A 114,346-nucleotide genomic window follows, 5' to 3' on the forward strand; every position below is an offset into this window, starting at 1 on the left:
CGTAGTCGGAAACCATTTCATCGACGGTGAAGGCTCCCGTGATCGATGCATCGATCACCTTTGACGGATCCCCCGTCGCACCCGCGATGGCGAGGTCGAGGTCGGCAGGCTGGCCGTGGAACGAGGTTTTCAGGTTGCTGGCAGTGAAGCCTTTCGCGTCGAAGCTCATCGGCCCGGTGATCTTGTCCAGGCGCAGCTTCCATTCATTGGCGACGAGGTCAGCATCTTTCAGCGTGGCCTTGCCATCGAGCGTCACGTCGCGCGCATTAGCCAGCGGCATGAGCAGGTTGAAACCGAACTCGCCCGTGCCACCCAGCTTCAGCTTGTCGATCGACTCGCGGCTGTTGCTGGCAATGGGGCTGTTCTTGATGAAGTCGAGGAAGCTGTTGCCGGTTCCCGCGCCACTGATCTTGAGGTCGAGGATGCCCTCGGCGAAATCGGGAATCGCAGCGGTCGCGGAACTGACGGCGTTGCCGAGCGAGTGGCCCTCGGTGGCTTCGATGTACATGCCGTTGTCGATGAAACTGGCGACCGCCGAGAGCCCTTCGGCGCGTGGCCAGCCCGTGCCGTACTCCAGCACGGTGTCATCGATGACCGCGCGACCCTCGAAGCGTCCTTCCTGGTTACGGAACGGCCAGTCGCGAAGATTGCCGCGCACCACGGCAGAACCGCTTTCGATGTGGCCGGAAACCAATCCGCGGTTGAGCCAGTTCTGCGACCCCTCGGACATCGAGTGCGGCCAGAACAGCTTCGCCGCGGGTACGTCGCCGGGTCCGAGAGCGACATACATATCCATGAAGGGGCCGGTGTCCGCGCCGGGCAAGACGAATTCGCCGCGCGCCTGCCCACCGAAGCCCTCACCCTGAAAATCCACCGGGTCGGCACCGATGTGCCAGTCGTCGCCGTCCTTGTAGACGGCAATATCGCCGCCCAGCATGGACATCACCAAAGGCTTTCGGAACACACCTGTGAAGTCCAGCGTCGTGGCCTGTCTCGGCAGGCTGAGCGCGAGTGCCTGCTCGTCGCCGAAGACTTCGCCGTCGAGCTTCGACACGCCCGGGAGCTTGCCGATCGCGTTGATGCCCAGGCCAGCGAATGTGGCGTGCACGTAGCGGAGGCCGTCCGTGGAATCCCAGTCGGCACGCACGTCGTTGAGTCGCCCGCGTGGCTGGCCATCCGCGAGCCATTGCGCCAGCCCGGGAGACACCTGCGGCGCGAGCCCGGCCCAGGGCAAGAGCGGCCCGAGATTGATCCGGCGCGCGACGACCGTGCCGTTGCTGCGATCGCCTTGCACATGGTTGACGAAGGCGACGTCGCCGCCATCCGCGTCCGCCCAGTCGATGCGCTGGCCATCCGCGGTGCGATGCATGTCGACGATGCCGTGCAAGCCTGGCGTACGCACCGTGCGCGCCGGGCCACGCACCGCGAGCTCGTCGAAGTCCAGACGCGTTGTCGTGCGCACGACCTGTCCGTCCCGCCAGTCAAGCCACGATTCAAACCCGCCCTTGCCGCCGGCCAGGACATAGCCACCGGCGTTGAAGTCAGCGCTGAGAGCGGCCAGGTCGAGGTTGCTTCCCTTGACGTAGACGCGGCCATTCGAGCCGTCGGCGGCAAACCGCCCCGCGGCCGTAAGCAGGCCGCCGACGTTTTCGCGACGCAAGGTGCCGCCCACACGCACCGCCTGCCCTTGCAGGCTGATACGCAGCTGGTCGGCAATGAGCCCGTAGCTGCGATGCGTGGTGTCGTCGGCGATATCCAGGTGAAGATTGCTCAGCCAGAGGTCGGCGGAGAGATTGCCGAACGAGACCTTCTGCGTGCCGCCTCCGGCACCGAAGCCGTCAATGCTCCATCGGCCGTCGGCCGCGCGATGCAAACCCATGCGCAGGTCACGCAGGCGCAGGTTGAGCAGGTGGCGCGACGGCAGCACGAAGGCGCCGAAGTCCAGCTTCACGGCGGCCTGGGGCAGGCGCAATGCGTCTCCGCCTTCGGTCGGCGCGATGGTCATGTCACGCATCACGAACAGCGGGCCCGACGGACGCCAGAAACCTTCGAGCGAACCAAAATGCACCGGCTTGCCGAGTTTCTTGCTCAGCAAGGCGGCAACACGATCGGGATAGTGGGCGGCCAGCGGCAACAACAGCTGACCGACCGCCATGACCAGGGCGAGCGCCACCAGCACGCTCGCGACCAGACCCAGAAGGAAGAACCGCAGGCGTCGTGCGCGATGGCGCCAGCCGGGACTCACCGGCTCACGTTCCGGCAGATGCCGGCGTCAGAGAAGCACGACATCAAACTGTTCCTGCGAGTAGTGCTCTTCCGCCTGGAAACGGATGCTCTTGGCGATGAATTCTTCCAGCTCGGCCACGGCAGCGGATTCCTCCTCGAGAATGCGGCCGACGACCTTGGGGCTGGCCATGACCAGCAGCTTCTGCGCATTGAACTGGCGGACGGCGCGGGTGATCTCGCGGAAGATTTCGTAGATCACCGTTTCCGCGGTCTTGAGCGCGCCACGGCCGCTGCACGCGGGGCACGGTTCGCAAAGCTGGCGCTCGAGGCTTTCGGTCGTGCGCTTGCGGGTCATCTCGACCAGACCCAGCGCCGACATCGGGTAGACCGTCGTCTTGGCGTGGTCTTTCTGCAGGCCCTTCTCGAGCATGCGCAGCACCTGGCGCTTGTGCTCGTCATCCACCATGTCGATGAAGTCGATGATGATGATGCCGCCCAGGTTACGCAGCCGCAATTGGCGCGCCGCGGCCTGCGCCGCCTCCAGGTTGGTGCGGTACACGGTTTCTTCGAGGTTGCGGCTGCCGAGGTAGCCACCCGTGTTCACATCGACGGTCGTCATTGCTTCGGTCTGGTCAACGATAAGGTAGCCGCCGGACTTCAGCGGAACTTCCTTGCGCAGGGCGCGCTGGATTTCGTCCTCCACGCCGTAGAGATCGAAGATCGGTCGCTCGCCTGCATAGTGTTCGATGCGGTCGGACAGCACCGGCATGAACTTCTGCACGAATTTGACGGTTTTCTCGTAGGTTTCGCGTGAATCGACGCGCACTTTTTCGATGCCGTCGTTCAACGAATCGCGCAGCGAGCGCAGCGGCAACGAGAGCTCCTCGTACACGCGTTCGCCCATCTTCGCTTTCTGGATGTTTTCCTGGACCACGCGCCAGACCTTGCTCAGGTAGGTCACGTCGAAAGCGAGCGACTCCTCGGACTGCCCTTCCGCGTTGGTGCGAACGATATAGCCCAGTGGGTTCTCACCGATCAGCGGTGTGATGATGTCCTTCAACCGTTGCCGCTCGGATTCTTCCTCAATGCGCACGGAAACGCCCAGCGTCCGTGAGTGCGGCAGCAGGACGAGGTAGCGCGACGGAATCGAAAGATGCGTGGAAAGGCGGGCGCCCTTGCTGCCGATGGGGTCCTTGACCACCTGGACCACGATTTCCTGGCCTTCGTGGACGAGTTCACTGATCGGCGGCACGGGACCGTGGCCATTCGACTTGCCTTCGGCGGGCGCGTCAGTGGGTGGAAGCGGCGCGCGAACGATATCGGAGGCGTGCAGGAACGCGGCGCGATCGAGACCGATCTCGACGAACACGGCCTGCATGCCGGGCATGACGCGCTGCACGCGGCCCTTGTACACGTTGCCGACGTAGCCGCGCTTCGATGCGCGCTCGACGTGGACCTCCTGCAGCATGCCATTTTCGACAACGGCCACCCGCGTCTCACGCGGCGTGACATTGATCAGGATTTCCTCGCTCACACCAGCCCCTATCCTTAAGTCATCGCGCTTTATAGCCCGCGCGAAGACAACATGTCACTGACTCCTGAGGAGTCGGGAAGTTTCGTGGAGCGGCAGGCCCATGACGCCTGAATAGCTGCCGGAAAGGTGTTCGATGAAAGCCGCAGCGCGACCCTGGATGGCGTAGGCCCCGGCTTTGCCGAAGCATTCGCCGCTGGCTACATAGTCGTCTATCTGGGCCGTGTCGAGTGAGGCAAATCGCACGATGGACACCGAAAGCGCCTGTCGCTCGCCTTTTCCATCGATAAGCCAGATCGCCGAGACGACACGGTGCTCGCGGCCCGACAGACGGGCGAGCATCGCGGTGGCGTCGGCAGCGTCCCGTGGCTTGCCGAATACCTCGTCGCCGAGCACGACTTCGGTATCCGCGCCGATCACACGGGCACCGTGCTCGCTTGCGACCATGGCGTAGCCCGCCCGGGCCTTGTCCAGGGCCACCCGCAACACGTAGGCATCGGGCGCCTCGCCCGGCGTCCGGATCTCTTCCACGTCGACGTCGAGCACACGCGGGACCTCGCCGATCTGGCCAAGGAGTTCCCGCCGGCGCGGCGATTGCGAAGCCAGGTAGAGCACGGCGTGTCCTTCAGGCGCGATGATAGGGATGGCCGGCCACCAGCGTGGTAGCGCGATAGAGCTGTTCGGCGAGTACGAGGCGCACCAGCATGTGCGGCAGCGTCAGCGGACCCAGCGACCAGCGCTGGTCGGCGCGCGCGAGCACGTCCGGCGCATGGCCGTCGGGGCCGCCGATGAGGAAGGCGATATCGCGACCGCCCATCCGCCATTGCTCGAGCTGCTGGGCAAGTTCCTCGCTGGACCACGTCTTGCCGCGCCCGTCGAGGGCGACCACGTGTATGTCCCGGGGAAGCGATGCGAGGATGGCTGCGCCTTCGTCGAGCGTGGCGCGCACATCATCACGCCCCTTGCCGCGGACGCCAGGCTTGATCTCGATGAGTTCGAGCGGGAGTTCGTGCGAAAGGCGCTTGCGGTACTCGGCAAAGCCTTCCGCCACCCAGGCCGGCATGCGTTCGCCGACGGCAATGAGTCGAGCCCGCACAGCGGGCTCAGTCGTTGGCGGCTTCGAAGCCGTCGTCGCCCACGGTCCACAGGCGTTCGAGGCCGTAGAACTCGCGGATGCGGGGCATCATCACGTGGACGATGATGTCGCCGAGGTCGACCAGAACCCACTCGGCTTCGGTCTGCCCTTCGACGCCGAGCGGCATCACGCCCGCCTGCTTGGCGAACTTGATGACTTCGTCGGCGATCGACTTGACGTGACGGGCTGAGGTGCCCGACGCGATGAAAAGGATGTCGGCGATGGAGGTCTTGCCACGAACGTCGATTTCGCGGACGTCCTTGGCCTTGAGGTCTTCGAGCGCGGCGACGACGCGCTGGCGCAGGAGCTCGTTGCTGACGGCGGACTTGCCCTTGGCCTTGCGGGATGCGGTCGAACTCAAGATGCGAAAACCTCATGCGGCGGAATGCCGGCTTCGAGGGCAGTATAACCCCCGGCAAGCCGGGGCGCGTCAAATGCCTGGGCAGGTATTGGGGCCAGGGGGGGATGGTAGGCAGAGCATCGCCGCTGAAGCGGCTCCCACAAGGAGCAGCCCCGGTCCTGTGGGAGCCGCGTCAGCGGCGATGTGGGAGCCGCTTCAGCGGCGATGTGGGGGCCGCTTCAGCGGCGATCGGCCCCAAGCGCCCGATACGGCGCCAGCAGCGCCTCATCCTCAAAACAGGCCGACGGCAGCAGGAACCGCGGCTCGTGCCCCGCCGCGAACGCCTCGCGGATCGCCGTAGCGGCGATATCCAGCGGCGTGATGGCGATGTCCACCACCGACCCGGCCGCCCCGCGAACCCGCTCGGCACGTCGCCCGGCGATGAAAGCCGCCAGCTCGCCGGACGGCGCGTGGCTCACGCCGGGACGAGTCAGCACCCCCACGTGGGCGAAGTCGAACAGTTCGCGCCAACGATGCCAGGACGCCAACCCGGCGAAGGCATCCGCCCCCACCAGGAGCACCAGCGGGCGATGGGGCCCCATGTCCGCCCGCAACGAAGCGACGGTATCCACCGTATAGGACGGCCCATCGCGGTCCAGCTCGCGGGTATCGATGGACAACCGGTCCTGGCCCGCCAGCGCCGCCCGCAGCAGGGCTACACGGCCCGCCGCATCCGCGACCGGCGGCGGCCGGTGTGGTGGCGTTCGTGCAGGGACCATGCGGACCTCGGCATCGAGCGCCTCCGCGGCTTCCCACGCGGCGCGCAGGTGGCCGTGATGAATCGGGTCGAAGGTACCGCCGAGGATGGCGAGCGGACGCGCCTCGCTCATCCGAAGGCCGCCGCGGCACGCGGCTCGGCAATGGCGGCGATCAGCCGCTCGGCCTCGAGCCAGGGATTGCCCTGCTCACGACCCTTGGCCATGCGATCGATCCGTGCCGCACGGGCCAGGCAGGCCAGCCAGTGTTCGCGCGGCGCGCGGCGCAGTGCCTTGCGAAAAAGCTGCTCGCGGGCCGGCCACAGCCGCTCCACCTTGGCCTGCGCGGCGAAATCGCGCGCATTGGCTAGGCGCAGCGCCAATTGCAGTTGGTTGACCAGCCAGCCCATCAGGGCGATCAGCTCATCGCCCTCGGAGCGCAGGCCGGCAAGGATACGCAGGGCACGCCCGCCCTCCCCGGCAAACGCGGCGTCGGTGAGTTTGAAGGCATCGAAGCGTGCGCTGTCGGCCACCAGGCCTTCCAGCATCGACGCGTCGAGCCGCTGGTCGCCAGCGAGGACGACCAGCTTGTCGATTTCCTGGGCAGCGGCGAGCAGGTTGCCTTCGACCCTCTCGGCCAGCATGGCCACGGCGTCCGGACTGGCCTTGACGCCGCGCGAGGTAAGCCGTGCGCCGACCCACTGTGTCCATTCGTTCGGCCGCGGCGCGTTGAACACCACCTGGATGCCGCCGGCGTCGACGTTCTTCGTCCACACCGCCTCGTGCTTGGTGCTCCACTCGGTGGCGGTGATCAGCAGAGTGGTATCGGGCGGCGGATTGCCCACGAATTCGCTGATCGCCGCACTGCCATCCTTGCCCGCGCGACCGCCCGCGAGGCGCAGGTCGAGCAGGCGCTGGGTCGCAAACAGCGAGAGGCCGGCGGACGAACGGGCGAGATCGTCCCAGTCGAAACGGCTATCCGCTTCGAGGACTTCGCGCTCGCTGTAGCCCAGGCGGCGCGCCATGGCGCGCACGGCGTCCGCTGCCTCGAGCACCAGCAGTTCCTCACCGGCAAGCAGGTACACCGGCGCCATGCGGTCGCCAGCAAGGTGCTTCTGCCACTGGCCGGGACTCATCGGCACCGTCGGGCTTCCTCAGGTACCGCTGGTTGGCGTGGGCGCAGCTGCGGGATGCGCGCCAGCCGCCTGCAGGCGGAACAGGATCGACTGGACCATGTCGCCGATCAGGCTGCGCTGCAGCTCCTCGGTCTGGCTGGCGGTGCCGATGGTGTTCGTCGCGTCGTAGCTGAACTCGCGGGACATATCGACCGACTGCGGCGGGATGATGATCGTGCCGTCGCCCGCCTTCGCATAGAAGTCGACGTGGTAGCGCACCGCGTATTCGGTCACGCGTGCCGTGCCGCTCACGGTGAGCGAGTCGGTACGGAAGGTGTTCGAGCTGATGACCAGGTCGGCGGCATCGACCGCGGCGTGGTCGACGATCTCGACGTCCGAGTTCGCCAGCGCGCGGGTGAGCTGGCGCTCGAGGCCGCCACCGGACGCCACCGTGAGGTGGATCTTCTTCATGCCCGGCGGTAGTGCCGCCGTCTGCCGCAGATGGAAACCGCAGGCGCTGACCAGCGCGACGGCAACGAGGACCAGGGCGGTACGCAGCGAACGGGAGAGGTTCGGGCTCATGGTTATCCTGCGACGATGTTGACGATCTTGCCGGGCACGACGATCACCTTGCGCACGGTCTGGCCTTCGAGGATACGTGCCACGGCAGGCTCGGCGCGCGCCATGGCTTCCGCGTCGTCCTTCGAGGCCGACGCCGGCACCTCGATGGTAGCGCGAAGTTTGCCGTTGACCTGCACCGCATAGGTGAGCGAGTCGCGAACCAGGGCGGCTGGATCAACGACCGGCCAGCCGGCGTCCTCCAGCAGCGTCTCGCCATGGCCAAGTACCTGCCACAGGGTATGCGCGATATGCGGCGTAAACGGATTGATCAGCTGGACCACCGCGGTGAACGCTTCCTGGCGCAGGGCGGCACCCTGGGCGCTGGCATCGTCGAACTTCGCCAGCGCGTTGAGCAGTTCCATCAGCGCGGCGATGGCCGTGTTGAAGGACTGGCGGCGACCGATATCGTCGGTGACCTTCTGGATGGTTTCGTGGAGCTGACGGCGCAGCGCCTTCCGCGCGCCTTCAGCGGACGGGTTCTCGCCCGTCGCGGAAGCGACAGCCTCGGCGTGCGCCGACACGTCGCGCCACAGGCGACGCAGGAAGCGCGCCATGCCTTCGACGCCGGCTTCGTTCCATTCCAGCGACTGGTCCGGCGGCGCGGCGAACATCGAGAACAGGCGCACGGTATCGGCGCCGTATTTGTCGACCATGGACTGCGGGTCGACACCGTTGTTCTTGGACTTGGCCATCTTCTCGATGCCGCCAATCTCCACTGGCTTACCATCGCTGCGCAGCACCGCACCGACGATGCGCGCGCGCTCGTCGCGCTGCACGTCCACGTCGGCCGGGTTGAACCAGGTGAGCGACCCGTTGGCTTCCTTACGGAAGTACGTCTCGGCAATCACCATGCCCTGGCAGAGCAGGTTGGTCGCCGGCTCGTCGCTGTTCACCAGCCCTTCGTCACGCATGAGCTTGTGATAGAAGCGGAAATAAAGCAGGTGAAGGATGGCGTGCTCGATGCCACCGATATACTGGTCGACCGGCGTCCAGTAGTTCGCGCGCTCATCCACCTGCGCGTTCGCACCGGGGCTGGTGTAACGGGCGTAGTACCAGCTCGACTCCATGAAGGTGTCGAAGGTGTCGGTCTCACGCTCAGCGGGGCCACCACACGACGGACACGTGGTCTTGCGCCACTCGGGGTCGGCCTTGATCGGCGACTGCACGCCGGAGAACGCGACGTCCTCGGGCAACACGACCGGCAACTGGTCTTCCGGGACCGGCACGGCTTCGCACTTGGGGCAGTAGATGACGGGGATCGGGCAACCCCAATAACGCTGACGGCTCACGCCCCAGTCGCGGATACGCCAGTTGACCCGGCGCTCGCCACGTCCCGCCGCGATCAGCGCGAGCGAAATCGCGTCGAAGGCCGCCTTGAATTCCAGGCCATCGAACTGCCCCGAATTGATCAGGGTGCCGTACTCGGTGTAGGCGCCGGCGTTCTGGATATCGGACTCGAAGGTCTTGATCGTCTCGACAGCGGATGACGACTGGTAAGCGTCGGACGAACCGCCCTCCAGCGCGTTCTGCACCGCGTCGCCACCGTCGGTCGCGAGGTCGCGACGGAGCTCCGCGACGGCGTCGACGACACCGCGATCGACCACGACCATCTTGATCGGCAGCGAATACTTCTGGGCGAACTCCCAGTCGCGCTGGTCGTGGCCCGGCACCGCCATGACGGCGCCCGTGCCGTAGCCCATCAGCACGAAGTTGGCGACCCAGACGGGCACCTTTTCACCGGTGAGCGGATGCGTGGCATCGACACCCGTGTAGTACCCGCGCTTTTCCTGGGTTTCCAGCTCGGCTTCGGAGACGCCGCCGGTCTTGCAGCTCTCGATGAAGTCGGTAAGACCCGGGTTGCCTGCTGCTGCCCGCGTCGCGATGGGATGCTCGGCGGCCACCGCCACGTACGACACGCCCATGAGGGTGTCCGGGCGCGTGGTGAACACGGTCAGCGGCTCGGCTTCGCCATCCACATCGAAGTGGATTTCCAGGCCTTCGGAGCGTCCCAGCCAGTTGCGCTGCATGGTCTTGACCGCATCGGGCCAGCCCGGCAGCGTATCCAGGCCGTCGAGGAGTTCCTGTGCGTAGGCGGTGATCTTGAGGAACCACTGCGGGATCTCGCGTTTTTCAACGACCGCACCCGAGCGCCAGCCCTTGCCGTCGATGACCTGCTCGTTGGCCAGCACGGTCTGGTCGACCGGGTCCCAGTTGACGACGCTGTTCTTGCGGTACACCAGGCCTTTCTTCATCAGCCGGGTGAACATCTGCTGTTCCCACTGGTAGTACTCGGGACGGCAGGTGGTGACCTCGCGGGTCCAGTCGTAGGCGAACCCCATGCGCTTGAGCTGCTCGCGCATGTGCTCGATGTTCTTGTAGGTCCACTTCGCCGGCGCGGTGTTGTTCTTGATCGCCGCGTTTTCGGCAGGCAGGCCGAAAGCGTCCCAGCCCATGGGCTGCAACACGTTCTTGCCCTGCTGGCGCTGGAAACGGCTGATCACGTCGCCGATGGTGTAGTTACGGACATGACCCATGTGCAGGGCGCCCGAGGGGTACGGCAGCATCGAGAGGCAGTAGAACTTCGGCTTGGTCGCGTCCTCGGTCACCTCGAACGCGCGGGTGGCGTTCCAGAAGTGCTGCGCGGCGGTCTCGACGGCGTCAGGGGCGTAACCGCCCTGTTCGCGCGTGCCCTGGTCTTGGGTGTCCTGCATGGTGTTGGGTACCGGTGGGGTGCTCACAATCGCGGGAGACTATCCCACGACAGGGGGTTAGGCAAAGCAAGGTGCCGTGTCGGGGATGGCCCCCACAGGATTTCTATTGGCAGGTGGACTGGCCGGCGGCTACCGCCCGGACGGCCGCAGCCACCTGGTCGGCGACCTGACCGATGGCCCGCTGATGGGCTTCGACAAGGCTGTCGTAGGACGAGCCAGCCGGCTCGCTGGCCCGCGAGGCGCAGGCGGCGCCAGCCGTTTCGCCGGAACGGACCGACCAGCTGGCCTCCAGGGTGGCGTTGCCGCCCACCTCGGAGTCGAAACGGCGTACGTCCAGCTGCACGCGGACGACCTTGTCGCTCTTGGCGTGCGGCAGGCCGTGCACGTCGTGCGTGCCCAGGCGAGTGGACAGGTCAGCTACCAGGGCGCCGCGAATTTCGTCGCCGAGCGGCGAGGCCCAGCGCTCGCCGTCCAGAACGGAGACCCCGGTAGCGCCGTGACGCAGGACCAGTGACGGCTGGTCCACCTGCGCCGGCACGCCGACGGCCTGCACGTCGATTACGAAGGGCGCCGCGACCGACCCCATCGGGGCCGATGATGGCACCAGGGTGTGAAAGTGTGTCGGCGACGAGGAGCAGGCGGCGAGCGCGGCGAGCAGGCTGGCGGCGCCGACAAGGCGGAGTGTCTGGATCATGGCTGTACGTCCTTGCCCTGCTTCGGGGTCGCCGGCGTCGAAACCGGCGGCGCGGCGTCGGCACCACGGCCGCGCAGCAGCGCCTCGGGATGACGACCGAGGTAGTCGGTGAATGCGCGAACCGAGCGCACGGTGCGCTGCAGCTCCTCGAGGGTATTGCCGATGTTCTGCTGGAGCGGGGAATCCTCCGACAGGGCATCGTTGGCCGTGCCGACCGTCTTGTTCACGCCTTGCAGCGTGCGCTTGGCTTCCGGCAACAGCTCGGTGTTGACCTGCTTCAGCGTGCCATTGAGTTCATGCAGGCTGCCATCGAGGTTCTTGCCGATCGAGTCGAACGGAATCTTCTCGATCTTGTCGACGATGCTGGCGATCTGTTCCTGCAGGTGATCGAAGTCACCCGGCGTGGTCGGGATCTCGAACGGGCGGGCATTCTCGTTGAACGCCACCTTCTTCGCCTTCGGATCGAAGTCGAGTGCGATGTAGAGCTGGCCGGTGAGCAGGTTGCCATTGCGGGCCTGTGCACGCAGACCGTGGGCAACGAGGCCGCTCATGATCTTCGGCATCTCGGAGTCGTCGGTGCCGCCGGAGAGTTTTGCCAGCTTGTCGTGGGCCTGGCCCAGACGGTCCGGATACACCACCGCACCGACGATGACCGGGAAGGTCTGCGTCTTTGCGTCGTAGTCCAGGTTGACCGACACCACGCGACCGAATTTCACGCCAAGGAACTCGACCGGGGCGTCCACGGCGAGGCCACGCAACGAGTGCTCGAAGCGCATGCGGATATAGCGCGGCTTGCCGTCGGGTGGCGAGATGGCCGTGGCCTGGTCGTTGAACAGGCTGAACTCTTTCATTTCCGGCGCAGGGGTTTCGTCGTGCGGACCCGGCGCGTCCTGGAAGGCCACGCCGCCGGCGATCACCGTGGCGAGCGACTGCGTATTGAGCTTGAGACCGTCGGCTCCCAGCGATACGTCCACGCCACTGGCATTCCAGAAGCGCGCATCCTGATGAACGAAGCGATCGTTCGGGCCGTCGACGAACAGCTGCAGCGACACGCCCTTGCCGTCCTTGTCCAGCTCATAGGAAACGATGCGACCGACCTGGATGCGCCGGTAATAGACAGGCGACCCGATATCGAGCGAACCCAGATCGCTGGCGTGCAGCACGAAGCGGCGACCGGGCGCACCATGCGTCACCGCGGGCGGCGTTTCAAGGCCGGTGAAGTCGTTCTGCTCTTCGTCGGAATCGCCGGCGTCCGCACCGATGAAGGCGCCGGACAACAGGGTATCGATACCCGATACACCGCTCGCACCGATGCGCGGGCGAACCACCCAGTAGCGCGTGTTCTTGGTCGCGAACGCCGCAGCGTCCTTTTCCAGGTCGATCACCACGGAGATGTGCGTGCGGTCTTTCGACAGGCGCATGGTGGTGACCTTGCCGATCACCACGTTCTTGTACTTGACCTGGGTCTTGTTGGCTTCGATGCCTTCGGCCGTGAGGAAGGTCACCGTGATCTTCGGGCCGGCCGAGGTGAAGTGCGTCACCAGCAGCGAGATACCCACCAGTGCGGCGATGATCGGCACCAGCCAGATGAGCGAGAAGCCGAGCTTCGACTTGCGCACCTCCGGTTGTGGCAGGTCGTCGTCCTGCGGCGGCGTGTTTCCTTGGTTGGTGTCGCTCATTGCGATTTCCTGTTGTCCCAGATCAGACGGGGATCGAAGCTCATGGCCGAAAGCATCGTCAGTACGACGACTACGCCGAAATAGACCACGCCGGGCAAGGGCTCGACGCGGCTGAGAATCTGGAAGTGGACGAGGGCGGAGAGGATCGCCACCACGAACACGTCGAGCATGGACCAGTAGCCGATCAGCTCGACGAAGCGGTAGAGCCGCGCACGCTGCTTCGAAACCAACCCGCTCGACCGCTGCACGGATACCAGCAGCACGGTCATGATGATGAACTTCAGCATGGGTACCACGATACTCGCCGTGAAGACGATCGCCGCCAGGCCCGGGGAACCGGCGCGCCAGAGCTCGAAGATGCCGCTGAGGATGGTGTTGTCATCCTTCGAGGAAAGGCTCTGCGTGCGCATGATCGGAAACACGTTGGCCGGTATGTAGAACATCGCCGCGGCCAGCAGCAGCGCCCACGAGCGCGCGATGCTGCCCTGCTTGCGCGCATGCAGCGCGCTATGGCAGCGCGGGCAATGCGCGTGGGGATCGTCGCTATAGGCCGTGACCAGGCGGCACACATGGCAGGACATCATGCCCAGTTCCCGGGCGCGCGGCGGCGTGCTCATGCTTTCGCATCCCGGGTGACATCCCACAAATGACGTGCGTCGTGACTGGAGAACACGGTGATCAGGACGGTCAGGAAGCCGTAGGCCCAGATGCCCGCCCCGGGCACCACGTCGAAATACGTGTGCGCCTTGACCACGGCCACCAGTGTCCCGAGCATGAAGACCTCGATCATGCTCCAGGGCTTGACCCGCACCAGAGCCGTCATGGCCTGGGCGAAACCGGGGGCGCGGCGAGCATCGCGGGCATACCAGAGCACCCAGCAGAAAATGACCAGCTGGCTAAGCGGGAAGACGAACAAGGTCAGTGCCGTGAGTGCTGCCACGAGCTGCGCACCGTCATTCCACATGGCGATGACCGCTCCCCAAAGCGTGGTGTCCTCCGCCATGCCCGAGAGCTTCAGGGTGACGATGGGAGAGACATTGGCAATGACGAACACGATCAGGGCGGCGACGATCAGCGCGAACTGTCCGTCCACACCGATCCACTGGTGGCGCTCCAGCACGGCGCCGCATACGGTGCAGTCCGCCACCTGCCCACGCGACAGCTTCCGCTTCTGGTAGACGGAGTCGCAATGCTCGCAGATGATCAGGTTGTGGGCGTGGTGCATGCCGTCCCGGCGGTTCAGGGCCAAGGTGGCCTACCCGCCTATGATCGCAAATCCGCGTAAACGGCGCATGACGGGCCGCGTAGGATCCGTCCTAAATTGGCGTCAGGGCTTGATATGCTCCGCCTCTTCCCCGATTTACGGGGCATTGAATCCGTGTCCCAGGAGCCCCCCGTGAGCAGCGCCCAGACCACCAGCGAACACATCTTCGACGCGACCACGGCCGCTTTCGAGGACGAGGTCATCAAGGCCTCGCTCGAAACCCCGGTCCTGGTCGACCTGTGGGCCGAGTGGTGCGGCCCGTGCAAGTCGCTCGGTCCCATCCTCGAAAAACTCGCCGTGGAGTTCAATGGCGGCTTCCGCCTGGCAAAGATCGACGTGGATGCCGAGCAACAGCTCGCCGCCATGTTTGGCGTGCGCAGCATCCCGACGGTCATCCTGATCAGCGGTGGACAGGTCGTGGACGGCTTCGCCGGTGCGCTGCCCGAGGGACAGATCCGCGAATTCCTGACCAAGCACGGCGTCCAGCCAGCCGAAGCTGCCAATGACGACGACGCCGATGTCGCCATCCCGGAAACGGCCGAAGAAGCCATCAACCGGCTGCAGCAGGCGATCGCCGCCGAGCCGGAGCGCCCGGAACTCAAGCTCGACCTCGCCCTGGCCCTGATGCGCGCCGGCAACGTCGCCTCGGCCCAGTCCGAGCTGGACGCCCTGCCCGCCAATCTGGCCACGGATGCGCGCGCTGTTCGCCTGCGCAGCCAGCTGGAGCTTTCCCGCGCCCTCGCCGGTGCGCCGTCGCTTCCTGAACTGCAGGCCCGCGTGCAGGCGGACGAAAGCGACTGGGAAGCCCGCGACCTCCTCGGCGTGCGCCTGCTGATCGAAGGCGAGGCTGCGGCCGGTCTTGACCAGTTCCTGGATATCCTCAAGCGTCAGCGCGACTGGAACGAAGGCCAGGCGAAGAAGCGGCTGCTCGCGGCATTTACCACGCTCGATGACGCGGCGCTGGTCAGCCAGTACCGGCGGAAGATGGCTTCGCTGGTCTTTTAGGGAATCGCCGCTGAAGCGGCTCCCACAAGAGCCTCGCCGCTGAAGCGGCTCCTACAGGAGCATCGCCGCTGAAGCGGCTCCTACAGGAGCATCGCCGCTGAAGCGGCTCCCACATACAGCTGCGCTGTAGGGCGGGTGCCTTGTGTGGGAGCCGCTTCAGCGGCGATGCTCCTGGCCCGCTCCCCTCACCGCCCCTTCTTGCGCCTCACATAAAGCTGCTTCCGCACCGAAGCCACCAGTTCGCCGGATGCCGTGCGCACATCCGTATCGAACCAGCGCAGGCACTTCTCACCGTTCGCTGTCGCCGCGCGCAGCTCGTCGAGGACACCGTCCTCGATCCGGAACTCCGCGAACACATCCTCCCGACCTGGCGCAACGAAGCGAATCTCGCCTGCCTGGTCCCAGACGATGTAATCGTCGCCCAGGCTCTTCAGGGTCATGATCATCCAGAAGGGATCGGTCATCGAGAACAGGCTGCCGCCGAAATGCGTCCGCACGTAATTGCGGTTGTACCAGGCCAGCTTGAGTTTCACCCTTGCATGGCGGTAGTCGTCGTCGATCCGTAGCACGCGTACGCCAGCGAACAGGAACGGTGGCCACCAGTTGAGGACGCGCCGCAGGGTACTTGCTTTCATGGACGGGGATGCCTGGATCGGGGCCGATCATCGTAGTCGCGCAGGTTCGGCGAACGTAGTACCCCGTTTTAAACGAGGGGTGACCAATGGCAGGGGGCCACCCGCGGCCACGCGCCTACCATCGATCGCTACTACCCGCCGCCGGAATCCGAGCCATGCGCCTTACGCTCCGCCGTGCCACCCTGCCCGCCGCCCTCGCCCTGGCGATGGCCTTTTCAGGCTCCTCCGCCCTCGCCCAGGATCTGCCCGCTCCGGTCGACCAGCCCTACCAGGGCACCCTCGGCCTGACCGTAGACCTCACCGATGCGCCGAAGAACATCTACCACGTGCGCGAAACCATTCCGGTCGCTTCCGGTCCGCTCACACTCTTCTATCCGAAATGGATTCCCGGCGAGCACTCGCCCTCGGGCCCGATCCAGAACGTGGCCGGTGTGCAGATCAGCGCGAACGGCAAGCCACTGGCCTGGCGTCGCGACCTCAAGGAAATGTACGCGCTGCACCTGGATGTTCCGGCCGGGGTCGACAAGCTCGACATCGCGTTCGAGTTTCTTGCACCGCGCGAATCGGGCGGCTTTTCTTCCAGCCCTTCGTCCACGCCTAACTTCGTTGCGCTCGAGTTCAACCAGGTCGCGTTCTATCCGGCGGGCTACTACACCAGCCGCATCATGATCCAGCCGACCGTGAAGCTACCGGCGGGATGGAAATTTGCCAGCTCGCTGGAAACGGATACGCCCGACAGCGCATCGCCGAGCTTCAAGGCCGTCAGCTTCGAAAACCTCGTCGATTCCCCGCTGATCGCTGGCCGTCACTTCAACCGCGTCGATCTCGCGCCGGGTGACAAGACGGTCGTCCATCTGAACATCGTGGGTGACAGCGCGGCGAGCGTCAAAGCCACCGATAAGCAGATCGCTGGCCAGCGCGCCCTGATCGTGCAGGCCAACAAGCTCTTCGGCGCGCACCACTACAGCCATTACGACTTCCTGCTGATCAACTCCGACCACACGCAGCACTTCGGCCTGGAGCATCATCAGTCGAGCGACGATCGCCTGTTCGCCAACTTCCTCACCGACAACGACGTCAACCTCGCCGCAGGCACGTTGCTGCCGCACGAGTACGTGCACTCGTGGAATGGCAAGTTCCGCCGCCCCGCCGACCTGTGGACACCGACGTTTACCGAAACCATGCAGGACGACCTGCTGTGGGTGTACGAAGGCCTCACCGACTACTGGTGTGGCGTGCTCGCCGCACGCTCCGGCATCTGGACCACCGACCAGTGGCGCGATTCGCTGGCGAGCATCTCGGCGGGTATGTCCAATCGCACCGGTCGCTCATGGCGCTCGCTGCAGGATACGGCCGATGCCGCGCCGCTCACCTATGCCGGTGGTGGTGGCTGGTCCAACTACCGTCGCGGTACGGACTTCTATCCGGAAGGCCAACTACTCTGGCTCGACGTCGACACGAAGATCCGCGACCTCTCGGGCGGCAAGCACTCCCTCGACGACTTCGCGCGTGCGTTCTACGGCATGGACAACGGCGAGTACGGCACGAAGACCTATACCTTCGAAGATGTCGTCGGCACGCTCAACAGCGTGCAGCCCTTCGACTGGGCGAGCTTCCTGCGCCAGCGGCTCGACGCCACCGGCAATACGCTGCCCGAGCACGGCATCGAGAACGGTGGCTGGAAGGTCGTCTACGACGACAAGCCGAGCGGGTTCGACAAGACGGCCGAGACGATCCGCAAGTCGACCAACCTGGCCTATTCGCTTGGCGTGCAGGTGAACGAGAAGGGCGTGATCCAGGACGTGCAGTGGGATGGCACCGCAGCGAAGGCCGGACTCGTGCCGGGCCTGACTATCGTTGCCGTCAACGGCAAGGACTTCTCCGGCCAGGTGCTGAAGGATGCCGTGACCGATGCGAAGTCGACCACGACGCCGATCGAATTCCTGGTCAAGAACATCGACGAATACACCACCGTGAAAGTCGACTATCACGGTGGGCTGAAGTACCCGCACCTGGTGCGCGGCGATGGCAAGGACCTTATCGGGGTGATTGCCACGCCGCGGAAGTAAATCGCTGTGAAACGAAGGGGCGCGGCCAGCTGGTCGCGCCCCTTTTTTATGGTTCTTCGCGGAATTTCGGGGCGCTGCAGGCCAGACGTCGCGGCGCAGAGCCTTCGGTGCTTGGAGGTCACGGCGCAGAGCCTTCGGTGCCTGGCTAGCGAGGCGCAGAGCCTTCGGTGCCCACCCTCGCTGCTCAGACACCCCTTCGCGTTTCGTACCGGAAAGGCCGCTACCGCGGCCCATGTTCTTATTTGGCCTACGGCCGCTCCACTTGTCGGGAACTCGCCTCGAGGGTGGGCACCAAGGTCTCCTCGCGAGACGCCCAAGTGTGCGGCCGACGGGCCATCGCCGCTGAAGCGGCTCCCACATGGTCGAAGGCGGGCCATGTGCGAGGTGCGAAAGAATGGCCGGGGCTGACGGCCGAGCGCCAAGCCCCGGTAATCTGCGACGAACCCTTTTTATCAGGGGTTCTCGCGATTGGTCTCGAAGAGGAACCACACGCGGCGTTCGCTCTGGTCGATCCAGTTCTCGATGAGGCTTGCGGTGGCGACGTCGGAGTACTCGTCGCACAGCGAGTGGGTTTCACGCAGGAAGCCCACCAGGCGCTGGTTGTCCTCGCGTAGTTCGGCCAGCATGTCCTGCGGGGTGACGAAATCGGCGTCGTTGTCGGAGAGGCGCTGCAGGCGCGCGATGTGCCCGATCGAACGCAGCGTGGTGCCACCGATCTTGCGCACGCGCTCGGCGAGATCGTCGGTCATGCTGAAGATCTGCTCGCCCTGCTCATCGAGCAGCAGGTGCAGGTCGCGGAAACGCGGACCCGACATATGCCAGTGGAAATTCTTCGTTTTCAGGTAAAGCGCGAACGTGTCCGCAAGCAGGGCGTTGAGTTCGGCGGAGATGTCACGGGTCGCATCGGCACCAAGTCCGGTCGGGGTGTGCAGATCGGCTTTGCGCTTGGCCTTGGTCGCTTCGGGGTTCTTCATTGCGGCACTCCACGGAGGGGCCCCTGAGTATGCGCCGCCGTTTGTTACCGGGATTGGAAATTCCGCGCGCCTGTCCCACTGAGAGCATTGCCGATGAATCGGCTCCTACAGGGGCAGGGTTACGATGACTCGTAAGCCCGGCCCCGATTCTGCATCCAGCAGGTCGATCGTGGCGCCATGGACTTCGGCAGCGCGCTGGACGATGGAAAGGCCGAGGCCGTAGCCCTCGCCACGGGTGTCCAGCCCGCGCTGGAACCGGGTGAACATGGAGGCGCGGCGCTCGCGCGGAATGCCGGGACCGTCATCGACGACCTCGATCACCGCCTCGTCGCCGTCGCGAGTGATGGAGAGCTCCACGTGACCACCCGCCGGCACATGCCGGAAGGCGTTTTCCAGCAGGTTGCGCAGCAAGGCACCGAGGGCGACGCCATAGCCGTCCAGAACCAGATTGACGGGCAGCTCGCGGATGCTCAGCTCGACCCCACCGCGACCGATCAGCGGCGTAAGCTCGTCGATCACTTCCAGGGCCAGTTCGCCCAGGTCGACGCGACTGCGTGGCCCGGAGGCCGCGCCGACTTCAAGCCGTGCCAGCGCGAGCAACTGCTCGGTGCGTCTGGCCAGCGACACCAGACACTCGCGAGCCGCTTCCAGGGCTGCCTGCGCTTCGAGTGGCTGGGCCGAACTCATCGCGTTCTCGAGGTTGATCATGGTCGAGGCCAACGGTGTGCGCAGCTCGTGGGCAACGTCCGCGCTGAAGCGCCGCTCTCGTTCGAGGGCACTCTCGAGGCGACTGATCTGACCATTGAGGGCGTCGAGCACCGGCTTGAGTTCGGTAGGCGCGTTCTCCAGCCGAATCGGCTCCCTGCTCCCCGGCTCGCGGCGCGACAGCGCTCGGGCGAGAGTCTCCAGTGGCCCCAGACCGCGTCGGATCGCCCAGCCGACCAGCAAGGCGAGCAGGGGCAGCCCGAGAAAGGTCGGCAGACCATGTTCAACCCACAACGCGCGAGTGATTTCGTGCCGGCTGTCATAACGCTCGCCGGAGCGAATCGTGATGCCGTCGTCTTCCATGATCAGGGTGAACACACGCCACGTGTGCCCGTCGCTGGTGACATCTTCGAACGCGCCGTCGGCGGCACGCGTATTCGGCAGCTTCGCGAGGTTCTCTGTGGCCAGAAGCAGCGTGCCATCGCGATCGAAGACTTCGAAGCCCACCTCCGATTCGTACGTGCGCCCCTGCACCATCAATTCCTGCGGATGATTGGACACGCTCGGCACCAGCAGGCGCGCGGCCCGCTGGCTGCGCAGCTGTTCCACGCCGATTCGCCCGACGAGCACTTCCAGCGTACGGGCAGCCTGGGCGAGGCGTCCGTCGGAGAGTTCATCCACTTCTTCCAGCGTGCGTTTTGCGCTGAGCATGCCCAGCGGGACGAGGACCGCGCCGAGCACGAAGACGATCAGGACCAGGAGGCGAGATCGCAGGCTGAGCGGCTTCACTTAGGCTCCCGCGGGATCATGTAGCCGAAGCCGCGCACGGTCTGGATCGCATCGTGGCTAAGCTTTCGTCGCAGGGCGTGCACGAGCACCTCGAGCGCACTGGTACTCATCACCGCCTCCGGCCCGTACAACGAGGCTTCCAGCGCCTCGCGCCGGACGATGCGTCCCACTCGTTCCATCAGCGCCTGCAACAGCGCGAACTCACGCCGGGTGAGTTCGATCTTGTCGCCGTGCCAGGTCACCTCGCAGTTGCCCAGGTCCAGGCTGAGCGCGCCCGCTTCGAGTTGGTTGACGGCATCGCCACGGACTCGTCGTGCGAGGGAGCGGATGCGTGCGGCCAGTTCGTCGAGGTGAAACGGCTTGACCAGGTAGTCGTCAGCCCCGGCATCGAGTACACGAATGCGCGAGTCCAGGGCTTCGCGGGCGGACATCACGATGACTGGCGTCGTCACCCGAGCCTGGCGTGCCTCGACAAGAACATCCATGCCGTCCTTGCCGGGAAGGCCCAGGTCCAGGAGCACCAGGTCGGCCTCGTGATCGCGCATGGCCGCCAGCGCCTCGTTGCCGTCGCGAAACCAGCTGATCGTATAGGTCAGCCGCTCCAGCGCCCTGCGGATGGCGTCGCCGAGCTGGGCATCGTCTTCGACAAGGATGATGTGCAAGAGGGCGAGCCTGTGGCGGGGACGGTGAGTAGTATCGGCGCCCCGAGCTTAGTACCGCCTTAGAGCTCCCGGTCAACCGGCCTCGAAGCGGGCGATCTCGTCCAGGCGCTCGCGGGCCCGGCGCGTTGCCTTGCCCCCGGAAGGACCGCTGAGGCGTGTCACCAGGACGAAAACGGCCAGGCAAACCGCGGCGGTCAGGAGCTGGAAGCCAATGATGCGCGGATTTGTGGCAACGATGTCTACGCCCAGCAGACAGAACGCCCAGATCACCATGGCAACCCACATGAAGCAACCCACGGCACCGAACCAGCGGCCTTCGCGAATCCGCCAGGCGCGCAGGGTCGCGACCCTGCGTTGAAGTTCCAGCACGGGAGCCGCCTCGTTGACCCGGGCCACGAGGAACAGGTTCCGTGCCGCGGCGACGATCATGGCGACACCGTAAACGTGCAGCAGTAGTCCGGTCACCAGAAGGTTCGGGACATGACGATGGTCAAACCAGAACGATCCCGCTGCCATGGCGAGAGCGACCCCGGCCACGACCTGGACGGACTGTCCGATGATCAACGGCCTCAACTCGGCACGAACGCCATCGCGGACACCCGTGGCGGCGATTGTTTCGAGCCGTGCCACGCGCTGGTCCAGCACCTGCCACGCCGCCTTCAGTTCATCGAGTTCCATGGTTTCCTCCTGCCTGTGGGGCCGCGCCGGTCATGTCCCGGCGAAGGCGCTGCTTGAGGCGCGCGAGACGCGTGCCGACGTTCGACTCACCGATCCCGAGTACTGCCGCGATCTCGGCGTAAGGCTGCTCGTCGAGGTAGAGCATCATCAGGGCGCGATCGAGGGGCTCCAGCATCCCGATCGCTCGCGCCAGCTCGCTTAGCCGCTCATCAGGCTCGTTGATCGGGGTGCCGCCGGCGAGCGTGTCGATCAGGGTCTCATCCAGTGGCTGCGTCCGCTCGCGCTGGCGCCGGGCATGCGACAGGCCGACATTGAGCGCCACGCGATACATCCACGTCGAGAACGGGCGGGCCGCGTCATAACCCGCGAAGGATCGCCACACCTGAAGCAGGATTTCCTGCGCCAGATCACGCCGGTCCTCCTCGCCGCGGGCGTAGACGGCCGCGACCTTGAAGACGATCTTCCGGTGTGTCTGCAGCAGCGCTTCGAAAGCGCGCTGCCTGTCGGCGTCAGCCATGACCTCTCCTCTTTCCCCCATGATTCGCGACAACGAGGAAAAAATCACACAATGGACGGATTCTCCTGCCGGATGGGTCCATGCCTGCCACGCTCCCCGCTCGCCTCCTCCTCGCCCTGATCGCCGTGGCCCCCATGGCCGTTTGCGCGAAGGACACCTGGATAACCCCCGCCGAGGCGTCCTCGTTCCGCACCACGCCCTCCTACGCGCAGACGCAGGCGTTCCTCCAGCGTCTGGTCGCAGCAGCGCCGGACACCCTCCGGCTGGAGACCTTCGGCACGACACCCGAGGGCCGGCCGATGATGGTCGTGATCGCCGCGAAAGACGGCGACCTCACACCGGAGAAGGCGCGCGCCGCCGGCAAGCCCATCGTGCTGCTGCAGGCGGGTATCCATCCCGGCGAGATCGAAGGCAAGGACGCTGGCCTGATGCTCCTGCGCGATTTCGCCACGACGCACCGCCTGCCCCATCTGCTCGACCATGCTGTACTCGTCTACATCCCGGTGTACAGCGTCGACGGTCATGAAAACTCGAATCCCTACAACCGCATCAATCAGAACGGCCCCACTGAGATGGGTTTTCGCGGCCAGTCGCAGTACCTCAATCTCAACCGCGATTACGTCAAGGCGGATGCGCCGGAAACCCGTGCGTGGCTGAAGCTGTGGAACGCGTGGAAACCCGACCTGCTGATCGACATCCACACCACCGATGGTGCGGATTACCAGTACGACCTCACCTGGTATGCCGAGGACGCGCACAAGCTGCCACCGTCCATTGCTGCGTGGCAGAAGACCGCGTATGAGCAGAGCGCCATTCCCGCGTACGAGAAACTTGGCCACCTTGCTGCGCCTTACCTGGAATTCCGCGATGGCCGCGACCTGACCAAAGGCATCGAGAACTTTGGGTCAGGTCCCCGCTTCTCCACGGGCTATGCGGCCATCCGCAATCGCGCTGGCCTCCTGATCGAAACACACATGCTCAAGTCCTACGAGGTGCGCGTGCGCGCCACGTACGACGTCGTGCGCAGCGTGCTCGGCGTGGTGAACAGCAATCCCGCGGCGCTGCTCCAGGCATCGAAGGTGGCTGACAGCTGGGCCGCCGGACTTTCCGCGAAGCCGGATGCCGCGCTCCCGGTGACGTTCAAGCAGGATCCTGCGCCGACACCGTTCACGCTCAAGGGCTACTCGTTCACGCAGACGAAGAGCGAGGTCTCCGGCGATATCTGGGTGCAATACGATCCGAAGACGAAAAAGAACTACGACATCCAGAACTGGAACGACCTGCTGCCGGATGTCTCCGCTTCGATACCCGCCGCCTGGGCCATCCCGCCGCAGTGGACGGACGCGATCGAACGCCTCGACGCTCACGGCATTCCGTACACGCGCACGACCACGCCACTACGCGTCCACGTCGAACGCGACGAGATGACCGACCCGAAGTGGACGGACAAGCCCTTCGAAAGTCATCACATGCTGAAGGACGTGCGGATCGCCTCGTCGAAGCAGGATATCGATCTTCCCGCCGGCACCGTCATCGTCCGTGCGGATAACGCGGATGCCGTGCTCGCCCTGAACCTGCTCGACGCCCGCGCACCCGATTCACTGCTGCGCTGGGGCTACTTCAACGCCGTGTTCGAGCAGAAGGAATACGGCGAGCCGCGCGTGCTCGAGGCATTGGCGCGCAAGATGATGGCCGGGAACCCGGCGCTGAAAGCCGAATTCGAGGCAAAGCTCAAGAGCGACGCCACCTTCGCCGCCAGCCCCCGTGCCCGCCTCACCTTCTTCTACGAACGCAGCCCCTGGTACACGGTGCAGAAGGTGGGCGTGTATCCCGTAGTACGCCTCGACGCCAAAGCCCTGTCCAACATTCGATAAGGCGCTCTATGTGGGGGCCGCTTTATGTGGGAGCCGCTTCAGCGGCGATCGGGTGCTAGCGGCACCCTTGCCCGCTGCCGCGGGATCGCCGATGAATCGGCTCCCACATTAAGGGGATCGCCGATGAATCGGCTCCCACAGTAAGAGATCGCCGCTGAAGCGGCTCCCACAAGGGCAATAGAGCCTGCGCCGATGAATCGGTTCCTACGAGAGCTGGGCACGGTTAAACAACTACCTCGAACGGCCGCATCATTTCGTTGGCTTCGTGCTCGGCGAGGTGGCAGTGCCAGGCGTAGCGGCCGGCGTAGCCGTCGAAGGTGGCGACGATGCGCGTCACCATGCCCGGATAGGCCTGCACTACGTCCTTCCAGCCGCGCTCGTGCGCCGGCGGTTCCTGCGCCGGCCCCACGTAACGGATGGTCTTCTTCTCCATGTACTCGTCGACGTCGTAAGGACGGCGGTCGAGGATCTGGAAGCGCACCAAGTGCAGGTGGATCGGGTGCGTGTCCTCGGTGAGGTTCACCAGGCTCCACATCTCGGTGCTGCCGAGCTTCACGGTTTCCGTGACCGGATCATGCCAGCGCTTGCCGTTGAGCAGCATCAGCATAGGCGTGGCGACGCAGTCACTGTACTCGTCGAGCGTGAGTTCGCGAGACTTCGACGCCGAGGCTTCCGTCACTCGCGGCAGATCACGCAGCACGTCCGGCAGCCGGCTGTCATCACGTACCGTGCCCTGCCCGACCGCGAAGCGCATCAACGGCAGCGCATCGTTCATGAGCTCCACCGTGCCGCCACGCAGCGCGGCAAATTCGACCACGAGGTCGGCGCGCTCCCCGGGAGCAAGAAAGATCGACGTCACTTTCGCCGGCGCCGCCAGCAACCCCTGGTCCGAACCAATGGCATGGAATGGCCGGCCGTCCTTGAAGCGCAGGTGATAAAACCGCCCGTTCGCCGCATTCAGCACGCGAAGGCGATAGCGCCGAGGCTGCACATCGGCCCGCGGCAGGATCGCGCCATTCACCAGGGTGAGGTTGCCGAATACCTCGGGCACCCAAGGCGCCGAGGTGTCGCCGGAATCCGGGTAATAAAGGCGTCCGTCGGTACGCAAAAGACGATCGGCGAGTACCAGCGGCAGTTCCTGCTCGCCCGAAGGAAGGCCGAGCGACAACTCGTGGTCGTCACGCAGCAGGTAAAGGCCCATCAGTCCGGCATACATGTTCAGCCGGTTAATGCCCATCGCGTGGTCGTGGTACCACAGCGTGGCCGCGTCCTGCGCGTTGGGATAGTGGTGTTGACGCGACTTGCCGGGAACGTACCAGTCCTCCGGATAGCCGTCGTCTTTATGCGGCACCTTCGCACCGTGCAGATGCACGATGGCACGCACCTCGGGCTGGTCCGCTTCGGCACCGCAGATCGCGTGATCCACGGGCAGGAAATGTTTCGTCGGCAGCGCGTTCGCCCAGCGCACGTCGAACGCTTCTCCCGTCCGCGCTTCGATGGTTGGACCCGGGTAGTGCCCGCCGTACGTCCATAAGTCGGTCGCAGGCAAATCACGATGCAGCTTCTGCGAGGTCTGCGCCATGCGCACGTCGAGGATCTTTCCCGCGACGGGACGCAGTGTCGGAGGAATCGGCAGAGGGTCGACGAACGCCGCCAGCTTGCCCGGATCCACCAGGCCCGGCATGTGCGTGGTGTCGCCCATCGGATGCATGCACAGGTCGTTACCGACCTTGCCCACGGGCGCGGCCTGCATGCCGTGCATGTCATGCGCGAGGAGCCGCGACGGGATCCAACCCGCCGCGGCCACCCACCCTGCCGTCTTCAGGAAGCGACGGCGATCAACCATGCCCACCGTTCCCGAACGGCCACTGCGAGCGCTTCGGCTGGCCGGTCGACTCGTCGAGGATCAGCTTGCGATCGAACAGGCGCGGGAAGAAGAAGTCGAACATGCTGTCGATACGACCCGCCGTGGCGTCGGTGGAACCGCCGCCCAGGCGCTTGCTGCCGAGCCAGTTGTCTTCGATGAAGCGGGTGATCGAGCTCTGGTCGGTCACGCTGTGGTCGACCATGTTCTCGCGTGCCCACGGTGATACCACCAACAGTGGCAGGCGTGGACCGAAGCCGCAGCGGCCCTGCGCCGGCGTCTTGCCATCGAGACCCGGCAGCGTTACGCGGCCCTTGCACACACCAGCGCCGTCCAGCGCGTCGGTGGTACCGGTCGAGGCGTTCGTGTGCGGCGGCTCCTGGTGGTCGTACCAGCCATCGGAATCGTCGTACGCGATGACCACGGCCGTGTCCTTCCACTCGCCGCCCTGCTGCAGTGCGTTGATCACGTGGACGACGAAGGCCTGCTCATCGACCGGGTCGGAATAACCGGCGTGGCCGTCCTGATAGGCCGGGGCTTTGAGGAAGCTCACCGACGGCAGGTTGTCCGTGTCGAGTGCGTCGTAGAAGTCCTGGATGTCGTACTGGTGATTGGCGGCATCCGTCTTGCCGATCGCGGCGATCGACGACGGCCGCGCGTGCGTCGGGTTGGCCGTGGACGGGTAGTACTGGAACGGCTCGTGATGCGGGCTGTAATCATTGGACGTGGTGTTCGTCACCTTTGACAGCGTGCGGCGGGTGCAGCCGGTGCTGCCATCGGGATTGGCGCGCGTCAGGTCGAACCCACCCTGGAACCAGCCCCAGGTGATGTTCTTCTCGTTGAGCAGGTCACCGACGTTACGACCGCCCATGGTCGCCTGGCTCGCCGTCGGCGAGGCGCAGACGTCGCCGATCGGATCGGGATCGCCGATCATGGTCAGGCCGCCATGGCCGTCGTCTGTCTCGGCGCCGGTGCCGTTGAGCGTGTCGATCACACCGGCGGTCTGGCCGGCGATCAGGTTCACCGCACCCGGCGAAGACGGCCCGAGGGTCGTGCCGTAGTGGTTATCGCTCATGGCGAAGTTCTGCGCGTAGTTCCAGTAGGCCGTGACGGTGTTGCCGTCGTAGTAACCCATGACCTGACCCTTGCCTTCCTCGGCCGCATCGCCACCCGGCAGCGTCTCGCCATGGCCGGTGTACAGCGGGAACAGATCCATCTTGCCGCCGTCGAAGGCGCGCTGTTCCGAGGTGTAGCCGTGGTCCTGGTCGGCCGTGGCCGCCTGGGCCCGGGCCAGGCGAAACGGATTGATCGCCGCGTCGGCGTTACCCGGATTGGCCGCGGTGGGATTCTTCGTCAGCAGGCGATGCGTCAGACCGTTGATCGGGGGCGTGAAAGGCCGCGCATAGAAGGAGGGCTCACCCTTGCCGTTTTCGGCAAAGGGATAGGTACCGAAGTAATGATCGAACGACACGTTCTCCTGGAAGATCACCACCAGGTGCTTGATCGGCGTGGCGGTGCGCGGATTGCTGCCGTGACCGCCGTGGCCGAAGCCCAGCGCGGCCGTGGACGCATCGGCAGGGGCGGAGACCACCTGTTGAGCGGCGACGATCGACGCGGCGGAAAGGGTAAGCACGCAGGCGATACCTGCGGCCAGTAATTTGCGCATGACTTGGCTCCTCGAAAGATGTGGCGGCGGACTGCAAGGATCCGCATCCCCTGTCATGCGGTCCGACCAGCGTAAGAACCGCCTGTGACAGCCGGGGGACAAACGTCGCAAGACCTTGCGAAAATTCTCAATCCATGACCTTCGTCACGGTCCGCCCCCCGGGCGGTTCGCAGCCGCTATGCTCGGAACCCACCGGTGCCCGGGGGCACCGCTTTCAACCGGACAGAGGGACACCCATGACCAAGCAGTACCTGAAGCCGCTCGCACTCGCGCTCGGCGTTGCGCTCGCCGGGACGGCGTGCAGCCAGCACAACGATGCCGATACGGCCGTGCCGGGCGGCAACCAGCCCGCTGCCACGGGCAGCGCCGCCCCGGCGCCGGCCACCACGGTCGCCGCCGCGCCTGCCGCGCCGACGTTCAACGTGGCCGACATCGACACCACGATCGACGCCTGCGACGACTTCAACGGCTTCGTGAACGCCAAGTGGGTGGCCGCCAATCCGATTCCCGAAGACCGTACCCGTTGGGGCGCCTTCGACCAGCTCGCCGAAAGCAGCCTGAACACCCAGCACGACATCGTCGACGCCATGGACAAGGGCGCGACCAACGCCAAGGCGGGCTCGATCGAGCAGAAGATCGGCCTGCTGTACCGCTCGGGCATGAACGAGGGTGCCATCGAGAAGGCCGGCATCGACCCGCTGAAGCCGGAACTGGCCAAGATCGACGCGCTCAAGAGCGGCGACGACGTAGCCAACTTCCTCGACCAGAGCTTCGCCGACGGCGACAGCTACGTGTTCGGCTTCGGCTCGGGCGCCGACTTCAAGAACGCGAAGATGCAGATCGGCTACGCCCAGCAGGACGGGCTCGGCCTGCCGACCAAGGACTACTACACCGATGCCAAGCAGGCGGAAAACCGCAAGGCATACCTCGACTACATCACCAAGACCCTGACGCTCGCCGGTGTTTCCGATGCCGACGCGAAAACCCAGGCCGATGCGGTGATGAAGTTCGAAACCCAGCTGGCCGCCGCCTCGCTGGCGCCGGTGGAACTGCGTGCGCCGGAAAACCAGTATCACTTCGTCACCGTGGCCGAAGCGGACAAGATCACCCCGCACTTCAACTGGGAAAAATTCTTCGCCGCGCAGAACGTGACGATCGACAAGGGCTTCTCGCTGTCGCAGCCGAAGTTCTTCAAGGAAGTCGACAAGATGCTGGCGTCGACGCCGGTCGACGCATGGAAGGCTTACCTTCGCTTCCACGCCATCGACAGCGCGTCGCCGTACCTGTCCAAGACCTTCCAGGACAACAAGTTCGATTTCTACGGCAAGACCCTCGCCGGCCAGCCGCAGCAGAAGCCACGCTGGAAGCGCGTACTCGGTGCCGTCAACTCGTCGATGGGCGAAGCACTCGGCCAGCTGTATGTCGCCAAGGTGTTCAAGCCGGAAGCGAAGCAGCGCGCCAACGAGCTCGTCGACAACGTGCGCAACGCCCTCAAGGCGCGCATCGAGAACCTCGACTGGATGAGCGCCGAGACCAAGGAAAAGGCGATCCAGAAGTGGAACACCTTCCTGCCGAAGATCGGCTACCCGGACAAATGGCGTGACTGGTCGGGCCTGGAAGTGAACGGCGACGACTATTACACGAACGTCGAAGCGGCCAGCAAGTTCAACTACCACTACGACATCGCCAAGATCGGCAAGCCGACCGACCGCCTGGACTGGGGCATGACCCCGCAGACGGTGAACGCGTACTACAACCCGACCGACAACACGATCAATTTCCCGGCCGCGATCCTGCAGCCGCCGTTCTTCGATGCCAAGGGCGACGACGCGATCAACTACGGCGGTATCGGCGCGGTGATCGGCCACGAAGCCAGCCACGGCTTCGACGACGAAGGCAGCCAGTTCGATGGCGAAGGCAACAACAAGAACTGGTGGACTGCCGCCGACAAGAAGAAGTTCGAAGAGCGCACCGGCAAGCTGGTGGCGCAGTTCAACGAATACGCACCGATCAAGGACAAGCCGGACCTGCACGTCAACGGCAAGCTGACCCTGGGCGAGAACATCGCCGACCTGGGCGGCACGGCCGTCGCTTATGACGCCCTGCAGGAAGCGTTGAAGAAGAACCCGCAGGAAGCCAACGAGAAGATCGATGGCTACTCGCAGGACCAGCGTTTCTTCCTCAACTGGGCACGCGTGTGGCGCGGCAGTGTCCGCCAGAAGCAGGCCGAGCTGTATCTCAACGTTGACCCGCACGCACCGGCCTCGCTGCGCGCTATCGGCGCCCCGTCGAACATGGCCTCGTTCGCCACGGCGTTCCAGTGCAAGCCCGACGCAAAGATGGTCCGCTCCGGCGACAAGCTCGTAAAGATCTGGTAACCGCATAACGCAACGCGTCGTATTTGCAGAGGGCGCCGCACATCAATGCGGCGCCCTCTGCTTTTTTAGACTACGGCTACGACAACATCTTTAGACTACGGCTACGACAACATCTTTAGACTATAGCTGCGACAATCGCCGAGCAGGCTTATTCGGCGGTCAAAGGACTCTCAAGATCGGTCATAACGTATTTACCAAATGCCAGTTATGCACCTGCGGTAGGTGAAATCGACCTCGGAACCATCGTGCCGAACGATCCAGAAGCATTTCCAGCCGTATAGATCAGCGTCAACTTTAAAGTACGCAATCCCGCTGCCAACCTTCTCGCCGTAGTGCACGTGCCTCAGAAGGAGGTTCGTGAGATCGACTGCGTCATCCGTCGCTACCTTCGCGCCTATTGCATATCGCCCGAGCATATCTTTGAAAAAGCTGATGGCATCCCCTTGCCGCGCGAAATCGCGATTTCCAATCTTAATAGGCTTCGCAGGCATATCTTCTCCGCTTGCCGACTCTGCACTTATCTATACCAATCAACCAATTCCCTCAGCCGAGGACCAGCCCGATCAATGTTTCGACGAAACACAATTTCGTCTTCCGAAATTCGAAGAACATAAGGAAGAACCTCTTCTATCTGATCTGGCAAGAACCCATATCGCATCATCAACACATGCATAGCATCGTTTGTGCCAAATCGAAGAAGCTCGATGAACTTCAATGCTCGAGCATCCTTTCCATAGTCATGAAAAACTTTCGCTGAAGCCGCGAAAACATCAGAAAGGCAGAACGAGATGACCTTGTCTAGGTAGTCGTAGGTGTCGAATACCACCACATCATAGCTAACGTCGCGCTTTCGCGTGCCCTGGGGGAAAAGAGGATAACCCTTCAGCAAACTTGAATCTGGCAGCTCTGCCGCCTGCTGCGAGAACGCCACAGTGTCGACATCCTTTTCGTCTCTTCGCGAGATACGACTGAACCTCAGGCCAGCAATCTCCCTGAACGAACGACCGGCGAAGGTGGACAGCATAATTGAGACAGCCTCCCTGAAAACAGACTCCTCGCCGTCCAAAAGGACCCTTCCCAGGTAGGACTCGTAAATCGCATGCAACCTCTCGCGAATAGTATTGTGTGAAACCTCATTCTCTCGACCCCGAAGCGCAGCAGCGACGCTCTTTTCCGCTGGGTACAGGAGACTCAACACTTCACTCATTGCGTCTATTGTCTCGGCGCTTCGGAGGCGATCTAACCGCGTGACAGGCATATGGAGATTGTCATCGAAAGTTCCCTCTCTTATCGCGTCAATTATCTCGAATACGTCGTCGGAAACATCCTCGCTTGAGGCATCAAGAATTGATTCTTCAGACAGATGAAATTCCTGACCGATCCTGTCGATAAGAAGCTTGGGATTTTTCGTGTAGACGTAGCCGTAGTCGAACTTTTCTTCGGAAGAAAGCCTTCCGGCACGTCCAATGAGATTTTTAAGGGATAGGGACCTCTTTCCCTCGTCACCTCCCTGCATCCTCATATTGCTGAGCCAGACGATGTCAAAGGGCATATTTACTCCCGTAAGCTTCCCCGTCAAGCAGACATTTCAAAACTAGAGCATCAGGCGGCTTGTTGACGGTACTCGCTGGGTGTCATGTTGCCCAACGAGGCGTGCGGTCGTTGCTCGTTGTAGTCGATGATCCACCAGTGCGCTGCTTCGCGTACGTCTTCGAGGCGAGCGAAGAGGTGTTGATCGAGGACTTCCTCGCGGAAGGTTCGATTGAACCGCTCAATGTACGCGTTCTGGTTGGGCTTGCCTGGCTGGATGTATCGCAAGGCCACGCCGTTAACCTTGAGCCATTGAACGAAATTCTCGCCCAGGAACTCCGGGCCGTTGTCCGAGCGAATCACCTGCGGCAATCCGTGGTCGCGCTTGATCTGCTCGAAGATGCGCACCAGCCGGGCCGATGTGATCGAGGTATCGACCTCGATGTGCAAGGCTTCCCGATTGAAGTCGTCGACGACATTGAAGGTGCGGAAGCGTCGGCCGCACGCCAGCGCGTCGCTCATGAAGTCCATCGACCAGACAGTGTCCGGATGCCTTGGCACGTAGAGCGCGACCCGCTCGCGCTTGGGAAGCCGCCGTCGCGCAGCACGTCGAAGGTTGAGCTTCATCGCTTTGTAGACTCGGTATATTCGCTTCGGATTCCAGTCCGGACGCGTGCGCCGCAGGATGGCGCAGCACTTCCAGAAGCCGCGACTGGGTCGGTCCTCGACCACCTTGGACAAGGCCGCGATCAGCTCCGCATCACGTACCGCGGGGTCAGCCGGCGGCCGGTAATACGCGGCGCGAGAAAGCCCGACGCATTCACAGGACCGGCGGAGCGGGCGCGCATGCACCTCGATGAGGTACTGCACCGCCTCACGCTTGCGCGCCGGCCCTAGAGTTTTTTTGCAATCAGGTCCTTCATCGCGACGTTGTCCAACGCCAGTTCCGCGTACATCCGCTTGAGCTGGGAATTCTCCGCCTCCAGCTCCTTGACCCGCTTCAAATCCGACGCTTCCATGCCACCGTATTTACTCTTCCACTGGTAGTACGTCGCCGAGCTGATCGCTGCCTGTCGGCAGATATCCTTGATCGGCACGCCTGCATCGGCTTGCTTGAGAATGGAGACAATCTGCGTCTCGGTGAACTTTGATTTCTTCATGGATCCTCCGGAGGGAAAGATGCCAGAAGTTCTAGTTCTTGTGTGTCTACCTATTGGGGAAGCTTACGCTCCCTGCGCGAGCGTGCTGGTGGCGAAACATAGCCGAGCATACCCACCCCTAATGAAGTCTTCGATCAGAAATCTGACCTCAAGAGGTACCGACCCATGATGTATCACAACGCCTTGCTGCATCAACGAGATCAACCTTGATCGATGACCAGCGTCATCAGCGCCGAGCATTTCCTTGATGCGCTCAATGATTCCAAGCGCCTCAGGCGCATCCACGTGCGGCAGGTTGCGGATGTAGCCGTCAAGCTCTTCGGTAAACTTTCCGGAATATATTGATGCTTTCGATACATACGAGAGGATCGATTTCTCGCCATCTAGGGCGAACTTCGCAAATCCTCCCCTGAACTCCGCACAGTTCACGAGCCGGGATCCACCTTGCTCGAACGGCGAGAAATAGTAGTCGCTTTCATTCGAATGTCTGAAAACGAAGACCTTTCCAACTGTGCCTTGCGAATAGGATTTCGAGAATGATGCCTCCCCATAGAGTCCGTGCTTTGCAAACTGAGCTTCAGGATTCTCAACGAAAGGGTGTGCAAATATCAGCTTTGCGTTTGGGAAGTGTGTCTTTACTCGCCGAACCAGGACGTCGAACACAACCCCGCGGCCTGCCTCTTCTGATACTTGAGCCTCGTCGAAAAAGAAAACTCGGACATTGAGTTCAGAATGCTTGTCGAATATTTCTCTAGCCCGCTCCGGGGTAAGTACGAATATTCGTCGCAGATCGCGGTTCTTGAAGATCCTGTCGACGAACGGCATCACCATGACACCCTTGCTTCCCGCGAAATGGGACCGGAGTGTTGCGATGAACTCCGCAATCAGCGCGCGCGATGGAACCACGATCACGGCGTCGCCAGTATCGGTGGCGATGAAGTCGCGAATCGAATACGACTTGCCTGCACTCGTCGGTGCCGATATGGAGACGAACTGATTGTCGTCGATTGCTTGACGGACACTTGCCTGAACCGGCGTGAGAACTGCACCATCCGCCGTCTTATTCGCTTGGCCCATTCGAGCCATGAGGAATGAGTACAAGCTTGTTGGCTCCTGCAGCTTATAGAACAGACCCATTGACGCGAGGACCCGCTCCTCAATCAGCACGAACTGCTCCGGGAACATCTCTTTGTATAAACTGAGGTCTCTAGCTTCTCTTGGCTATCGGGCCCCTGATGGTGCAGATTTTCAAGAATTATCCCCAATGTCTCAAGCGGTGAAGCATCTAGGCGTACGCTACTAGGCTTCACAGACCACCCCTACAACAAAAATTTGCTCAACCGCGTATTTCTTAGCGACCATCAGTGCAGAATCACGTGCGTTGGACAGTATCGTTTCGCGATCCTTACCATTCACAGAAAACGCCACGACCACGCCAAACCTATCTCCATCGAGATGCCCGACTGATGCAGGCGAGCAGACACTTATAAGGTGAGGCCTGTCGCGGAAATGCTTTTCGGATTCCAAGAACGATGCGGCCTGATTTATGGCCAGTCCGTGTGGACTATTCGCTCCTGAGTATTTCGCTTCGCCGAAATTGATCAAGGGCGTCGGACACTCCGTATGAAAATCGAACCCCTCATTCTGCTTGAGTTGCGGCTTCCACAGCTCAGCTAGAGGAACTGTCTTGTGTCCGAATATCATCTCCAGAGCTCGCGCCGATCCCATAGACACCATCACTTCGCCGAATTCTTTTGAGACTGGCGAGGTCGGGTCGAGCGCTGTAAATATCCGTGCCAAGACTTCACCCGTCTCTCTGACGGTACGCTCGTATGCACGGCGCGTCCCAGCGTCCAGATTCATAATCCACGAGGAATCCATCACAACGGCAGTTAGCTCCTGCGCGAGCTTCTTAACCTCTTTAACAGAAACCAAACAAACGCTAACCTCTGCCTGAGACAAGTCGGCAAAGTTTTGGTGATCAAGACCCCATTCCAGATCCGCGATAGACGTATTACTTCCCACATATCCCCCATCAAAATCCATTTCTGACCATCCTTCGGTCTGCACTGCTGCATACTGACGGACGGTGTTGCTGACAACCGCACGCTGCCTACGACTCAGCGGCAGGCGCAGATCTCGATCCTCTATCGGCTGCAATCCTTACGACTTTAGGTCGTTTGCTACATAGACCTCGTTGCGGGCATCCTCAGGCCTGCCCGGGTACCTTCGGGCCACCCTTGTTCCTGAAGACCCCTACTGACTGTCCGGACTGAAGAAAAATCGCATCTTGCCGAAATTGCGTAGCTGCATTCCCCCGTCTGGTAGCAGCTGGCTACTCCTTAAGGTTACCTAGCGGACCGCGGAACGTCAGATCAGAGTGCCCTCGATGCCGAACTAGGTTGAGCGCTCTCGCTCGCAGAGTCCTTTGCGGTGCAAGCACGCATCGCGACAGTCACGCCTTCAAGCTATGCGCGCGAGCGCCGCATCGGCGTGCATGGGTGTCCGGTCAGGATCGCCCAGCGGTAATGGCGACAACGAGGCGGCGAGAGAGATGAGCGACTCGTAGGACGCCTGTTGCCAACGATGACGCAGCTTCCTCATGTCACACTACCCACGAGGTGAAGATTCAATTTTCAGATCTAGATCTGGTCGCGCGGCACCATGTAGCCGAAACCGCGGATCGTCTGGATCACATCGGGACTGAGCTTCCGGCGCAGCGAATGGACGAGCACCTCGAGTGCATTCGGACTGACCTCCGATTCCATGCCATAGACCGAGCCTCCGATCACTTCACGGCGGACAATCTTTCCTTGGCGCTCCATGAGGATGCGCAGCAATGCGAATTCGCGCCGAGTCAGTTCGACGCGGCGTTCCTGATAGGTGACCTCGAGGCTACTCAGGTTGAGCAAGAGCGAACCGGCGTTCAACTGGTTGTCCGCCAGCCCCTGCGCGCGCCGCGCAAGTGAGCGGATACGTGCGGCGAGCTCATCAAGATGAAAAGGCTTTGTCATGTAGTCGTCGGCGCCGGCGTCCAGGCCGCGCACGCGCGATTCGACACTGTCGCGCGCAGTCATCACCAGGATCGGCGTCTTGATCTTCAACCGTCGCGCCTCCGTGATGACGTCAATGCCATCTTTCTCCGGAAGTCCGAGGTCGAGCAGCACGAGATCGACACTTTGGTCGCGCAGCGCCTCCAGCCCTTCCGCTCCCGTGCGTAGCCAGGTAACCGTATATGCCAGATGCTCCAGTGCCCGCTTGATCGCTGCACCAAGCCTCGCGTCGTCCTCGACCAAGATGATATTCACGTTACATGCCCTCGGTGGCGACGAAAGCGGCCACTCGCGTCATTATCCTAGCGCTGGCCTGAGACCTTGCTTAGGCCGCCGCACGGATCCCATCATGAGCCTGATCGTAGAAGGATTGCGCAACGCCCTTGCGGGCCCCTTCAATTTTACCGTGACCGCCTGCCAGTGCCTCACTATCACCGGCCCATCCGGCTCCGGAAAGACCGTACTCCTGCGAATGATCGCGGACCTGGATGCCCACGAAGGCACGGTGACGATGGACGGGACCGACCGTGCCTCGATCACCGCCGCCGAGTGGCGGCGTCGCGCCGCCCTCGTTCCCGCCCGCAGCGGCTGGTGGGCAGACAGCGTGGGTGAACACTTCGCACCGGACCGCGAGGCGACATGGCGCGCGCTTGGCGCCGAGCTTTTGCTTCCCACGGCTGTGTTCGACCGTGCCATCGAGGACGTCTCGACAGGTGAGCGCCAGCGCCTCGCCCTGATCCGCGCGCTCCTCATCGAGCCGCGCTTGCTCCTGCTCGACGAACCGACAGCATCCTTGGATCCGGTCGCTACTCAAGCGGTGGAAGGCCTTATCGCGCAACGCCGTGCCGCCGGAACCACCGTCATCTGGGTGACTCACAGCGCCGAACAGGCTATCCGCGTGGGCGACGTGACGCGTCAGATGCATGCTGGCGGAGTGCTTTCCGCATGACACCGCTGTCCCTTCACCCCGCCGACATCGCCATCGCCGCCATCCTCCTGGTGATCGACGCCGCGCTTTCGATCGGCCTGCGCCTGCGCTTCCACCGAGCACTCGTGATCGCTTCGGTGCGCATGGTGATCCAGCTCGTCGCGGTGGGTTACTTGCTGCGCTATGTCTTCGCCGGCCATTCGCCCTGGCTCACTGCCGTGCTTGTGCTGGCCATGTCGCTGGTCGCCGTGCGCGAGGTGGCCGTGCGTCCTGCGCGGCGACTGGTCGGCGGCAATGCCGTCGTTGCCTTGCCCAACGTACTCGGCGTCGTTCTGCTCACCGCCTGCTTCGCGCTGCTGACCGCCATCCGTCCCCACCCGTGGTACGACGCCCGCTACGCCATTCCCCTGGTCGGCATCCTGTTGGGTAGCATTCTTAACGCGGCCAGCATCGCGCTGGCCGGCGTGCTCGACAACGTACGCCAGCAGCGCGATGCGATCGAAGCGCAGTTGATGCTGGGCGCCACGTTCCGCACCGCGACGGCTCCCCTGCTCCGCCGCTCCATTCGCTCGGCGATGGTTCCGGCGATCAACCAGATGGCTGCGGCTGGCGTTATTACCCTGCCCGGCACCATGACCGGGCAGCTTCTGGCCGGGGCCGATCCGGTCGATGCAGTGAAATACCAGATCCTCCTCCTCATCCTTTTGACTGGCGCCAGTTGCCTCGCCGCCGTAGGCACGGCCTACGGTGCGATGGCGCGCCTCGGCGACGAGCGTGACCGGCTCCGCCTCGACAAGCTGAGCTAAAGCTTCGCTTTTCGATTGCGAATCATTCTCATTGCGCTTACGATACGCATCACATCGGGTTAACGCCCGCGCAGCGCCTCGTCAATCAGGGCACCAACGACATCCATCCCCGTGAGCCACCGGCCCGCGTCGGGTGCGCTTGTGCCCGACGAGGCCTGTGAACCGTTTTGTTCATTGCCACGCAAGGGAATCACCCATGGCCTTCATCAAGAGCCGCAAGCACGCCGCTCCTGCCTCGCGCACCGTCGGTGCCGCTGTCCTCCTGACGTTCGCGCACGCTGCCATCGCCAATGACACCGTCGACGCGCCCCCGCAGCAGGCCAAGGCCAGCGACGTCCAGGCGCTGCCGGGCATGCAGGTCGACGCCGACCGCTCCAGCGATTTTCGCGTGGACAAGGTCTCCTCGCCCAAGTTCACCCAGTCCCTGCTCGACACCACGCAGACGATCCAGGTGATCGGCAAGGAGCTGATGAAGCAGCAGGGCGCGACGACGCTGACCGAGGCACTGCGCAACAGCCCGGGCGTCGGCACCTTCTACGTCGGCGAGAACGGCGCGACCAACACGGGCGACGCGATCTACATGCGCGGTTTCGATACGTCGAGCAGCATCTTCGTCGACGGCGTGCGCGATACCGGCACCGTCTCGCGTGACGTGTTCAACATCGAGCAGATCGAAGTCACCAAGGGTCCGGATGGCACCGAGTACGGCCGCACCGCGCCGACCGGCGCGATCAACCTGGTGACCAAGCAGGCGGTGCTTGGCGATGGCGAATCCGGTTCGCTCCAGGGCGGCAGCGGCCAGCGCCGTCGCGGTACGGCCGACATCAACCAGCAGCTCGATGCGACCACGGCGGTTCGCCTGAATGTCATGGACCAGAAGAGCAACGTCTACGGTCGCGACGACATCAAGAACAACCGCTGGGGTGTTGCGCCTTCGCTGGCCTTCGGCCTGGGCACGCCCACCCGCGTATACATCGATTATCTGCACATCAAGCAGAACAACGTACCCGATGGTGGCGTGCCGACGATCGGCCTGCCGGGTTACAGCAGCCCCGATGCGCGCGCCTTCCTCAACGATGCCGCCAAGGTCGATCCGAGCAATTACTACGGCACGAACCAGGATCACGACCATGTGACCCAGGACATGTTCACGGTGCTCGTCGAACACGACTTCAGCGACAAGGTTGCCCTGCACAATACGACGCGCTGGGGCCGTACGACCGAAGATTACCTGCTCACGTCGTTCATGGGCGCCACGGCGAACCTGCTCACGCCGAACCCAGCCGATCCATCCACGTGGACGGTGGCGCGCAGCCTGCCCACATTCAAGCACCAGTCGAATCGCATCGCTACCAACCAGACCAACCTGACCGCATCGGTCGACGCAGGCGGTTTCACGCAGGACATCAGCACCGGCATCGAGCTCACCTCCGAAGAAGCTCGCACCATCGGCATGGCTGCGCTCAATGGCAGCACCTGGCCAGCGGCAAACCTGTATCAGCCAGACTCCGACGTCGGCGGCCTGGTCTACGGCGAGAACGGTGCGCGCAGCAACGGCAAGACCAACACGGCCGGCGCGTACTTCTTCGACACCTTCAAGTTCGGCGAGCACTGGCAGGTCAACGCCGGCGTACGCATGGACCACTACAAGACGGACTTCTCCAGCCTCGTGGTCTGCGGCGCGCGCAATGGTCCGGTTTGCGGCCCACTTCCCGCCGGCAGCATCGTCCCGGGCGTCGACACCAGCACCAGCGACAACCTGATGAACTACAAGATCGGCGTGCTGTACAAGCCGACGGCGAACGGCAGCATCTACGTCAACTTCGCGCAGTCGCAGCAGCCCCCCGGCGGTAACACGCTCACGCTGTCGTCGGCGGCGAACAGTGCGGACAACCCCAACTTCGATCCCGAGAAGGCGCGCACGGCCGAAATCGGCACGAAGTGGGACCTGTTGGGCTCGAAGTTGCTGCTTACCGGCGCGCTGTACAGCACGACGGTTACCAACGACGTGGTGCAGGACCCCACCGATCTGCAGTACTACCAGATCGGCAAGAAGCGCGTGCAGGGCATCGAGATCAACGCCGTTGGCAGGCTGACGGACGACCTGGCGATCAGCGCCGGCTTCACCACGATGAATGCCACGGTCAAGGACGGCCCGGGTGTCACGGCTAACGGCTCGGACGACCTGGCTTATACCCCGAAGAAGGCGTTCACCTCGTGGGTCACGTATCACCTGCCGTTCGACCTGACCATCGGCGGCGGCGCCCGTTATTCGGGTTCGCTGCAGCGTGGCACCGATGGCGCCGTGGGTACCCCGGCCTATACCCGTGCGTACTGGGTGTTCGACGGCATGGCCAGCTACCCGGTGAACAAGAACTTCGACCTGCAGCTCAACGTGTACAACCTGTTCGACAAGAACTACGTGGCCGCGATCAACAAGAGTGGCTATCGTTACACCCCGTCCACGCCGCGCTCGGCCATGCTGACCGCGAACGTCCGCTTCTGATCGACTGAGAGGTACACCGCCATGCTGCTGCACATCCCCGAGGTCCTGAGCAAGGAACAGGTCGCCGGGATGCGCCGCGCCATGGAGGCTGCCGAATGGACCGACGGTCGCCAGACCGTCGGTCCGCAGGGCGCGAAAGTGAAGCGCAACCTGCAACTGCCCGACGCCTCCCCGCTGCGCCGCGAACTGGGCGACCTGGTGATAGCGGCGCTGGCCCGCCACCCCCTGTATCACGCCGCAGCGCTGCCATTGCGTACGCTATCGCCTCGTTTCAACCGCTACGAAGGCGGCGGTGAATACGGCTTTCATATCGACGGCGCCGTCATGGCCACCGGCGGCAGCGATATCCAGGTGCGCAGCGACATCTCCTGCACGCTGTTTCTCAGCGAGCCAGACGAATACGACGGAGGCGAACTCATCGTCAGCGATACCTACGGCGAGCACGAAGTGAAACTGCCTGCCGGCGACGCCATCGTCTATCCCTCTTCCAGCCTGCACAAAGTGACCCCCGTCACGCACGGAGCGCGCATCGCCTCGTTCTTCTGGGTGCAGAGTCTCGTGCGCGACGACAGCGCGAGACGGCTGCTTCTGGAGCTGGATACGGCAATTCGTAACCTGTCGGCCAGCGCGGCCGACCAGGCATCGATCCTGCAATTGACGGGTGTCTACCACAACCTGTTGCGGCGATGGGCTGAAACCTGAGGCAAAACAAAGGTAGGCAGGGGTACCCTCCGGGGCGGATAATTGGCGCCCCCTGATGTCCTTGGCTCCCTACCGCATGTTCCAACCTGGTCAACGCTGGATCTCCACCGCCGAACCCGAGCTCGGCCTCGGTACCATTCTTCGCGTCGAAGGACGCGGCGTGCAGGTCCTGTTCGCCAAGGCGGGCGTGCTGCGCCCCTATGCCACCGATAGCGCTCCGCTGATCCGCGCCGAGTTCCGCGCCGGCCAGCGCGTCTCCGGCAAGGGCATCGCCTTCCTTGTCGAGCGCATCGACGAGCGCGAGGGCCTTTTCGTCTATCGCGGCGAAGGCCGTGAACTGGAGGAAGGCCAACTCGACGACGAGCAGGCACTGTCGCAGGCAGACGACCGCCTTATCGGCGGACGCACCGATACCAACGAAAGCTTCGACCTGCGCCTGGACGCCCTGCGCCGTCGCGCCGATGCGCGTCGTTCGGCCGCCTGGGGCCTCGAATCGGCCCGCATCGGCCTGGTGCCGCATCAGCTGCGCGTCGCCGGCATCGCCGCCGCGCGCCGTCCGCCACGCGTACTGCTCGCCGACGAAGTCGGCCTGGGCAAGACCATCGAAGCCGGCATGATCCTCGCGCGCCAGCTCGCCGCGGGCCGTGCCGGCCGCGTGCTGCTCCTGCTGCCGGAGACCCTGGTCTACCAGTGGTTCGTCGAGCTGCTTCGCCGCTTCAACCTGTCGTTCGCCATTTTCGACGAAGAGCGCTGCGAAGCCATCGAGCAGTCCAACGACGGACGCAACCCGTTCGAAGACGACCAGCTGGTCATCGCCGACTTCGCCTTCCTCGAGTCCGCGCCCAAGCGCGCGCGCCAGCTGGTCGAGGCCGGCTGGGACCTGATGGTCGTCGACGAAGCGCATCACCTGGAATGGACGCCCGAAGCGGCCAGCCCGCGCTATCGCCTCGTCGAGGAACTGGCTACCGGTACGCCCGGCGTCATCCTGCTTACCGCGACGCCGGAACAGCTTGGCCGCGCCGGGCACTTCGCCCGCCTGCGCCTGCTCGATCCCCAGCGCTATAGCGATCTCGATGCCTACCTTGCCGAATCGGCCGAATACGGCGAACTTTCTGAGATCGCCAACGCGCTTGCGGGCGGCCAGCCCCTTTCCACCGAACATCGCGCCTTGCTCAATGCGCGATTCAAAGGCGATCGCGAACTCACCGGTCTGCTGATGCGGGATGACGCACACGCGGAGCTGCTGGCTGCACTCATCGATCGCCACGGCACCGGTCGCGCGATGTTCCGCAACCGCCGTGCCGGTATCGGCGGCTTTCCGCGTCGCGTGCCGGAGATCCTCGCGATCGACCCGGACACGCTCGACGCCGGCCGCCGCGACGCTCTGCTCGCGGAGTTCCGTGCCGATATCCAGAACGCTTCGGCCCACCTCGAATTCGACTACAACGACGATCCGCGCCTCGAAGCGCTGATCGACCTGCTCGACGCGCATCCGGCCGATAAATTCCTGCTGATCTGCCGCAGCCAGGCCAAGGTGCTGGCAATCGAGGATGCGCTGCGCACGAAGAGCGGCGTCGGCGTCGCGCGTTTCCACGAAGGCCTGGGCATCGTGCAGCGTGACCGCAACGCGGCGTTCTTCGCCCAGCCGGACGGCGCTCGCCTGCTGCTGTGCTCCGAGATCGGTTCGGAAGGCCGCAACTTCCAGTTCGCCCACCGCCTGGTCATGTGGGACCTCCCGCTGGATCCGGATCTGCTCGAACAGCGCATCGGTCGCCTCGACCGCATCGGCCAGCGCCACGACATCGTCGTCCACGTGCCGGTGGTTGAGCAGAGCGCCCAGCACGTCCTTGCACGCTGGTACGACGAAGGCCTGGATGCGTTCCGCTCCAGCCCGGCGGATGGCCGCGAACTGCTGCGCCGCTTCGGCGAGTTGCTGGCAAACCTCGCCGACGAACATGCGCGCGAAGACGATTCCCGCGACCAGGAACTCGACGCGCTCATCGCGGAAACCCGTGGTGCGCACGAAGAGCTGTCCGCCCTGATCCACGCCGGCCGCGATCACCTGCTCGAGCTGGCTGCCAGCCGCGACCCGCACGCCGACGATCTCGCGACCAGCTTCGCCCGCGAAGACCAGGATCCGTCGCGCGACGCCTTCATCCAGCGCCTGTTCGAAACCTACGGCGTGCATACGGAAGAACTCGCGCCGGACATCGTGCTGCTCGACCCCCAGTACCTGTCGACCGATGGCCTGCCCGGCTTCGCCGACGGTCCGCTCTCGGTGACCTTCTCGCGCGATGTCGCGCTGGCACGTGAAGACCTGCCCCTGCTACGCATGGACCACCCGATGGTCTACGCAGCGGTGGATCTGCTCGTCAGCGGCGAAACCGGAAACGCGGCCTTCCTCGTCGACGACGCCCTGCCTGTGCGCACCGCGCTACTGCAGACCGTGTACGTACTGGAAATCATCGCTGACCGTGCGCTCGACGCCGGCCGTTTCATGCCGACGACGCCACTGGTGGTCGCCGTCGACACGAAGCTGTCGGAACGTCCGGGCTTCCGCCCGAGCGATGTCGCCCTGCGTCGTGCGCCGGATCGCAACATCGAGGTCGCACGCTTCCGCAAGTTCCTGTCGAAGCTCGTACCGCCGATGCTCGAGCACGCACTCGACCTGGCGGAAGGTCGCGCGGAGTTGCTCAAGTACGAGGCACTCGATGCCGCGAGGCTCGAACTCGACGCCGAGCACGGCCGTCTCGTGGCGCTGCGTGCGGTGAATCCCTCCATCGCGGCGGCGGAAGTCGATGCGATTGCCGCTGAACGCGATGCACTTCTGGCCGCCATTCCCCAGGCACGCCTGCGACTGGATGCCGTGCGTTTCGTGGTCAGCCCGGACTTCCTCTCCCTGCGCTAAGGGGTCAGGAGAAGCGGCGTGGTGGCGGCCTGACGCCCCACGCCCAGAGCAACAGCAATCCTGCGAAAAGCCCACCCAGGTGGGCGAAATGCGCGACGCCCGATAGCGTGCCCGTCACGCCGAAGAACAACTCGCCCAGGCCGTAAAGCGTGACGAACAACCACGCCGGAATGCCCACGGGAATCGGGATCATCATCAGCTTCTCGCGCGGGAACAGCATCGCGAAGGCACCCAGCAGACCGAAGATCGCACCCGACGCACCCACCGTCGGGAACACGCGATCGGGCTGGAAAAAGTACATGATGGCCAGCTGTGCGAGCGCGGCAGCGACCAGGCACGTGGAGTAGTAGATGATGAAACGACGCTGGCCCATCACCCGCTCGATCAGCCCGCCGAACATGTACAACGCGTACATGTTCAGCAGGATATGCATCACCGACCCGTGCATGAAGCCGTAGGTGATCAGCTGCCAGGGACGGAAACCGATACCGGCCACGTCTCCGTTACCCAGGTCCACTGCGAGGTCATGGCCGACAGGCCAGAGCGCGAACCACTTGGTGAGCGCCAGCGTAGTCTCGTCCTGCAGCAGGAACTGAAGGGCGAACACCAGCACATTGGCAATGAGCAGGTTGCGCGTAACCGGAGGCAGGTTGGTCGGCATGGTCGGGTTTGGTCTCAGCTACCCAGCGGGGTCGGTTGCAGGATCTCGATCCAGTACTGGTCGGGATCGCGAATAAAGGCGATGTGACGCATGCGGCCGTCGCTCAGGCGCTTCTGGAAAGTCACACCGAGTTCCTCGAAGCGGGCGCAGGCGGCATTCACGTCCGGCACGCTCACGCACAGGTGCCCGAATCCGCGCGGCTCGCTGTTGCCATTGTGATACGCGAACCCGGCCTCGTTCTCCGTACCGTGGTTGTGGGTCAGCTCGAGCACGCCCGGCTGGGCCAGCACCCAGCGCTTGCGCGCGTCGTCGTCATCGGGGATCGCACTGCGGTCGCCGAGCAGCACCAGATAGACGATGGTGAACTTCGCCTCCTCATAGACATGCTTGTAGACCGGCGTGAAACCGAGCACGCGCGTGTAGAAGTCCAGCGAGATGTCCAGGTCGCGCACGCGGATCATGGTGTGGTTGAACACGAAGCCGTGGGTCGCGGCATCCGGCGTGGCGGTCACGCCAAGCAGCGAAGTGAGATCGGCGAGGGACATGGGGAATTCCTTGGGGCAATGCCCAAGGGTGGCTGCCGCGGGCTGGCAATTCAAGCTCGCATCGCCCGCAAGATTGAGCGACGCTGTTGTAGGAGCCGATTTATCGGCGAACCCTCAGGCTGTCGCGTTTGCGAACGAGGCATTGCGATCATCGGGCGAGCGGTTTGAGTGCCAACACGATCGCGATGCAAAACCTCATTCGCGGTAGCACCGGTACGGCGTTCGCCGATGAATCGGCTCCTATAAAGGCGGCGCCTTGCACTCGCCGGCGGTGCGCTCGACTCCAATTGACCGCGACGTTCGCGGCTTTCGGATGCCTGTAAGTCGTGGGCGTTCGCTTCACCGCTTCGTTGGCTTTTCGCCGCTGAAGCGGCTCCCACACAGGGGCGGGCTATCGGCGGCGGGGGCCTATCGACAGGAGGAAGAGGACGACGGCCAGCGCGCCGTACGCTGCGACGAACTGCCACACGAGCGCGCGAGTCGCCGGATCGAGAGCCCATGGCAGGTACACCGAGCCGATCGGCTCGACCGAGTGAATGATGCCGAAGGCGGTGAGGACGGCGCCGATCGCGACGATGCCGGCGGCCTTGCGTACCTCCCCGTCGATCATCGCCACCACGAAGCTCGCCCACACCATCGAGGTGATGATGAAACCATTGCCGAGGATGACGATCACCGCCATCGCCGAGATGCCATGACTGGCATCGCCATAGAGCGCGGCGAAATGGGCAGGATCGACAATCGAAGGGTCACCCAGCTTGATCGCCAGCATCCTCGCGATAGCCGGGAAGAAGCTGAAAACCACCGCAGCGGCGTAGCGCAAGGGAGTCGCCTCGAACGCCTGGGTCGTGATGCTGATCGAGATGAAGACGAGAATCGGCGCAAGCACGGCGACCGGCAGCAGTTCGACCAGGTTGGCGAGGTAGCCGAAGATGCCACCCAGACCAATGACCAGGCCAGTGACCAGCGTATAACCCGTGCGCGCCCCCATGGCCTTGTAGGCGGGCTGGCCGATGTATGGCGTCGTCTGCGCCACGCCGCCGCACATGCCTGCGATCAGGGTGGCGAGAGCCTCCACCAGCAGGATGTCGCGCGTCGGGTAGTCATCTCCAGCGGCGCGTGCACTTTCGGTCACGTTGATGCCACCGACCACCATCAGCAAGCCAAAGGGAAGGATGAGCGGCAGGTACGGTACCGTTGCTGGCAAGCCATCGATGAAACCGAGCGTCGGCAACGGGAGGCCAAGGCGCCACTGCCATGCGCCGGGCGGGTGGTATCCGCTTCCAAGAAACCCGGAAGGCCCGAGCCCGTAGTAGAGGACCACGCCGACGATGAAGGCACCAAGCACGCCCGGCAAACCGAACGGCAGGCGGCGCTTGGCGACAAGCGCGTAAAGCACGACACCGAGACCCGCGAAACCGACGACCGGTACGCGCAGGATCTCCACCAATGGCAGGAAACCCATGAGGACCAGCGCGATGCCTGCGATCGAGCCGAGCAGGCCGGCGCGCGGCACGGAGCGCTGCACCCAAGCGCCGAAGAATGAAAGGACGAACTTCAGCACCCCCATGACGACCAGCGAGGCCATGCCCAGGTGCCAGGTCGCCTCTCCTGCGGCCATCGGATCCATACCTGCCTGACGATATCCCGCGAAAGCCGGGCCAAGAACAAGCAAGGCCATGCCGATGGTCGTCGGCGCATCGATGCCCAGCGGCATGGCCGTGACGTCCTCGCGTCCCGTGCGAGCCGCCAGCCGACGGGCCATCCACGTATAGGCAAGATTGCCCAGCAACACGCCAAGGGCGGTGCCCGGGAACATGCGGCGGAAGACGATATCCGCCGGCATGCCGAAGATGCCGATAAGCGCCGTGGCCATGAAGGCCAACAACGAGAGGTTATCGACGACGAGACCGAGGACACCGTTGAGGTCGCCGCCACCGAAGCGGCGACGTGTGGCGAGGTTCGTGGCCATCAGAACGATACCTCGGCCGGCTGGGTGACACGAAGCACGGACTGGTCGCCTGTCTTCGCCTTCCACGCACTTCGAATCGCCTCAATCGCGTCGCGCTGAGCGGGACTGTCCGCATGCAGGAGTACGACGATCTTCGAGCGCAGGCGCTCCGGCTGGGGCTGCTTGTCCCCCTGCCACTGGCCATAGGCATCGAGCACGGTCAGGCCGCTGGGGAATCGCGGGGTCACTTCCTTGTCGAGAAAGGTACGCCATTCCGCGTCACTGACGCCAAAGGTGTGTCCGACGGTACCAAGGCCGAAATAGAGTTCGGTGCGAAGCCAGCCAAGCGTCGTGGCCGGGTGGGCGGCATCTCCCGACAACGTCGGCGAAGTGGCCGGCAGGTGCGCCGTGCAGCCGGCGCAGGCCAGCATCGCGCCGAGGAAGAGCCCTGCCATCGTCTTCATGCACACCCCTTTGGACGTCCGTACGTCTGGATGGCTTGAGCGTACAGGGGTAGCGGGAATGTTCAAGGGTGCGGTGACCGGGGCATCGCCGCTGAAGCGGCTCCCACATGCCGGGCACAAAAAAAGAGCCCGGCTTGCGCCGGGCTCCTTTATCGAACTACCGATCTTTAACGGATTACTGCTGAACCTGCAGTTCCGTACGACGGTTACGAGCGCGGCCTTCGGCCGTGTCGTTCGTGTCGATCGGGTTGTTCTCGCCGTGACCGATCGGGCCTTCCAGACGGTCGGCACCGATGCCGTGAGCCGTGAGGTAGTCGAACACGATCTTGGAACGACGCTCGGACAGGCCCTGGTTGTAAGCGTCCTTACCGACGCTATCCGTGTAACCAGCCACCGTGACCTTGACGGTCGGGTAACGCTGCAGCGTGTCGACAGCCTGGTCGAGGACGCCCAGCGATTCGCTGGTCGGCTCCTGCAGGGTCGGGCCGATGTTCGTCTCGCCCTTCTTCGGACGATCGAACTTGAAGTTGACGCCGCGCAGGTCGATGACGACCTTCTGCGGGCAACCATCCGGACCGACGATCGTGCCAGCCGGCGTGGCCGGGCACTTGTCGTCGCAATCGTTCACGCCATCGCCATCGCTGTCGAGGGTGGAGCAATCCGGAGCAGCCGGGGCCGGAGCAACGGCCGGGGCCGGAGCTGCCGGCGGCTCGCCGAAGCGCGAGACGATCGAGAAGCCGAGGAACCAGTCGCCGTAGCCGTTCTCGCTACGAATGGTCTTGTCGTCCCAGTCGTAACGGTAGCCGGCTTCCACGCGGAAGTCGGAGCTGTCGGTGAGGGTCTTCGACACGCCGACGCCGAGCTCAGCTGCCGGTGCCCAACCCTTGTCTGCCGGGTTGTGGTGGTAAGCACCCATCACACCAGCGAGCAGGTACGGACGCCACGCGTCCCACGCACCAGCGTAGAAGCGAGCGGCAACGCCGTAGCTGTTGCTCGACCAATGGCCATTGCCATCGTTGTCGCGCTTGGTGCGGTCGGCAAAGACGTCGATCGAGGCGTTGCTCGAAATGAACTTACCAACGCCCAGACCGTAGTAGGCCTGACGCGAGTTGGTGTTGCGGTCTTTGTCGTTGTAGTAACCGCCAACCGTCGGGGCGACGTACCAGCGGCCATCATAGCCGTTACCCGCGTCAGTGGATTCCTGCGCGTGAACGGCACCCACGCCGCCCAGGGCCAAGCCGATCAGCAAAAACAAGCCCTTACGTTTCATCGGTGTCTCCTCATTATTGGTATTCGCGTCCGCGCTCCACCCCAGACGGAAATCGCGCGTAGAAACTCTTTTCGAATCCGGGGACTTCGCCGTCCCTCGCTTTAAACCCCTTCAACGGGCGGCGGCAGTTTAGCAAAAATCAAACAATTGAACACGTGCTAAAAACCGCCGTTCATACTTGAGTCACGGCCATTATCAAGCCGTGAAGAGTGTCATGAACTCGTGAATGGGCATGGCGTCGAGCTTTTCCGGCGAAGAAGTGACCGCAAGAACCTTCTCGACCCGCTCTGCAGGCCACTCTGCCCGGAGGGCGGCCTCGAATTTCTTGAGCAGCACGGGAATGCCTTCGGCACGCCTTTTGCGGTGGCCGATGGGGAAATCGATCGAGACCTTGTCGGTTTTCGACCCATCCTTGAAGAAAACCTGCACCGAATTGCCGATGTAGCGCTTTTCCGGATCGAAGTAATCCTTGGTGAATTGCGGATTCTCAACCACGGTCATTTTGTCGCGGAGCGCGTCGATACGCGGATCCGAGGCAATCGAGTCATTGTAGTCGTCTGCCGTCAGGCGGCCGAAAATCAGCGGAACGGCGACCATGTACTGGATGCAATGGTCCCGATCGGCGTAATTGGCCAGGGGGCCGGTCTTGTCGATGATGCGGACGCCGGCTTCCTGGGTCTCGATGACGATCTTCTCGATCTGGTCGACGCGATCGGCCACCTGGCCGTGCAGGGCCATGGCGCACTCGACGGCGGTCTGGGCATGGAACTCGGCCGGGAAGCTGATCTTGAACAGCACGTTTTCCATCACGTAGCTGCCGAACGGGCGCTCGAACTCGAACGCGTTGCCCTTGAAGGCCACGTCGTAGAAGCCCCAGGTCTTGGCGGTAAGCGCCGACGGGTAGCCCACCACGTTGCGGTAGACGGCGTTGATCGCGTGGGTGACCGCACGGCGGCAGGCGTCGCCCGCGGCCCAGCTCTTGCGCGGGCCGGTGTTCGGGGCGTGGCGATAGGTGCGAAGGGCACCGTTGTCGATCCAGCTGTGCGACACGGCCGTGGTGATCTGCTCCTTGCCGCCGCCGAGCATGGCGGTGGTCACGGCCGTGGAGGCCAGGCGGACGAGGATCACGTGGTCCTGGCCGACGCGGTTGAAGCTGTTCTTCAGGGCGTAGCAGCCCTGGATCTCGTGGGCCTTGATGGCGTAACCAAGCACGTCACGGACGGTCAGCGGCTGGCCGCCTTCCTTTTCCGCCTTGCGCGAGAGGTAGTCGGCCACGGCGAGGATGGCGCCCAGGTTGTCCGACGGGTGGCCCCACTCGGCCGCCAGCCAGGTGTCGTTGAAGTCGAGGTAGCGGATCTGGGTGCCGATGGCGAAGGCGGCCTGGACGGGATCCAGCTCGTGCGAAGTGAACGGCACGCGCGTGCCGCCCTGCATAACGGCGCCGGGAACCAGCGGACCGAGGTGCTTCACGCAATCCGGGAACTTCATCGCCAGGGCCGAGCAGGCCAGCGAGTCCAGGAGCATGTAGCGCGCGGTGTCGTACGCCTCCTTCGAGTCGATCTGGTAGTCGGCCACGTAGTTGGCGATGTCCACCAGCGGCTGGTCCGGATCGGGACGCGTGGCGGAACGGATATCGTGTGCGCTCATGGACTTCACTCGTGGAGGGTGGGAAACCGACGATTTTAACCGGTCACCCCCCGGGTATGTCTTGCCGCGGTGCATCCCAACCGCCAGAATGGCCATGACTACCGCCCAAAGGGGAGTAGTTCCGCGAGGCCTTCCGGGCTTCGTGCGCGACGATCGTCAGTACGGACGCCACACGCGTCCCGGGCGTCGCGGCGGCATCGCGCCGGGAACGAGACTTTTGTGGTGACGACGGGTGCGCGTACCCGTCGCCGCCGCATTCGATCTCACAACGCGCGAAGGACCCGCTCCATGGATTTCCTCACTCCCGAATTCTTTTCCGGCCTGGCAGCCATCATCCTGCTCGACCTGGTGTTGGCTGGCGACAATGCGATCGTCATTGCCCTCGCCGCCCGCAGCCTCCCCCGCGAGTTGCAGAAGAAGGCTGTCTTCTGGGGCACCTTCGGTGCGATCGCGCTACGCATCGTGCTTACCTTCGCCGTCATCTGGCTGCTCAAGCTTCCCGGCCTGATGCTGATCGGCGGCGCCCTGCTCATCCCCATCGCATGGAAACTCCTCAAGCACGAGGAGCACGACCCCTCCATGACGCCCGCTGCAAGCTTCTGGGCGGCTATACGCACCATCGTGATCGCCGATGCACTGATGGGCCTGGACAACGTCCTGGCGATCGCTGGCGCGGCCAAAGGCCACATGGGCCTGGTGGTCCTTGGCCTGGCCATCAGCGTGCCCCTGGTGGTCTGGGGTTCCACGCTCATCCTGAAACTGATCGAGCGCTTCCCCATCGTGATCTACATCGGAGCCGCGGCCATCGCCTGGACGGCCGCGCGGATGATCGCGCACGATCACCTGGTGTCGCCATGGTTCGACGCCAACCCCTGGGCTCCATGGACCCTCGACGCCCTCCTCGTCATCGGCATCTGCGCCGGCGGCTGGTGGCGTGCGAGTCGCTCGCAGCGGGCGAAGGCGCTTTCGCTTCTTGCGGGGAAGTGAAGTGATCGGATCGTCCGCTACGCGGACGCGTGCTTGAGCGGCGTTGCCGCATAACGTTCGTGCTCAGCGAGCGCCGCCCGCAAGATTGAGCGATGCTGTTGTAGGAGCCGATCTATCGGCGAACCCTCAGGTTGTCGCGTTTGCGAAAGAGGCACTGCGATCATCGGGCGAGCGGTTTGAGCGCCAGCACAATTGCGATGCAAAGCCTCATTCGCGGTAGCACCGGTAAGGCGTTCGCCGATGAATCGGCTCCTACAAAGGCGGTGCCTTGCAGTCGCCGGCGGTGCGCTCGACCCCAATCAACGTCGGCGTTCGGGGCCGCGAGGGGCAAGGTCCTTGGGGACGCCTAAGCTGAGGGCCGCTCAGTTAGCGGGCGGAGCGAGGGCGGCACCTACGGCCCGTCACGAAGTGCCGCGCCGCGGCCGCAAGGACCTTGCCGCTCGCGGCTTTCGGATGCACTTAAGTCGCGGGCTTGCCGCTTCACCGCTTCGTTGGCTCTTCGCCGCTGAAGCGGCTCCCACATGGACCTGATCGCCGCTGAAGCGGCTTCCACATTTCCTGAAAAAAAGGCCGCCCGAAGGCGGCCCCAGGATTCCCCCTGGCTAGGCGACCGGCGCGGGGCCGTTCGCCAACCAGACGATCAGAAGCGGAAGCGGATGTAAGCCGCAGGACCGTTGAGCTTCATGTCGAGGTCGAGGTTGTAGTTACGCTTGTCCTGGTTGAGCTTGATCTTCGTGTACGCGTACTCCGCGCCGATACCCACGTTCTGCCACGGGAAGTACTCGAGGCCCAGCGCAGCGTCGAAGATATGGCCGTTAAGCGGGCCACCGTTCTTCTTCACGCCCGAGGCGTTGAAGTACATGCGCCACTGTTCGTTGAACGAATGACGCCAGCCGATCTGCAGGTTCGGTGCCCAGGCACTCTCGTTCGCCGTCGCGCCTGTTTCGGCGGTTTCACCGTCGATCGTTGCACTGCCGTAGACGCTGGCGTGCACCTTGTAATACGCGGCGCCCAGACCAAGACCGAACACGTCGTCGCCCGTACCGAACCACCACTTGTAAGCGGCGCTGCCGAACGAGAACTTCAGGTTACCCCTGGCCTCCGCGGACGCGTCGACCGGCTGGCCAAGGAACTCGACGTTCTCGTCGAGGGTCTTCGAGTGCGAACGATTCACTTCGTAATAGTCGAAGGTGAAACCCTGGTGCTCGCCGATGAGGAAGTCCAGGCGTACGCGCGGCACGGCCTTGTGCTTCTTGAAGTCGAGATCTTTCTCGAGATTCAGGTTGCCGCGGGTATTGAGGTAGTCCGTCTTGCCGCCGATGTTGGTGTCGTTGCTGGTGTAGTAACCACCGACCCAAAGGCTGATGTTGTCGAGCGCCGGGGATTGAGACTTCTTGTTGCTGTCCTGCGCATGCGCAGTGGCACCGAAGACAGCGAGTGTGGCGATGGCGAGGCCCGCGGTGGCCTTGCCGAAACGATGATCACGGATGCGCATGTGTATGAAACTCCCTGCCAATGTTTTTGTTTTTGAGCGAACCCCCACGGAAATATTAACGAACGACAATGTGTGCATCGCGTGCACGGGAACTCTCGCGTGTTTGAAACGCGTTCAGGAGAGTGAACAACTTGTATGCGTCAGAGCGTGATCGGCACGCGCACCGTGATCGTCGTATCCGGCGTGTCGCGGGTGACACCAACACCGAGCGTGACGTTCAGGGTTTCTTTTTCATTGAAGCGATACGAGCCGCCGATCAGCAGCGAACCCAGCGTCACGCGCGCGGATCCCGGCAGCGGATCGCCGTTCTGCTGCGTGCGGCCGACGAATGCCTGGTCGTAACCGATACTGATCGACGCTTTTTCGTTGAGCGAAAGACCCATGCCCAGGCTGATATCGGCGATATCCCCCGCCTTGATGTCGCCGAGAAACTGTTTGCCCGCGAGAAGTACGTTACGGCTTACATTCTTTCGCTCGAAGTTGTGCAGGTAGCTCAGGTTGCCGAAGAAGACGACGGGATCGGACGGATACAACCAGGTCACGCCTGCCTGCGCCGAATAAAAACCCGTACCCGTCGGACTCTGGAGCGGAAGACCCGTGCCCGTGAAGTTCTCGACGCACCGCGTGACGCAATCGCTGGTGACTTCGAACGGATCGCGACCCGTGCGCGACTTGGCACGGAACCAACCGACGTAGTACGGCTTGTCGGCCCCGCCATCATTGAGCTGGTAGCGCAGCGTGGCTTCGATGTCACCGATGCCCTTGCCGCTGGTGGTGAACAGGTTGTCCTGCGCCGTGCCGGTAAAGATCTCGCGGCTGATCGTGTCGGTATGGTTGTCGACGTACGGAACGCGTACTTCGAGTTCCATGCGGTTGGTCAGGCCGTAGCGGAACGCCAGGGCACCGGTCTGCGTCGTCGTCTTCACCTGGCGCACGTCGACCAGGCCGATGAGGATCGCCGGAATGACCGTGTAACCGACGAGCGCCACGCGATCGCTCGACGAGTAGCCGTACTGATACGACGGCTCGATGATGAGCTTGCCCTTGGGCGTAAGCACGCCGGGCTGGTCGAAGATGGGTGCGACCTCGGGCGGGCGATCGTCTTCCGCGGGACGCCTTCCCACCGGCTTGGTCGCGACTACGGGTTGTGAAGCCTGCGCGGGCGGCGCGCCCGGACCGGGTGCACCAGGCTGCTGGTCCTGCGGCACCTGCTGGTCCTGCGGCGCGGACTGCGTACCCGCCACGGCCGCCGAGCCACCACGCGCCTCCTCGAGTGCATTCATGCCGATGGCTTTGCGCAGGTCGTTGTACTGCACTTCCTGCGACGCGAGTTCGCGTTTCATCTGCTCGAGCTCGGCCAGTTGTTCGGCCATCTTGCTGCGCATCGCGTCGATGCGTCTTCCCTGCGCTTCGATCTTCTCGCGTATCGCGGGATCGAGCGTGCTACTGCTGCTCGCACTGGCCTCCTGCGCCAGGCACGCTCCGATCCACATCGGTAACGTCGCCAACGCAAGAGCACCCGCACATGTTTTTGCCTGCATCACCCTGCCGTTGCGATACATGCTTAATTCCCCCGGAACTGGACCACCGCATCGTTGACTGCTTCTGAAATACGCATGTTCTGGAGCATGCGTGCACTGTTCACCGACGCGTCGATCGTGGTGGTGGCCGTGATGGCCTGGTTGTCTAACGTGTTCTGGATGATGAGGCCGGGTGTTACCGAGGCGGGCAGATTGACCGATGCCGCGGACTGCGCTGTCGCACTGGCTTGCGCCGCGTTAGTCGCCTGCGGCGTGGTCACCGTGTTGTTGCCCACATTGATCACAGTGGTCTGCAGCGCACTCTGCAACTGGGCCGCCTGCTGGGCCGTGATGTTGGCGATGTTGGGAATCGAGACGGTGGTCTGCATCGCCTCCATGCCGTTGATCAGCACCGTGCGTTGCAGCGCGAAGGAGGCAACGAGGTTGTCGCCGAAATCGAAGCCGCCGCGGATCGTGTCCAGGGTGGCATCCGGTACGGCGTGATTGATCGGAAAGTCGGCCGCTTGCGTCGCGGCACACGTGCCGCTGGCTAAAACGACGGCGAAAAGGATGGGGCGGGTTTTCATATGTCCCCCGGTCCGCGCTTGGGCATGACGATGGGGCTGAGACCGTTACGCTCGATGCCCTCGAACATGGGTGCCGCAGGAGCAACCGCCCAGTCGCGCGGACTGTTGAAGATGGCGCGGTCTCGCTCATTGTGGATGACGAAGACGACATGGTTGTTCCACATCGCATCAAAACGGCGCTTCGACATCGAACGGGTGCCACGTGCGGGATCGCCGACCAGCACACGGCCGTTCTTGTAGCCTTTGATCACCACGAAGTGGTGGTAGCCACGCTCGTTGATCAACACGATGGCCGGAATGCCTTCGTCGTCGAGCTTCTCCAGAGGCACGTCGAAGCCATCGGCATCGAAGCCGCGTGAGGCAAGGAATCGCTTGATGTCCAGCAGCGAAAAGCCGTCCTTGCCGATCTTGGCACGATCGCCGCCGCTGTACATCACGTCGAAAGCGACCTGCTCGTCGATCGGGTAGCCGTATTGGTAGGTGAGCAACGTGGCCACCGCAGCGGAGCCGCAGCTGAAGTCGTATTTCTGCCGGATGGTGTTGCGGAAACGCGCTTCCTTCAGGCTTGTCAGGTGCAGCGGATAAGAGGTGCCTGCACTGGTCTGCACTTCCGCCTTCATCGCCTGCGCGCAGGGGGCGCACAGTAAGGCGAGGAAAGCGAGGGCGCAGGCCGTCCTCATGGGTTCATCCGCACGTTAAGGATCGTCGAGTTCTGGATGAGCACGTTGTTGCCCGAGTTCTGAATGACGGTGGACAGGCCCGCCGAGCTGCTGAACGCGGTATCGCCGACGAAATTGCCGCCGCTGTAAGTGCCTTTGGCCGTGTTGTCGGTCAGCGTTCCGGCCGTGTCCTGCTCGTTGACGTTGTTGGTGACCTGGGTAGCGGTACCGCCGCTCATGCCCTGCAGCTGGGTCAGTGGCGTGGCCGTTCCGAAGGACGGCGGTGGCTGTTCACCCAAGGGACTGGCCTGCGCACCATGGCTGGCTACCGCCGTGGCGAGCGCGGCGGCGACCACGAATACGGTGGGGGATCGAAACATCGGCATGGGAATCTCCTGATGACGTACGCCCGCTTCGGATGCCACGGGGCGCGCGTGCGCGCCCCGTAGGCCTTTCACTTGCACGCGTCCTTTACGGAGCGGACCCGACGCTCAGGTTGGCTTGCACATTCACGCTCTGCTGGATCAACGACGAAGCACCGGAATTGGCGGCGAAGCTGGAGATACCAGCAGCACCGGAACCCGCGCTACCCATGTTGTTGGCCATGCTGAACGAGCCGCCGTCGGCCGACGAATTGCCACCGTTGCCACCGCTGCCACCGGACGCACCGCCGCCCGAACCGCCCGTGCCGTCACCGCCAGCCGCGCCGGCACCGCCGGCGCCCGACATCGCCGTCGCCGTCCCGCCGTTGCCCGCGGTTGCGGTTCCGCCCGTGGAGGTTGGCGACGCGTCGCCCGAGGTCGACGTCGCGCCCGTGCTGGCAGATGCGCCGCCCGCGCTGGCCGTTGCGCCGCCCGTGGCAGAGTCGGCGCCTGCGCCACGTGCATTGGCACGTCCGCCAGGACCGGAGGCATTGCCGCCGTCACCGCTCGTATCGCCGCCATAGGCGACCGTTGCGCCGAGGGCGCCGCCGCTGCTCGTTCCGGCATCACCGCCGACCGCACCGCGGGCTGTCGTACGTCCGCTGTTTCCACCGTCGCCGCCGCTACCGCCACGGCCGTTTCCGCCGTAGCCAGCGCCACCGGACCCACCTCGTGCACCGGATGCGTCGCCTAGATTCAAGGCGACATTGCCAAGGCTGGTGATGGTGTTACCTGTCACGGTGCCATTGAGCGTGCTGCTGGCGATCGCGTTGGTTGTGTTGAACGAACCGGATGTCGTGTTCGTCGTCATGTTAGTGTGAGTTGAACTGTCGGCATACTGCGAGCTGTCTGAATACTGCACGGCAATCGATTTACGTTGGGCCGATGCGCCTGACGATCCGTTTTGGGTATCGTCGGCCATGGCCGGCAGTGCGAATCCGATAGCGAGGCAGATCGCCGTGGCGATAAGAGTCTTACGCATGGGAGAGTCTCCTGTGAGCGACGCGGAACCCCTGTTTCTTCGGGAAAGCCGGACGTCCTGCCAACGCGCCGGGTCATAGGAGGGAGCAAATTGCGTGCCCGCTGTCGCGACCGGCGCGAGACCCCCGCCCCATGCGGGTTTCACAGATTTCGCAAAATGAATGGACGCCCCGTTTTGTAAAGGGGGTGATACACGCCGTAACGCCACTGCTCCGGGGCCCAATTGGTGCTGTCGCCCTTGCCCCGGACCGCAGTTACGAGGATCATTCGAACGATCGTTTGAACCCGGATCCCGCCGTGTCCTATCCGCACCTCCTCGCCCCGCTCAACCTCGGTTTCACCACGCTGCGCAATCGCGTGCTCATGGGATCCATGCATACGGGGCTTGAGGACAAGGCAACGCGACTACGACAAGCTGGCCGCCTTCTTCGCCGAGCGGGCACGCGGTGGCGTCGGCCTCATCGTCACCGGGGGCATCGCTCCGAACCTGCAGGGATGGCTGAAGCCGATGTCCGGCACGATGTCGATGCCCTGGCACGTAGCCAGGCACCGCAAGGTCACCCGCGCCGTGCACGCCGAAGGCGGCAAGATCTGCATGCAGATCCTCCACGCCGGACGCTACGCCTACCAGCCCTTCTCGGTGGCGCCGTCGAAGATCAAGTCACCGATTACCCCGTTCACGCCGCGTGCGCTCTCCGCCGGTGGTGTGGAACGCAGCATCGATGCCTTCGTGCGCAGCGCGAAGCTCGCGCGTGACGCCGGCTACGACGGTGTCGAAGTGATGGGCTCGGAGGGTTACCTGATCAACCAGTTCCTCACCCCGCGCACCAACAAGCGCACGGATCGCTGGGGTGGCACGGCCGAGAACCGCATGCGCTTCCCGATCGAGATCGTGCGCCGCATGCGCGAAGCGGTGGGCAAGGACTTCATCATCATCTACCGCCTGTCCATGCTGGACCTGGTCGACGATGCCCAGCCGTGGGGTGACATCGTCACGCTGGGCAAGGCCATCGAGGCGGCGGGTGCGACAATCATCAACACGGGTATCGGCTGGCACGAGGCGCGCGTCCCGACCATCGTCACCAGCGTTCCGCGTGGCGCCTTCAGCTGGGTGACGCGCCGCATGAAGGGCGAAGTCGGTATCCCGCTCGTCACCACCAACCGCATCAACATGCCCGATGTCGCCGAGCGCATCCTTGCCGACGGCGATGCGGACATGGTGTCGATGGCACGTCCGCTGCTCGCCGATCCGGAGTGGGTCAACAAGGCGAAGGCTAGCCGCCCGTCCGCGATCAACACCTGCATCGCCTGCAACCAGGCTTGCCTCGATCACGTCTTCGAAAACCGCCGCGCCTCGTGCCTGGTGAATCCGCGCGCCTGCCATGAAACCGAACTCACCATCACGCCCACCACCGCGAAGAAGCGCGTGGCCGTGGTGGGCGCAGGCCCTGCTGGCCTGGCTGCCGCGACGACGCTTGCCGAGCGAGGCCATGCCGTCGCCCTTTTCGACCGCGCCACGGAGATCGGCGGCCAGTTCAACATGGCGAAGCGCATTCCGGGGAAAGAAGAATTCAGCGAGACGCTGCGGTACTTCAACCATCGTCTCGACGAGACCGGTGTGGAGCGTCGTCTCGGCGAGGACGCCACGGTTGATTCGCTCGCGGCGGGTGGTTTCGATACCGTGATCCTCGCGACGGGCGTCCTGCCGCGTGCACTCGACCTTCCGGGCGCGAATCACGCAAAGGTGTTGTCGTACGTCGACGTCCTGCACGGCAACGCTACCGTAGGCCACAAGGTCGCCATCATCGGTGCCGGCGGTATCGGCTTCGACGTTGCCGAATTCCTCAGCGAAGCGGCGCCCTCCCCCACCACCGACATTGCACGCTGGACGAAGGAATGGGGCGTCGACATGACCATGGCGACGCCCGGTGGCCTCATGCCCGCGAAGCCGGAGAAATCCGAACGTCAGATCTGGCTGCTGCAGCGTACGGAAGGCCGTCCCGGTGGCAGGCTCAACAAGACCTCGGGCTGGGTTCATCGCGCCACGCTGAAAAACAAGAAAGTCGCGATGGTCGGCGGCGTGACTTACGACCGCGTCGACGACGCCGGCCTGCACGTCACGATCGAAGGCAAGGCGCAGGTGCTCGACGTAGATAACGTGATCGTCTGCGCAGGACAGGAGCCGAACCGTGCGCTGCACGAGGCGTTAGTGGCACGTGGCGTAGATGTGCGACTGGTCGGTGGCGCGGATGTCGCGGCGGAACTCGACGCCAAGCGGGCGATCGACAAGGCAACGCGTATGGCGGCGGCGCTTTAGCGGCCCCGCCCCAACTGGGCCCGCCACCGCGGTGGGCGCGGACGTGGCGGCGCAGAGCCTTCGGTGCCCACCCTCGATGCGAGTTCCGGACAAGTGGAGCGGCCGTAGGCCAAATAAGTACATCGGCCGCGGTAGCGGCCTTCCGGTACGAAACGCTGAGGACTGTCTGAGCAGCGAGGGTGGGCACCAAGGTCTCCCCGCGAGGCGATCAAGTGTAGAGAACGAAGGCCCGCGTTAGCGGGCCGTCCTCCTCAACGCTTTTCGATCGGCACGTAAGCCTGGTCTTCCGGACCCGTGTAGTTCGCGCTCGGGCGAATGATCTTGCCGTCCTGGCGCTGCTCGATGACGTGCGCGCTCCAGCCCGACGTGCGCGCAATGACGAACAGCGGCGTGAACATCGCGGTAGGGACGCCCATCATGTGGTACGCCGACGCCGAGTACCAGTCGAGATTCGGGAACATCTTCTTCAGGTCCCACATCAACTTCTCGATCTTCTCCGACACTTCGAACAGGCGCGGGTTGCCGCCGTCGGTGCAGAGCTTGCGCGCGATTTCCTTGATGATCTCGTTGCGCGGATCGGACACGGTATACACCGGGTGACCGAAGCCGATGATGATTTCCTTGCGCTCGACGCGAGCACGGATGTCCGCGTCGGCCTCGGAGGCATCACGGTAGCGCGCGATGATTTCCATCGCCACTTCGTTCGCGCCGCCATGCTTCGGACCACGCAGCGCGCCAATGGCGCCGGTGATTGCCGAATACATGTCCGAGCCGGTACCGGCGATGACACGCGCGGTAAACGTGCTGGCGTTGAATTCATGCTCGGCGTACAGCACGAGCGAACGGTCGAGTGCATGCGAGTGAAGATCGCTCGGCTTGCGACCGTGCAGCAGGTGCAGGAAGTGCGCGGCGATCGACTCGTCTTCGGTCTCCGTTTCGATGCGCTTGCCGTTATGGCTGAAGTGATACCAATACAGCAGCATCGAGCCGAAGCTCGCCATCAGGCGGTCGGCGATATCGCGCGCACCGGTGATGTTGTGATCTTCCTTTTCCGGCAGCACGGTACCGAGCACCGAAGCACCCGTGCGCATGACGTCCATCGGGTGCGTCGCCGCAGGCAGCAACTCGAGCGCGGCTTTCACCGGTGCCGGCAAGCCGCGAAGGCGCTTCAGCTTGGCGCGGTAGGCGTTGAGCTCCATCCAGTTCGGCAGCACGCCGTGGACGAGCAGATAGGCGACTTCCTCGAAGGAACCCTTCGCGGCGAGGTCGTGGATATCGTAGCCACGGTAATGCAGGTCGTTGCCGCTACGGCCGACCGTGCAAAGGGCGGTGTTACCCGCGGGAACGCCGGAAAGGGCGACGGATTTCTTTGCCTTCGGCTGGGTAGTGGTGGTGGTGTCGCTCATGCGTGACTCTCCTTAACCCTTCTTGGAAAACAGAGCGTCGAGGCGACGCTCGTAGTCGTGGTAACCAATGCGGTCGTACAGTTCTTCACGCGTCTGCATCGTGTCGATGACATTGCGCTGGTGACCGTCGCGGCGGATGGCGGTGTAGACGTTCTCGGCCGCCTTGTTCATGGCGCGGAACGCGGAAAGCGGATAAAGCACGATGCCGACGCCGACGCCGCCAAGCTCTTCCGTGCTGAACAGCGGGGTCTGGCCGAACTCGGTGATATTGGCGAGTACGGGCACGTCGAGTGCATCGACGAAACGCTTGTAGGTCGGCAGGTCGTACGCGGCCTCGACGAAGATGGCGTCGGCACCGGCTTCCGCACAGGCGACAGCGCGTTCGAGGGCAGCCTCGACGCCAAGCACGGCGATGGCATCGGTGCGCGCGATGAGGAAGAAGTCCGGATCGGTCTTCGCGTCGGCGGCGGCCTTGACGCGATCGGCCATTTCTTCCGTCGTGACGATTTCCTTGCCCGGGCGATGACCGCAGCGCTTGGCGCCGACCTGGTCTTCGATATGGCAAGCCGCTGCACCGGCCTTGATCAGCGTCTTGACGGTGCGCGCGATGTTGAACGCGCTGGGACCGAAGCCCGTGTCGATGTCGACCATGAGAGGCAGGTCGCAGACGTCGGTGATGCGGCGGACGTCAGTGAGGACGTCGTCCAGGGTATTGATGCCGAGGTCCGGCAGGCCCAGCGAGCCGGCGGCGACGCCGCCACCGGAAAGATAGATGGCACGGAAGCCCGCGCGCTTGGCCAGCAGGGCGTGATTGGCGTTGATCGCCCCGATCACCTGCAGCGGCTGTTCGGCCGCGAGTGCGGCGCGGAAGCGACCGCCGGCCGAGGGAAGCTGTGCCATGGAACTCTCCGGGTAAAGAATCCCATTTTAGCGCGAACCGGCGGCGGGGCCTTGCTGCGTCGCGGGAGAGGAGGATGCGGCGAGGCCGCCGGGCGCCGGGCCGCGCCTGCGGCGCGGATCGCCGCTGAAGCGGCTCCCACATACGGCGCTGAAGCGGCTCCCACCGCGTCCTGCTCGTGTGGGAGCCGCTTCAGCGGCGACGGGTGCTATGCCCACACTGCGGCCACGCGAAATCGCCCGGCGAATCTCTTCCAACGAGCCCGGATCGTCCAGCGTCGAAAGGTCCCCCGGATCCAGCCCCTCCATCAACGCCTGGATCGCCCGGCGCAGCAACTTCCCGGAGCGCGTCTTCGGTAACGCCCCCACCACGTACACGCACCCCGGCCGCGCCACGGCCCCCAGCAGCTCGACTACCCGCCGCTCCATGGCATGTGCGACATCCCGCGGATCGTCGGTGACACCCTGCTTCAGCGTGGCGAAAACCGCTGGCAACTGGCCCTTCAACTCGTCCCCGACACCCACCACGGCCACTTCCGCCACGGCGCCCAGCGTGGCGACGGATTCCTCGATCTCGCGCGTCCCCAGGCGGTGTCCGGCCACGTTGATGACATCGTCGGTGCGGCCAAGGATGAACAGGTAACCGTCCGCGTCACGCACTGCCCAGTCCAGTGAGCTGTACAGCAGTTCCCTGAAGTGCCCGAAGTAGCTACGCACGTAGCGATCGTCGTCGCGCCAGATCGTCGAGAGGCAACCGGGAGGGAGCGGCGGCTCGATCACGAGAACGCCCTTCTCGCCCGGGCCCTTCTCTTCACCGGTGGCCTCATCGATGACACGCATGCGGAAACCGAAGGTCGGAAAACCCGGCGAGCCCGGCCTGACCGGCTTGAGGTCGAGACCCGGCATCAGTGAGACGGCTGGCCAGCCGGTCTCGGTCTGCCAGTAGTTATCGACGACGAGCTTGCCGGTGCCGGTCGACAACCACTCATAGGTCGTCTGGTCCAGCGGCTCTCCGGCGCAAAAGACGTACTTCAGTGCCGACAGATCGTATGACGACAGCCAACGGGCATCGTGCTTCTTCAGCACGCGGATCGCCGTCGGCGACGAGAACATCGTACGCACCTTGTAGGTCTCGCAGAGGCGCCACCAGATACCCGGATCGGGCGACGTCGGAAGTCCCTCGTAGAGGATGGCGGTGCAGCCGCCGATCAACGGCCCATACACGTTGTACGAGTGCCCCACCGCCCAGCCGACATCCGAGGTGCACAGGATGGTCTGGCCGGGATGCAGATCGAAGATCGTCGTCATCGACAGCGCCAGCGCGACCGCATACCCGCCGACGTCGCGCTGCACGCCTTTGGGCTTCCCCGTCGTCCCGGAGGTGTAGAGAAGGTAGCTGGGTTCGTTGGACTCGAGCCAGGTCACGGCGACACGGGCGCCCTCGTGCCTGCTGCGCACCTGCGCGTAATCGACATCGCGCCCGGCGACGACCTCCATCGCCGGATCGAGACCACGGTTGACGATAAGCACGTGTTTCGGCGGCGCACTGGCTTCGCGCAGCGCGGCGTCGATGAGTGGCTTATAGGGAATCACCTTGCCACCGCGCATACCGGCATCGGCGCAGATCAACAGCACGGGTTCCGCATCATCGATGCGCAAGGCGAGGTTGTGCGCGGCGAACCCACCGAACACCACCGAGTGGATCGCACCGATGCGCGCGCACGCCAGCATCGCAAAGACGGCTTCGGCGATGTTCGGCATGTAGATAACAACGCGATCGCCCTTGCCTACCCCGAGCTCCACCAGGACAGCCGCGAACGTGCATACCTCACGATGCAGCTCACGGTAGGTGATCTCGCGCGTCGTATCGGTCTCGGTGGAAACGGCCACGAGGGCCAGTTGTTCACCGCGCTCGTCGAGGTGACGATCGATCGCGTTGTAGCAAAGATTGGTGGTACCACCGACGAACCAGCGGCGGAACGGCGGCCGTGAGTCATCGAGGATCTGCTGCGGCGGCGTCTCCCAGTGGATCAGCCGCGCCTGCTCGGCCCAGAAAAGCCCGGGTTCGTCCACCGAACGCCGCCAGAGTTCCTCGTAGCTCATGGATCCGAATCTCCACTGTGGGAGCCGCTTCAGCGGCGAATGCAACCATGTGGGAGCCGCTTCAGCGGCGAATGCAGCCATGTGGGAGCCGCTTCAGCGGCGAAAAGCCAACGGAGCGGCGACGCTGCAACACCCATTCGCCGCTGAAGCGGCTCCCACATTAACCATTCGCCGCTGAAGCGGCTCCCACATTTTCCATTCGCCGATGAATCGGCTCCTACGACAGTTGGGTTACGGGGTTTTAGCCTGGCCGGGCCTTGCCACGCCGTACATCTCCCAGGAAATCTTCTTCAACAACGCACTGCGGTCGTCACCTTCGACATAAAGGTCGAAATGGGTCTTGCCGGGCAGGAAGCGGATATCGCTCTTCGCGTGCAGGCCGTCGAGCGTGTTTTTGAGAAGTTTCGCAGAGCCGTCGAGGTAGAAGGTGTCCGCCGTGCCCACGATGAGGTGGATCTTGCCGTCCAGATCGGGCTTCAGTTCCGGCCACTGCGTACGCAGGCGCTGGGCGATGTCGTAATGGTCATGCCAGTAGGCCACGACAGCCGGATCGATCACACCGGTATCGCGATTGAACATCGGCTCGGGGCGGCCGTCCTTGCCACGGGGCGAGAAGACCCATTCAAACGAGGCGAGCTGGCCGCCGTAGACCCCGAGAACCCGCTCGAGATGAGCGAACGTGTCGAAGGTCGCGATGACCTGGCCCTTGTCGCGGATCAGTGGGTTGGCCGTGCCGTCCGCACGCTTGTAGGCGTTCGCGTTGGGCGCGTACAGGTCGATACCGGTGAAGTCGTGGAAGTCGCTCGGGTCGGGCGAGGTGGACCATGTGCCGCCGAACACCTTCGGGTAGCGCGTCTGCAGCCACAACGTGGCCCAGCCGCCGGAGGAATGGCCATTGAGGAAGCGACCGTTGACCCTGGCGTCCATCTTGTAGCGGCCTTCGAGCCACGGGATGTACTCGGTGGTCAGCGCCTGGCCCCACGGGCCGTTGTTCACGGAATCGGCGAACTCATGCGTGCCGGTCGGGCCGGATTCGTCGAGCAGCACCCAGATCATGGGCGGCATGGTCTTGTCCGACATCGCCGACCACAGGCCGGCGATCGTGCCGGCGTACCGGTCGAAACCGCCGCCGAAGCCGTGCGTGACGAAGACCGTCGGATAGCGCGTCTTGCCGTTCGGGTCGTAGCCCGGCGGGGTAACCACCCAGGCGCGGATCGACAGCGGGTGGCCGGCGAACGCCGTCAGCGCCGTGCTCTGGAGTATCTCGGCGTGCGCATGCTGGCGTGCTTCCGGCAGGGCGTCGCGCACGGCCTGCGGCACGGACGGTGGCAACTGCCAGGGATCACGAGCGGCCACCGACCGGGTCAGCTTCAGCGTCGGCAGGGAGCCGCCAGCGGTGAGCTTCACCGGCGTCACCTCGCTGATCAGGTCACCGGCGTGGCGGCCGCTGTAGTTGTAATCGTGACCCACGTCGAGCACGGCCTGGACGAAGTAATCGCCCGGGGGAAGGCTGGAGAAGCCCGCAGGAAAGGCCTCCCCATCGGTATCGATATCCACCGATTGCCCTGGCGCGATCCAGCTCACCTCGCGCGCCGCCACGGACACCGCCGTCGGGCTGAAGGGGTTGGTATCGACCTCCTCCACCTTGCCGTCCTTCGCCGCCTTTTGAGCGACGGCGGCCGGTGCGACGAACAGGATCAGGCGACCCGACGTGCCCTTGTCGGTCGCCCCGTCCAGGGTGACCCGGACGATCCGGTGCGCCAGCGGCGCGGTATCGGCCTGGGCGGCGAACGAACCGGAGGCAAGGAACGCGAGCGCCAGGGCGGCGCGGGCGGATAGGATCTTCATCGTGTGCTTTCCCCTTCTCGCCGCGAAGGCGCGGCATGGCAACATCACCGATCCTGCCACGAGACGAGGACATTGCGGAAATGGACGCGGATTGGATCAGCCAGCATGCCCTGTCGATATGGGGGGTTCTGCTCGCCCTGGCCTTGCTCGGCGCGGACGTGGGCTGGCGCCGCGCCGTGCGCCGGCGCGAGGGCCTCGACCCGGCGGCAAGCAGCTTCCTGCGCCCCACCACCGCCATTGCCGTGCTGGTCGCGACCCTGCTGATCGCTACCGTGATCGCCGTGGAGGTCCGCGACCAGGCCGGCCTCACCGTGTTCGACGCCGCGCTGGCCAGCGACCTGCGCGACAACATGCCCCGGCCCGTACTCCATGGCGTGGCCCTGCTCAGCCGGACCGGAAATTCCCTCGTACTCGGCACCGTCGCGGCGCTGGTCTTCCTCGCCCTGCTCTGGCGGCGGCACTGGCGCCTGGCGGGCGCCTGGGTCATCACCCTCGTCGGCACCGTGACGATCAACAGCCTGCTCAAGGCGTGGTTCCAGCGCGCGCGGCCGCTGCACGATCATGGCTACATCATCGAGAAGAGTTACAGCTTTCCCAGTGGCCACGCCTCGGGCTCGATGGTCTTCTACGGCATGCTCGCCTATGTGCTGCTGGTACTCACCCCGCCGCGCTTTCACCGTCCGATCGTGATCGTCGCAGTGACGATGATCACCCTGATCGGGATCAGCCGCATCCTGCTGCAGGTGCACTATTTCAGCGATGTGATGGCCGGCTATGCCACAGGCCTCGCCTGGCTGACGCTTTGCGTCGGTAGCGCTGAGTACATTCGCATGCGACAGGGGCGCAAGGCGGCCACCTGAATTCATGCGACCGTAACGGCGCGGATGCTTCGATCCTCTCGCATGAGTAATGACCTTCCCTTCGCCATCGTGATGAACGCCGGCTCCGGCCACCAGGATGCGGCCATCGCACGCGAGGAGATCGCATCGGTCCTGGATGCCGCCAACCGGCCGCATCGCTTCTTCCTGTTCGACGGTGGCGCCAGCATCGCCGATGTCGTTCGCGAAGCCATCGCCCACGCGAAGACATCCGGCGGCGCCATCGTCGCTGCCGGAGGCGATGGCACGATCAACGTCGTGGCCGCGGCCGCGTGGCGCGAGCAGCTGCCGATGGGCGTGCTGCCCCAGGGCACCTTCAACTTCGTCGGCCGCACGCATGGCGTCCCCACGGGCACGCGCGAAGCCACGGAGGCGTTGCTGCGCGCAACGATAGGGCACGCGCAGATCGGCATGGTCAACGACCAGGTCTTCCTGGTGAACGCCAGCCTGGGTCTGTATCCGCAGGTCCTCGAAGACCGCGAAGCGTGGAAACAGCGCTTCGGCCGTCACCGTATCGTCGCGCTCTGGTCGGGCCTGGCGACGATGATGCGTGGCTACCGGCCGTTGCGCATCGATGTCAGCGACGGCACGCAATCGCGAAAGCTACGCACGCCCACGCTGTTCGTTGGCAACAACGCGCTGCAGCTGGAAAAGATCGGCCTGGCGGAGGCCGCCGATGTATCGCGCAACGATGGCACGCTCGCGGGCCTGGTCCTCAAGCCGATCGGTCGCCTGACCATGTTCGGTCTCATCGTGCGTGGCGCGCTCGGCAAGCTGGGCGACGCGGACAACGCCGTCAGCTTCGCCTTCCGCGAGATCACCGTGACGCCGAAGCACCACCGCGAAAAACTCAAGGTGGCGGTGGACGGCGAGATCGTCTGGCTCGATCCGCCCATTGTCTTTCGCGCAGCACCGCGCCCGCTCGCCCTGCTCACCGATGGCGTGCGCCAGCCCGGCGAGGATCCGGGATGAGTACCATCGCGCAGATTTCCGATACGCATTTCGGCACCGAGCGACCCGAGGTCGTGACCGCGCTGGGCGAGCTACTGGTATCGATGCGGCCTGAACTGGTGATCCTTTCCGGTGACGTGACGCAGCGCGCGCGGCGTTCGCAGTTCGATGCGGCCAGGCATTTCATCGATGGCTACGACCGGCCCACTCTTGTGATTCCAGGCAATCACGACGTGCCGCTGGTCAACGTGTTCGCGCGCCTGTTCTCGCCGTTCGCGGGCTACCGGCGCGTCTTTGGCGACAACCTGGAACCTGAGTTCGTCAGCGACGACGTGTTGGCCATCGGCGTAAACACGGTACGGCCACATCGGCACAAAGACGGCGAAGTATCCGACGCTCAGATCGAACGTGTCTGCGCCCGCCTGCACCAAGCGACCAGGGAACAGTTACGCATCGTCGTCACGCACCAGCCCGTGCACGTCATTCGCGAAAAGGATGTTCGCAACCTGCTGATCAATCATGAGCGCGCCATCGCCGCCTGGTCCGCTGCCGGCGCGGACCTGGTGCTCGGCGGTCATATTCACCTGCCCTACGTTCGCCCGCTCAACACGCCCACGCGCAAGCTCGCCAGCGAGCTATGGTCGGTGCAGGCCGGCACCGCCTTGTCGACGCGCATCCGGGAAGGCATCAGCAACTCGTTCAACGTCATCCGTCACGACGCCAGCGACAATCGTTCGGTCTGCATCGTGGAGCAGTGGGATTACAACGAAGCCAACGGCCGCTTCGATCCGGGTGGCAAGACGACCGTCCCACTCGAGCGGTACGGGCTCTACACGTAGTGCATCTTGCGGGCGACACCACCGTCGACCGTGAAATTCTCGCCGGTGATGAATCCCGCCTGCGACGACAACAGAAAGACCGCCAGCGCCGCGATGTCCGGCGGCACCCCGGCCCTGCCGACGGGATGCTGCGCGTGATCGGCGGCGGATAGTTTCGGCTTGCGCCGCGCCGAAGGCTTCCTCCAGTCATCCACGACAATCCAGCCCGGATTGATCGCATTGACGCGCACCGGACCAGCGCTGATCGCTAGCGCATGGGTAAAGGCGACGATGCCACCCTTGCTCGCGGCGTAGGCTTCGCTATCCGGTTCGGACTGGTGCGCTCGCGACGAAGAAATGTTGACGATCGCACCGTTGACCTTCTTCAGCGCCGACAACGCGTGCTTGCTGCACAGGAAGGTGCCGCCCAGGTTGGTATCGAGTCGGTGCTTCCATTCCGACCAGTCGAGTTTTTCGATCGGTCCGCTGTGCGCGTCGGCGATGCCGGCATTATTGACCAGCCCATCGATGCGACCGAACCGGCGCAGGGCTGTCGCCACGAAGCGCTTCACGCTCGCCTCCTTCGACACATCGAGAAGGAGAAAAGCAGCGCGGTCGGCGACGTTCCAGGCTTCGATGCAGGCCTTGCCCGCTTCCGCATCACGATCGCCGATGACAACGCGCCCGCCGGCGGCAAGCACCCCTTCGGCGATACCCCGGCCGATACCTTGCGCTCCGCCGGTCACGAGCACGACCTTGCCGGGCCATTCGGTGACGGGCGGAATCGGGACAGGGGCGGCATGTTTCGGCGTGGCCATGGCGGTCTCCTCCAACGAAGGTTTGAACTTTAAACGAAACGGTCAGGCGTGCCGCGCTAATCTTGGGCGCATGTCCATCCCAGGAGCGACCATGCAACCGATCTGCACCGGCCTCATCGGCTACGGCACGGCGGGCGCTTTCTTCCACGCACCGTTGATCGCAGCCGCTGAAGGCCTCCGGCTTTCCGCCATCGGCAGTCGCCGTACGGACGAGATCCGCCGCGATTTCCCCGAGGCCGTGGCCTATGACGATCCCCAGGCCTTGCTCGCCGATCCGTCCATCCAGCTCGTGGTTATCGCGACACCCAACGAGACGCACGCCCCGTTGGCTCGTGCCGCCCTGGAGGCCGGCAAACATGTGGTCGTCGACAAACCCTTCACGCTCAACGCCGCCGAGGCAGAAGCGCTCATCGGCCTTGCCAACCAGGTCGGACGCAAACTGTCCGTCTTCCAGAACCGGCGCTGGGACAACGACTTCCTTACCGTGAAGCGTCTCGTCGATGACGGCCGTCTTGGTGAAGTCGTCTACTTCGAAGCGCACTTCGATCGCTTCCGGCCCGAGATCAAGCAGGGATGGCGCGAAACCGAGGTGCCCGGCGCCGGCCTGCTCTACGACCTCGGGGCGCACCTGATCGACCAGGCCCTCGTTCTGTTCGGCATGCCGCAGGCCGTGACGGCCGACGTGACCCGCCAGCGCGCCGCCGCGAAGGCCGACGACTACTTCCATCTGGTGCTCGATTATGGGCACCGCCGAGCGGTCCTGCATGCCTCCGTGCTGGTGCGCGATCCCGGCCCTCGTTACCTCGTGCATGGCGATGGCGGCAGCTTCGTGAAATACGGCATGGACGGCCAGGAAGCCGCGCTGCGTGAGGGTCGCCGCCCCGGTGGCGAAGGCTGGGGTAGCGACGAACCCGCGCTATTCGGCCGCTTCACCGATGCCGACGGCACGGCCACGGTGATCGACACGCTACCGGGCCGCTACACAGCCTTCTACGACGGTGTCGCGACGGCGATTCGCGAGAACGCGGCGATGCCGGTGGAAGCGCACTCGGCGCGCGATGTGATCCGGGTGATCGAGGCGGCTCAGGTTAGCGCGCGAGAACGGCGAAGCGTTTCGTTGTGAGGTGATCGCAAGCTGCAGGAGCATCGCCGATGAATCGGCTCCCACAGGTCTGCCGTATGTGGGAGCCGATTCATCGGCGATGCTCTTTACGTCGCGTCACCCAACGCCACGCCCCGCGACCGGTCACTCACCCACCCACTCCACGACGGCGCATAAAGCCGCGACCCGCAAAGCCCCGCGTATTCCATCGCCAGCAGGTTATGGCAGGCGGTAACGCCCGACCCGCACATATGCACGACCTCATCGGCCGTATGCGCACTCAGCACCGCTTTGAAGTCGCGACGTAATTCTTCAGGCGTGCGGAATCGTCCATCCGCCTCGAGGTTGTCTGCAAACGGATGATTGCGCGCACCCGGCACGTGCCCGGCAACCGGATCGAGCGGCTCGATATCGCCGCGATAACGCGGCGTGGCGCGGGCATCGAGCAAGAGGACGTGACCACTCGCTACGCCCGCGGCGAGTTCGTCGGCGCCAACGATTCCGGCGTCGTCGAAAACCACATGGACGGCGGTGGCTTCGCGCGCCACTGGCACATCGTCCACCGGCAGCTTGGCGGCGATCCACGCCACCCAGCCACCGTCGAGCACGGCCACGTTGTCGATGCCGGCAAGACGGGCAAGCCACCAGAAACGCGCCGCCGCCAGCGCACCACCGGCGGCGTCATAGGCCACCACCTGCACATCGGGCCGCCATCCGGCATGCGAGAGCCACGCGGAGAACGACGGGGCCTCGGGCAAGGGATGGCGACCGCGCCCATTCGATGGCGTGGCCATGTCGGCAAGATCACGGTCCAGATCGGCCCGTACAGCTCCGGGAATGTGCGCCGCCGCGTAGTCACGATCGCCCTTCCCCGCATCGGCAAGATCGAAGCGGCAGTCAACGAACAGGACCTCGCTGGCGGGGAGTCGTTCGGCAGTCTCGACATCGATCAGCGTGCGCGAAATCTTCATGGATGGCCCATCCGCTTAAGGAGGTTGTAGAGAATCGCCGCGGTGACACCCCAAATCCGATAACCGGCATGGAGGAATTCGACCATCTCGCGTCGATGACCGCGAAAATCCATCGTATACCGGCGCAGGTTGGCTGGCTCGAGGAAAAAAGCGAAGGGAACCTCGAAGACTTCCGCCACCTCACCCGGATCCGGTTTCAGCACCGCATTCGCGTCGATGCGCGCCACCACGGGAGTGACCGAGTAACCGCTGATCGTTTCGAACGCCTCGAGGAAACCCAGCGGCGTCACCATGCCGGCGTCGAGCCCGATCTCCTCCTCGCTTTCGCGCAGCGCCGTGGCGACAACGTTCACGTCCTCGGGCTCGACACGTCCACCGGGAAAGGCCACCTGGCCGGCGTGCTGCTGCAAGGTGTCGGTGCGCACCGTGAGCACCACGCGCTGCTCACGGTCGTCGCGAATGCCGATGAGCACGGCGGCGGGACGTCGCGGCGCGGTGCCGATCAATTCGGCCATGTCGTCGTGGTTCCAGCCACGCGGACCCGGCGGCGCCTCCAGGGGAAGCAAGGCGCCACGCAGTTTCGCGAGAAGATCGTCCATCAGCCCGGCTGCCGGTGCGGCAGGACGTCGTCCATGATCCAGAGCTTCTGCGCATCGTCCATCGTGGACCAGCGGGCGATCTCGTCACCCGTGCGCAGGCAGCCCTCGCACAGCCCGCGCGCGTCGAGTCGGCACACGCCGGTGCAGGGAGTCAGGGGGAGTGTTGTCGAGGGGACGATGGCCATACCGTCGACCATTCTAGCTTACGGCTGGATATCAACCAGTTCGATATCGAAGACGAGGGCTTCGTTTGGCCCGATGCGAGGCAGCTCGCCCCGCTCGCCATAGGCCAGAGCCGACGGGATCACCACTTTCCATTTATCGCCCACATGCATGCGCGGGATCACGTCCTGCCAGCCGGCAATGACGCGGTTGACGGTGAACGTTACCGGCTTGCCATGCGCGTAGGAACTGTCGAACTCGGTGCCGTCGATCAGGGCGCCGCGATAGTTCACCACCACGGTGCTGGTCGTCTGCGCCTGCGCGCCTCGGCCCTTGGCGAGCACGGCGTACTGGATGCCCGACGGCAGGGTGACAACGCCAGGACGTGTGCGGTTATGCGCGAGGAAGTCAGCGCTGCGCTGGGCGTTCGCCAGGGCAACGCGGCGGAACTCGACGACAGAGTCCCGCTGAACCTTCGCGTCGAAATTGACCAGCTGCTGCTGCATGACATCGATGGAGACGCCCGGCGCGCGCTTTGCATAACCGTCCTGCAAGGCCTTTACCAGTACGGCAATGTCGACATCGGGCTGCGCGCTGTTGGCGAACTGCGTACCGATCTGGTAGCCGATCGCGTAGGACAGCTTGGTCTTGTCGATCGCCGGCGCGCCGGAGACCGGCGCGGTCGGGGCCGACTGTGCGAGCGCCGCGCCACTGAGTAGCGACAGGCCAATGACCAGGAAACGCAAGGGTGACATCCCGTTCTCCGTGAATCCGGAACTTTGAGCGTGCGTGGAGGATAGTCCATCGGCCACGAGGCCGCCCATTCGCCATCAGACGCCTGCGGGAGGCAAAGGTTCCCCTGTTACCATCCGCCTCCTCATCCCATCGCCAGGAACCGCCATGGCTTTCCGTAACCTCCTCACCTCCGATCGCGAGGCCGTCCGCACGATCACGGTCAATCGCCCCGACAAGCTCAATGCCCTCAATCAGGAAACCATCGCCGAGCTGACGCTGGCCTTCCGGCAGGCCGCGATGGACGACAGCGTCCGCGTCGTGATCCTGGCCGGCGCTGGCGAGAAGGCGTTCGTGGCGGGTGCGGATATCTCGGAAATGACCGCATGGTCACCGGTCAGGGCGCAGGCGGCATCGCGTGCCGGCCAGGACCTCATGCTGGCGGTGGAACGACTGGGGAAGCCGGTCATCGGCAAGATACAGGGCTATGCCCTGGGCGGCGGTATGGAGCTGGCCATGGCCTGTCACCTTCGCGTGGCCAGCGAGAAGGCCCGCTTCGGCCAGCCCGAGATCGGCCTGGGCCTCATCCCGGGCTTCGGCGGTACGCAGCGGCTTACACGTCTGGCCGGTCGTGGTGCGGCACTGGAACTCTGCCTGCTCGGCCAGCAGATCGATGCCGCGCGTGCCGAACGGCTCGGCATCGTGGCGCGCGTGGTCCCCGCCGGGGAACTCGATGCAACCGTCGAGGCCCTGGCCGACCAGCTCGCGGCGGCCGCGCCGCTGGCGCTCAAAGGCATCCTGGAAGCCGTGATCGAGGGTGGCGAATGCGCCATCGACCAGGGTCTGGCCTTCGAGACCCAGGGCTTCGCGATCGCATTTTCGACCGATGATATGCGTGAGGGGACGAGCGCGTTCCTCGAGCGTCGGAAGGCTTCGTTCAAGGGCGTTTGATCACCCATGCCCACCGGCATACTTCTTCTCCCCCGCCGTCACGCGTACATCCAGCCGGTTCTCCGGCGGCGCCAGCGGACAGGTGGCATAAGGCGTGAAAGCGCACGGCGGGTTTCGGGCCTCGTTGAAATCGAGGACCAGCTTGCCGTCCTTCGCCAGCGCGGTGTCGAGAAAACGCGCCGCCCCATACGTTTCCTTGCCACTGGTGCGATCGGCAAAAACAAAGAACAGCGAATCGGGTTCTTCCTGGATCGGGTACAGCTCGAACGTGTGGCCGTCGCGGACGAAAACCGCCTTGCCCGGCACCTTCTCCTTGTCGATACCACCAAGGATGTTGCCGATTTCCAGCTCATGGGGCGGATCGAACGGGATCCAGTCGGCGACGACGCGCCATGACGAGTCGATCGGGAAATAATCGATGCCTGCGAAGTGCACGCGCGAATCGGCGTTCTCGTCCTTCACCCGCAAGGCCTTCTTGCCCTCGCGCGCAATGACAAGGAATTTCGCCGAGCCGAAGCTCACCTCGGTGGCCTTGCGCCCGGTGCCACCGTCGTCGACGAGGGTCGCGCGCTGAACCTCCCGGCCGTCGACCAGGGCGCCACTGCCCTTGGCCAGTTCGATCGTGGCCGCACCGGTGTCGTCCAGGGTGATCGTGCCCAGGTGTGCCGGGCCGGCCTTGAGCACGATGTCGTTGTCCGCCGCGCTGCCGATGCGATTCGTACCGGGCTGCAGCCATTCCAGGCCGATGAGGCTTAGCCAGCCATCCGGCGCTTTCAGCGTCTGCAGGCGCTCCGCGCGGGCCTTGCCAACGGCGGCGGTGTAGTCATCACCGGCAAGGGCGCTGCCCGTGGCCACGGCGAACACGGAAGCAAAGGCGAGCGAGCGGATCATGGCGATACCTCGTTTGGACGTCTATCCGTCCAGCATAACGCTAAAACAGGCGCGAATCAGCGGCCGCGAAGGAACAGGCGATCCAGCTCGCCAAGCGATAACTGTACCCAGGTGGGCCGGCCGTGGTTGCATTGCCCCGATCGTTCGGTGGCTTCCATTTCCCGCAGGAGCGCGTTCATCTCGGGAATACCCAGGCGGCGTCCGGCGCGAACCGAACCGTGGCAAGCCATGGTCGAAAGCAGTTCGTTCTCAAGTTCCTCGAGGCGACGCGAGCTGCCGTGCTGGGCCAGTTCGGCGAGTACGTCACGGGTGAGCTGGGCCACGTCGGCACCTTCCAGCAAGGAAGGAATGCGACGAACGACGACGCCGGAGGGTCCGCTGCGCGAGAGCTCCAGGCCCCACTCCGCAAGCGCGTCGCCATGCTCTTCCGCCGCCGCGGCCTCACGCGCGCTCACCGCGATCGACAAGGGCACGAGCATGAGCTGCGAGCGCAGGTTGGCTGTGACGCGACCGTTCTTGAGCTTCTCGTACGTGATGCGCTCGTGCGCCGCGTGCATGTCGACCAGCACGAGGCCGTGCTCGTTCTCGGCGAGGACGTAGATATTTTTCAGCTGCGCAATGGCGTAACCCAGCGGCGGTACGTCGCTGCCGGCGTCCGGCTCATCGCCGGCCGGCGGCGTCCAGGAGCCGGTCGGGCGCGGCCCTGATGGGGCGCCGAACAACGTGGCGTACCCAGCGAGAGGTTCCTCACGAACACCGAGGCTCAGCCGCGACTGACTGGACGACTGCGGCCATGAAGGCAGCGCCGTCGATCCCTGCGTACCGGTAGCCTGATAGGTTCCAACCCCGCCATACGCGCCGCTGGCCGACGCCCCCTGGAAGGCGGTGTCGACAGCAGGCGCTGTCGCGCCCGCGCGCGTCTGCGCGAGCGCTTCATGCAGGGTGCGGAAGAGGAAATCATGGATAAGGCGCTGTTCCCGAAAACGCACCTCGCTCTTTGCCGGATGCACGTTCACATCCACGCCCGTCGGATCGAGTTGGAGGAACAGCACGAAAACCGGATGGCGCCCATGGAACAGTACGTCCGAGTAGGCCTGGCGCACGGCGTGCGCAACGATGCGGTCGCGCACCAGCCGGCCATTAACGTAGAAATATTGCTGGTCTGCCTGCGACCGGGATGCGGTCGGCAAGCCGACCCAACCCGACAGGCGCAATCCGGCGGCCTCATGCTCCACGCGCAAGGCCTGCCCGGGGAATTCGGGACCAAGCACTTCGGCAACGCGAGCGAGGGCGGCGTTCTCGTCACGCGCAGGCTTGAGCAGGCGCACTGGCTTGCCGTTGTGGGTGAGCCGGATGTCGACGCCCTCGCGGGCCAGTGCCAGCGACTTCAGCAAGTCGTCGATGTGCGCGAACTCGGTGCGTTCTGCACGAAGGAACTTTCGGCGTGCCGGCACGTTGTAGAACAGGTCGCGTACCTCGATCGTCGTACCGGGCGGATGCTGCGCAGGGCGCGCGTCCTGCAGGCGGCCACCGTCGACCTCGATTCGCCATGCGGCGTCCTCGCCCTGATGCCTCGACGTCAACGAAAAGCGCGCGACGGACGACACCGACGCCAGCGCTTCACCACGAAAGCCCATGCTGGCGACACGCTCGAGGTCATCGAAGCTGCCGATCTTGCTCGTCGCGTGCGACGCCACGGCGAGTGCGAGTTCGTCGCGCGGAATGCCGCCGCCGTCGTCGCGCACACGGATGAGCCGGGTGCCACCCTGCTCGATGTCGACCTCGATGCGGCGGGCACCGGCGTCGATACTGTTCTCGACGAGCTCCTTCACCACGGAGGCGGGACGCTCGATCACTTCGCCGGCCGCGATCTGGTTGATCAGCTCGGGCGGCAGGGGACGGATGCTGGGCATGAGTGGGGCGACCTGACGTGCTTTCAGGTCGAAAGGATAGCCCAAGGCCCCCTCAGCTGCCGAACCACGCTCAGCCGGATGGAATCACCATGACCGAACCGATGCGGACGTTATCGTCGTTCATCTTGTTGGCCATCTTGAGCGCACCGACCGACACGCCGTACTGGTTGGCGATGCCGGTAAGCGTCTCACCGCGATTGACGCGGTGGAGATCGCGAACGTTGTCGTCAGCCCGGCCGCTCGACGCGCGCGCCGACGGCTGCGGCGCATCGGCTTTCGCCAGTGTCCGCTTCGACGGGGTAGCGCGGCTTGCCGCCTTCACCGCATCGGATGCCACGGCGCCGGCATCGGCGGCCACGGCGGGTGCCGCTGGCGCGGAGGCCGCGGTGCTGGCCAGCGAGGTTCCGTTGCGACGCGCGGCCTGGACAGCAAACCACGTACCCGGTGGTGGCATCGACTCGAAGTAGTTGCGCACACCGCCGAGGACGGCCGTGGCAAGCTCCCGACGATGCCCGTCGTCGCGCAGGCGGGTTTCCTCTGCCGGATTGGTAATGAAGGCCGTCTCGACCAGGATCGAGGGTACGTCCGGCGAGCGCAGCACGACGAAGTTGGCGCGCTCGACGTAACCGCGATGAGTGGGCCCGAGGCGGCCGAGGGCCTTCAGCACGTTGCCGGCGATCGATTCGCTGGCCTGCATGGCATAGCCCTGCTGCAGGTCGAGCAGGACGGCCGCAAGGCTGTCGTCCTTGTCGTCCAGCGAGACGCCACCGACCAGGTCGGCGCGGTTTTCGCGATCGGCCAGCCAGCGCGAGGCCTCGCTGGTCTTGCCGCGTGGCGACAGCACCCAGACGGAAGAGCCTTTCGCGTCGCCGTTCTTGAAGGCGTCGGCGTGAATGGAGACGAACATGTCCGCGTTGTGCTCGCGGGCGATCTCGTAGCGACGCTTCAGGGGAATGAAGTAATCGCCGTTGCGCGTCAGCACGGCCTGCATGCCGGGCTGGCGGTTGATCTGGTCGGCGAGTTCGCGGGCCACCTGGAGCGTGACGTCTTTCTCGCGCAGGCCGGTCGCACCCTTCGCGCCAGGATCTTCGCCGCCGTGACCTGCGTCGATCGCGACGACGACCTTGCGGTCGCCCGTCGGCAACATCGGCGGCCGGCCGGCCGGCACGCTCTTGCCCCGCGAACCGCGCGTGGCGCGGCTCGGCGTCGGTGTCGGTGCCGGGGTATCGGCCCCGGAGTCGGTATCGTCGCTCGCCTCGGCGGCCGCAACGGACGGCGAATCGTGGTCGATCGTCCGCGGCGGGTTATCGCCGGGGTCGCTCTGGCCGCCCGGGTAAAGATCGAGGACCAGGCGGTAGCCGTAGTCGCCCGCCGGCTTGAGCAGGAAGCTCTTCGGCTTGGCCTTCGGGTCGACCGTCGCGACCATGCGCGCCGAGCCACCCTGTTTGCTCACCGTCATCGACTTGAACAGGCCCTGCCCGCCGGGCGCGGCGAAATCACCCGTGACCGAGCTGCTGGCAATGTCCAACACGACGCTGCCGGGTACGTCGCCCTGCGACATCTTGTAGGACGCCGGGCCGGACAGGTCGAAGACCACGCGCGTGTATTCGGGGCCGGCCCAGGCACGGGCGGCCTTCACGTCAGCGGCCGATGCAGAAGCAGCGGTCAGCATCGCGATGGCGGTCACGCACGCAAGCAGGCCAAGTTTGATAGTCATTCCCCTCATACGGCCCGGATTGAACTGCAAGCGCCCGACGAATGCAAGACGTTTTCCCTTGATAATCCATAACCTGCGAAACCTTCGTCAACGCGCGTACAGGTTTGTACGACAAGCGAGACAGCGCACGGCGAAGAAAAGCCCTTGTTTTCAGGGATGAAGGGCGAACGGGACTCTGCTGCGGGTCGCTGCGGGCGCTTTCAGCCGCCGCGTGTCAAGGAAGCAACCACTCGTCCACCAAGGGGTGACCTCGGCTCGAAACATACGGCCCTTCCCGCCCCGTCGTGGCGAAAACTCAAGGCCAGGTCCACCGGCGGGAGGGCACCGGCGCCTCGTTCAGGCCATTCCACGAGCACGATCGCGCCTGGCTCCGCCAGGCTGTCCAGCCCCAGCCACTCCAACTCGCCCGGATCCGCGATGCGGTAGAGGTCCAGGTGGAATGCTTTTCGCTCACCGACGTCGTAGCCCTCGACCAGGCTGTACGTCGGGCTTTTCACCCGTTCGCCCACGCCGAGCGCCTGAAGGAATGCCCGGGCAAAGGTTGTCTTGCCTGCACCGAGATCACCGTAGAGGAAGGCGACCAGACCGTCAGCGGGCAGGATCGCCGCCAGATCACGACCCAGCGCCATGGTGGCGTCCTCGTCGGCGAGAATCAGCTCAACCACGTCGCTCATGCGTCCAGTCCGTTCACAAGCCGGCGTAAGGGGTCAAGCAGGTCGCCGGCGAGCAGTCCCCGCTCGCCATGCCGGGCGGCGACATCGCCGGCACGCGCATGCAGGCTGACGCCGAGGCAGGCCGCCTCGTAGGCATCGCACCCCTGCCCCAGCAGCGCGGCAATGATGCCCGTCAGGGTGTCGCCCATGCCGCCACTGGCCATGCCCGGGTTGCCCCAGGGGCACACGCTGACCTCGCCACCCGGCGAGGCGATCAGGCTGCCATTGCCCTTGAGCACAACGACGGCTTTGAAGCGCCGGGCCATCTCACGGGCAGCGGCAAAACGGTCGGCCTGCACTGCCTTGGTGTCGATACCGAGCAGACGCCCTGCCTCGCCCGGATGCGGCGTGAGTACGACCGTTCGCGGGAGAGCGCGCTCTTCGGCATGAAGCAGGTTGAGGCCATCCGCGTCGAGGACGGTGGGCAGGTCGGCATCCAACGCTGTCGTCCAGAGGGCGTGACCCCAGGCCGCCTGACCAAGCCCGGGGCCCAGCGCGAGCACCGATGCCTTTTCCAGCATTGGCTGCAAGGCCTGTGGCCCATTCACGCCATGCGCCATCAGCTCGGGGCGTGCCGCATTCATCGCCACTACGTTTTCCTCGCGGGTTGCGACGCTCACCAGGCCAGCGCCCGTGCGCAGCGCCGCTTCGGCCGCCATGCGAACCGCGCCCCCTGTGCCGTGATCGCCACCTATTGCGAGGACGTGACCGTTCGTGCCCTTGTTTGACTCGCGCGGTCGCGGTGGCAGGTGTCCTGGCAACAGCAGGTGGGAGTCGGGCGATTCCAGCACCGAGTGCGGCAGGCCGAGCGTATGCAGTTCAACCACACCGGCGACCTCGCAATGGAACGTATGCAGGCCACGCTTGTGCACGATGAAGGTCGCCGTCGCCTCCGCACGGATCGCCGCGCCGGGCATCGCGCCCGTGTCGGCGGAGAGTCCGGAGGGGATATCCAGGGCGAGAATCGGTGCGCCCGTGGCATTCATCGCCTCGATGGCGTCATGAGCCTCGCCTTCCGGCGCGCGATTGAGGCCGGTGCCGTAGATCGCGTCCACCAACACGTCAGCGCGCGGGAGATTGGCCCAGCCGGCGAACGGCCCCGGATGACCACCGGCGGCAAGATAGGCGTCGCGGGCCTGCACGGCGTCGGCACCTTTCGGGTCGCCCAGGGCGATCAGGTTGACCGCCAGTCCCGCCGCGAGCGCATCGCGGGCGACCAGGTAGCCATCGGCGCCGTTGTTGCCCGCGCCACAGACCACGCGGAGCTGCCGGGCGGCTGGCCAGCGCTCGCGCAGCATGGCGAACGCCGCCGCAGCCGCACGCGTCATCAGCTCGAAGCCAGGAATGCCGAGGTCAGCGGTGGCGCGCTGGTCGATCGCGCGGGCCTGCGCCGAAGTGAAGAGAGCGGTGCCGAGCTGGGGGGCGGTCATCGGGGGATTATAGAAGGGGCAAGTAGAATGCACGTATGTCCACCCCGCCTTCCATCGATTACGCCGCTCTCGCCACCGACATCAAGGCGTGGGCGCGCGAGCTCGGCTTTGCGGATGTCGGCATATCCGGCACCGACCTCGGCAACGACGAGGCCTATCTGGAGCGCTGGCTCGCGGACGGCCATCACGGCGAGATGGAATACATGTCGCGCCATGGCACCCGTCGGAGCCGGCCGGCCGAACTCGAGCCGGGCACGCTCCGCGTGATCTCCGTCCGGATGGACTACATTCCACCCGGCACCGCGAATGCCTGGGACGTGATCAACGACGGCGACAAGGCCTATGTCGCGCGCTATGCCCTCGGCCGCGACTATCACAAGGTCATGCGTAACCGACTGCAGAAGCTGGCGGAACGCATCGGCGAGCGGATCGGCGACTTCGGCTACCGCGCCTACGTCGATTCAGCGCCCGTGCTGGAAAAAGCCCTCGCCCGCAACGCCGGCCTGGGCTGGATCGGCAAGCACACCGTCGTGATCAACAAGCGTGCCGGCTCATACTTCTTTCTCGGCGAGCTGTACACCGATCTCCCCTTGCCCGTGGACCAGCCGGCCACGGCGCACTGCGGCAGCTGCCGTCGCTGCATCGATATCTGCCCCACGCAGGCCATCGTCGCGCCGTACCGCCTCGACGCGCGCAAATGCATTTCCTATCTCACCATCGAGCTCAAGGGCAGCATTCCGGAAGAACTCCGCGCACCCATTGGCAATCGCATCTTCGGTTGCGACGACTGCCAGCTGATCTGCCCATGGAACAAGTTCGCCCAGGAAGCCACCGAGCCCGACTTCGCGCCGCGGCATAGTCTCGATGGCCCCAGGCTCGTCGATCTCTTCGCGTGGAGCGAAGCGGAGTTTCTCTCGCGCACCGAAGGCATGGCGATCCGCCGCACGGGCTACGAAGGCTGGCTGCGCAATCTCGCCGTCGGTCTTGGTAATGCGCCGACGAGCGCCGATATCCTGGCCGCGCTGGACGCCCGGGCGGACGATCCGTCTGAGGTTGTGCGCGAGCATGTGGCGTGGGCGCGCGCGCAACATGCGTTGCGGGCGTAGGAAGCCGCGAGGGGGAAGGTCCTTGGGGCCGCGGCGCGGCACCTCGCACCTCGCACCTCGCACGTGGCTCGGCTTTTGCCATCGCCTCCTACACTTGGGCGCATCGCGGGGGAGACCTTGGTGCCCACCCTCGCTGCTCAGACAGTCCTCCGCGTTCGAGAAGGAAGGCCGCTCCGCGGCTCATGTTCTTATTGGCCTACGGCCGCTCCACTTGTCCGGAACTCGCCTCGAGGGTGGACACCAAGGTCTCTCACGACGATACGGTCAGCTGGGAGGAGGGCCGCTGGGCGGTGTGGCCGGAGCCGGCCGTCACGGCCGTCGTGCTGTTCGTGCATTCCGGCTCGTTGAGCGTCTTCTTCGCCGCTGCGCTGACTCACACGGACGATCGCGACTGGCGAGACGGTCGAGCGCTTGACGATGGCGATGACCCGACAGCCGGAGCGGCGTTGCTTCGTCGGCTCGACCCCACGAACCTCAGGAATGGGAAGAGGCTTCGGTGCCCACCCTCGAGGCGAGTTCCCGACAAGTGGAGCGGCCGTAGGCCAAATAAGAACATGGGCCGCGGTAGCGGCCTTTCCGGTACGAAACGCGAAGGGGTGTCTGAGCAGCGAGGGTGGGCACCGAAGGCTCTGCGCCGCTACGTCCAGGCACCGAAGGCTCTGCGCCGTGACGTCTGGCCCCGACGCGGCGTGAGCTGGTAGCAGGCAATCGCAGAACGACTGAGGAGACGTCTTCAGGGTCCCCGTCATGCCGCGAAGAACCGAAAAAAAGCCCGGCATGAAGCCGGGCTCGATACGACATGTAGGCGATGCTTAAATCATGCCGCCGGACTTCCGGACGATGAGCATGGCCATTTCCAGCGACTGTTCGTAGTTCAGGCGGGGATCGACCATGGAGCGGTAGGCACGATCGAGATCGCCTTCGACGAGGTCGCGGGCGCCACCAAGGCACTCGGTCACGTCTTCACCGGTCAGCTCGAGATGCACGCCACCCAGACGCGTACCCGCCGCCGCATGGATATCGAAAGCCTGGTCGAGCTCGCCGGCGATGTTCGCAAAGCGGCGGGTCTTGTAGCCGTTCGTCGTGCTCTCGGTGTTGCCATGCATCGGATCGGCCACCCAGAGGACGCGACGCCCTTCCCGCTTCACGGCTTCGAGCAGCGGCTGCAGGTGCGTGCCAATCTTGTCGTTGCCCATGCGATGAATCAGGGTCAGCCGGCCAGGCTCCTCGTTCGGATTGAGTACGTCGATCAGGCGCAGCAGATCGTCCGCCTGCACCGTCGGGCCCACCTTCACCGCGATCGGATTGCGGATGCCACGGAAGTACTCCGTGTGCGCGCCATCCAGCGCCGCTGTGCGCATGCCGATCCACGGGAAGTGCGTCGACAGGTTGAACCAGCCGTCCTGACGTGGCACCTGGCGCGTGAGCGCTTCCTCGTAGTGCAGCAGCAGGGCTTCGTGCGAGGTGTAGAAATCGACGCGCGAGTAGCTCGAGATCGACTGCCCCGCAAGCGTTTCCATGAAGCGCAACGAGTCGCCGATGCTGGCCACCATGCGGCGGTACTCTGCGGCGAGCGGCGAGTGCTCGACCCATGCGAGGTCCCAGTACTCGGGATGATGCAGATCCGCGAAACCGCCATCGATCAACGCACGGACGAAGTTCATCGTCATCGCGGAACGTGCGTGCGCCTTGATCAGCCGATTCGGATCCGCGCGACGGGCTTCCGGGGTGAACTCAGGGCTGTTGACCAGATCGCCGCGGAATGCCGGCAAGGTCACGCCGTCGCGCGTTTCACTGTCGGCCGAACGCGGCTTCGCATACTGGCCGGCGAAACGGCCAACGCGCAGGACAGGCTTCTTCAGGCCGTGGACAAGCACAAGGCTCATCTGCAGCAGCACCTTCAGGCGGTTGGAAATGATCGGGCTGTTGCAGTCCGCGAAACTTTCCGCGCAGTCGCCACCCTGAAGCAGGAAACGCTCGCCATCCTGCGCCTCGGCGATGCGCTGCTTGAGGGCGAGGATTTCCCACGAGGTAACCAGCGGCGGCAGCTGACCGAGCTGCTCGAGTGCGCGGTTGAGTTCGTCGGCGTCGTTATACGTCGGCTGCTGGAGGGCGGTCCTCGACCGCCACGAACCCGGCGCCCAGTCGAGGGACGAGGGTGCTACGGCTTTGAGGGAGTGCTGCATGACGGTGGTGCCTTCGTATGTGCGCCGTGTGTGGCGCGGGAAATCAACGGACGGTGCGGCGAATGGCGACGAGCGCCCAGACGGTCAGCACGATGAACCAGAACAGCGTCCAGCCGGGCATGGGGATGCCGAGGATCGGTTCGATCTTTGCGCACTCGCCGGACCCGGTGAATGCCAGCTTGAGCATCTTCGTGAAAGGAAACGCGTCGAACAGGTAACCGAGCCCAGGACCACATGCAGGCACGTCCGCCGCCGGAAGCGACTGCAGCCACAGATGGCGACCGGCCGTGGCGATACCCCAGAGTCCGCCGAGCGTGATCAGGAGGGCGTAAACGCTGCGGGTACCCGTTTTGCGGGGCGCGTGCAGGCCGCCGATCAGGAAGAACAGCCCCATGGTGCAGACAGCAATGCGCTGGAAAATGCATAGCGGGCATGGATCCAGTTGCATGACGTACTGCGCATACAGCGCAAACGCCATGAGGGCCACACAGACTGCGAAACCGGCAAGGTAGCGACCGCGGAACGAGAGGTTCATAGAAGCAATATGGGGTGGGGAACGCCCACGTTAACCCTTTGTGCACGTGCTTGTCAGCAACTGCGTAAAGTTTCTTTTGTAACCAAGGATCAACAGCTTGCGTAAGGAATACCGCAAAAAGCCGGTCGCAATGCAAAAACGAAAAAACCCCGGCAGGTTGCCCTGCCGGGGTTCGTTCGAATCAGCTTTGTCGACGCTTACTCGGCGTCGACCGCTTCGGTCTTGGCCGGGCGATCCACCAGTTCGACATACGCCATCGGAGCGTGGTCGCCCGGACGGAAGCCGCACTTGAGGATGCGCAGGTAGCCACCGGGACGCGACTGGTAGCGGGGACCGAGCTCGACGAAGAGCTTGCCGACGGCCTGCTTGTCGCGCAGACGCGCGAAAGCGAGGCGGCGGTTGGCAACGCCGTCGGTCTTGGCGAGCGTGATGAGCGGCTCGGCGACGCGACGGAGTTCCTTCGCCTTGGGAAGGGTGGTACGGATAAGCTCGTGCTTGATCAGCGACGCGGCCATGTTCTTGAACATGGCTTCGCGGTGGCTGCTCGTGCGGTTGAGCTTGCGACCGGATTTCTGGTGGCGCATGGCGTTTACTCTCTAAGGTCTGTTGTTATGAAAAGCCGCTCGGAATGAGTTGGCTTCCCGCGGGTTACCCGCTGATGCAAGGCTGTAAGAACGCCTCGCTATAAGAGCACGGCCTCTTTGGACCGCTTTGGAATTCCGGTGGAAATGCGCGCAGCATCCGCCGGATGGAACAAAGAATCGGGGCGACCGAAGTGCGGTCGCCCCGTTTGAATCAGCCCAGCTGCATACCGTGGGAAAGACCCGGCGGCGGCCAGTTTTCGAGCTTCATGCCGAGGGCAAGACCACGCCCACCGAGCACATCCTTGATTTCCGTCAGCGACTTCTTGCCAAGGTTCGGCGTCTTCAACAACTCGACCTCGGTCTTCTGGACCAGGTCGCCGATGTAGTAGATGCTTTCGGCCTTGAGGCAGTTGGCGGAACGGACCGTCAGTTCGAGATCGTCGATCGGACGCAGCAGGAGCGGATCGAACCCGCCCTTCTCCGCCTTGGTCGAATCGCTCTCGCGGCGCGAGAAATCGCCGAAAACCGACAGCTGGTCGTTGATGATTTCAGCCGCCTTGCGGACAGCGTCTTCAGCACCGATCGTGCCGTTCGTCTCGATATCCAGCACGAGCTTATCGAGGTTGGTGCGCTGCTCGACACGAGCGGCATCAACTTCATAAGCCACGCGCAGGACCGGCGCGAACGAGGCGTCGAGCTGCAGACGGCCGATCGGCCGCGTCTCGTCATCCGGATGCTGGCGCGCGCTGGCCGGCTGGTAGCCGACGCCGCGACGCACCTTCAGACGCATGTTCAGTGCCACATCCTTGGTGAGGTGGCAGATCACGTGGTCCGGGTTGACGATTTCTACGGAATGGTCGACCGCGATATCGCCTGCGGTGACCACGCCTTTGCCCTTCTTCGACAGCGTCAGGGTGACTTCATCACCGCTGTGCTGACGGATGGCGACATCCTTGAGGTTGAGCAGGACTTCGATCACGTCCTCCTGCAGACCCTCAAGGGTGGTGTACTCGTGCAGAACGCCGTCGATTTCGACCTCGACGATGGCGCTGCCCGGGATCGAAGAGAGCAGCACGCGACGCAGCGCGTTGCCCAGGGTGTGACCAAAGCCACGCTCGAGCGGCTCGACCACCACCTTAGCGCGGTTCGCGCCGAGCTGCTCGACGCTGAGGCCACGAGGCCGCAGCACACTAGTTGACGAAACTGCCATGCAAGGCTCCGGTGAATTACTTCGAGTAAAGCTCGACGATCAGGGCTTCGTTGATGTCGGCCGGCAGATCACCGCGATCCGGCACAGCCTTGAACGTGCCTGCGAACTTCTTGCTGTCGACCTCGACCCACGACGGACGAAGGTCCATCGTGTCAAAGACCGTCGCTGCTTCCTGGACGCGCAGCTGGCTGCGAGCCTTTTCGGTCAGCGAGACTTCGTCGCCCGGACGGACGTGGTAGGAAGGCACGTTGACCTTCTTGCCATTGACCGTCACGGCCTTGTGGGCCACGAGCTGACGAGCCTGGGCGCGGGTAACCGCGAAACCCATGCGGAAAACGACGTTGTCGAGACGGCTTTCCAGGAGACGCAGCAGGTTTTCACCCGTGTTGCCCTTCTGGGTCGAAGCCTTGGTGTAGTAGTTGCTGAACTGACGCTCGAGCACACCATAGATGCGCTTTACCTTCTGCTTTTCACGCAGCTGGACGGCGTAGTCGGACAGGCGGGCGCGCTTGTTTGCGCCATGCTGACCGGGTTTGTTCTCGAGCTTGCACTTGGAATCAAGCGCGCGGGCCGGGCTCTTAAGACCGAGGTCGGCACCTTCACGACGCGCAAGTTTGCAGGTAGCTCCACGATAACGGGCCATGGGTATGCTCCTTAGACGCGACGCTTCTTGGGGGGACGGCAGCCGTTATGCGGAATCGGCGTGACGTCAATAATGTTGAGCACTTTGTAGCCCAACGCATTCAGCGAACGCACGGCCGACTCACGGCCCGGGCCGGGGCCCTTGATGCGAACTTCCACGGTCTTCACACCGTAGTCGCCAGCAGCGCGGCCAGCCTTTTCGGCTGCCACCTGCGCGGCGAACGGGGTCGACTTACGGGAGCCGCGGAAACCCGCGCCGCCTGCAGTCGCCCACGACAGGGCATTGCCCTGGCGATCGGTGATGGTGACGATGGTGTTGTTGAAAGAAGCCTGCACGTGGGCCACGGCATCCGTGACAACGCGCTTGATCTTCTTCTTGGTTTTAACCGGCTTAGCCATAATCGGTATCCGTTACTTCTTGATCGGACGACGCGGACCCTTGCGGGTACGGGCGTTGGTACGCGTGCGCTGGCCGCGCACCGGCAGGCCGCGACGGTGGCGCAGGCCACGATAGCAACCGAGGTCCATCAGACGCTTGACCGCCATACCGATCTCGCGGCGAAGATCGCCCTCGACCGTGTACTTGGCGATTTCGGCGCGGATCTTCTCGACCTCACCTTCGCTAAGCGACTTGATGGGAGTGGTCGGAACCACGCCCGAGTCGACGCAAACCTTCTTCGCCCGCGAACGGCCGATTCCATAAATGCTCTGCAGGCCGACCCAGACATGCTTCTGGACTGGCAAATTGACACCCGCGATGCGCGCCATGATGTACTGTCTCCGATGCGTTTCGTGCGCGGTAAACGCGCAATTCTAACCTGAATTAACCTAAACGGGAAGTCCTGCGGCGCTGGGCGCCAAGGCCTCCCCTACTTGGGGGTCTCCGCTGCGTATCAGCTGCGACGGAGATTGGACTTCTTAAGCAGACTCTCGTACTGGTGGCTGACGAGATGGGCCTGGACCTGAGCCGTAAAGTCCATCACCACCACCACCACGATCAGCAGCGAAGTGCCGCCGAAATAGAACGGTACGTGCCAGGCGTTCTGCATGAACGTGGGCACCAGGCAGACCAGGACGATGTAAACCGCGCCAACACCGGTAAGCCGGGTCATGACGCCATCGATATAGTCTGCCGTGGCGCGACCCGGACGGATGCCCGGAATCAACGCGCCCGAACGCTTGAGGTTATCGGCCGTTTCCTGCGAGTTGAACACGATCGCCGTATAGAAGAAGGCGAACCCGATCACCAGCACCGCAAACACGATGTCGTGCACCGGTTCACCCGGGCTCAGCGCCGTGGTCAACCACTGCAACCAACGCGACTGGTGGGCGGTGCCGAACCAGGTCGCCGCGGTCGCGGGGAAGAGCAAGAGGCTGGTCGCGAAGATCGGCGGAATGACACCCGCCATGTTGATCTTCAGCGGCAGGTGCGAAGTCTGGCGCTGGAACTGGCGCTGGCTGCCCTGCTTCGCGTAGTTCACGGTGATACGCCGCTGGGCGCGCTCCATGAACACCACGAAAGCGGTTACCGCCAGGATCAGCGCGGTCACCATGAGCAACTTCAGAACCGACAGCTCTCCGTTGTTCGCCATGGTCAGCGTGTGCGCGATGGCACCCGGGAGACCGGCCACGATACCGGCGAAGATCAGCATCGAGATGCCGTTGCCGATACCGCGCTCCGTGATCTGCTCGCCGAGCCACATCAGGAACATCGTGCCGGCGGTGAGACCGACGACGGATGCCATGACGAAGCCCGCACCGGGCATATAGACCACCGGACCGCTCGCGCCGACCTGCTTCTGCAGGGCAACCGCGATGCCGAACGCCTGGAATGCCGCCAGGCCAACCGTGCCGAAGCGCGTGTACATGGTCATCTTGCGACGACCCGACTCGCCTTCCTTGCGCAGAGCCATGAGCGACGGAATGACCGAGCCCATCATCTGCACCACGATCGACGCCGAGATATACGGCACCACACCGAGAGCGAACACCGAGAAGCGGGAAAGCGAACCACCGGAGAACATGTTGACCATGTTCAACAGACCGCCGCCACCCTCAACCAGGCTGGTCATCGCCTCGGGATTCACGCCCGGAACGGGAATGAACGAACCGAGGCGGAAGACCACCAGCGCACCAATCAAGAAGAAGATGCGCTGACGAAGTTCCGTCAGTTTGCCCAGCGAGCCGAGCGTTGTGCCCTGCGCTGCTGCCACCTGATTACTCCACGCTGCCGCCGGCGGCTTCGATAGCCGCCTTGGCGCCGGCCGTCGCAAGCAGGCCCGTAAGCTTGACCGCGCGGGTGATTTCACCCTTGAGGACGATCTTGACCTTCTTCGCGCGGCTGGTCACGAGACCGGCAGCGTGAAGGGCGATCAGATCGATCGTGTCGGTCTTGATGGCGGCGAGCTGGTACAGACGCACTTCTTCGGTGTCGCGCTTCTTCAGCGAGCGGAAGCCAACCTTCGGGAGGCGACGCTGCAGCGGCATCTGGCCGCCTTCGAAACCGTAGCGATGCGTGCCACCGGCACGTGCATGCTGACCCTTATGGCCGCGGCCGGCAGTCTTGCCGAGGCCGGAACCAATACCGCGAGCAACGCGGGTGCGGGTTTTGCGAGCGCCCTTACCGGGACGTAGATCGTTAAGACGCATGATTCTTACTCCTCGACCCGAACCAGGTAGTAGACCTTATTGATAAGGCCACGGACCTGCGGGCTATCCTTCAGTTCGCGCACATCGTTGATGTGGCTCAGGCCAAGGGCCTTCACGCTCAGACGATGACGACCCTGCACACCGCGCAGGCCTTTGACCAGGCGGACGCGGACGGTACCGCCAGCGGCGGTTTCGGTGTTCTTAGCCATTGCCGAGGACCTCTTCGATCGTCTTGCCACGCTTGGCGGCGATGCGCTTCGGCGATGCGACGGCCTGCAGACCCTTGATCGTCGCGCGGACGAGGTTGATCGGGTTGCGCGAGCCGACGGCCTTGGCGAGCACGTCCTTCACACCGACCACTTCGAGGACAGCGCGCATGGCGCCGCCGGCGATGACGCCGGTACCCTGGGAAGCGGGCTGCATGTAGACGCGAGCCGCACCGTGGTTGGCCTTGATGGCGTACCACAGCGTGCCCTGGTTCAGTTCAATCGTGACCATGTTGCGACGGGCGCGTTCCATGGCCTTGGAAATGGCGACCGGCACTTCACGCGCCTTGCCATAACCAAAACCGACGCGGCCTTCGCCGTCGCCAACAACCGTCAGCGCGGTGAAGCTCATCTGGCGGCCACCCTTGACGGTCTTGGCCACGCGGTTGACGGCAATAAGCTTTTCAAGCATGCCATCTGAATTTTCGCGATCTGTCGAGGACATCTCTTTTCCTGATAGCCCGGAATGATAATTAGCCGGGACTTCTGTTTACGGCTCGGTCGCCGCTTGGAGTTGTAGTAACTAAATCGGGCAACACCGGCCCCGAAGAGCCGATGTTGTCGCCTGACGCCTCTTAGAACTTGAGGCCGGCTTCACGCGCTGCATCGGCGAGAGCCTTGATGCGACCGTGATAGCGGAAACCCGAGCGATCGAACGCGACAGACTCGATGCCAGCGGCCTTGGCGCGCTCAGCAACGACGCGGCCTACCGTGGTAGCGGCTTCCATGTTCTTCGTACCCTTGAGACCTTCAGCAACCGCGGACTGCACGGTCGAGGCGGCTGCCACGACGGTGCCGTTCGGTGCGAAGACCTGGGCGTAAATGTGTTGACCGGTGCGGTGCACGCTAAGGCGGTGAACCGCGAGCTCACGGATGTGAGAGCGGGTCGACTTGGCGCGGCGCAGGCGGGAATCGTTCTTGTTCATCGTTTTATCTCCAGGAAGCGGATAGACCGATTAGGCCTTCTTGGCTTCCTTCAGGATGATCTTCTCGCCCGCGTAACGGACGCCCTTGCCCTTGTAAGGCTCCGGCGAACGGAATGCACGGATCTTCGCCGCCGTCTGACCCACGAGCTGCTTGTCAGCGCCCTTGATCAGGATTTCGGTCTGCGTCGGGACTTCGATGGTGATGCCTTCCGGCGCCTCGAAGACCACCGGGTGCGAGAAACCGAGCGAAAGGTTGACGGACTTACCGGCAAGCTGTGCGCGATAACCCACGCCGACCAGCTCGAGCTTCTTCTCGAAGCCAGCGGTGACGCCCTGGACCATGTTGGCGACGACGGCGCGAGCCGTGCCACCGAACTTGTCGTCGGCGCCATCGGCGAGGACGACCGTGGCGACGCCATTTTCCTGCTGGAACGTAACGCCCGGCAGCTCATGGGTCGTCAGGGTGCCCTTCGGGCCCTTGACGGAGACAGTACCGTTGGCGATCGAGATTTCGACGCCCTTCGGGAGATTGATAGGCAACTTGGCTACACGTGACATACGGGACTCCTTACGCCACCTGGCCGATGACTTCGCCGCCAAGACCCTTAGCACGGGCCTGAGCGTCGGTCAGGAGACCGGCGGAAGTCGAGATGATGGAGATGCCCAGGCCGCCGAGGACCTTCGGCAGCTCGTCCTTGCCGCGGTAGACGCGGAGACCGGAACGGCTGACACGGGAGATGGTTTCGATAGCCGGAAGGCCTTCGAAGTACTTCAGCTTGATCTCGAGGACCGGCTTGCCCGCTTCATCAGCGGAACGGGCGTCGAGGATATAACCCTCTTTCTGCAGGAGCTGCGCGAGGGCCAGCTTCATTTTCGACGACGGCATACGAACAACCGCTTTGCCAGATGCCTGGCCATTACGGATGCGCGTAAACAGATCGGCGATGGGATCAGTCATGCTCATAAGAAAACCCTTGAGAGTGCACCGATATCCGAATTACCGGAAATCTTTAAATTGTAAAGCCGACAGAAGTCGGTCTGCGTTGCGCAGACCGACGACTATAACAGCTTGCCCCGCCGATGGCGAGTTTTTTACCAGCTAGCCTTACGCAGGCCCGGCACATCGCCGCGCATGGTGGCTTCGCGCAGCTTGTTGCGACCGAGGCCAAACTTGCTGTAGACGCCACGCGGACGACCGGTCAGTGCGCAGCGGTTACGCTGACGCGACGGGCTGGCATCACGCGGGAGCTTCTGCAGCTTCGTCTGAGCTTCCATCTTCTCTTCATAAGAGGCGGTGGAGTTCAGGACGATCGCCTTCAGTTCGGCACGCTTGGTAGCGAACTTCTTGACGAGCTTGGTGCGCTTAACATCGCGCTGGATCATCGAGGTCTTAGCCATGTTCTACCTGTAATCAGTTGCGGAACGGGAAGCTGAAAGCTTCCAGCAGCGCCTTGGCTTCTTCGTCGGTCTTGGCGGTGGTGGTGATGGAGATATCCATACCGCGCAGCGCATCAACCTGATCGAAGTCGATTTCCGGGAAAATGATCTGTTCCTTGATGCCGAAGTTGTAGTTACCACGGCCATCGAAAGCACGGCCCGAGACACCACGGAAGTCGCGCGTACGCGGCAGCGAGATGTTGATCAGGCGATCCAGGAATTCCCACATCTGGGCACGACGCAGCGTGACCTTGCAACCGATCGGCCAACCGTCGCGGATCTTGAACGAGGCGACCGACACGCGGGCCTTCGTCGTGATCGGCTTCTGGCCGGCGATCTTGGTCATGTCAGCGACCGCGTTCTCGAGGATCTTCTTGTTACCGGCTGCTTCGCCGACGCCCATGTTGAGCGTGATCTTCGAGATGCGCGGGACTTGCATGACGTTCTGGTAACCGAAGCGCTCAGTGAGCTTCGACATTACCGACTCTTTGTAAAACGTTTCAAGGCGGGTCATGACTTCGGTTCCTTACACGTCAACGACTTCGCCAGAACGGAACACGCGCACTTTGCGCCCGTCCTCGAGCGTCTTGGTGCCAGCGCGCTCGCCCTTGTTCGTGGCGGAGTTGAAGAGCTGTACGTTGGAGATATGGATCGAAGCTTCACGCTCGACGATACCGCCAGGCTGGTTGGCCTGGGGGTTCGGCTTGGTGTGACGCTTGACGAGGTTGACGTTCGAGACGACAACGCGCTCGCCGTCGACACGCAGCACGTCACCGCGCTGCCCCTTGTTCTTGCCGGTGGTGACTACGACGTTGTCACCCTTGCGGATACGGTTCATGTCTGGCCTCCGCTCAGAGCACTTCAGGCGCAAGCGAGACGATCTTCATGAACTTCTCGGTGCGCAGCTCGCGGGTGACCGGCCCGAAAATACGGGTACCGATCGGCTCGAGCTTATTGTTGAGGAGGACGGCAGCGTTACCGTCGAAACGGATAACGGAGCCATCGGCGCGACGCACACCCTTGGCGGTACGGACCACCACGGCGTTGTACACCTCGCCCTTCTTGACCTTACCGCGAGGAATGGCGTCCTTGATGGTCACCTTGATGACATCGCCAACGCTGGCATAACGGCGCTTGGAGCCACCGAGCACCTTGATGCACATCATTTCCTTCGCGCCGCTGTTATCTGCTGCAGCAAGCGAGCTCTGTACCTGAATCATGGCAGATCTCCTTAGACTTCAGCGCGCGTGATGATTTCGACCACGCGGTGATGCTTGGTCTTCGACAGCGGACGGCATTCCGCGATGCGCACCAGGTCACCTTCGTTCGCACCGGTCTCGTCATGTGCGTGAAGCTTCGTGGAGCGACGGATGATCTTGCCGAGCAGCCAATGCTGCACCTGGCGCTCGATCAGCACGGTCACGGTCTGGTTCATTTTGTTGCTGATGACGCGACCCGTAAGGGTGCGCGCGGTCTTCGTGGTTTCGCTCATGTCCGCCGTCCTTACTTCTTAGCGCCGAGCACGAACTTCGTGCGGGCGATGTCACGCCGAACGCGGCGCAGCTGGTGCGGCTGGGTGAGCTGACCGGAGCCTTTCTGCATGCGCAGATTGAACTGCTCCTTGCGAAGGTCCAGCAGATCCTGCTTGAGCTCGTCCGCCGACTTCTGGTTGATATCTTTGCTGGCCATTACATCACCGCCCTTGAGACGAACTGAGTCTGCACGGACAGCTTGGCTGCCGCCAGGCGGAACGCTTCGCGTGCCGTCGTCTCGTCGACACCTTCGATTTCATAAAGCATGCGGCCAGGCTGGATCGGGGCGACCCAGAACTCGACGCTACCCTTACCTGCACCCATTCGAACTTCGATGGGCTTACGGGTGATCGGCTTGTCCGGGAACACGCGGATCCAGAGCTTGCCGCCACGCTTGACGAAGCGCGTGATGCAACGACGGGCCGCTTCGATCTGACGCGCGGTCAACTGACCGTGCGTCGTCGCCTTGAGGCCGTACTCGCCGAAGCTCACGAGGTTGGAAGTGAATGCAAGGCCGTCATTACGACCCTTATGCATCTTGCGGTACTTGGTACGCTTAGGTTGCAACATGGCAACGCTCCTTACTTGGCCGTCCGCTCGCGGCGGTTTTCACCACCATCGCGGCGCGACTGCTGAGGCTGCTGTTCTTCCTTCGACTCGGCGGTAGCTGCTGCCAGATCGAAGATCTCGCCCTTATAGACCCATACCTTGACACCGATGATGCCGTACTGGGTCTTGGCTTCGGCGGTGCCGTAGTCGATATCCGCACGCAGGGTATGCAGCGGAACACGACCTTCACGGGCCCACTCGGAGCGAGCGATCTCGGCGCCATTCAGACGGCCGGAAACGTTGATCTTGATGCCCAGGGCACCGAGGCGCATCGCGTTGCCGACCGAGCGCTTCATGGCGCGGCGGAACATGATGCGACGCTCGAGCTGCTGAGCGATGGATTCTGCGACAAGCTGGGCATCGAGCTCCGGCTTCCGGACTTCACTGACGTTGATGTGCGTCGGAACGCCCATCATGTCGGTGACTTCCTTACGCAGCTTCTCGATGTCCTCGCCCTTCTTGCCGATCACCACGCCCGGACGGGCGGTGTGGATCGTCACGCGGGCAGTCTTGGCCGGGCGCTCGATCTGGATCTTCGAGATACCGGCGGCGGCGAGCTTCTTACGGAGCATCTCGCGGACCTTGAGGTCAGCCTGCAGATACACCGCGTATTCGCCCTTATTGGCGTACCACTTCGAGTTCCAGTCCTTGGCAATGCCGAGGCGGATACCGGTGGGATGTACTTTATGACCCATCGTGTCTTACCCCAGTCAGTTGCCAACAACCACAGTAACGTGGCTGGTGCGCTTCAGGATGCGCGAACCGCGGCCTTTGGCGCGGGCGTACATACGCTTCATCGCCGGACCTTCGTCCACGAAGATGCGAACGACCTTCAGCTCGTCAACGTCGGCGCCGAGATTGTTTTCGGCGTTGGCGACGGCGGAGAGCAGCACCTTGCGAACAAGGTGAGCGGCCTTCTTATTGGTAAAGGCGAGCACGTCGCTGGCTCGGCCTACGGGCATACCGCGGACCAGGTCAGCCACCAGGCGTGCCTTCTGCGCCGAGATGCGGGCGCTGCGCAGGATCGCTTTGGCTTCAGTGCTCATCACTTGCCCTTCTTGTCGCCGGCGTGACCCTTGTACGTGCGGGTCACCGCGAACTCGCCGAGCTTGTGCCCGACCATGTTCTCGTTGATCAACACAGGCACGTGCTGGCGGCCGTTGTGGATGGCGATGGTCAGACCGACCATCTCCGGCAGAATCATCGAACGACGCGACCAGGTCTTGATCGGACGCTTGTTATTGGCGGAAACGGCGGCTTCCACCTTTTTCACGAGGTGCAGGTCGACGAACGGACCTTTTTTTAGAGAGCGCGGCATGATCGTTTCCTAATTACTTGCGACGACGCACGATGAACTGCTGGGTGCGCTTGTTGTTACGCGTCTTGTAACCCTTGGTCGGGGTACCCCACGGGCTGACCGGGTGACGGCCGCCAGAGGTCTTACCTTCACCACCGCCATGCGGATGGTCGACCGGGTTCATCACCACGCCGCGAACCGTAGGGACGGATACCCGCCCAGCGCTTCTTACCGGCCTTGCCGAGCTTGCGCAGGCTGTGCTCGGAGTTGCCGACTTCACCAATGGTGGCGCGGCATTCAACCGGTACGCGACGCATTTCGCCGGAGCGAAGGCGCAGCGTTGCATAACCCTGCTCACGAGCGACCAGCTGGACCGATGCACCGGCGGAACGCGCGATCTGCGCACCCTTGCCCGGCTTCATCTCGATGCAGTGGATCGTCGAACCGACCGGGATCGAACGAAGCGGCAGGCAGTTGCCCGGCTTGATCGGGGAGTCGGAGCCCGACACGAGACGGTCACCCACCGCCACGCCCTTCGGCGCGATGATGTAGCGGCGCTCGCCGTCGGCGTAGCACAGCAGCGCAATGTGCGCGGTGCGGTTCGGGTCGTATTCAAGACGCTCGACAACGGCGGCAATGCCTTCCTTGTCGCGCTTGAAATCGATGATGCGGTATGCCTGCTTATGACCGCCGCCGCGATGACGCGTGGTGATGCGACCGTAGTGGTTGCGTCCACCCGTCTTCGACTGCGATTCGGTCAGGGGCGCGTAAGGTGCGCCCTTGTGCAGACCTTCGGTCCGCACGCTGACAGCGTCGCGGCGTCCCGGGGAGGTCGGCTTGTGAGTGATCAGTGCCATCTCAATTCAACTCCTGGCTCAGGCCTTGGCCGACACGTCGATCGTGTGACCGTCGGCGAGGCGCACGTAGGCCTTACGCTTGCCCTGGCGGTTGCCAGTGCGAAAGCGGAACGACTTGACCTTGCCCTTTGTGTTAACGAGGTTCACGTCCACGACTTTGACGTCGAAGAGGTGTTCCACCGCTGCACGGACATCGGCCTTGGTCGCCTCAGGCGCCACGACGAATACGTACTGGTTATTCTCAGCGAGGCGTGCCGACTTCTCAGAGATGTGCGGCGCGCGAAGCGTATTGAGCGTGCGTTCGGTGCTCATGCGAGCCACTCCTCGACCTTCTTGACCGCTTCCACCGTCATGATGACGAAGTCGCTACCAACGAGGCTGACCGGATTCAGGGCCAGAACGTCGACGACGTGGATGTACGGAATGTTGCGGGCGGACAGGTAGAGCGCTTCGGTGGCGTCTTCCGACACCAGCAGTACCCGACCCTTGACTTCGAGCTCGGCGAGCTTGGCGATCATGCCCTTGGTGCTCGGGGCTTCCATCGACAGCTCGGAGACGACCTTAAGGCGACCCTGACGGGTCAGCTCGGCAACGATCGAACGGATCGCGACACGATAAGCCTTGCGGTTGACCTTCTGCTCGAAGCTACGCGGCTTGGCCGCGAACGTCCTACCACCACCGACGAAGATCGGAGCGCGGTAATCGCCGTGACGAGCACCGCCGCCCTTCTGCTTCTTGAACTTCTTGGTCGTACCGGACATCTGACCGCGAGACAGCTGAGCCTTCGTACCGGCACGGCCAGCCGCCTGATAGGCGGTGACGACCTGGTGCACGAGGGCCTTCTTGTACTCGCCGTCGAACACGTCGTCCGACACGGTGAGCGCCTTGGCGCCAATAACGTTGAGTTCCATGGCGTCTCTCCTCAGCCCTTGGTCGTCGGACGAATCACGACGTCACCGCCCGGCGCGCCAGGGACTGCGCCCTTGACAGCGATCAGGTGGCGCTCGGCGTCGACCTTGACAACTTCGAGACCCTGCTGGGTGCGGTTGACCGCGCCCATGTGGCCCGACATCTTCTTACCAGGGAACACGCGGCCCGGCGTCTGGCGCTGACCGATCGAGCCAGGGGCGCGATGCGACAGCGAGTTACCGTGCGTGGCATCGCCCATCTTAAAATGGTGACGCTTGATGGTGCCCTGGAAACCCTTACCCTTCGACACGCCTGCGACGTCGACCGTCTGACCGACGGTGAACACGTCGTCAGCCTTGATCTCGGTGCCGATCGCGTACTTGCCTGCGTCTTCCGCGGACACGCGGAATTCCCACAGACCGCGACCCGGCTCGACCTTGGCCTTGGCGTAATGACCCTTTGCGGGGCCTGTCAACAGCGACGCGCGCTTGACGCCGGTCGTAACCTGCACCGCGCTGTAGCCGTCGTTTTCTTCGGTCTTCACCTGCGTCACACGATTCGGGGTCGCTTCAATCAGCGTCACCGGAATCGAGCGGCCGTCTTCGGTGAAGAGCCGGCTCATGCCGCATTTGCGGCCAACCAGTCCGATACTCATTTTCGTATCCTTTATTCCGCTCAGCCGAGCTTGATCTGCACGTCAACGCCAGCCGCAAGATCGAGCTTCATGAGCGCGTCCACGGTTTTGTCGTTGGGGTCGATGATGTCAAGAACGCGCTTGTGAGTACGGGTTTCGTACTGGTCGCGGGCATCTTTATCGACGTGCGGCGACACCAGAATGGTGTAGCGCTCAATCTTGGTCGGCAGGGGGATCGGGCCGAGGACCGTCGCGCCAGTGCGCTTAGCCGTCTCGACGATCTCGCTGGCCGAACGATCGATCAGACGATGATCGAACGCCTTGAGCCGAATGCGAATCTTTTGGTTCGCCATAAAAACCGTGTCCTGTTATCGAAAGAACGTTCTTGTGATTCGGAATGGCTTCTCGCCACCCCGCACAACCCAATTACCTAACTACGGGTGCCGCAACGGGCCACCCTGGAACGGTAAAACCGCCCGGAATGACCCGAAAAGTACAGGCAGACCGAGTCATCGGCCTGCCCAGACAGAAAAGTATAGAATACACAACGAATTGGGTCAACAGAGCTTCCGCCCCGTGGCCCGTTGGCACTCTACCCGGCATCCTTGCCTGCGAACTCGAAGCACATTCCGTGCACCTCATTTCGCTGTGTGTCGGCGCCCGTGAAGGGCACTCGACTGATATAACCCGACGAATATATCGGATTCCTTCCAGAAAGGGAACCCTTTTGGGCGAAAAAGTGTAGGAGCCGATTCATCGGCGAAAGCCCGGTTGCCGCCACCTCCGATCATCGTTCGCATACAGAGGCACCCCGGCCATGGCAGCGCAGAGCCTTCGGTGCCTGGACGGACGGCGCAGAGCCTTCGGTGCCCACCCTCGCTGCTCAGACACCCCTTCGCGTTTCGTACCGGAAGGCCGCTACCGCGGCCCGTGTTCTTATTTGGCCTACGGCCGCTCCACTTGGCGGGAACTCGCCTCGAGGGTGGGCACCGAAGACTCTTCCGAACCCTGAGGTTCTTGCGGGTCGAGCCGACGAAGCAACGCCGCTTTGGCTGTTGGCTCTCCGTCCAGCTAACCGTATCGTCGTGAGAGACCTTGGTGTCCACCCTCGATGCGAGTTCCGGACAAGTGGAGCGGCCGCAGGCCAAATAAGCACATGGGCCGCGTTAGCGGCCTTCCGGTACGAAACGCGGAGGACTGTCTGAGCAGCGAGGGTGGGCACCAAGGTCTACCCGCGAGACGCCCAAGTGTAGAAGGCGATGGCGAAGCCGAGCCAGCGAGGCCGAAGGCGAGCCAGGTGTGCCAGACCCGCGTGCTTCATGATGAGCAAAAAAAAGGAGGCCCGAAGGCCTCCGTTTTTCGATACCCGGGCAGGTCACCCTGCCCCGGCGATCTTCTTACTTGTTGATCTTTGCCACGACGCCGGCGCCGACGGTACGACCGCCTTCACGGATCGCGAAACGCAGGCCTTCGTCCATGGCGATCGGGAAGCCCAGCGTGACATTGATCTTCACGTTGTCGCCCGGCATCACCATCTCGACGCCTTCCGGCAGCTTGATCGAACCGGTCACGTCCGTGGTACGGAAGTAGAACTGCGGGCGATAGTTGCTGAAGAACGGCGTGTGACGGCCACCCTCGTCCTTCGACAGGATGTACACCTCACCCTCGAACTCGGTGTGCGGCGTGACCGACTTCGGAGCAGCCAGCACCTGGCCGCGCTCGACGTCTTCGCGCTTCAGGCCGCGGACCAGCACGCCGACGTTGTCACCGGCCTGACCCTGGTCGAGCAGCTTGCGGAACATTTCCACGCCCGTCACGGTCGTCTGCTGGGTGTCCTTCAGGCCAACCACTTCGGCCGCATCACCCACCTTGACGATACCGCGCTCGACGCGACCGGTCAGCACGGTGCCGCGACCGGAGATGGAGAACACGTCTTCCACCGGCAGCAGGAACGGCTTGTCGATCACGCGCACCGGCTCGGGAATCCAGCTGTCGAGTGCGTCGACCAGCTTGACGATCGACGGGACGCCGATTTCCGACTGGTCGCCATCAAGAGCAAGACGGGCCGAACCGTGGATGATCGGGGTGTCGTCGCCCGGGAACTCGTACTTCGACAGCAGTTCACGGACTTCCATCTCGACCAGCTCGAGCAGCTCGGCGTCGTCGACCATGTCGGCCTTGTTCAGGAACACGACGATGTACGGCACGCCGACCTGACGCGACAGCAGGATGTGCTCACGCGTCTGCGGCATCGGGCCGTCAGCAGCCGAGCACACCAGGATCGCGCCGTCCATCTGCGCCGCACCGGTGATCATGTTCTTGACGTAGTCAGCATGTCCCGGGCAATCGACGTGGCCGTAGTGGCGCATCGGCGATTCATATTCGACGTGGGCCGTCGAGATCGTGATGCCGCGTGCCTTCTCTTCCGGCGCAGCGTCGATCGAACCGTAGTCCTTGAACTCGCCGCCGAAACGCTCTGCACCGATCTTCGTCAGTGCTGCGGTCAGCGTGGTCTTGCCGTGATCGACGTGACCGATGGTGCCGACGTTGACGTGCGGCTTCTTGCGCTCGAACTTACCCTTTGCCATGACCTAAAACCTCGAGGAGAACGTTATATGTTTTGAAGAAGAAGTCCCGATCAGGACTTCTTCATGACCTGCTCTGCGATGTTGCTGGGCGCCGGCTCGTAATGGTCGAATTCCATCGTGAACGTGGCGCGACCCTGCGACAGCGAACGAATCGTGGTCGCATAACCGAACATCTCACCGAGCGGGATCATCGCGTTGATGGTCTTGCCCGACGGCGTTTCTTCCTGACCGGTCAGCATGCCGCGACGGCGCGAGATATCGCCCATCACGTCACCGACGTAGTCTTCCGGCGTCACGACTTCGACCTTCATGATCGGCTCGAGCAGTACCGGCTTGGCCTTCGCAAAGCCCTGCTTGAACGCCATCGAGGAGGCGAGCTTGAACGCCATTTCCGACGAATCGACGTCGTGGTACGAACCGAAGACGAGCTTGACCTTCACGTTGACGACCGGGAAGCCCGCGAGCGGACCGCTGGTGATCGTTTCGCGCAGACCCTTCTCGACCGACGGGATGAATTCCTTCGGAATCACGCCACCGGAGATGTCGTTGATGAAGAGGAAGTCGTCCTTGATCGACGGGGCGATCTTCGGATCGGCACGATCGGCATCGGTGATCGGCGAGAGCTCGATCACGACGTGACCGTACTGACCCTTACCACCGGACTGCTTGGCGTGCTTGTAGTCCGACTTGACGTCCTGAGCCTGAATCGTCTCGCGGTAAGCCACCTGCGGCTTGCCGACGTTGGCTTCGACGTTGAACTCGCGACGCATGCGGTCCACCAGGATATCCAGGTGAAGCTCGCCCATGCCCGAGATGATCGTCTGGCCCGACTCTTCGTCCGTCTTGACGCGGAACGACGGATCTTCCGCGGCCAGACGGCCGAGGGCGACACCCATCTTTTCCTGGTCCGACTTGGTCTTCGGCTCGACCGCCATCGAGATCACCGGCTCCGGGAACGACATGCGCTCCAGGGTGATGATGTGATCCTGTGCGCAGAGCGTGTCACCGGTCGTGACGTCCTTGAGGCCAACCGCCGCGGCGATATCGCCAGCGCGGACTTCCTTAAGTTCGTGACGCTCGTTGGCGTGCATCTGCAGCATGCGGCCGATACGCTCTTTCTTCGACTTGACCGGGTTGTACACCGGGTCACCGGCGTTCAGCGTGCCCGAATAGACACGGAAGAACGTCAGCGCGCCGACGAACGGATCGGTCATGATCTTGAACGCAAGCGCCGAGAACGGAGCATCGTCCTTCGCTTCGCGGGTGTCCGGCTGCTCGTTCTCGTCGATACCTTCGACCGGCGGACGGTCGAGCGGCGACGGGAGCAGATTGACCACCGCGTCGAGCATGGCCTGGACGCCCTTGTTCTTGAATGCGGTGCCGCACAGAACGGGAATGATCTCGCTGCGCAGGGTGCGCAGACGCAGACCTTCGATGATCTCGAGCTCGGTCAGCTCTTCGCCGCCGAGGTACTTGTCCATGTACTCTTCCGTCGCTTCCGCGGCGGCTTCGATCATCTTGATGCGATCTTCCTGCGCCTTTTCGAGAAGCTCAGCCGGAATTTCCTTGTACTCGAACTTCATGCCCTGGGACTCCATGTCCCAGTTGATCGCCTTCATCTTGAGGAGATCGATCACGCCGTCGAAATTATCTTCGGCGCCGATCGGCACCTGCATCGGCACCGGATTGGCACCAAGGCGGGACTTCAGCTGCTCGACTACCTTGTAGAAGTTCGCACCCGTGCGGTCCATCTTGTTGACGAACGCAATGCGCGGAACCTTGTACCGGTTGGCCTGACGCCAGACGGTCTCGGACTGCGGCTGCACACCACCCACGGCGCAGAGCACGAACACCGCACCGTCGAGCACGCGGAGCGAACGCTCCACTTCGATGGTGAAGTCGACGTGTCCCGGGGTGTCGATGATGTTGAAGCGGTGCTCGGGCAGCGAACGATCCATGCCCTTCCAGAATGCCGTCGTGGCAGCGGAAGTGATGGTGATGCCGCGCTCCTGCTCCTGCTCCATCCAGTCCATCGTCGCCGCACCGTCATGCACCTCGCCAATCTTATGACTGACACCGGTGTAGAACAGGATGCGCTCCGTGGTCGTGGTCTTGCCGGCATCGATGTGAGCCATGATGCCGAAGTTGCGGTAGCGCTCGATGGGAGTGGTGCGTGCCACGGTCTTTCCTCAATCTGAAGCTGTAGTAATTACCAGCGGTAATGCGAGAAGGCCTTGTTGGCCTCTGCCATACGATGCGTTTCTTCGCGCTTCTTGACGGCGCCGCCACGGGATTCCGAGGCTTCGAGCAGTTCGGCGGCCAGCTTGCGCGGCATGGACGTCTCGCCGCGCTTGCGCGCTGCGTCGATCACCCAGCGCATGGCAAGCGCCATACGACGGCCCGGACGAACTTCGACCGGCACCTGGTACGTAGCACCACCAACGCGACGCGACTTCACTTCGACGGCCGGGGCGATGTTGCCCAGGGCCTTCTCAACGAGCTGCACCGGCTCACCATGCTTTTCGCTGATGTGCTGGAGGGCGCCGTACACAATGGATTCGGCAACGGACTTCTTACCGGACTTCATCACCATATTGATGAAGCGGGCAATCAGCTGGCTTCCGTGCTTCGGGTCCGGGAGGACCACACGGGCGGGATGGGAACCTTTACGCGACATAATTCTTGTCCTTTGCTCAGCTCTTCGGGCGCTTGGCGCCGTACTTCGAGCGCGACTTGCGACGCTTGGTCACGCCGGCGCAGTCGAGACTGCCGCGAACCGTGTGGTAACGCACACCCGGGAGATCCTTGACGCGACCGCCGCGGATCAGGACCACCGAATGCTCCTGGAGATTATGACCTTCGCCACCGATGTAGCTGATGACTTCGAAACCGTTGGTGAGGCGCACCTTGGCAACCTTACGCAGCGCCGAGTTCGGCTTCTTCGGGGTGGTCGTGTAAACGCGCGTGCAGACGCCGCGACGCTGCGGGCTGCTCTGCAGGGCCGGCGACGCGCTCTTGTACGCCTTCGGGCTGCGGGCTTTGCGAACCAACTGGTTGACTGTCGTCATGCGAAGCTATTCCTGAGAAACATAAAGGCAGACCGAATGATCGGCCCGCCAGATAAGCGTTGTTGACGTGCGCCTCCCGCCGAGCGGGAGGGCGCCCATCGTCCGTGATTCCGAACACGAGGCGCTTCCTTGCACCTCATTTCGTATGTAAAGCAAGGCCTTGGAAGGCTTTACTCGGCGCTATCGTTGGACCCGGCGGAGGCCTCTTCGAACGTGACGACCGGTGCCGAACCCGAGAGGGTTTCGAGCTCCGAGGCCGTCAGGCCGCCCTGGCTACGACGCGATGCGTGGTATGCCAGACCCGTACCCGCAGGGATTAGCCGTCCAACAATAACATTTTCCTTCAGGCCACGCAACGTGTCGCGGGTGCCACGAACCGCCGCTTCGGTAAGGACGCGGGTGGTTTCCTGGAACGAAGCCGCCGAAATGAACGACTCGGTGGCCAGCGACGCCTTGGTGATACCCAGCAGGATGGACTCGAACCCGGTACGACGCTCGCCCCGCTTCTCGGCGCGATCGTTTTCCTCGTTCATCCGGACGCGCTCGATCTGCTCACCGCGCAGGTAGGTGCTGTCGCCTGCCTCGGTGATCTCGACCTTGCGCAGCATCTGGCGAATGATCGCTTCGATGTGCTTGTCGTTGATCTTCACGCCCTGCAGGCGGTAGACGTCCTGGATTTCCTTGACCAGGTACGACGCCAGCGGCTCGACACCCAGCAAACGCAGGATGTCATGCGGATTCGGCTCGCCGTCGACGACGGTTTCGCCCTTCTCCACATGCTCGCCTTCGAAGACGATGACCTGACGCCACTTGGGAATCAGCTCCTCGTGCTCGTTACCGTCCACGTCCTTGATGATCAGGCGCTGCTTGCCCTTGGTGTCCTTGCCGAAGCTGACGATACCCGAGCGCTCCGCGAGGATCGCCGGCTCCTTCGGCTTGCGGGCTTCGAACAGATCGGCAACGCGCGGCAGACCACCGGTGATGTCGCGGGTCTTCGAGGTTTCCTGCGGGATACGAGCGACAACGTCGCCCACGCCCACTTCGGTACCGTTCTGGATCGACACGATCGCACCGGCCGGCAGGAAGTACTGTGCCGCGATGTCCGTGCCCGGCAGCTTGAGCTCACGGCCCTTGCTGTCTTCCAGGCGAACGATCGGGCGCAGATCCTTGGCCTGCGTACCGCGACGCTTCGGATCGGTCACCACCGCCGACTCGAGGCCGGTCAGATCGTCCGTCTGCGACTGCACGGTGATACCGTCGATGAAGTCGATGAAGCGGACCACACCGGCCACTTCCGTGACGATCGGATGGGTATGCGGATCCCAGTTGGCCACGGTCTGGCCGGACTTGACCGGGTCGCCATCCTTCACCGCGATGGTCGCGCCGTAAGGCACCTTGTAACGCTCGCGCTCGCGACCGTTCGAGTCGATGACGCTGACTTCGCCCGAACGCGAGACGGCGACCAGGTGACCCTGGCTGTGCTCGACCGACTTCAGGTTGTTGAACTTCAGCGCACCGGTCGTACGGATCGTGACGTTATCGACTGCCGCCGCACGAGACGCCGCACCACCGATGTGGAACGTACGCATCGTCAGCTGGGTACCCGGCTCACCGATCGACTGAGCGGCGACCACACCCACGGCCTCACCCATGTTGACCAGGTGACCACGAGCAAGATCGCGGCCGTAGCACAGGGCGCACACGCCATGGCTGGCACGGCAGGTGATCGGCGAACGCACCTTGATCAACTGCACGCTGGCCTTGTCGAGCTTGTCGACCAGGTACTCGTCGAGCAGCGTGTCGCGGGTCACGATGGCCTGGTCGTCGTCGCCGGGGGCGTAGACGTCCTCGACCACGACGCGACCGAGCACGCGATCGCGCAACGGCTCGACCACGTCACCGCCTTCGACGATCGGGGACATCATGACGCCGTCTTCCGTGCCGCAATCGTGCTCGGTGATGACGACGTCCTGCGCCACGTCGACGAGACGACGGGTGAGGTAACCGGAGTTCGCGGTCTTCAGCGCCGTATCCGCGAGACCCTTACGGGCACCGTGGGTGGAGTTGAAGTACTGCAGCACGTTCAGGCCTTCACGGAAGTTCGCCTTGATGGGCGTCTCGATGATCGAGCCATCCGGACGAGCCATCAGGCCACGCATACCCGCCAGCTGACGGATCTGGGCCGCGCTACCACGCGCACCGGAGTCCGCCATGATGTACAGCGAGTTCATGGACTTCTGGTTGACCGTCTTGCCGTCGGCGTCCTGGACCTTCTCGGTACCGATACCGTCGATCATCGCCTTGGCGACGAGTTCGTTGGTGCGGGACCAGATGTCGACGACCTTGTTGTAGCGCTCGCCAGCGGTCACGAGACCCGACTGGTACTGCTCCTGGATCTCGACGACTTCCTTCTCGGCTTCCTCGAGGATGCCCTTCTTCTCAGCCGGGATCTTCATGTCGTCGATACCGATGGAGATACCGGCGCGCGTCGCGAAACGGAAGCCGGTGTACATCAGCTTGTCGGCGAACACGACCGATTCCTTCAGGCCGAGCAGACGGTAGCTCTGGTTGATCAGGCGCGAGATGTTCTTCTTGGTCAGCTCGGTATTGACCAGCGCGAACGGCAGGCCCTCCGGGATGATTTCCATCAGCAGGGCACGGCCGACCGTCGTATCGACGATGGCGGTACGCGAGGAGGTTGCACCCTCTTCGTCCTGCTCGGTGATGTGGATGCGGACCTTGACCTTGGCGTGCAGCTCGACGGCGCGGTTGTCGTACGCACGACGCACTTCCGCAACGTTGGCGAACACCATGCCGGCGCCCTTCACGTTGATCAGTTCGCGGGTCATGTAGTACAGGCCGAGCACGACGTCCTGCGACGGCACGATGATCGGCTCGCCGTTCGCCGGCGACAGGATGTTGTTCGACGACATCATGAGCGCGCGGGCTTCGAGCTGTGCCTCAATCGACAGCGGCACGTGGACGGCCATCTGGTCACCGTCGAAGTCGGCGTTGAATGCCGTACACACGAGCGGATGCAGCTGGATCGCCTTGCCTTCGATGAGGACCGGCTCGAACGCCTGGATGCCGAGGCGATGCAGGGTCGGGGCACGGTTGAGCATGACCGGATGTTCGCGGATCACGTCTTCCAGGATGTCCCACACCTGCGCTTCTTCGCGCTCGACGAGCTTCTTCGCGGCCTTGATGGTCGTGGCTTCACCACGAGCCTGCAGCTTGGCGAAGATGAAGGGCTTGAACAGCTCGAGCGCCATCTTCTTCGGCAGGCCGCACTGGTGCAGGCGCAGCGTCGGGCCGACCACGATGACCGAACGGCCCGAGTAGTCGACGCGCTTGCCGAGCAGGTTCTGGCGGAAGCGACCCTGCTTGCCCTTGATCATGTCGGCCAGCGACTTCAGCGCGCGCTTGTTCGTGCCGGTGATGGCACGACCGCGACGGCCGTTGTCGAGCAGCGCATCGACCGATTCCTGCAGCATGCGCTTCTCGTTGCGGACGATGATGTCCGGCGCAGCGAGTTCGAGCAGGCGCTTCAGGCGGTTGTTACGGTTGATGACGCGGCGGTACAGGTCGTTGAGGTCGGAGGTCGCGAAGCGACCGCCGTCCAGCGGGACCAGCGGGCGAAGGTCGGGCGGCAGCACGGGAAGGACGGTCATGACCATCCATTCCGGCTTGTTGCCAGACTCGAGGAACGCCTCGATCAGCTTCACGCGCTTGGTGAGGCGCTTCAGCTTGGTCTCGGAATTGGTCGCCGTGATCTCTTCCTTCAGGCGAATGACTTCGCCCGGCAGGTCGAGGCTCTTCAGCAGCTCGTAGACGGCCTCGGCACCCATGCGGGCATCGAACTCGTCGCCGTGCTCTTCGGTGGCTTCCAGGTACTGGTCTTCGCTGAGCAGCTGGCCGCGCTCGAGCGCGGTCAGGCCTGGATCGATAACGACGAACGCTTCGAAGTACAGGATGCGCTCGATGTCACGCAGCGTCATGTCCAGCATGAGGCCGATGCGCGAAGGCAGCGACTTCAGGAACCAGATGTGCGCGGTCGGGCTGGCCAGCTCGATGTGGCCCATGCGCTCGCGACGGACCTTGGCCAGGGTGACCTCGGTGCCGCACTTTTCGCAGACCACACCACGGTGCTTCATGCGCTTGTACTTGCCGCACAGGCACTCGTAGTCCTTGATCGGGCCAAAGATGGCCGCGCAGAACAGACCATCACGCTCAGGCTTGAACGTGCGGTAGTTGATGGTTTCCGGCTTCTTGACTTCACCGTACGACCACGAACGGATCAGCTCCGGCGAGGCCAGGGCGATCTTGATCGCGTCGAAGTCCAGCGTCTGTCGCTGCTGGTTGAACAGATTGAGCAGGTCTTTCATGCGTAATCTCCGGTAGCCGCGACGATCACTTGATCTCTTCCAACTCGATATCGATGGCGAGCGAGCGGATTTCCTTCACGAGCACGTTGAAGGATTCCGGCATGCCTGCCGCCATTTCGTGGTTGCCGTCGACAATGTTCTTGTACATCTGGTTACGGCCCTGCACGTCATCCGACTTAACGGTGAGCATTTCCTGCAGGGTGTAAGCCGCGCCATAAGCTTCCAGCGCCCAGACTTCCATTTCGCCGAAGCGCTGACCACCGAACTGCGCCTTGCCGCCCAGCGGCTGCTGGGTAACGAGCGAGTACGGACCCGTCGAACGCGCGTGCATCTTGTCGTCGACGAGGTGGTTCAGCTTCAGCATGTGCATGTAGCCCACGGTGATCGGGCGATCGAACGCCTCGCCGGTACGACCGTCGTAGAGCATCGTCTGGCCGGATTCCGGCAGATCGGCGAGCTTCAGCATGTGCTTGATCTCGGTCTCTTCCGCACCGTCGAAGACCGGGGTGGCCATCGGGACGCCGTCGCGCAGGTTGTCGGCCAGCTGGATGATCTCGGCATCCGTCATCGACTTGAGGTCGACGTGACGTACCGCGCCTTCCGCACCGGCGTTACCGTGGTTGTAGACCTCGTCGAGGAACTCGCGCAGCTTGGCCGGCTTCTCGTTGGCTTCGATCATCGCCGCGATCTTGTGGCCCAGGCCCTTGGCGGCCCAGCCCAGATGGACCTCGAGAATCTGACCGATGTTCATACGCGAAGGCACGCCCAGCGGGTTCAGGCAGATGTCGACCGGACGACCGTCGGCGGAGAACGGCATGTCTTCGACCGGAACGATCATCGACACGACACCCTTATTGCCGTGGCGGCCAGCCATCTTGTCACCCGGCTGGATACGGCGCTTAACGGCAAGGTAGACCTTGACCATCTTGAGCACGCCCGGTGCGAGGTCGTCGCCCTGGGTGATCTTGCCCTGCTTCTCCTTGAAGCGCTTGTCGAAGGCCTCGCGATGACGCTTGACCTGGTCGGCCGCGCGCTCGAGGAACTCCGAGACTTCCTCTTCCTTGACGTTGATCTTGAACCAGTCGTCTTTCTTGAGGGTATCGAGGTAGGCATCGTCGATGACGGTGCCGCGCTTGAGACCGCCCGGGCCGCTCATGGCGGACTTGCCGACGAGCTGCGAACGCATACGCGCATAGATGGCGCTCTCGAGGATGCGGAACTGGTCGTCGAGATCCTTGCGGATCCGCTTCAGTTCGGTCTCTTCGATCTGCTTGGCGCGCTTGTCCTTCTCGATACCGTCGCGGGTGAAGACCTGCACGTCGATGACATTGCCGTCCATGCCCGGGGGCACGCGCAGCGAGCTGTCCTTAACGTCCGAGGCCTTCTCGCCGAAGATGGCGCGGAGCAGCTTTTCTTCCGGCGTGAGCTGGCTTTCGCCCTTCGGCGTGACCTTGCCGACGAGGATGTCGCCTGCCTTCACTTCCGCACCGATGTAGACGATGCCGGACTCGTCGAGACGGGCCAGGGCCTGCTCGCCGACGTTCGGGATATCCGCGGTGATTTCTTCCGCACCCAGCTTCGTGTCGCGGGCGATGCAGGTCATTTCCTCGATGTGGATCGAGGTGTAACGATCTTCCTGGACCACGCGCTCGGAGATGAGGATCGAGTCTTCGAAGTTGTAGCCATTCCACGGCATGAACGCGACGAGCATGTTCTGGCCGAGCGCGAGCTCACCGAGGTCGGTCGAGGAACCGTCCGCCAGGGTGTCGCCCACTGCCACCACGTCACCCACATTGACCAGCGGACGCTGGTTGAGGTTGGTGTTCTGGTTGGAGCGGGTGTACTTGGTCAGCGTGTAGATATCGACGCCGGCGTCGTTCTCGTCCACTTCCGATTCGTTCGCGCGCACGACGATACGGGCGGCATCGACCTGGTCGATGACACCGCCACGCTTGGCGGACACGGTAACGCCCGAGTCACGCGCCACGGCGCGCTCGATGCCCGTGCCGACGAGCGGCTTCTGGCTGCGCAGCGTCGGGACGGCCTGACGCTGCATGTTCGCACCCATGAGGGCGCGGTTCGCATCATCGTGCTCGAGGAAGGGCACGAGCGCCGCTGCGACCGATACGGTCTGCATCGGCGAGACGTCCATGTAGTTGATCTCGGCCGACGGACGCAGCTCCGACTCACCGCGGAAGCGGCAGGAGACGAAGTCTTCGATGAACTTGCCTTCCTTCGTCAGGGGCGAGTTCGCCTGCGCGATCACGTGGTCGCCCTCTTCGATCGCGGAGAGGTAATCGACCTTGTCGGTGACCTTGCCGCTCTCGACCTTGCGATACGGCGTCTCGAGGAAGCCGTACGAGTTGGTGCGGGCGTACACGGCCAGCGAGTTGATCAGGCCGATGTTCGGGCCTTCCGGCGTTTCGATGGTGCAGACGCGACCGTAATGGGTCGGGTGCACGTCGCGGACTTCGAAACCGGCGCGCTCACGGGTCAGGCCACCTGGTCCAAGTGCCGACACGCGGCGCTTGTGGGTGACTTCCGAAAGCGGGTTGTTCTGATCCATGAACTGCGAGAGCTGCGACGAACCGAAGAATTCCTTCACCGCTGCCGCAACCGGCTTGGCGTTGATCAGTTCCTGCGGGGTCAGGCCTTCGGATTCAGCCAGCGACAGGCGCTCGCGAACCGCGCGCTCGACGCGGACGAGACCGATGCGGAAGGTGTTCTCCGCCATTTCGCCGACCGAACGCACGCGACGGTTACCGAGATGATCGATATCGTCGACCGTTCCGATACCGTTGCGGATGTCGATCAGGACGCGCAGCACGTCGAGGATGTCGGAGGTCTCGCCCTGCTCGGCGACCAGACGCTGCGACTCTTCTTCCTTGCGCTCGCTGAAGTACTTGTGGTCGTAGAGCACGCCCGGGCCCACGACGTCCTTGCGGCCGACGCGACGGTTGAACTTCATGCGGCCGACGCCCGAGAGGTCGTAGCGGTCGAAGGTGAAGAACAGGTTGAAGAACAGGTTCTGCGCGGCATCCTTGGTCGGCGGCTCGCCCGGACGCATCATCCGGTAAATTTCGACCAGGGCCTCGAGCTGCGTGCGCGTGTTATCGATGCGCAGCGTGTTCGAGATATACGCACCACGATCGAGATCGTTCACGTACAGCGTCGGGACCGTCTCGATACCGCCCTTGCGGAACTTCTCGAGGTGGTCGAGCGTGAGCTCGTCGTTCGCTGCGGCGATGATCTCGCCCGTGTCCTTGTCGACCATGTCGACGGCCACGATGCGGCCGACCGGGTAGTCGTCCGGCACTTCGAGCGTGGTGATCTTCTCGCTGGCGAGCTGGCGAACGTGGCGCGCAGTGATGCGCTTGGCGGCTTCGACCAGCACCTTGCCGTCGATCACGAGATCGAACGAGAGGGTTTCACCGCGCAGGCGCTCGGCGACGAGGTCGAGCGTGACGCCGCCCTTCTTGCCCAGGTGGAACGTGTTGTGCTCGAAGAAGATCGAGAGGATCTCTTCGTTGTTGTAGCCGAGCGCGCGCAGCAGCACGGTCACCGGCAGCTTGCGGCGACGATCGATACGGGTGAACAGCGCGTCCTTCGGGTCGAACTCGAAATCGAGCCACGAACCACGGTAAGGAATCACGCGGGCCGAGAACAGGAGCTTGCCCGAGCTGTGCGTCTTGCCGCGGTCGTGATCGAAGAACACGCCCGGCGAACGGTGCAGCTGCGAGACGATGACGCGCTCGGTGCCGTTGATGATGAAGGTGCCGGTGTCGGTCATGAGCGGAATCTCGCCCATGTAGACCTCCTGCTCCTTGACGTACTTCACGGCCTTCTTCGACGCCGGGCTGTCCTTGTCATAAATGACCAGGCGCACGGTAGTACGCAACGGCGCACCGAAAGTCATGCCACGGTTGCGGCATTCACGTTCGTCAAACGCCGGTTCGCCGAGCCTGTAGTCGACGTACTCGAGGGCGGCGTTGCCGGAGTAGCTCGAAATCGGGAACACCGACTTCAACGCGGCGTGGAGACCCTTCTCCTCACGCTGCTTGGAGCTGACCTGCTCCTGCAGGAATTCCTTGTACGAGTCGGTCTGGATCGTCAGCAGGTTGGGCACGCCCAGCACGGGCGGACGCTTGCCGAAATCCTTACGGATGCGCTTCTTCTCGGTAAACGAGTAGGTCATGGTGGGTACCGCCTCGGTTCAGTAGCAAAATTGAATCAAAAATCGAAAATCGGAGATCGAGATTCGACTGCAGGGCATCGCTGCCCTCAACTCCCGATGTCCCATTTCCGACGGACGGAGCATGGAACGTAACGCTTTGAACTCGGCCAGGAACGGCCAAAGCCCGGGGGCTTACGCCCCCAGGCTCACTTGACGCGTATCGAACTACTGGCGCGCAAGGCGCCGATTACTTGAGTTCGACCTTGGCGCCTGCAGCTTCCAGGTCCTTCTTGAACTTGGCAGCGTCATCCTTCGAAGCAGCTTCCTTCACGACGCCGCCGGCCTCGGTGAGGTCCTTGGCTTCCTTCAGGCCGAGGCCGGTGATGGCGCGAACGGCCTTGATCACGTCGACCTTCTTGTCGCCGGCGGAGATCAGGATCACGTCGAATTCGGTCTGCTCTTCGACAGCAGCAGCGGCCGGACCGGCAGCAGCGGCAACCGGAGCGGCAGCCGAGACGCCAAAGGTCTCTTCGATGGACTTAACCAGTTCCATGATTTCCATCAGGGACTTGGCCTTGATGGCTTCGACGATCTGTTCGGTGGTCAGGGTGGACATTGTTTCTTACCTTCTGAAATGGTTTCGGTATGGAAAGTCGACGGGATCAGGCTTCGACCGGGGCTTATTCGGCGGCGACGACGTCGCTGCCACCCTGCTGGTCGGCCACGGCCTTGGCGGCGCGGGCAAACATCGCGATCGGCTCGATAAGGACGCGAGCCAGCATGGCGAGCGCTTCCTGACGGGTCGGCAGCGAGGCAAGCACATCAACGTGGGCGGCGGGAAGCAGCTTGCCTTCCACGGACACGACCTTCGCGATCAGCTTGTCGTTGGTCTTTGCGAATTCCTTGATCACGCGCCCGGCAGCACCGGGTTCTTCGAGCGAGAACGCATACAGCAGCGGACCGACGAGGGCGTCCTGGACGACCTCGAATTCGGTGCCGGCTACGGCGCGTGCGGCCAGCGTGTTCTTGACAACCTTCAAGAAAACACCGGACTCACGAGCCTTCTTACGCATCGCGGTCATCTGAGAGACCGTGGTGCCTGCGTACTCGGCGGCGACCAAGGAGTGAGCCTTCGCAGCGACTTCTGCCAGCTCGGCGACTACTTCTTGCTTCTGGGACAGATTGAGAGCCATTGCACTCCTCCAAATGAACTCCGCTCACGGCTCCTGCCGCTTGCGGTCCTGGGCGACATCGTCCTGACGTCGGGGACACGAGGTGTCCCGGGTGGTGGCCTTTCCAGATTCGAAACGAATACCAGAAGGGGCAGCACCATCTACGCAGGCCAGACCCGTGGAGGCATCCGATTAAGCGATCCCGCTAACGACGACGGCGTTTCCATGCCAACACGAGCTCCCTGCTCGTCGCCGTCGCGCGCTGATCGCGCCTACGGTCTTTGACGGCTGCACCGGACTTTCGACCGGGGCTGCCTTCAAAAACGTTCCTCCGCCGGGAGACCCGGCGGAGGCCGTAAAACGAATTACTTGGCCGAGGTGTTCACGGTCGAGGTATCGACCGGCACGCCCACGCCCATGGTGCTGGAGATCGCAACGCGCTGGATGTACTGACCCTTGGCTGCGGCCGGCTTGGCCTTCAGCAGGTCGGCGACCAGCGTGTTGAGGTTGTCCGCGAGCTGGGCAGCGTCGAAGCTGGCCTTGCCGATGGTGGCGTGGATGATGCCGCCCTTATCGTTGCGGAACTTGACCTGGCCAGCCTTGGCGTTCTTGACGGCCGTGGCGACGTCGGCGGTGACCGAGCCGTCCTTCGGGTTCGGCATCAGGCCACGGGGACCGAGGACCTGACCGAGCTTACCGACGACGCGCATCGCGTCCGGCGTAGCAATGACGCGACCGTAGTTCAGGTCGCCAGCAGCCATCTTCTCGGCGAGGTCGTCCATACCGACAGCGTCGGCACCGGCGGCGAGAGCGGCGTCAGCCTTCTCACCCGGCGGCACGAACACGGCGACGCGGACGGTCTTGCCGGTGCCGTGGGGCAGCAGCGAGGAGCCGCGCACACCCTGGTCCGACTTCTTCGCATCGATACCCAGACGGACGGAGACATCGACCGACTCGGCGAACTTCGCCTTGGCGTTGTCCTTGACGATCTTCAGCGCTTCTTCAAGACCGTAGGTCTTGCCGGGCTGGACGGCGGCCGTAGCGGCCTTCATACGCTTCGTGAGCTTTGCCATTTCTTAACCCTCCACTACCAGGCCCATGGAACGCGCGCTGCCGGCGATCGTACGCACGGCGGCTTCCAGATCAGCAGCCGTGAGATCCGGCTCCTTCTGCTTCGCGATTTCCTCGAGCTGGGCGCGGGTGACCTTGCCCACCTTGTCGGTGTTCGGCTTCGGCGAGCCCTTGGCCACGCCCGTGATCTTCTTCAGGAGGATCGAGGCCGGCGGGGTCTTCGTGATGAAGGTGAAGGTACGATCCGAATAGGCCGTGATCACGACCGGGATCGGGAGACCCGGCTCGAGCTTCTGCGTGGCGGCATTGAACGCCTTGCAGAACTCCATGATGTTCAGGCCGCGCTGACCGAGCGCCGGACCGACGGGCGGCGAGGGGTTAGCCTGACCTGCCTTGACCTGCAACTTGATGTAACCAATGACTTTCTTTGCCATTTAACTTTCCTCGCGAGTGCTGGCGCCTTGCGGCTCCTCGCTGTAGACCTTCCCTGGTGGTGATGGGTCCGCTTATGCGAACCCCTGAAACACGGACACGCCGGAGCATAAAGCTCCAGCGTGGACCGGGCATTATAGGCGTCCGGAATGGGTTATGCAAACCCCGTGCCGGAAGGGTCGGAACGACCG

At 63.6% G+C, this 114,346-nt stretch carries 105 protein-coding genes and 4 pseudogenes (1 of these 109 running past the window's edge); 17 read left to right on the plus strand and 92 right to left on the minus strand.

Features of this window, described 5'->3' with window-relative positions:
* The 13 genes from ACVWWJ_RS18035 to ACVWWJ_RS18095 form a co-directional block, all read right to left on the minus strand.
* On the minus strand, window positions 1-2,245 hold the 5' portion of the coding sequence (locus ACVWWJ_RS18035) for a YhdP family protein (protein WP_456968962.1). Its footprint begins 1,691 nt before the window's first position; only the first 2,245 of its 3,936 coding nucleotides appear in the window; its start codon is at window positions 2,243-2,245; its stop codon lies beyond the left edge, outside the window.
* 27 nt (window positions 2,246-2,272) lie between these two features.
* Window positions 2,273-3,760 (minus strand): ribonuclease G, encoded by a 1,488-nt coding sequence (gene rng, locus ACVWWJ_RS18040; RefSeq protein ID WP_159896008.1) that lies wholly within the window; start codon window positions 3,758-3,760, stop codon window positions 2,273-2,275.
* Between the two features lie 54 nt (window positions 3,761-3,814).
* On the minus strand, window positions 3,815-4,372 hold the full coding sequence (locus ACVWWJ_RS18045) for a Maf family protein (RefSeq protein WP_456968963.1): 558 nt from the start codon (window positions 4,370-4,372) through the stop codon (window positions 3,815-3,817).
* A 10-nt stretch (window positions 4,373-4,382) separates the two neighbouring features.
* Window positions 4,383-4,853, minus strand: a complete 471-nt coding sequence (gene rlmH, locus ACVWWJ_RS18050) for a 23S rRNA (pseudouridine(1915)-N(3))-methyltransferase RlmH (protein ID WP_456968965.1) — start codon at window positions 4,851-4,853, stop codon at window positions 4,383-4,385.
* A 7-nt stretch (window positions 4,854-4,860) separates the two neighbouring features.
* A complete protein-coding gene (gene rsfS / locus ACVWWJ_RS18055) occupies window positions 4,861-5,253 on the minus strand; it encodes a ribosome silencing factor (RefSeq protein ID WP_063573123.1) in 393 nt (130 codons plus the stop codon).
* A 218-nt stretch (window positions 5,254-5,471) separates the two neighbouring features.
* Window positions 5,472-6,122 (minus strand): nicotinate-nucleotide adenylyltransferase, encoded by a 651-nt coding sequence (nadD, locus tag ACVWWJ_RS18060; protein WP_456968966.1) that lies wholly within the window; start codon window positions 6,120-6,122, stop codon window positions 5,472-5,474.
* Window positions 6,119-7,129: a DNA polymerase III subunit delta gene (gene holA / locus ACVWWJ_RS18065; protein WP_456968967.1), complete on the minus strand. Its 1,011-nt coding sequence runs from the start codon at window positions 7,127-7,129 to the stop codon at window positions 6,119-6,121. The genes nadD and holA overlap by 4 nt, the downstream gene beginning before the upstream one ends.
* Window positions 7,130-7,141: 12 nt before the next feature.
* A complete protein-coding gene (locus ACVWWJ_RS18070; RefSeq protein WP_456968968.1) occupies window positions 7,142-7,684 on the minus strand; it encodes an LPS-assembly lipoprotein LptE in 543 nt (180 codons plus the stop codon).
* A 2-nt stretch (window positions 7,685-7,686) separates the two neighbouring features.
* Window positions 7,687-10,434 (minus strand): leucine--tRNA ligase, encoded by a 2,748-nt coding sequence (gene leuS / locus ACVWWJ_RS18075; RefSeq protein ID WP_456968969.1) that lies wholly within the window; start codon window positions 10,432-10,434, stop codon window positions 7,687-7,689.
* Between the two features lie 103 nt (window positions 10,435-10,537).
* Complete coding sequence (locus ACVWWJ_RS18080) at window positions 10,538-11,128, minus strand: PqiC family protein (protein ID WP_456968970.1); 591 nt, start codon at window positions 11,126-11,128, stop codon at window positions 10,538-10,540.
* On the minus strand, window positions 11,125-12,807 hold the full coding sequence (locus tag ACVWWJ_RS18085) for an MlaD family protein (RefSeq protein WP_159895992.1): 1,683 nt from the start codon (window positions 12,805-12,807) through the stop codon (window positions 11,125-11,127). The genes ACVWWJ_RS18080 and ACVWWJ_RS18085 overlap by 4 nt, the downstream gene beginning before the upstream one ends.
* A complete protein-coding gene (locus ACVWWJ_RS18090; protein WP_456968971.1) occupies window positions 12,804-13,424 on the minus strand; it encodes a paraquat-inducible protein A in 621 nt (206 codons plus the stop codon). The genes ACVWWJ_RS18085 and ACVWWJ_RS18090 overlap by 4 nt, the downstream gene beginning before the upstream one ends.
* Entirely contained in the window at window positions 13,421-14,056 is a 636-nt protein-coding gene (locus ACVWWJ_RS18095; RefSeq protein WP_200851939.1) for a paraquat-inducible protein A, read from the minus strand. The genes ACVWWJ_RS18090 and ACVWWJ_RS18095 overlap by 4 nt, the downstream gene beginning before the upstream one ends.
* Before the next feature lie 147 nt (window positions 14,057-14,203).
* Here ACVWWJ_RS18095 and trxA point away from each other — a divergent pair, with 147 nt between their 5' ends.
* Window positions 14,204-15,076, plus strand: a complete 873-nt coding sequence (gene trxA / locus ACVWWJ_RS18100; RefSeq protein WP_456968972.1) for a thioredoxin — start codon at window positions 14,204-14,206, stop codon at window positions 15,074-15,076.
* A 185-nt stretch (window positions 15,077-15,261) separates the two neighbouring features.
* Here the strand turns inward: trxA and ACVWWJ_RS18105 are convergent, their stop codons facing one another.
* On the minus strand, window positions 15,262-15,711 hold the full coding sequence (locus tag ACVWWJ_RS18105; protein ID WP_159895988.1) for a DUF4442 domain-containing protein: 450 nt from the start codon (window positions 15,709-15,711) through the stop codon (window positions 15,262-15,264).
* 155 nt (window positions 15,712-15,866) lie between these two features.
* On the opposite strand from ACVWWJ_RS18105, the gene ACVWWJ_RS18110 reads away from it, so the two are divergent.
* Window positions 15,867-17,780 (plus strand): M61 family metallopeptidase, encoded by a 1,914-nt coding sequence (locus ACVWWJ_RS18110; protein ID WP_456968973.1) that lies wholly within the window; start codon window positions 15,867-15,869, stop codon window positions 17,778-17,780.
* 452 nt (window positions 17,781-18,232) lie between these two features.
* Here ACVWWJ_RS18110 and ACVWWJ_RS18115 read toward each other — a convergent pair whose 3' ends face one another.
* The 5 genes from ACVWWJ_RS18115 to ACVWWJ_RS18135 all read right to left on the minus strand — a co-directional run bounded on the left by ACVWWJ_RS18115 (window position 18,233) and on the right by ACVWWJ_RS18135 (window position 22,105).
* The gene (locus tag ACVWWJ_RS18115; protein ID WP_456968974.1) at window positions 18,233-18,754 is read right to left on the minus strand and encodes a Dps family protein; all 522 of its coding nucleotides are present in this window, start codon (window positions 18,752-18,754) and stop codon (window positions 18,233-18,235) included.
* 105 nt (window positions 18,755-18,859) lie between these two features.
* Window positions 18,860-20,248, minus strand: a complete 1,389-nt coding sequence (locus tag ACVWWJ_RS18120) for a sensor histidine kinase (protein WP_456968976.1) — start codon at window positions 20,246-20,248, stop codon at window positions 18,860-18,862.
* The gene (locus tag ACVWWJ_RS18125) at window positions 20,245-20,910 is read right to left on the minus strand and encodes a response regulator transcription factor (protein ID WP_159893657.1); all 666 of its coding nucleotides are present in this window, start codon (window positions 20,908-20,910) and stop codon (window positions 20,245-20,247) included. The genes ACVWWJ_RS18120 and ACVWWJ_RS18125 overlap by 4 nt, the downstream gene beginning before the upstream one ends.
* A 72-nt stretch (window positions 20,911-20,982) precedes the next feature.
* Window positions 20,983-21,588, minus strand: a complete 606-nt coding sequence (locus ACVWWJ_RS18130; protein WP_456968977.1) for a hypothetical protein — start codon at window positions 21,586-21,588, stop codon at window positions 20,983-20,985.
* Window positions 21,575-22,105: an RNA polymerase sigma factor gene (locus ACVWWJ_RS18135; protein WP_456968978.1), complete on the minus strand. Its 531-nt coding sequence runs from the start codon at window positions 22,103-22,105 to the stop codon at window positions 21,575-21,577. Before ACVWWJ_RS18135 ends, ACVWWJ_RS18130 begins: the two co-directional genes overlap by 14 nt.
* Before the next feature lie 80 nt (window positions 22,106-22,185).
* On the opposite strand from ACVWWJ_RS18135, the gene ACVWWJ_RS18140 reads away from it, so the two are divergent.
* Window positions 22,186-23,979, plus strand: coding sequence for a M14 family metallopeptidase (locus ACVWWJ_RS18140; protein ID WP_456968979.1), 1,794 nt, complete (start codon window positions 22,186-22,188; stop codon window positions 23,977-23,979).
* A 223-nt stretch (window positions 23,980-24,202) separates the two neighbouring features.
* On the opposite strand, the gene ACVWWJ_RS18145 is transcribed toward ACVWWJ_RS18140, so the two are convergent.
* Both ACVWWJ_RS18145 and ACVWWJ_RS18150 read right to left on the minus strand, forming a co-directional pair.
* Complete coding sequence (locus tag ACVWWJ_RS18145; RefSeq protein ID WP_456968980.1) at window positions 24,203-25,825, minus strand: multicopper oxidase family protein; 1,623 nt, start codon at window positions 25,823-25,825, stop codon at window positions 24,203-24,205.
* Window positions 25,818-27,509 carry a phospholipase C gene (locus tag ACVWWJ_RS18150; protein WP_456968981.1) on the minus strand — a complete coding sequence of 564 codons (1,692 nt, stop codon included), beginning with the start codon at window positions 27,507-27,509 and terminating at the stop codon, window positions 25,818-25,820. Before ACVWWJ_RS18150 ends, ACVWWJ_RS18145 begins: the two co-directional genes overlap by 8 nt.
* Before the next feature lie 236 nt (window positions 27,510-27,745).
* Between ACVWWJ_RS18150 and ACVWWJ_RS18155 the strand changes: the two genes are divergently transcribed.
* A complete protein-coding gene (locus tag ACVWWJ_RS18155) occupies window positions 27,746-29,887 on the plus strand; it encodes a M13 family metallopeptidase (protein ID WP_159893667.1) in 2,142 nt (713 codons plus the stop codon).
* Window positions 29,888-30,078: 191 nt separating this feature from the next.
* On the opposite strand, the gene ACVWWJ_RS18160 is transcribed toward ACVWWJ_RS18155, so the two are convergent.
* The 7 genes from ACVWWJ_RS18160 to ACVWWJ_RS18190 form a co-directional block, all read right to left on the minus strand.
* Entirely contained in the window at window positions 30,079-30,378 is a 300-nt protein-coding gene (locus ACVWWJ_RS18160; RefSeq protein WP_456968982.1) for a DCL family protein, read from the minus strand.
* Between the two features lie 26 nt (window positions 30,379-30,404).
* On the minus strand, window positions 30,405-31,439 hold the full coding sequence (locus ACVWWJ_RS18165) for a hypothetical protein (protein WP_456968983.1): 1,035 nt from the start codon (window positions 31,437-31,439) through the stop codon (window positions 30,405-30,407).
* Between the two features lie 50 nt (window positions 31,440-31,489).
* Window positions 31,490-32,577 (minus strand): IS3 family transposase gene (locus tag ACVWWJ_RS18170; protein WP_456967568.1). Its coding sequence is split into 2 segments (ribosomal slippage): window positions 31,490-32,325 and window positions 32,325-32,577, totalling 1,089 coding nucleotides; the frame shifts between segments, so codons are not numbered across the junction.
* Between the two features lie 63 nt (window positions 32,578-32,640).
* Window positions 32,641-33,744, minus strand: coding sequence for a DEAD/DEAH box helicase (locus ACVWWJ_RS18175; RefSeq protein ID WP_456968984.1), 1,104 nt, complete (start codon window positions 33,742-33,744; stop codon window positions 32,641-32,643).
* 132 nt (window positions 33,745-33,876) lie between these two features.
* The gene (locus ACVWWJ_RS18180; protein WP_456968985.1) at window positions 33,877-34,737 is read right to left on the minus strand and encodes a hypothetical protein; all 861 of its coding nucleotides are present in this window, start codon (window positions 34,735-34,737) and stop codon (window positions 33,877-33,879) included.
* Between the two features lie 303 nt (window positions 34,738-35,040).
* Entirely contained in the window at window positions 35,041-35,181 is a 141-nt protein-coding gene (locus ACVWWJ_RS18185) for a hypothetical protein (protein WP_456968986.1), read from the minus strand.
* 38 nt (window positions 35,182-35,219) lie between these two features.
* The gene (locus ACVWWJ_RS18190; protein WP_456968987.1) at window positions 35,220-35,885 is read right to left on the minus strand and encodes a response regulator; all 666 of its coding nucleotides are present in this window, start codon (window positions 35,883-35,885) and stop codon (window positions 35,220-35,222) included.
* Between the two features lie 94 nt (window positions 35,886-35,979).
* Between ACVWWJ_RS18190 and ACVWWJ_RS18195 the strand changes: the two genes are divergently transcribed.
* The 5 genes from ACVWWJ_RS18195 (at window position 35,980) to rapA (ending at window position 43,480) form a co-directional block, all read left to right on the plus strand.
* Window positions 35,980-36,579, plus strand: a complete 600-nt coding sequence (locus ACVWWJ_RS18195) for an ABC transporter ATP-binding protein (protein WP_456968988.1) — start codon at window positions 35,980-35,982, stop codon at window positions 36,577-36,579.
* A complete protein-coding gene (locus tag ACVWWJ_RS18200) occupies window positions 36,576-37,364 on the plus strand; it encodes an ABC transporter permease (RefSeq protein WP_456968989.1) in 789 nt (262 codons plus the stop codon). Before ACVWWJ_RS18195 ends, ACVWWJ_RS18200 begins: the two co-directional genes overlap by 4 nt.
* A 196-nt stretch (window positions 37,365-37,560) precedes the next feature.
* Complete coding sequence (locus tag ACVWWJ_RS18205) at window positions 37,561-39,870, plus strand: catecholate siderophore receptor Fiu (RefSeq protein WP_456968990.1); 2,310 nt, start codon at window positions 37,561-37,563, stop codon at window positions 39,868-39,870.
* A 21-nt stretch (window positions 39,871-39,891) separates the two neighbouring features.
* Window positions 39,892-40,572 carry a Fe2+-dependent dioxygenase gene (locus ACVWWJ_RS18210; RefSeq protein ID WP_456968991.1) on the plus strand — a complete coding sequence of 227 codons (681 nt, stop codon included), beginning with the start codon at window positions 39,892-39,894 and terminating at the stop codon, window positions 40,570-40,572.
* Window positions 40,573-40,648: 76 nt separating this feature from the next.
* Window positions 40,649-43,480 carry an RNA polymerase-associated protein RapA gene (rapA, locus tag ACVWWJ_RS18215; protein ID WP_456968992.1) on the plus strand — a complete coding sequence of 944 codons (2,832 nt, stop codon included), beginning with the start codon at window positions 40,649-40,651 and terminating at the stop codon, window positions 43,478-43,480.
* Window positions 43,481-43,484: 4 nt separating this feature from the next.
* Here rapA and ACVWWJ_RS18220 read toward each other — a convergent pair whose 3' ends face one another.
* The 6 genes from ACVWWJ_RS18220 to ACVWWJ_RS18245 form a co-directional block, all read right to left on the minus strand.
* The gene (locus tag ACVWWJ_RS18220) at window positions 43,485-44,141 is read right to left on the minus strand and encodes a rhomboid family intramembrane serine protease (protein ID WP_456968993.1); all 657 of its coding nucleotides are present in this window, start codon (window positions 44,139-44,141) and stop codon (window positions 43,485-43,487) included.
* A 14-nt stretch (window positions 44,142-44,155) separates the two neighbouring features.
* A complete protein-coding gene (gene gloA, locus ACVWWJ_RS18225; protein WP_456968994.1) occupies window positions 44,156-44,686 on the minus strand; it encodes a lactoylglutathione lyase in 531 nt (176 codons plus the stop codon).
* A gap of 391 nt (window positions 44,687-45,077) precedes the next feature.
* Window positions 45,078-46,658: a hypothetical protein gene (locus tag ACVWWJ_RS18230; protein ID WP_456968995.1), complete on the minus strand. Its 1,581-nt coding sequence runs from the start codon at window positions 46,656-46,658 to the stop codon at window positions 45,078-45,080.
* Window positions 46,658-47,101, minus strand: a complete 444-nt coding sequence (locus ACVWWJ_RS18235; protein WP_456968996.1) for a DUF3574 domain-containing protein — start codon at window positions 47,099-47,101, stop codon at window positions 46,658-46,660. The genes ACVWWJ_RS18230 and ACVWWJ_RS18235 overlap by 1 nt, the downstream gene beginning before the upstream one ends.
* A gap of 175 nt (window positions 47,102-47,276) precedes the next feature.
* Window positions 47,277-48,371: an OmpA family protein gene (locus ACVWWJ_RS18240; protein ID WP_159893685.1), complete on the minus strand. Its 1,095-nt coding sequence runs from the start codon at window positions 48,369-48,371 to the stop codon at window positions 47,277-47,279.
* A 195-nt stretch (window positions 48,372-48,566) separates the two neighbouring features.
* The gene (locus tag ACVWWJ_RS18245) at window positions 48,567-50,018 is read right to left on the minus strand and encodes a bifunctional 2-methylcitrate dehydratase/aconitate hydratase (protein ID WP_456968997.1); all 1,452 of its coding nucleotides are present in this window, start codon (window positions 50,016-50,018) and stop codon (window positions 48,567-48,569) included.
* A gap of 288 nt (window positions 50,019-50,306) precedes the next feature.
* Here ACVWWJ_RS18245 and ACVWWJ_RS18250 point away from each other — a divergent pair, with 288 nt between their 5' ends.
* Entirely contained in the window at window positions 50,307-51,005 is a 699-nt protein-coding gene (locus ACVWWJ_RS18250; protein WP_456968998.1) for a TerC family protein, read from the plus strand.
* 640 nt (window positions 51,006-51,645) lie between these two features.
* Here ACVWWJ_RS18250 and ACVWWJ_RS18255 read toward each other — a convergent pair.
* The 6 genes from ACVWWJ_RS18255 to ACVWWJ_RS18280 form a co-directional block, all read right to left on the minus strand.
* Window positions 51,646-52,500: a type 2 periplasmic-binding domain-containing protein gene (locus ACVWWJ_RS18255; RefSeq protein ID WP_200851765.1), complete on the minus strand. Its 855-nt coding sequence runs from the start codon at window positions 52,498-52,500 to the stop codon at window positions 51,646-51,648.
* Window positions 52,501-52,640: 140 nt separating this feature from the next.
* Window positions 52,641-54,062: an acetate kinase gene (locus ACVWWJ_RS18260; protein ID WP_456969000.1), complete on the minus strand. Its 1,422-nt coding sequence runs from the start codon at window positions 54,060-54,062 to the stop codon at window positions 52,641-52,643.
* A 2-nt stretch (window positions 54,063-54,064) separates the two neighbouring features.
* On the minus strand, window positions 54,065-54,607 hold the full coding sequence (locus ACVWWJ_RS18265; protein ID WP_456969001.1) for a hypothetical protein: 543 nt from the start codon (window positions 54,605-54,607) through the stop codon (window positions 54,065-54,067).
* Window positions 54,604-55,287, minus strand: a complete 684-nt coding sequence (locus ACVWWJ_RS18270) for a C39 family peptidase (protein WP_456969002.1) — start codon at window positions 55,285-55,287, stop codon at window positions 54,604-54,606. Before ACVWWJ_RS18270 ends, ACVWWJ_RS18265 begins: the two co-directional genes overlap by 4 nt.
* Window positions 55,284-55,652, minus strand: coding sequence for a hypothetical protein (locus ACVWWJ_RS18275; RefSeq protein ID WP_456969003.1), 369 nt, complete (start codon window positions 55,650-55,652; stop codon window positions 55,284-55,286). The genes ACVWWJ_RS18270 and ACVWWJ_RS18275 overlap by 4 nt, the downstream gene beginning before the upstream one ends.
* 85 nt (window positions 55,653-55,737) lie before the next feature.
* Entirely contained in the window at window positions 55,738-56,670 is a 933-nt protein-coding gene (locus ACVWWJ_RS18280) for a hypothetical protein (protein ID WP_456969004.1), read from the minus strand.
* A gap of 278 nt (window positions 56,671-56,948) precedes the next feature.
* On the opposite strand from ACVWWJ_RS18280, the pseudogene ACVWWJ_RS18285 reads away from it, so the two are divergent.
* Window positions 56,949-58,986 (plus strand): annotated as a pseudogene (locus ACVWWJ_RS18285) (oxidoreductase).
* 251 nt (window positions 58,987-59,237) lie between these two features.
* On the opposite strand, the gene prpC reads toward ACVWWJ_RS18285, so the two are convergent.
* The 4 genes and pseudogenes from prpC to ACVWWJ_RS18305 all read right to left on the minus strand — a co-directional run bounded on the left by prpC (window position 59,238) and on the right by ACVWWJ_RS18305 (window position 65,240).
* The gene (gene prpC, locus ACVWWJ_RS18290; RefSeq protein WP_159893699.1) at window positions 59,238-60,392 is read right to left on the minus strand and encodes a bifunctional 2-methylcitrate synthase/citrate synthase; all 1,155 of its coding nucleotides are present in this window, start codon (window positions 60,390-60,392) and stop codon (window positions 59,238-59,240) included.
* A gap of 12 nt (window positions 60,393-60,404) precedes the next feature.
* On the minus strand, window positions 60,405-61,292 hold the full coding sequence (gene prpB / locus ACVWWJ_RS18295) for a methylisocitrate lyase (protein WP_159893701.1): 888 nt from the start codon (window positions 61,290-61,292) through the stop codon (window positions 60,405-60,407).
* A 225-nt stretch (window positions 61,293-61,517) separates the two neighbouring features.
* Window positions 61,518-63,392, minus strand: a pseudogene (prpE, locus tag ACVWWJ_RS18300) (propionate--CoA ligase); the annotation flags it as partial.
* A gap of 231 nt (window positions 63,393-63,623) precedes the next feature.
* Entirely contained in the window at window positions 63,624-65,240 is a 1,617-nt protein-coding gene (locus tag ACVWWJ_RS18305) for an alpha/beta hydrolase (protein WP_456969005.1), read from the minus strand.
* A 35-nt stretch (window positions 65,241-65,275) separates the two neighbouring features.
* Here ACVWWJ_RS18305 and ACVWWJ_RS18310 point away from each other — a divergent pair, with 35 nt between their 5' ends.
* The 3 genes from ACVWWJ_RS18310 to ACVWWJ_RS18320 are packed head-to-tail and all read left to right on the plus strand — an operon-like array spanning window position 65,276 to window position 67,908.
* Window positions 65,276-66,100, plus strand: a complete 825-nt coding sequence (locus ACVWWJ_RS18310; protein WP_456969006.1) for a phosphatase PAP2 family protein — start codon at window positions 65,276-65,278, stop codon at window positions 66,098-66,100.
* Between the two features lie 42 nt (window positions 66,101-66,142).
* Window positions 66,143-67,090 (plus strand): diacylglycerol/lipid kinase family protein, encoded by a 948-nt coding sequence (locus ACVWWJ_RS18315; RefSeq protein ID WP_456969007.1) that lies wholly within the window; start codon window positions 66,143-66,145, stop codon window positions 67,088-67,090.
* Window positions 67,087-67,908, plus strand: coding sequence for a metallophosphoesterase (locus ACVWWJ_RS18320; RefSeq protein ID WP_159894034.1), 822 nt, complete (start codon window positions 67,087-67,089; stop codon window positions 67,906-67,908). The genes ACVWWJ_RS18315 and ACVWWJ_RS18320 overlap by 4 nt, the downstream gene beginning before the upstream one ends.
* Here the strand turns inward: ACVWWJ_RS18320 and ACVWWJ_RS18325 are convergent.
* Window positions 67,899-68,705 (minus strand): SDR family oxidoreductase, encoded by an 807-nt coding sequence (locus tag ACVWWJ_RS18325; RefSeq protein ID WP_456969008.1) that lies wholly within the window; start codon window positions 68,703-68,705, stop codon window positions 67,899-67,901. The genes ACVWWJ_RS18320 and ACVWWJ_RS18325 overlap by 10 nt on opposite strands.
* Before the next feature lie 91 nt (window positions 68,706-68,796).
* Between ACVWWJ_RS18325 and ACVWWJ_RS18330 the strand changes: the two genes are divergently transcribed.
* The gene (locus tag ACVWWJ_RS18330; protein WP_456969009.1) at window positions 68,797-69,828 is read left to right on the plus strand and encodes an oxidoreductase; all 1,032 of its coding nucleotides are present in this window, start codon (window positions 68,797-68,799) and stop codon (window positions 69,826-69,828) included.
* 86 nt (window positions 69,829-69,914) lie between these two features.
* Here the strand turns inward: ACVWWJ_RS18330 and ACVWWJ_RS18335 are convergent, their stop codons facing one another.
* The 3 genes and pseudogenes from ACVWWJ_RS18335 to ACVWWJ_RS18345 all read right to left on the minus strand — a co-directional run bounded on the left by ACVWWJ_RS18335 (window position 69,915) and on the right by ACVWWJ_RS18345 (window position 72,294).
* On the minus strand, window positions 69,915-70,778 hold the full coding sequence (locus ACVWWJ_RS18335) for a sulfurtransferase (protein ID WP_456969010.1): 864 nt from the start codon (window positions 70,776-70,778) through the stop codon (window positions 69,915-69,917).
* A pseudogene (locus tag ACVWWJ_RS18340) lies at window positions 70,775-71,562 on the minus strand (CoA pyrophosphatase). Before ACVWWJ_RS18340 ends, ACVWWJ_RS18335 begins: the two are co-directional and overlap by 4 nt.
* 18 nt (window positions 71,563-71,580) lie before the next feature.
* Entirely contained in the window at window positions 71,581-72,294 is a 714-nt protein-coding gene (locus ACVWWJ_RS18345) for an FKBP-type peptidyl-prolyl cis-trans isomerase (RefSeq protein ID WP_159894022.1), read from the minus strand.
* Between the two features lie 145 nt (window positions 72,295-72,439).
* Here ACVWWJ_RS18345 and ACVWWJ_RS18350 point away from each other — a divergent pair, with 145 nt between their 5' ends.
* Complete coding sequence (locus ACVWWJ_RS18350) at window positions 72,440-73,222, plus strand: enoyl-CoA hydratase-related protein (protein ID WP_159894020.1); 783 nt, start codon at window positions 72,440-72,442, stop codon at window positions 73,220-73,222.
* On the opposite strand, the gene ACVWWJ_RS18355 is transcribed toward ACVWWJ_RS18350, so the two are convergent.
* From ACVWWJ_RS18355 to ACVWWJ_RS18375, 5 genes are all read right to left on the minus strand, one after another.
* A complete protein-coding gene (locus tag ACVWWJ_RS18355; protein ID WP_456969011.1) occupies window positions 73,223-74,113 on the minus strand; it encodes a DUF1684 domain-containing protein in 891 nt (296 codons plus the stop codon).
* A gap of 56 nt (window positions 74,114-74,169) precedes the next feature.
* On the minus strand, window positions 74,170-76,026 hold the full coding sequence (gene mutL / locus ACVWWJ_RS18360) for a DNA mismatch repair endonuclease MutL (protein ID WP_456969012.1): 1,857 nt from the start codon (window positions 76,024-76,026) through the stop codon (window positions 74,170-74,172).
* A 70-nt stretch (window positions 76,027-76,096) separates the two neighbouring features.
* Entirely contained in the window at window positions 76,097-77,752 is a 1,656-nt protein-coding gene (locus ACVWWJ_RS18365) for an N-acetylmuramoyl-L-alanine amidase (RefSeq protein WP_456969013.1), read from the minus strand.
* A gap of 191 nt (window positions 77,753-77,943) precedes the next feature.
* Window positions 77,944-78,417 carry a tRNA (adenosine(37)-N6)-threonylcarbamoyltransferase complex ATPase subunit type 1 TsaE gene (gene tsaE / locus ACVWWJ_RS18370; protein WP_456969014.1) on the minus strand — a complete coding sequence of 158 codons (474 nt, stop codon included), beginning with the start codon at window positions 78,415-78,417 and terminating at the stop codon, window positions 77,944-77,946.
* Window positions 78,414-79,886, minus strand: a complete 1,473-nt coding sequence (locus tag ACVWWJ_RS18375) for an NAD(P)H-hydrate dehydratase (protein WP_456969015.1) — start codon at window positions 79,884-79,886, stop codon at window positions 78,414-78,416. The genes tsaE and ACVWWJ_RS18375 overlap by 4 nt, the downstream gene beginning before the upstream one ends.
* A 35-nt stretch (window positions 79,887-79,921) precedes the next feature.
* On the opposite strand from ACVWWJ_RS18375, the gene queG reads away from it, so the two are divergent.
* Window positions 79,922-80,992: a tRNA epoxyqueuosine(34) reductase QueG gene (gene queG / locus ACVWWJ_RS18380; protein ID WP_456969016.1), complete on the plus strand. Its 1,071-nt coding sequence runs from the start codon at window positions 79,922-79,924 to the stop codon at window positions 80,990-80,992.
* An 812-nt stretch (window positions 80,993-81,804) separates the two neighbouring features.
* Here the strand turns inward: queG and ACVWWJ_RS18385 are convergent.
* The 39 genes and pseudogenes from ACVWWJ_RS18385 to rplK all read right to left on the minus strand — a co-directional run bounded on the left by ACVWWJ_RS18385 (window position 81,805) and on the right by rplK (window position 114,157).
* Window positions 81,805-83,178 carry a class II 3-deoxy-7-phosphoheptulonate synthase gene (locus tag ACVWWJ_RS18385; protein ID WP_159894006.1) on the minus strand — a complete coding sequence of 458 codons (1,374 nt, stop codon included), beginning with the start codon at window positions 83,176-83,178 and terminating at the stop codon, window positions 81,805-81,807.
* A gap of 43 nt (window positions 83,179-83,221) precedes the next feature.
* Window positions 83,222-83,713 carry a disulfide bond formation protein B gene (locus tag ACVWWJ_RS18390; protein ID WP_159894004.1) on the minus strand — a complete coding sequence of 164 codons (492 nt, stop codon included), beginning with the start codon at window positions 83,711-83,713 and terminating at the stop codon, window positions 83,222-83,224.
* Between the two features lie 197 nt (window positions 83,714-83,910).
* On the minus strand, window positions 83,911-84,297 hold the full coding sequence (gene rplQ / locus ACVWWJ_RS18395; RefSeq protein WP_159894002.1) for a 50S ribosomal protein L17: 387 nt from the start codon (window positions 84,295-84,297) through the stop codon (window positions 83,911-83,913).
* 211 nt (window positions 84,298-84,508) lie between these two features.
* Window positions 84,509-85,507 (minus strand): DNA-directed RNA polymerase subunit alpha, encoded by a 999-nt coding sequence (locus tag ACVWWJ_RS18400; RefSeq protein ID WP_036115434.1) that lies wholly within the window; start codon window positions 85,505-85,507, stop codon window positions 84,509-84,511.
* 16 nt (window positions 85,508-85,523) lie between these two features.
* Window positions 85,524-86,150, minus strand: coding sequence for a 30S ribosomal protein S4 (gene rpsD / locus ACVWWJ_RS18405; protein WP_159894000.1), 627 nt, complete (start codon window positions 86,148-86,150; stop codon window positions 85,524-85,526).
* 11 nt (window positions 86,151-86,161) lie between these two features.
* Window positions 86,162-86,548, minus strand: a complete 387-nt coding sequence (gene rpsK / locus ACVWWJ_RS18410) for a 30S ribosomal protein S11 (RefSeq protein ID WP_007513384.1) — start codon at window positions 86,546-86,548, stop codon at window positions 86,162-86,164.
* 12 nt (window positions 86,549-86,560) lie between these two features.
* The gene (gene rpsM / locus ACVWWJ_RS18415; RefSeq protein WP_046967236.1) at window positions 86,561-86,917 is read right to left on the minus strand and encodes a 30S ribosomal protein S13; all 357 of its coding nucleotides are present in this window, start codon (window positions 86,915-86,917) and stop codon (window positions 86,561-86,563) included.
* A gap of 125 nt (window positions 86,918-87,042) precedes the next feature.
* Entirely contained in the window at window positions 87,043-88,362 is a 1,320-nt protein-coding gene (secY, locus tag ACVWWJ_RS18420; RefSeq protein ID WP_046967237.1) for a preprotein translocase subunit SecY, read from the minus strand.
* Between the two features lie 4 nt (window positions 88,363-88,366).
* Window positions 88,367-88,798 (minus strand): 50S ribosomal protein L15, encoded by a 432-nt coding sequence (rplO, locus tag ACVWWJ_RS18425; protein ID WP_159893998.1) that lies wholly within the window; start codon window positions 88,796-88,798, stop codon window positions 88,367-88,369.
* Window positions 88,799-88,803: 5 nt separating this feature from the next.
* A complete protein-coding gene (rpmD, locus tag ACVWWJ_RS18430; protein WP_063570890.1) occupies window positions 88,804-89,007 on the minus strand; it encodes a 50S ribosomal protein L30 in 204 nt (67 codons plus the stop codon).
* Window positions 89,000-89,509, minus strand: a complete 510-nt coding sequence (rpsE, locus tag ACVWWJ_RS18435) for a 30S ribosomal protein S5 (RefSeq protein ID WP_046967240.1) — start codon at window positions 89,507-89,509, stop codon at window positions 89,000-89,002. Before rpsE ends, rpmD begins: the two co-directional genes overlap by 8 nt.
* 130 nt (window positions 89,510-89,639) lie before the next feature.
* Window positions 89,640-89,990, minus strand: coding sequence for a 50S ribosomal protein L18 (rplR, locus tag ACVWWJ_RS18440; protein ID WP_159893996.1), 351 nt, complete (start codon window positions 89,988-89,990; stop codon window positions 89,640-89,642).
* A 30-nt stretch (window positions 89,991-90,020) separates the two neighbouring features.
* Window positions 90,021-90,548 (minus strand): 50S ribosomal protein L6, encoded by a 528-nt coding sequence (gene rplF, locus ACVWWJ_RS18445; protein ID WP_159893994.1) that lies wholly within the window; start codon window positions 90,546-90,548, stop codon window positions 90,021-90,023.
* Window positions 90,549-90,558: 10 nt separating this feature from the next.
* Complete coding sequence (rpsH, locus tag ACVWWJ_RS18450; protein ID WP_063570887.1) at window positions 90,559-90,954, minus strand: 30S ribosomal protein S8; 396 nt, start codon at window positions 90,952-90,954, stop codon at window positions 90,559-90,561.
* A gap of 128 nt (window positions 90,955-91,082) precedes the next feature.
* Window positions 91,083-91,388 (minus strand): 30S ribosomal protein S14, encoded by a 306-nt coding sequence (gene rpsN, locus ACVWWJ_RS18455; protein WP_159893992.1) that lies wholly within the window; start codon window positions 91,386-91,388, stop codon window positions 91,083-91,085.
* A gap of 13 nt (window positions 91,389-91,401) precedes the next feature.
* Complete coding sequence (gene rplE, locus ACVWWJ_RS18460; protein ID WP_159893990.1) at window positions 91,402-91,941, minus strand: 50S ribosomal protein L5; 540 nt, start codon at window positions 91,939-91,941, stop codon at window positions 91,402-91,404.
* A 12-nt stretch (window positions 91,942-91,953) separates the two neighbouring features.
* A complete protein-coding gene (gene rplX, locus ACVWWJ_RS18465; RefSeq protein WP_159893988.1) occupies window positions 91,954-92,265 on the minus strand; it encodes a 50S ribosomal protein L24 in 312 nt (103 codons plus the stop codon).
* Between the two features lie 13 nt (window positions 92,266-92,278).
* Window positions 92,279-92,647, minus strand: coding sequence for a 50S ribosomal protein L14 (rplN, locus tag ACVWWJ_RS18470; protein ID WP_046967247.1), 369 nt, complete (start codon window positions 92,645-92,647; stop codon window positions 92,279-92,281).
* A gap of 11 nt (window positions 92,648-92,658) precedes the next feature.
* Window positions 92,659-92,919, minus strand: a complete 261-nt coding sequence (gene rpsQ, locus ACVWWJ_RS18475) for a 30S ribosomal protein S17 (protein ID WP_159893986.1) — start codon at window positions 92,917-92,919, stop codon at window positions 92,659-92,661.
* 11 nt (window positions 92,920-92,930) lie between these two features.
* Window positions 92,931-93,116, minus strand: coding sequence for a 50S ribosomal protein L29 (rpmC, locus tag ACVWWJ_RS18480; protein ID WP_046967249.1), 186 nt, complete (start codon window positions 93,114-93,116; stop codon window positions 92,931-92,933).
* Complete coding sequence (rplP, locus tag ACVWWJ_RS18485) at window positions 93,116-93,529, minus strand: 50S ribosomal protein L16 (RefSeq protein WP_159893984.1); 414 nt, start codon at window positions 93,527-93,529, stop codon at window positions 93,116-93,118. The genes rpmC and rplP overlap by 1 nt, the downstream gene beginning before the upstream one ends.
* Window positions 93,530-93,540: 11 nt before the next feature.
* The gene (gene rpsC, locus ACVWWJ_RS18490; RefSeq protein ID WP_046967251.1) at window positions 93,541-94,263 is read right to left on the minus strand and encodes a 30S ribosomal protein S3; all 723 of its coding nucleotides are present in this window, start codon (window positions 94,261-94,263) and stop codon (window positions 93,541-93,543) included.
* Window positions 94,264-94,278: 15 nt separating this feature from the next.
* Complete coding sequence (gene rplV, locus ACVWWJ_RS18495; RefSeq protein ID WP_046967252.1) at window positions 94,279-94,614, minus strand: 50S ribosomal protein L22; 336 nt, start codon at window positions 94,612-94,614, stop codon at window positions 94,279-94,281.
* On the minus strand, window positions 94,614-94,886 hold the full coding sequence (gene rpsS, locus ACVWWJ_RS18500; RefSeq protein WP_029213892.1) for a 30S ribosomal protein S19: 273 nt from the start codon (window positions 94,884-94,886) through the stop codon (window positions 94,614-94,616). The genes rplV and rpsS overlap by 1 nt, the downstream gene beginning before the upstream one ends.
* 13 nt (window positions 94,887-94,899) lie before the next feature.
* Window positions 94,900-95,722: pseudogene (gene rplB / locus ACVWWJ_RS18505) on the minus strand (50S ribosomal protein L2).
* Between the two features lie 18 nt (window positions 95,723-95,740).
* The gene (gene rplW, locus ACVWWJ_RS18510; RefSeq protein WP_046967254.1) at window positions 95,741-96,034 is read right to left on the minus strand and encodes a 50S ribosomal protein L23; all 294 of its coding nucleotides are present in this window, start codon (window positions 96,032-96,034) and stop codon (window positions 95,741-95,743) included.
* Window positions 96,031-96,633: a 50S ribosomal protein L4 gene (rplD, locus tag ACVWWJ_RS18515; protein WP_159893982.1), complete on the minus strand. Its 603-nt coding sequence runs from the start codon at window positions 96,631-96,633 to the stop codon at window positions 96,031-96,033. The genes rplW and rplD overlap by 4 nt, the downstream gene beginning before the upstream one ends.
* Before the next feature lie 11 nt (window positions 96,634-96,644).
* Window positions 96,645-97,286, minus strand: coding sequence for a 50S ribosomal protein L3 (gene rplC / locus ACVWWJ_RS18520; RefSeq protein ID WP_063570880.1), 642 nt, complete (start codon window positions 97,284-97,286; stop codon window positions 96,645-96,647).
* 20 nt (window positions 97,287-97,306) lie between these two features.
* Entirely contained in the window at window positions 97,307-97,618 is a 312-nt protein-coding gene (gene rpsJ, locus ACVWWJ_RS18525; RefSeq protein WP_036140140.1) for a 30S ribosomal protein S10, read from the minus strand.
* A gap of 1,044 nt (window positions 97,619-98,662) precedes the next feature.
* Window positions 98,663-99,853, minus strand: coding sequence for an elongation factor Tu (gene tuf, locus ACVWWJ_RS18530; RefSeq protein ID WP_107912700.1), 1,191 nt, complete (start codon window positions 99,851-99,853; stop codon window positions 98,663-98,665).
* A 50-nt stretch (window positions 99,854-99,903) separates the two neighbouring features.
* A complete protein-coding gene (fusA, locus tag ACVWWJ_RS18535) occupies window positions 99,904-102,033 on the minus strand; it encodes an elongation factor G (RefSeq protein ID WP_456969018.1) in 2,130 nt (709 codons plus the stop codon).
* A 29-nt stretch (window positions 102,034-102,062) separates the two neighbouring features.
* Entirely contained in the window at window positions 102,063-102,530 is a 468-nt protein-coding gene (gene rpsG, locus ACVWWJ_RS18540; RefSeq protein ID WP_159892991.1) for a 30S ribosomal protein S7, read from the minus strand.
* 16 nt (window positions 102,531-102,546) lie between these two features.
* A complete protein-coding gene (rpsL, locus tag ACVWWJ_RS18545; protein WP_046969520.1) occupies window positions 102,547-102,921 on the minus strand; it encodes a 30S ribosomal protein S12 in 375 nt (124 codons plus the stop codon).
* Between the two features lie 170 nt (window positions 102,922-103,091).
* The gene (gene rpoC, locus ACVWWJ_RS18550) at window positions 103,092-107,306 is read right to left on the minus strand and encodes a DNA-directed RNA polymerase subunit beta' (RefSeq protein ID WP_159892989.1); all 4,215 of its coding nucleotides are present in this window, start codon (window positions 107,304-107,306) and stop codon (window positions 103,092-103,094) included.
* A 25-nt stretch (window positions 107,307-107,331) separates the two neighbouring features.
* Complete coding sequence (gene rpoB / locus ACVWWJ_RS18555; RefSeq protein ID WP_456969019.1) at window positions 107,332-111,501, minus strand: DNA-directed RNA polymerase subunit beta; 4,170 nt, start codon at window positions 111,499-111,501, stop codon at window positions 107,332-107,334.
* Between the two features lie 226 nt (window positions 111,502-111,727).
* Window positions 111,728-112,096: a 50S ribosomal protein L7/L12 gene (gene rplL / locus ACVWWJ_RS18560; protein WP_046969517.1), complete on the minus strand. Its 369-nt coding sequence runs from the start codon at window positions 112,094-112,096 to the stop codon at window positions 111,728-111,730.
* Window positions 112,097-112,160: 64 nt separating this feature from the next.
* Entirely contained in the window at window positions 112,161-112,673 is a 513-nt protein-coding gene (gene rplJ / locus ACVWWJ_RS18565) for a 50S ribosomal protein L10 (protein ID WP_456969020.1), read from the minus strand.
* A gap of 344 nt (window positions 112,674-113,017) precedes the next feature.
* A complete protein-coding gene (rplA, locus tag ACVWWJ_RS18570) occupies window positions 113,018-113,725 on the minus strand; it encodes a 50S ribosomal protein L1 (RefSeq protein ID WP_107912705.1) in 708 nt (235 codons plus the stop codon).
* Between the two features lie 3 nt (window positions 113,726-113,728).
* Window positions 113,729-114,157 (minus strand): 50S ribosomal protein L11, encoded by a 429-nt coding sequence (gene rplK, locus ACVWWJ_RS18575; protein ID WP_159892985.1) that lies wholly within the window; start codon window positions 114,155-114,157, stop codon window positions 113,729-113,731.
* Window positions 114,158-114,346 lie beyond the last annotated feature (189 nt).

It is taken from the genome of Luteibacter sp. HA06 (assembly GCF_054061215.1).

Coding starts and splice junctions, on each gene's coding strand:
- nadD (WP_456968966.1), bottom strand. CDS start 6,122: ATGAGCGAGGCGCGTCCGCTCGCCATCCTCGGCGGTACCTTCGACCCG.
- ACVWWJ_RS18070 (WP_456968968.1), bottom strand. CDS start 7,684: ATGAGCCCGAACCTCTCCCGTTCGCTGCGTACCGCCCTGGTCCTCGTT.
- leuS (WP_456968969.1), bottom strand. CDS start 10,434: ATGCAGGACACCCAAGACCAGGGCACGCGCGAACAGGGCGGTTACGCC.
- ACVWWJ_RS18080 (WP_456968970.1), bottom strand. CDS start 11,128: ATGATCCAGACACTCCGCCTTGTCGGCGCCGCCAGCCTGCTCGCCGCG.
- ACVWWJ_RS18085 (WP_159895992.1), bottom strand. CDS start 12,807: ATGAGCGACACCAACCAAGGAAACACGCCGCCGCAGGACGACGACCTG.
- ACVWWJ_RS18090 (WP_456968971.1), bottom strand. CDS start 13,424: ATGAGCACGCCGCCGCGCGCCCGGGAACTGGGCATGATGTCCTGCCAT.
- ACVWWJ_RS18105 (WP_159895988.1), bottom strand. CDS start 15,711: ATGAAAGCAAGTACCCTGCGGCGCGTCCTCAACTGGTGGCCACCGTTC.
- ACVWWJ_RS18110 (WP_456968973.1), top strand. CDS start 15,867: ATGCGCCTTACGCTCCGCCGTGCCACCCTGCCCGCCGCCCTCGCCCTG.
- ACVWWJ_RS18115 (WP_456968974.1), bottom strand. CDS start 18,754: ATGAAGAACCCCGAAGCGACCAAGGCCAAGCGCAAAGCCGATCTGCAC.
- ACVWWJ_RS18130 (WP_456968977.1), bottom strand. CDS start 21,588: ATGGAACTCGATGAACTGAAGGCGGCGTGGCAGGTGCTGGACCAGCGC.
- ACVWWJ_RS18135 (WP_456968978.1), bottom strand. CDS start 22,105: ATGGCTGACGCCGACAGGCAGCGCGCTTTCGAAGCGCTGCTGCAGACA.
- ACVWWJ_RS18140 (WP_456968979.1), top strand. CDS start 22,186: ATGCCTGCCACGCTCCCCGCTCGCCTCCTCCTCGCCCTGATCGCCGTG.
- ACVWWJ_RS18145 (WP_456968980.1), bottom strand. CDS start 25,825: ATGGTTGATCGCCGTCGCTTCCTGAAGACGGCAGGGTGGGTGGCCGCG.
- ACVWWJ_RS18150 (WP_456968981.1), bottom strand. CDS start 27,509: ATGCGCAAATTACTGGCCGCAGGTATCGCCTGCGTGCTTACCCTTTCC.
- ACVWWJ_RS18155 (WP_159893667.1), top strand. CDS start 27,746: ATGACCAAGCAGTACCTGAAGCCGCTCGCACTCGCGCTCGGCGTTGCG.
- ACVWWJ_RS18160 (WP_456968982.1), bottom strand. CDS start 30,378: ATGCCTGCGAAGCCTATTAAGATTGGAAATCGCGATTTCGCGCGGCAA.
- ACVWWJ_RS18165 (WP_456968983.1), bottom strand. CDS start 31,439: ATGCCCTTTGACATCGTCTGGCTCAGCAATATGAGGATGCAGGGAGGT.
- ACVWWJ_RS18185 (WP_456968986.1), bottom strand. CDS start 35,181: ATGAGGAAGCTGCGTCATCGTTGGCAACAGGCGTCCTACGAGTCGCTC.
- ACVWWJ_RS18195 (WP_456968988.1), top strand. CDS start 35,980: ATGAGCCTGATCGTAGAAGGATTGCGCAACGCCCTTGCGGGCCCCTTC.
- ACVWWJ_RS18200 (WP_456968989.1), top strand. CDS start 36,576: ATGACACCGCTGTCCCTTCACCCCGCCGACATCGCCATCGCCGCCATC.
- ACVWWJ_RS18205 (WP_456968990.1), top strand. CDS start 37,561: ATGGCCTTCATCAAGAGCCGCAAGCACGCCGCTCCTGCCTCGCGCACC.
- ACVWWJ_RS18210 (WP_456968991.1), top strand. CDS start 39,892: ATGCTGCTGCACATCCCCGAGGTCCTGAGCAAGGAACAGGTCGCCGGG.
- rapA (WP_456968992.1), top strand. CDS start 40,649: ATGTTCCAACCTGGTCAACGCTGGATCTCCACCGCCGAACCCGAGCTC.
- ACVWWJ_RS18220 (WP_456968993.1), bottom strand. CDS start 44,141: ATGCCGACCAACCTGCCTCCGGTTACGCGCAACCTGCTCATTGCCAAT.
- gloA (WP_456968994.1), bottom strand. CDS start 44,686: ATGTCCCTCGCCGATCTCACTTCGCTGCTTGGCGTGACCGCCACGCCG.
- ACVWWJ_RS18230 (WP_456968995.1), bottom strand. CDS start 46,658: ATGGCCACGAACCTCGCCACACGTCGCCGCTTCGGTGGCGGCGACCTC.
- ACVWWJ_RS18235 (WP_456968996.1), bottom strand. CDS start 47,101: ATGAAGACGATGGCAGGGCTCTTCCTCGGCGCGATGCTGGCCTGCGCC.
- ACVWWJ_RS18240 (WP_159893685.1), bottom strand. CDS start 48,371: ATGAAACGTAAGGGCTTGTTTTTGCTGATCGGCTTGGCCCTGGGCGGC.
- ACVWWJ_RS18245 (WP_456968997.1), bottom strand. CDS start 50,018: ATGAGCGCACACGATATCCGTTCCGCCACGCGTCCCGATCCGGACCAG.
- ACVWWJ_RS18250 (WP_456968998.1), top strand. CDS start 50,307: ATGGATTTCCTCACTCCCGAATTCTTTTCCGGCCTGGCAGCCATCATC.
- ACVWWJ_RS18255 (WP_200851765.1), bottom strand. CDS start 52,500: ATGCGCATCCGTGATCATCGTTTCGGCAAGGCCACCGCGGGCCTCGCC.
- ACVWWJ_RS18260 (WP_456969000.1), bottom strand. CDS start 54,062: ATGTATCGCAACGGCAGGGTGATGCAGGCAAAAACATGTGCGGGTGCT.
- ACVWWJ_RS18265 (WP_456969001.1), bottom strand. CDS start 54,607: ATGAAAACCCGCCCCATCCTTTTCGCCGTCGTTTTAGCCAGCGGCACG.
- ACVWWJ_RS18270 (WP_456969002.1), bottom strand. CDS start 55,287: ATGAGGACGGCCTGCGCCCTCGCTTTCCTCGCCTTACTGTGCGCCCCC.
- ACVWWJ_RS18275 (WP_456969003.1), bottom strand. CDS start 55,652: ATGCCGATGTTTCGATCCCCCACCGTATTCGTGGTCGCCGCCGCGCTC.
- ACVWWJ_RS18280 (WP_456969004.1), bottom strand. CDS start 56,670: ATGCGTAAGACTCTTATCGCCACGGCGATCTGCCTCGCTATCGGATTC.
- prpC (WP_159893699.1), bottom strand. CDS start 60,392: ATGAGCGACACCACCACCACTACCCAGCCGAAGGCAAAGAAATCCGTC.
- prpB (WP_159893701.1), bottom strand. CDS start 61,292: ATGGCACAGCTTCCCTCGGCCGGCGGTCGCTTCCGCGCCGCACTCGCG.
- ACVWWJ_RS18305 (WP_456969005.1), bottom strand. CDS start 65,240: ATGAAGATCCTATCCGCCCGCGCCGCCCTGGCGCTCGCGTTCCTTGCC.
- ACVWWJ_RS18310 (WP_456969006.1), top strand. CDS start 65,276: ATGGCAACATCACCGATCCTGCCACGAGACGAGGACATTGCGGAAATG.
- ACVWWJ_RS18315 (WP_456969007.1), top strand. CDS start 66,143: ATGAGTAATGACCTTCCCTTCGCCATCGTGATGAACGCCGGCTCCGGC.
- ACVWWJ_RS18320 (WP_159894034.1), top strand. CDS start 67,087: ATGAGTACCATCGCGCAGATTTCCGATACGCATTTCGGCACCGAGCGA.
- ACVWWJ_RS18325 (WP_456969008.1), bottom strand. CDS start 68,705: ATGGCCACGCCGAAACATGCCGCCCCTGTCCCGATTCCGCCCGTCACC.
- ACVWWJ_RS18330 (WP_456969009.1), top strand. CDS start 68,797: ATGCAACCGATCTGCACCGGCCTCATCGGCTACGGCACGGCGGGCGCT.
- ACVWWJ_RS18335 (WP_456969010.1), bottom strand. CDS start 70,778: ATGAAGATTTCGCGCACGCTGATCGATGTCGAGACTGCCGAACGACTC.
- ACVWWJ_RS18345 (WP_159894022.1), bottom strand. CDS start 72,294: ATGTCACCCTTGCGTTTCCTGGTCATTGGCCTGTCGCTACTCAGTGGC.
- ACVWWJ_RS18350 (WP_159894020.1), top strand. CDS start 72,440: ATGGCTTTCCGTAACCTCCTCACCTCCGATCGCGAGGCCGTCCGCACG.
- ACVWWJ_RS18355 (WP_456969011.1), bottom strand. CDS start 74,113: ATGATCCGCTCGCTCGCCTTTGCTTCCGTGTTCGCCGTGGCCACGGGC.
- mutL (WP_456969012.1), bottom strand. CDS start 76,026: ATGCCCAGCATCCGTCCCCTGCCGCCCGAGCTGATCAACCAGATCGCG.
- ACVWWJ_RS18365 (WP_456969013.1), bottom strand. CDS start 77,752: ATGAGGGGAATGACTATCAAACTTGGCCTGCTTGCGTGCGTGACCGCC.
- tsaE (WP_456969014.1), bottom strand. CDS start 78,417: ATGAGCGACGTGGTTGAGCTGATTCTCGCCGACGAGGACGCCACCATG.
- ACVWWJ_RS18375 (WP_456969015.1), bottom strand. CDS start 79,886: ATGACCGCCCCCCAGCTCGGCACCGCTCTCTTCACTTCGGCGCAGGCC.
- queG (WP_456969016.1), top strand. CDS start 79,922: ATGTCCACCCCGCCTTCCATCGATTACGCCGCTCTCGCCACCGACATC.
- ACVWWJ_RS18385 (WP_159894006.1), bottom strand. CDS start 83,178: ATGCAGCACTCCCTCAAAGCCGTAGCACCCTCGTCCCTCGACTGGGCG.
- ACVWWJ_RS18390 (WP_159894004.1), bottom strand. CDS start 83,713: ATGAACCTCTCGTTCCGCGGTCGCTACCTTGCCGGTTTCGCAGTCTGT.
- rplQ (WP_159894002.1), bottom strand. CDS start 84,297: ATGCGCCACCAGAAATCCGGTCGCAAGCTCAACCGCACGAGCAGCCAC.
- ACVWWJ_RS18400 (WP_036115434.1), bottom strand. CDS start 85,507: ATGGCAGTTTCGTCAACTAGTGTGCTGCGGCCTCGTGGCCTCAGCGTC.
- rpsD (WP_159894000.1), bottom strand. CDS start 86,150: ATGGCCCGTTATCGTGGAGCTACCTGCAAACTTGCGCGTCGTGAAGGT.
- rpsK (WP_007513384.1), bottom strand. CDS start 86,548: ATGGCTAAGCCGGTTAAAACCAAGAAGAAGATCAAGCGCGTTGTCACG.
- rpsM (WP_046967236.1), bottom strand. CDS start 86,917: ATGGCGCGCATCGCGGGTGTCAATTTGCCAGTCCAGAAGCATGTCTGG.
- rplO (WP_159893998.1), bottom strand. CDS start 88,798: ATGCGTCTTAACGATCTACGTCCCGGTAAGGGCGCTCGCAAAACCCGC.
- rpmD (WP_063570890.1), bottom strand. CDS start 89,007: ATGGCTAAGAACACCGAAACCGCCGCTGGCGGTACCGTCCGCGTCCGC.
- rpsE (WP_046967240.1), bottom strand. CDS start 89,509: ATGTCCTCGACAGATCGCGAAAATTCAGATGGCATGCTTGAAAAGCTT.
- rplR (WP_159893996.1), bottom strand. CDS start 89,990: ATGAACAAGAACGATTCCCGCCTGCGCCGCGCCAAGTCGACCCGCTCT.
- rplF (WP_159893994.1), bottom strand. CDS start 90,548: ATGTCACGTGTAGCCAAGTTGCCTATCAATCTCCCGAAGGGCGTCGAA.
- rpsH (WP_063570887.1), bottom strand. CDS start 90,954: ATGAGCATGACTGATCCCATCGCCGATCTGTTTACGCGCATCCGTAAT.
- rpsN (WP_159893992.1), bottom strand. CDS start 91,388: ATGGCTAAGACCTCGATGATCCAGCGCGATGTTAAGCGCACCAAGCTC.
- rplE (WP_159893990.1), bottom strand. CDS start 91,941: ATGACCCGCCTTGAAACGTTTTACAAAGAGTCGGTAATGTCGAAGCTC.
- rplX (WP_159893988.1), bottom strand. CDS start 92,265: ATGAACCGTATCCGCAAGGGTGACAACGTCGTAGTCACCACCGGCAAG.
- rplN (WP_046967247.1), bottom strand. CDS start 92,647: ATGATTCAGGTACAGAGCTCGCTTGCTGCAGCAGATAACAGCGGCGCG.
- rpsQ (WP_159893986.1), bottom strand. CDS start 92,919: ATGAGCGAAACCACGAAGACCGCGCGCACCCTTACGGGTCGCGTCATC.
- rpmC (WP_046967249.1), bottom strand. CDS start 93,116: ATGGCCAGCAAAGATATCAACCAGAAGTCGGCGGACGAGCTCAAGCAG.
- rplP (WP_159893984.1), bottom strand. CDS start 93,529: ATGTTGCAACCTAAGCGTACCAAGTACCGCAAGATGCATAAGGGTCGT.
- rpsC (WP_046967251.1), bottom strand. CDS start 94,263: ATGGGTCATAAAGTACATCCCACCGGTATCCGCCTCGGCATTGCCAAG.
- rplV (WP_046967252.1), bottom strand. CDS start 94,614: ATGAGCACTGAAGCCAAAGCGATCCTGCGCAGCGCCCGCATCTCGGCG.
- rpsS (WP_029213892.1), bottom strand. CDS start 94,886: ATGCCGCGCTCTCTAAAAAAAGGTCCGTTCGTCGACCTGCACCTCGTG.
- rplW (WP_046967254.1), bottom strand. CDS start 96,034: ATGAGCACCGAACGCACGCTCAATACGCTTCGCGCGCCGCACATCTCT.
- rplD (WP_159893982.1), bottom strand. CDS start 96,633: ATGGAACTCAACGTTATTGGCGCCAAGGCGCTCACCGTGTCGGACGAC.
- rplC (WP_063570880.1), bottom strand. CDS start 97,286: ATGAGTATCGGACTGGTTGGCCGCAAATGCGGCATGAGCCGGCTCTTC.
- rpsJ (WP_036140140.1), bottom strand. CDS start 97,618: ATGGCGAACCAAAAGATTCGCATTCGGCTCAAGGCGTTCGATCATCGT.
- tuf (WP_107912700.1), bottom strand. CDS start 99,853: ATGGCAAAGGGTAAGTTCGAGCGCAAGAAGCCGCACGTCAACGTCGGC.
- rpsG (WP_159892991.1), bottom strand. CDS start 102,530: ATGTCGCGTAAAGGTTCCCATCCCGCCCGTGTGGTCCTCCCGGACCCG.
- rpsL (WP_046969520.1), bottom strand. CDS start 102,921: ATGACGACAGTCAACCAGTTGGTTCGCAAAGCCCGCAGCCCGAAGGCG.
- rpoC (WP_159892989.1), bottom strand. CDS start 107,306: ATGAAAGACCTGCTCAATCTGTTCAACCAGCAGCGACAGACGCTGGAC.
- rpoB (WP_456969019.1), bottom strand. CDS start 111,501: ATGACCTACTCGTTTACCGAGAAGAAGCGCATCCGTAAGGATTTCGGC.
- rplL (WP_046969517.1), bottom strand. CDS start 112,096: ATGTCCACCCTGACCACCGAACAGATCGTCGAAGCCATCAAGGCCAAG.
- rplJ (WP_456969020.1), bottom strand. CDS start 112,673: ATGGCTCTCAATCTGTCCCAGAAGCAAGAAGTAGTCGCCGAGCTGGCA.
- rplA (WP_107912705.1), bottom strand. CDS start 113,725: ATGGCAAAGCTCACGAAGCGTATGAAGGCCGCTACGGCCGCCGTCCAG.
- rplK (WP_159892985.1), bottom strand. CDS start 114,157: ATGGCAAAGAAAGTCATTGGTTACATCAAGTTGCAGGTCAAGGCAGGT.